Origin of the sequence: Roseivirga thermotolerans, from assembly GCF_014653175.1 — a bacterium.
In the GTDB taxonomy this organism is placed as follows: domain Bacteria; phylum Bacteroidota; class Bacteroidia; order Cytophagales; family Cyclobacteriaceae; genus Roseivirga; species Roseivirga thermotolerans.
In genome coordinates this window covers 764239-879581 of the sequence record NZ_BNAG01000002.1, presented here as the reverse complement: position 1 = coordinate 879581, position 115343 = coordinate 764239, and the positions used below count along the sequence as shown (strand labels likewise).

Annotated in this window: 81 protein-coding genes (1 of these 81 running past the window's edge); 32 read left to right on the top strand and 49 right to left on the bottom strand. The window is 43.7% G+C overall.

The features are described from left to right. Positions 1 to 340 carry the 5' portion of a DUF4399 domain-containing protein gene (locus IE164_RS09690; protein WP_189630013.1) on the bottom strand. Its footprint begins 62 nt before the window's first position, so only the first 340 of its 402 coding nucleotides appear in the window; it begins with the start codon at positions 338 to 340; the stop codon falls past the left edge of the window. Between the two features lie 150 nt (positions 341 to 490). On the opposite strand from IE164_RS09690, the gene IE164_RS09685 reads away from it, so the two are divergent. Next, positions 491 to 1078, top strand: a complete 588-nt coding sequence (locus IE164_RS09685; RefSeq protein WP_189630012.1) for a TlpA family protein disulfide reductase — start codon at positions 491 to 493, stop codon at positions 1076 to 1078. Between the two features lie 11 nt (positions 1079 to 1089). Here the strand turns inward: IE164_RS09685 and IE164_RS09680 are convergent, their stop codons facing one another. From IE164_RS09680 to IE164_RS09665, 4 genes are all read right to left on the bottom strand, one after another. After that, positions 1090 to 2499, bottom strand: a complete 1410-nt coding sequence (locus IE164_RS09680; protein WP_373298986.1) for an alanine/glycine:cation symporter family protein — start codon at positions 2497 to 2499, stop codon at positions 1090 to 1092. A 101-nt stretch (positions 2500 to 2600) separates the two neighbouring features. After that, complete coding sequence (locus IE164_RS09675) at positions 2601 to 3644, bottom strand: agmatinase family protein (protein ID WP_189630010.1); 1044 nt, start codon at positions 3642 to 3644, stop codon at positions 2601 to 2603. A gap of 80 nt (positions 3645 to 3724) precedes the next feature. Next, complete coding sequence (gene speE / locus IE164_RS09670) at positions 3725 to 5002, bottom strand: polyamine aminopropyltransferase (RefSeq protein WP_189630009.1); 1278 nt, start codon at positions 5000 to 5002, stop codon at positions 3725 to 3727. Positions 5003 to 5070: 68 nt separating this feature from the next. Further along, a complete protein-coding gene (locus tag IE164_RS09665; protein ID WP_189630008.1) occupies positions 5071 to 5562 on the bottom strand; it encodes a SixA phosphatase family protein in 492 nt (163 codons plus the stop codon). A gap of 146 nt (positions 5563 to 5708) precedes the next feature. Between IE164_RS09665 and topA the strand changes: the two genes are divergently transcribed. The 7 genes from topA to IE164_RS09630 all read left to right on the top strand — a co-directional run bounded on the left by topA (position 5709) and on the right by IE164_RS09630 (position 14753). Next, positions 5709 to 8024 carry a type I DNA topoisomerase gene (gene topA / locus IE164_RS09660; protein WP_189630007.1) on the top strand — a complete coding sequence of 772 codons (2316 nt, stop codon included), beginning with the start codon at positions 5709 to 5711 and terminating at the stop codon, positions 8022 to 8024. Positions 8025 to 8094: 70 nt separating this feature from the next. Continuing rightward, a complete protein-coding gene (locus IE164_RS09655; RefSeq protein ID WP_189630006.1) occupies positions 8095 to 9069 on the top strand; it encodes an alpha/beta hydrolase in 975 nt (324 codons plus the stop codon). Next, positions 9066 to 9608 carry an HD domain-containing protein gene (locus IE164_RS09650; protein WP_189630005.1) on the top strand — a complete coding sequence of 181 codons (543 nt, stop codon included), beginning with the start codon at positions 9066 to 9068 and terminating at the stop codon, positions 9606 to 9608. Before IE164_RS09655 ends, IE164_RS09650 begins: the two co-directional genes overlap by 4 nt. Positions 9609 to 9618: 10 nt before the next feature. Then, positions 9619 to 10305, top strand: coding sequence for an SIR2 family NAD-dependent protein deacylase (locus IE164_RS09645; protein WP_189630004.1), 687 nt, complete (start codon positions 9619 to 9621; stop codon positions 10303 to 10305). Between the two features lie 162 nt (positions 10306 to 10467). Beyond that, positions 10468 to 11877 carry an MATE family efflux transporter gene (locus tag IE164_RS09640; RefSeq protein ID WP_189630003.1) on the top strand — a complete coding sequence of 470 codons (1410 nt, stop codon included), beginning with the start codon at positions 10468 to 10470 and terminating at the stop codon, positions 11875 to 11877. Positions 11878 to 12207: 330 nt separating this feature from the next. Beyond that, entirely contained in the window at positions 12208 to 14337 is a 2130-nt protein-coding gene (locus IE164_RS09635) for a M48 family metallopeptidase (protein WP_189630002.1), read from the top strand. Continuing rightward, positions 14334 to 14753 carry a DUF1801 domain-containing protein gene (locus IE164_RS09630; protein WP_189630001.1) on the top strand — a complete coding sequence of 140 codons (420 nt, stop codon included), beginning with the start codon at positions 14334 to 14336 and terminating at the stop codon, positions 14751 to 14753. Before IE164_RS09635 ends, IE164_RS09630 begins: the two co-directional genes overlap by 4 nt. A gap of 453 nt (positions 14754 to 15206) precedes the next feature. On the opposite strand, the gene IE164_RS09625 is transcribed toward IE164_RS09630, so the two are convergent. Both IE164_RS09625 and gltB read right to left on the bottom strand, forming a co-directional pair. Beyond that, positions 15207 to 16652 (bottom strand): glutamate synthase subunit beta, encoded by a 1446-nt coding sequence (locus IE164_RS09625; protein WP_189630000.1) that lies wholly within the window; start codon positions 16650 to 16652, stop codon positions 15207 to 15209. After that, positions 16652 to 21130 (bottom strand): glutamate synthase large subunit, encoded by a 4479-nt coding sequence (gene gltB, locus IE164_RS09620; RefSeq protein WP_189629999.1) that lies wholly within the window; start codon positions 21128 to 21130, stop codon positions 16652 to 16654. The genes IE164_RS09625 and gltB overlap by 1 nt, the downstream gene beginning before the upstream one ends. A gap of 186 nt (positions 21131 to 21316) precedes the next feature. Here gltB and IE164_RS09615 point away from each other — a divergent pair, with 186 nt between their 5' ends. The 5 genes from IE164_RS09615 (at position 21317) to IE164_RS09595 (ending at position 26073) form a co-directional block, all read left to right on the top strand. Then, a complete protein-coding gene (locus tag IE164_RS09615) occupies positions 21317 to 22858 on the top strand; it encodes a hypothetical protein (RefSeq protein ID WP_189629998.1) in 1542 nt (513 codons plus the stop codon). Positions 22859 to 22937: 79 nt separating this feature from the next. Continuing rightward, positions 22938 to 23780, top strand: a complete 843-nt coding sequence (locus IE164_RS09610) for a glucosaminidase domain-containing protein (protein ID WP_189629997.1) — start codon at positions 22938 to 22940, stop codon at positions 23778 to 23780. Further along, positions 23780 to 24793, top strand: coding sequence for a polysaccharide deacetylase family protein (locus IE164_RS09605; protein WP_189629996.1), 1014 nt, complete (start codon positions 23780 to 23782; stop codon positions 24791 to 24793). The genes IE164_RS09610 and IE164_RS09605 overlap by 1 nt, the downstream gene beginning before the upstream one ends. A 38-nt stretch (positions 24794 to 24831) precedes the next feature. Beyond that, positions 24832 to 25296 carry a DUF6265 family protein gene (locus IE164_RS09600; protein ID WP_189629995.1) on the top strand — a complete coding sequence of 155 codons (465 nt, stop codon included), beginning with the start codon at positions 24832 to 24834 and terminating at the stop codon, positions 25294 to 25296. Between the two features lie 81 nt (positions 25297 to 25377). Beyond that, the gene (locus tag IE164_RS09595; protein WP_189629994.1) at positions 25378 to 26073 is read left to right on the top strand and encodes a hypothetical protein; all 696 of its coding nucleotides are present in this window, start codon (positions 25378 to 25380) and stop codon (positions 26071 to 26073) included. Positions 26074 to 26165: 92 nt separating this feature from the next. Here IE164_RS09595 and IE164_RS09590 read toward each other — a convergent pair whose 3' ends face one another. The 3 genes from IE164_RS09590 to IE164_RS09580 form a co-directional block, all read right to left on the bottom strand. Continuing rightward, complete coding sequence (locus tag IE164_RS09590; protein WP_189629993.1) at positions 26166 to 28844, bottom strand: ABC transporter permease; 2679 nt, start codon at positions 28842 to 28844, stop codon at positions 26166 to 26168. Further along, the gene (locus IE164_RS09585) at positions 28841 to 29173 is read right to left on the bottom strand and encodes a PadR family transcriptional regulator (protein ID WP_189629992.1); all 333 of its coding nucleotides are present in this window, start codon (positions 29171 to 29173) and stop codon (positions 28841 to 28843) included. The genes IE164_RS09590 and IE164_RS09585 overlap by 4 nt, the downstream gene beginning before the upstream one ends. A 131-nt stretch (positions 29174 to 29304) precedes the next feature. Continuing rightward, positions 29305 to 31194: a CHAT domain-containing protein gene (locus IE164_RS09580; protein WP_189629991.1), complete on the bottom strand. Its 1890-nt coding sequence runs from the start codon at positions 31192 to 31194 to the stop codon at positions 29305 to 29307. A gap of 241 nt (positions 31195 to 31435) precedes the next feature. Here IE164_RS09580 and IE164_RS09575 point away from each other — a divergent pair, with 241 nt between their 5' ends. Together IE164_RS09575 and IE164_RS09570 are read left to right on the top strand one after the other, a co-directional pair. Continuing rightward, the gene (locus IE164_RS09575) at positions 31436 to 32026 is read left to right on the top strand and encodes an RNA polymerase sigma factor (RefSeq protein ID WP_189629990.1); all 591 of its coding nucleotides are present in this window, start codon (positions 31436 to 31438) and stop codon (positions 32024 to 32026) included. Next, positions 32019 to 32753, top strand: coding sequence for a tetratricopeptide repeat protein (locus tag IE164_RS09570; protein WP_189629989.1), 735 nt, complete (start codon positions 32019 to 32021; stop codon positions 32751 to 32753). Before IE164_RS09575 ends, IE164_RS09570 begins: the two co-directional genes overlap by 8 nt. Positions 32754 to 32763: 10 nt before the next feature. On the opposite strand, the gene IE164_RS09565 is transcribed toward IE164_RS09570, so the two are convergent. From IE164_RS09565 to IE164_RS09440, 26 genes are all read right to left on the bottom strand, one after another. Then, complete coding sequence (locus tag IE164_RS09565; protein ID WP_189629988.1) at positions 32764 to 34116, bottom strand: hypothetical protein; 1353 nt, start codon at positions 34114 to 34116, stop codon at positions 32764 to 32766. A 118-nt stretch (positions 34117 to 34234) separates the two neighbouring features. Beyond that, the gene (locus tag IE164_RS18530; protein WP_229838609.1) at positions 34235 to 35737 is read right to left on the bottom strand and encodes an eCIS core domain-containing protein; all 1503 of its coding nucleotides are present in this window, start codon (positions 35735 to 35737) and stop codon (positions 34235 to 34237) included. Positions 35738 to 35816: 79 nt separating this feature from the next. Continuing rightward, complete coding sequence (locus IE164_RS09555; RefSeq protein ID WP_229838608.1) at positions 35817 to 37331, bottom strand: eCIS core domain-containing protein; 1515 nt, start codon at positions 37329 to 37331, stop codon at positions 35817 to 35819. An 83-nt stretch (positions 37332 to 37414) separates the two neighbouring features. Next, a complete protein-coding gene (locus IE164_RS09550) occupies positions 37415 to 38140 on the bottom strand; it encodes a hypothetical protein (RefSeq protein ID WP_229838606.1) in 726 nt (241 codons plus the stop codon). Beyond that, on the bottom strand, positions 38137 to 39090 hold the full coding sequence (locus IE164_RS09545; protein ID WP_189629986.1) for a hypothetical protein: 954 nt from the start codon (positions 39088 to 39090) through the stop codon (positions 38137 to 38139). The genes IE164_RS09550 and IE164_RS09545 overlap by 4 nt, the downstream gene beginning before the upstream one ends. Positions 39091 to 39139: 49 nt before the next feature. Beyond that, on the bottom strand, positions 39140 to 39982 hold the full coding sequence (locus IE164_RS09540) for a hypothetical protein (RefSeq protein WP_189629985.1): 843 nt from the start codon (positions 39980 to 39982) through the stop codon (positions 39140 to 39142). A gap of 31 nt (positions 39983 to 40013) precedes the next feature. Further along, positions 40014 to 43085 carry a coiled-coil domain-containing protein gene (locus tag IE164_RS09535; protein ID WP_189629984.1) on the bottom strand — a complete coding sequence of 1024 codons (3072 nt, stop codon included), beginning with the start codon at positions 43083 to 43085 and terminating at the stop codon, positions 40014 to 40016. Positions 43086 to 43181: 96 nt separating this feature from the next. Next, a complete protein-coding gene (locus IE164_RS09530; protein ID WP_229838604.1) occupies positions 43182 to 44495 on the bottom strand; it encodes an ATP-binding protein in 1314 nt (437 codons plus the stop codon). Positions 44496 to 44512: 17 nt separating this feature from the next. Continuing rightward, positions 44513 to 47809 (bottom strand): contractile injection system tape measure protein, encoded by a 3297-nt coding sequence (locus IE164_RS09525; protein WP_189629983.1) that lies wholly within the window; start codon positions 47807 to 47809, stop codon positions 44513 to 44515. After that, positions 47806 to 50472 (bottom strand): hypothetical protein, encoded by a 2667-nt coding sequence (locus tag IE164_RS09520; protein ID WP_189629982.1) that lies wholly within the window; start codon positions 50470 to 50472, stop codon positions 47806 to 47808. Before IE164_RS09520 ends, IE164_RS09525 begins: the two co-directional genes overlap by 4 nt. Continuing rightward, positions 50469 to 54560, bottom strand: a complete 4092-nt coding sequence (locus IE164_RS09515) for a baseplate J/gp47 family protein (protein WP_189629981.1) — start codon at positions 54558 to 54560, stop codon at positions 50469 to 50471. The genes IE164_RS09520 and IE164_RS09515 overlap by 4 nt, the downstream gene beginning before the upstream one ends. Beyond that, entirely contained in the window at positions 54557 to 54982 is a 426-nt protein-coding gene (locus tag IE164_RS09510) for a GPW/gp25 family protein (RefSeq protein ID WP_189629980.1), read from the bottom strand. Before IE164_RS09510 ends, IE164_RS09515 begins: the two co-directional genes overlap by 4 nt. Before the next feature lie 3 nt (positions 54983 to 54985). After that, positions 54986 to 55285: a PAAR domain-containing protein gene (locus IE164_RS09505; protein ID WP_189629979.1), complete on the bottom strand. Its 300-nt coding sequence runs from the start codon at positions 55283 to 55285 to the stop codon at positions 54986 to 54988. A gap of 5 nt (positions 55286 to 55290) precedes the next feature. Continuing rightward, positions 55291 to 57081 (bottom strand): type VI secretion system tip protein VgrG, encoded by a 1791-nt coding sequence (vgrG, locus tag IE164_RS09500; protein WP_189629978.1) that lies wholly within the window; start codon positions 57079 to 57081, stop codon positions 55291 to 55293. Position 57082: 1 nt separating this feature from the next. Then, complete coding sequence (locus IE164_RS09495; protein ID WP_189629977.1) at positions 57083 to 57736, bottom strand: CIS tube protein; 654 nt, start codon at positions 57734 to 57736, stop codon at positions 57083 to 57085. After that, on the bottom strand, positions 57736 to 57900 hold the full coding sequence (locus IE164_RS09490; RefSeq protein ID WP_189629976.1) for a DUF5908 family protein: 165 nt from the start codon (positions 57898 to 57900) through the stop codon (positions 57736 to 57738). Before IE164_RS09490 ends, IE164_RS09495 begins: the two co-directional genes overlap by 1 nt. Positions 57901 to 57907: 7 nt before the next feature. Continuing rightward, a complete protein-coding gene (locus IE164_RS09485) occupies positions 57908 to 58351 on the bottom strand; it encodes a phage tail protein (protein WP_189629975.1) in 444 nt (147 codons plus the stop codon). 20 nt (positions 58352 to 58371) lie between these two features. Then, complete coding sequence (locus tag IE164_RS09480) at positions 58372 to 58827, bottom strand: phage tail protein (RefSeq protein WP_189629974.1); 456 nt, start codon at positions 58825 to 58827, stop codon at positions 58372 to 58374. Between the two features lie 43 nt (positions 58828 to 58870). After that, complete coding sequence (locus IE164_RS09475) at positions 58871 to 60451, bottom strand: phage tail sheath family protein (protein ID WP_189629973.1); 1581 nt, start codon at positions 60449 to 60451, stop codon at positions 58871 to 58873. A gap of 27 nt (positions 60452 to 60478) precedes the next feature. Beyond that, positions 60479 to 61315, bottom strand: coding sequence for a hypothetical protein (locus IE164_RS09470; RefSeq protein ID WP_189629972.1), 837 nt, complete (start codon positions 61313 to 61315; stop codon positions 60479 to 60481). Continuing rightward, positions 61312 to 61881, bottom strand: coding sequence for a Pvc16 family protein (locus IE164_RS09465; RefSeq protein ID WP_189629971.1), 570 nt, complete (start codon positions 61879 to 61881; stop codon positions 61312 to 61314). Before IE164_RS09465 ends, IE164_RS09470 begins: the two co-directional genes overlap by 4 nt. A gap of 172 nt (positions 61882 to 62053) precedes the next feature. Next, positions 62054 to 64459 carry an ABC transporter permease gene (locus IE164_RS09460; protein ID WP_189629970.1) on the bottom strand — a complete coding sequence of 802 codons (2406 nt, stop codon included), beginning with the start codon at positions 64457 to 64459 and terminating at the stop codon, positions 62054 to 62056. Positions 64460 to 64483: 24 nt separating this feature from the next. Beyond that, the gene (locus tag IE164_RS09455) at positions 64484 to 66907 is read right to left on the bottom strand and encodes an ABC transporter permease (RefSeq protein ID WP_189629969.1); all 2424 of its coding nucleotides are present in this window, start codon (positions 66905 to 66907) and stop codon (positions 64484 to 64486) included. A 15-nt stretch (positions 66908 to 66922) separates the two neighbouring features. Next, positions 66923 to 67339, bottom strand: a complete 417-nt coding sequence (locus IE164_RS09450; RefSeq protein WP_189629968.1) for a hypothetical protein — start codon at positions 67337 to 67339, stop codon at positions 66923 to 66925. Then, positions 67336 to 68325: a M28 family metallopeptidase gene (locus tag IE164_RS09445; RefSeq protein WP_229838603.1), complete on the bottom strand. Its 990-nt coding sequence runs from the start codon at positions 68323 to 68325 to the stop codon at positions 67336 to 67338. Before IE164_RS09445 ends, IE164_RS09450 begins: the two co-directional genes overlap by 4 nt. Continuing rightward, entirely contained in the window at positions 68318 to 70705 is a 2388-nt protein-coding gene (locus IE164_RS09440) for an ABC transporter permease (RefSeq protein WP_189629967.1), read from the bottom strand. Before IE164_RS09440 ends, IE164_RS09445 begins: the two co-directional genes overlap by 8 nt. Before the next feature lie 183 nt (positions 70706 to 70888). On the opposite strand from IE164_RS09440, the gene IE164_RS09435 reads away from it, so the two are divergent. From IE164_RS09435 to IE164_RS09420, 4 genes are read left to right on the top strand one after another with little or no spacing between them, the layout of a single operon-like run. Then, positions 70889 to 72259 carry a sigma-54-dependent transcriptional regulator gene (locus IE164_RS09435; RefSeq protein WP_189629966.1) on the top strand — a complete coding sequence of 457 codons (1371 nt, stop codon included), beginning with the start codon at positions 70889 to 70891 and terminating at the stop codon, positions 72257 to 72259. Continuing rightward, the gene (locus IE164_RS09430; protein WP_189629965.1) at positions 72249 to 73577 is read left to right on the top strand and encodes a sensor histidine kinase; all 1329 of its coding nucleotides are present in this window, start codon (positions 72249 to 72251) and stop codon (positions 73575 to 73577) included. The genes IE164_RS09435 and IE164_RS09430 overlap by 11 nt, the downstream gene beginning before the upstream one ends. Before the next feature lie 56 nt (positions 73578 to 73633). Beyond that, on the top strand, positions 73634 to 74143 hold the full coding sequence (gene lspA / locus IE164_RS09425) for a signal peptidase II (protein WP_189629964.1): 510 nt from the start codon (positions 73634 to 73636) through the stop codon (positions 74141 to 74143). A 46-nt stretch (positions 74144 to 74189) separates the two neighbouring features. Beyond that, the gene (locus IE164_RS09420; RefSeq protein ID WP_189629963.1) at positions 74190 to 74942 is read left to right on the top strand and encodes a carboxypeptidase-like regulatory domain-containing protein; all 753 of its coding nucleotides are present in this window, start codon (positions 74190 to 74192) and stop codon (positions 74940 to 74942) included. Between the two features lie 107 nt (positions 74943 to 75049). Here the strand turns inward: IE164_RS09420 and IE164_RS09415 are convergent, their stop codons facing one another. Further along, the gene (locus tag IE164_RS09415) at positions 75050 to 77068 is read right to left on the bottom strand and encodes a WD40 repeat domain-containing protein (protein ID WP_189629962.1); all 2019 of its coding nucleotides are present in this window, start codon (positions 77066 to 77068) and stop codon (positions 75050 to 75052) included. Positions 77069 to 77281: 213 nt separating this feature from the next. Here IE164_RS09415 and mnmA point away from each other — a divergent pair, with 213 nt between their 5' ends. Together mnmA and IE164_RS09405 are read left to right on the top strand one after the other, a co-directional pair. Continuing rightward, entirely contained in the window at positions 77282 to 78484 is a 1203-nt protein-coding gene (gene mnmA / locus IE164_RS09410) for a tRNA 2-thiouridine(34) synthase MnmA (RefSeq protein ID WP_189629961.1), read from the top strand. Between the two features lie 61 nt (positions 78485 to 78545). Continuing rightward, entirely contained in the window at positions 78546 to 78974 is a 429-nt protein-coding gene (locus IE164_RS09405) for a DUF4890 domain-containing protein (protein WP_189629960.1), read from the top strand. Between the two features lie 103 nt (positions 78975 to 79077). On the opposite strand, the gene IE164_RS09400 is transcribed toward IE164_RS09405, so the two are convergent. The 3 genes from IE164_RS09400 to IE164_RS09390 form a co-directional block, all read right to left on the bottom strand. After that, positions 79078 to 81495, bottom strand: a complete 2418-nt coding sequence (locus IE164_RS09400; RefSeq protein ID WP_189629959.1) for an ABC transporter permease — start codon at positions 81493 to 81495, stop codon at positions 79078 to 79080. A gap of 125 nt (positions 81496 to 81620) precedes the next feature. Further along, positions 81621 to 84071 carry an ABC transporter permease gene (locus IE164_RS09395; RefSeq protein ID WP_189629958.1) on the bottom strand — a complete coding sequence of 817 codons (2451 nt, stop codon included), beginning with the start codon at positions 84069 to 84071 and terminating at the stop codon, positions 81621 to 81623. 54 nt (positions 84072 to 84125) lie between these two features. Then, positions 84126 to 86549, bottom strand: a complete 2424-nt coding sequence (locus IE164_RS09390; RefSeq protein ID WP_189629957.1) for an ABC transporter permease — start codon at positions 86547 to 86549, stop codon at positions 84126 to 84128. A gap of 171 nt (positions 86550 to 86720) precedes the next feature. Between IE164_RS09390 and IE164_RS09385 the strand changes: the two genes are divergently transcribed. The 4 genes from IE164_RS09385 to IE164_RS09370 all read left to right on the top strand — a co-directional run bounded on the left by IE164_RS09385 (position 86721) and on the right by IE164_RS09370 (position 92021). Continuing rightward, positions 86721 to 88094: a sigma-54-dependent transcriptional regulator gene (locus IE164_RS09385; RefSeq protein WP_189629956.1), complete on the top strand. Its 1374-nt coding sequence runs from the start codon at positions 86721 to 86723 to the stop codon at positions 88092 to 88094. 104 nt (positions 88095 to 88198) lie between these two features. Next, positions 88199 to 88666 (top strand): hypothetical protein, encoded by a 468-nt coding sequence (locus IE164_RS09380; protein ID WP_189629955.1) that lies wholly within the window; start codon positions 88199 to 88201, stop codon positions 88664 to 88666. After that, a complete protein-coding gene (locus IE164_RS09375) occupies positions 88666 to 90024 on the top strand; it encodes a sensor histidine kinase (protein ID WP_189629954.1) in 1359 nt (452 codons plus the stop codon). The genes IE164_RS09380 and IE164_RS09375 overlap by 1 nt, the downstream gene beginning before the upstream one ends. A 101-nt stretch (positions 90025 to 90125) precedes the next feature. Beyond that, positions 90126 to 92021: a M61 family metallopeptidase gene (locus tag IE164_RS09370; RefSeq protein ID WP_189629953.1), complete on the top strand. Its 1896-nt coding sequence runs from the start codon at positions 90126 to 90128 to the stop codon at positions 92019 to 92021. Positions 92022 to 92112: 91 nt separating this feature from the next. Here IE164_RS09370 and IE164_RS09365 read toward each other — a convergent pair whose 3' ends face one another. After that, the gene (locus IE164_RS09365) at positions 92113 to 92718 is read right to left on the bottom strand and encodes an outer membrane beta-barrel protein (protein WP_229838602.1); all 606 of its coding nucleotides are present in this window, start codon (positions 92716 to 92718) and stop codon (positions 92113 to 92115) included. Between the two features lie 97 nt (positions 92719 to 92815). Between IE164_RS09365 and IE164_RS09360 the strand changes: the two genes are divergently transcribed. Further along, positions 92816 to 93076, top strand: a complete 261-nt coding sequence (locus IE164_RS09360; protein ID WP_189629951.1) for an acyl-CoA-binding protein — start codon at positions 92816 to 92818, stop codon at positions 93074 to 93076. 107 nt (positions 93077 to 93183) lie between these two features. After that, positions 93184 to 93648, top strand: a complete 465-nt coding sequence (locus IE164_RS09355) for a hypothetical protein (RefSeq protein WP_189629950.1) — start codon at positions 93184 to 93186, stop codon at positions 93646 to 93648. A gap of 72 nt (positions 93649 to 93720) precedes the next feature. On the opposite strand, the gene IE164_RS09350 is transcribed toward IE164_RS09355, so the two are convergent. Further along, the gene (locus tag IE164_RS09350; protein ID WP_189629949.1) at positions 93721 to 95196 is read right to left on the bottom strand and encodes an ArnT family glycosyltransferase; all 1476 of its coding nucleotides are present in this window, start codon (positions 95194 to 95196) and stop codon (positions 93721 to 93723) included. A 52-nt stretch (positions 95197 to 95248) separates the two neighbouring features. Between IE164_RS09350 and IE164_RS09345 the strand changes: the two genes are divergently transcribed. The 3 genes from IE164_RS09345 (at position 95249) to IE164_RS09335 (ending at position 100557) form a co-directional block, all read left to right on the top strand. Next, the gene (locus IE164_RS09345; RefSeq protein ID WP_189629948.1) at positions 95249 to 95944 is read left to right on the top strand and encodes a 16S rRNA (uracil(1498)-N(3))-methyltransferase; all 696 of its coding nucleotides are present in this window, start codon (positions 95249 to 95251) and stop codon (positions 95942 to 95944) included. Positions 95945 to 95953: 9 nt separating this feature from the next. Continuing rightward, entirely contained in the window at positions 95954 to 97192 is a 1239-nt protein-coding gene (locus IE164_RS09340) for a spore maturation protein (RefSeq protein WP_189629947.1), read from the top strand. A gap of 107 nt (positions 97193 to 97299) precedes the next feature. Beyond that, positions 97300 to 100557, top strand: coding sequence for a S41 family peptidase (locus IE164_RS09335; protein ID WP_189629946.1), 3258 nt, complete (start codon positions 97300 to 97302; stop codon positions 100555 to 100557). A gap of 109 nt (positions 100558 to 100666) precedes the next feature. On the opposite strand, the gene IE164_RS09330 is transcribed toward IE164_RS09335, so the two are convergent. The 4 genes from IE164_RS09330 to IE164_RS09315 all read right to left on the bottom strand — a co-directional run bounded on the left by IE164_RS09330 (position 100667) and on the right by IE164_RS09315 (position 106899). Then, positions 100667 to 102883, bottom strand: a complete 2217-nt coding sequence (locus IE164_RS09330; RefSeq protein ID WP_189629945.1) for a DUF5916 domain-containing protein — start codon at positions 102881 to 102883, stop codon at positions 100667 to 100669. Between the two features lie 154 nt (positions 102884 to 103037). Continuing rightward, positions 103038 to 103820: a M90 family metallopeptidase gene (locus tag IE164_RS09325; RefSeq protein WP_189629944.1), complete on the bottom strand. Its 783-nt coding sequence runs from the start codon at positions 103818 to 103820 to the stop codon at positions 103038 to 103040. Positions 103821 to 103951: 131 nt separating this feature from the next. Next, positions 103952 to 106564: an ABC transporter permease gene (locus IE164_RS09320; RefSeq protein ID WP_189629943.1), complete on the bottom strand. Its 2613-nt coding sequence runs from the start codon at positions 106562 to 106564 to the stop codon at positions 103952 to 103954. Further along, a complete protein-coding gene (locus IE164_RS09315) occupies positions 106561 to 106899 on the bottom strand; it encodes a PadR family transcriptional regulator (protein ID WP_189629942.1) in 339 nt (112 codons plus the stop codon). The genes IE164_RS09320 and IE164_RS09315 overlap by 4 nt, the downstream gene beginning before the upstream one ends. 126 nt (positions 106900 to 107025) lie before the next feature. Here IE164_RS09315 and IE164_RS09310 point away from each other — a divergent pair, with 126 nt between their 5' ends. Continuing rightward, the gene (locus IE164_RS09310; protein ID WP_189629941.1) at positions 107026 to 107730 is read left to right on the top strand and encodes an SGNH/GDSL hydrolase family protein; all 705 of its coding nucleotides are present in this window, start codon (positions 107026 to 107028) and stop codon (positions 107728 to 107730) included. A gap of 1 nt (position 107731) precedes the next feature. Here the strand turns inward: IE164_RS09310 and IE164_RS09305 are convergent, their stop codons facing one another. Next, the gene (locus IE164_RS09305; RefSeq protein ID WP_189629940.1) at positions 107732 to 109909 is read right to left on the bottom strand and encodes a DUF6851 domain-containing protein; all 2178 of its coding nucleotides are present in this window, start codon (positions 109907 to 109909) and stop codon (positions 107732 to 107734) included. Between the two features lie 149 nt (positions 109910 to 110058). Here IE164_RS09305 and IE164_RS09300 point away from each other — a divergent pair, with 149 nt between their 5' ends. Beyond that, complete coding sequence (locus IE164_RS09300; RefSeq protein WP_189629939.1) at positions 110059 to 111924, top strand: cation:proton antiporter domain-containing protein; 1866 nt, start codon at positions 110059 to 110061, stop codon at positions 111922 to 111924. Positions 111925 to 112097: 173 nt separating this feature from the next. Here the strand turns inward: IE164_RS09300 and IE164_RS09295 are convergent, their stop codons facing one another. Beyond that, positions 112098 to 113606: a PorP/SprF family type IX secretion system membrane protein gene (locus IE164_RS09295; RefSeq protein ID WP_189629938.1), complete on the bottom strand. Its 1509-nt coding sequence runs from the start codon at positions 113604 to 113606 to the stop codon at positions 112098 to 112100. Positions 113607 to 113612: 6 nt separating this feature from the next. After that, positions 113613 to 115343, bottom strand: a 1731-nt coding sequence (locus IE164_RS09290; protein WP_189629937.1) for an Ig-like domain-containing protein, incomplete at its 5' end; no start/stop codon positions are given.

Below are 115343 nucleotides of genomic sequence, written 5' to 3'. Positions count from 1 at the left end.
CGTTTGCAAACTGAAGAGTTAAGGTATGCTTACCCGGGCTTAACTCAATGGTAGCCTCTGTTTGGCCTTTGCCATAATGAATATGTGTTTCATTAGCCGGAATAGTTTCTCCGGTTTTCATATAACCGCCATCAATAATTATATGATGATGCCCCTTTCCTTTGTTTATTTCACCAGCAGGTTCTACTTCCATTCCATTTACTCCCATTTCTACCAATACAGTGGAAGACACTTCCTGACCATCGGTCAGGTTCACAAAATAAACCCCCTCCTTCTGACCACACGCTGAAACAATAAGGGCAACTACAATTAATAATGAATAGTTTTTCAAAAATCTCATATCTCGTTTTTGGTTTTGCGCTCTAAAATAGCCACTAAGTTCAGTACATTAACAAAGCTTGTTGACGAAGGTTTCATTTATTTCTATAAGCATATGTATTGCTCATGTCAATAGTTTGAACTTAGTTTAACCGGAAGTTGTCACTATACCATGAAAGGCCCTAAAAAGAAAAAACCTACCAGACGCGATTTCATTGAATTAGCTATCATTCTGGTCGTTTTTGCAGTCATTTACCTTACCGGATCTCAAGCCAAAGTCTTTGGAAAAGTGCAGCAAGCGGTGCTCTATACCGGTATAATGAACGCACGGGAACTAGATGAAATGGCAATAAAAGAGGCCAACTACAACTTTAAATTCACCAACGAGTCGGGTCAGATAGTGAGCGCACAAACTCTCAAAGGGAAAACTATTTTTATGAATATTTGGGCCACATGGTGTGCCCCCTGTGTGGCCGAAATGCCCGGTATTAATGCGCTTTACGAAAAAGTCAAAGACGATAAAGATGTTGTCTTTCTGATGATCTCTGAAGACCGCGATTTTCAAAAAGCCAAAGACTGGATAGCCGACAAAGGGTTTGACCTTCCCATTCATCAACTTGCCAGCCAGCTGCCCACAGTATATGAAACGGGAGTAGTGCCCACCACTTTTGTAATTTCTAAAGACGGTAAAATAGTTGTTAAGAAAACCGGAATGGCCAATTATAACACGAAACGCTTTGAGCGCCTGCTTCGAAAATAAAAGCTATTCCCCTATCGCTTAAAGTCACCCCGTTTCAGCCGTGCGAAGTAATCTTGCGATGCTGCCCATGCCTTAGGCGCTAATATGATGGCCGATATCATGGTGGGAATAGCCATTAAAGCAAAACCACTGTCAATGAGGTTTACCACAAAACCCAATGAGGTAACGGCTCCCAAAATGATAGTGCCAATGTAGATGTAGTTATACAAATCGCCTCGTTTGGCACCAAACATAAACGACATACACTTTACTCCATAGTACGAATAGGAAAGCAAGGAGCTTACCGCAAAAACCAGAATACAAAGCCCCAGGAGGTATCCCCCAACACCGGGAATGGCAGCATTGAATGCCTTAAGTGTGAGAGTAACCCCCAGCAAGCCCGTATCTTCGGCCCCTACGAATTCTTCATACACTCCGGTGCCCAAAATAACCAACGCTGTTAAGGTACAGACCAGCAAAGTATCGATTGCCGGACCCAGCATAGCTACTAACCCTTCTCTTACCGGTTCGTCTGTTTTAGTGTCACCATGCACCATTGGTGCCGTACCAATACCTGCCTCATTGGAAAAGGCTGCACGTTTTGCTCCCACAATGATAACTGCACCAACACCTCCACCTAAAATGGCACTGCCGGTGAATGCTTCATCGAGTATAGCAGCAAAAATCCCCGGAATTTCACCCACATTCTGAAGTAATATGTACACCACCAAAATAAAGTAAAGTACCACCATTGAAGGCACCATGCGAGCAGCCACTTTGCCTATCTTTTTAATTCCTCCAAAAATTACGGTTGAAACCAATACCGTAAGTATTGCACCTATGGTAAGCGAAGCGTAAGATATCTGAGCACCTAAAAAAGTAAACGAATTGGCAGGATCGTAGCCAATATTTGGCCCCAAAACAGTATTGAGAGCTGCTGTGAGTTGGTTGGCCTGAAAGATGGGTAAGGCCCCCACTAGTGCAAAAATACAGAAGAAAACCGCCAATGGTCTCCACTTCTGACCAAGACCTTCCGTTATAACATACATTGGCCCTCCCCTCACTTCACCTTCAGAATCTCGCCCTCGGTACATAACCGCCAACGTACAGGTAAAGAACTTAGTAGCAATACCAAAAAATGCCGAAACCCACATCCAGAAGATCGCCCCGGGACCTCCCATAGTAATGGCCACGGCAACTCCTGAAATATTGCCCATGCCCACTGTGGCTGCCAGAGCTGTTGAAAGAGCCTCGTAATGACTTATTTGTCCCTCTTTGTCTTTCTCATCGTATTTACCTAGCAACACCAATATGGCGTGCTTAAAGTAGAGAAAGGGCATAAACCGGCTGTAGACCATAAAGAAAAGCCCACCACCAATTAGTAAAATAAGGAGCGGAACACCCCATATCCAACCGGCAAAGCCAGAAACAGCATCTTGAATAAAATCCACCGTAATTATTTTTGGTTAAAACGCTATTATAGTACTTAATGAGGCAATCACCAACTACTATTCTTTGCAGTAAGTATTTGGGGTACTCACAATTATATCAGCCCCTGGCTCATAGCCATCAGATTGATGACCCGGTATAGGGCTCTCGCTCCAACATTGGCATCCCACTCATCTTCTCCGGGAGAAACCTCATTCAGATCGGCACCTACTATTTTCTTACCAGACTGTACCGCTTTCTTAATGAGATACATTACTTGTTCGAATTCAAAACCACCGGGAACGGGCGTTCCTGTGTTGGGGCATAACTTAGGATCTAAGCCATCAATATCGAAAGAGAGGTATAGTTTATCGGGTAACTCAGCAATAATTTTTTCACAGATAGCATCCCAGCTTTCACCCCTGTATTGCTGTTCTTTTATAAGCTGGTCGTAAAATGAAACAATTCTTCCTTTAGAATTTCTGACCATTTCGGCCTCTTGCTCACAATAATCTCTAATGCCCACCTGTACCAGTTTTTTTATCTCCGGAGTCTTTAGGGCATTGTACATAATGCTTGCGTGCGAGTATTCAAAGCCCTCATAAGCTATGCGCAAATCGGCATGAGCATCTATTTGCAAAATGGCCAGATTAGCATGCCTTTTGGCGCACATTCTTATATGGCCCAAAGGCGTACTATGATCTCCTCCCAGTAGCACGGTAAGTTTACCCTGCTCTTGCCAGTAGGTGCATTCCTGTTCTACATATTCCATAAGTTGAGCACACTCTCTATTCACTTCTGCAAGAATTTTGAGCATGTACTCTTCCTGTTCCGGGTCGCTCCCCTCTTCAAGCCACTCAATATATTGTTCTGACTTGGCCCTTAGCTCTTTGCCCAAAGAATACCATACTTCCGGTATTTCGGCCATGGCCACTCCAATTTTCCAGGCTTCCTTTACATCGGGCTGCTCATAATCTAATTGAGAAGAAGCCTCCAAAATGGCCTCAGGACCATCAGATGTGCCCGCTCCATAGGAAACAGTTACATCCCAAGGCACAGGAATAACCACAATTTTAGCATCTTCAGTACTGTAGGGCAAGCCAAACAGGGTGCCCTTCACTCCCACATTATTGGGGTTAAAATCATCAGCATTTGTCATAGGGTTGTCTTTTAAGACCTAAATAATCTAACCCAACTAAATGGGTTAGACCATTGGTGTTTCTAACATAGGCAAGTGGCTTACCCAATCATATCACGAACAAAGGTTGGCAAAGCAAAGGCTGCCTGGTGTAAGTCCGCATTGTAGTACTTCAGTTTTGCCGATTGGGCAAAAGCCTCTACCTCTTCTTTGCTCTTTTGTTTGAGCGGATGCGCCTTGCCCTTAGAGCTATAGCTGAACGACCACATACCGGTTGGGTAAGTAGGAATATAGGCCAGATAGCAATGCACCTTGTCCTGTCCAAAAATACCCCTGTAGGTCTGATATATCTCTTTGAACACCTTGCTATTGAACCTTGGTGATTCGCTTTGAGTAATCATTATGCCGTCATCGCTCAAAATACGATAAACCTCTTTGTAGAAGTCCACGGAAAACAATCCTTCTGCCGGCCCCACCGGGTCGGTAGAGTCTACAATAACCAAATCAAAGCTGCCATCGGCCGCTTCATTCACATACTTAATTCCATCGTCAACAATGAGGTTCAGCTTAGGATCATCGAGGCTCTGCGATATACTGGGTAAGTGCAACTTACTGGCCTCAATCACCTTATCGTCAATCTCTACCATTACCACTTCTTCCAGTTGTTTATGTTTGAGCACCTCTCTGGCCGTACCACCATCGCCTCCGCCAATAATCAATACCCGTTTTGGATCGGGATGAGTGAGTAAGGGCACATGACTAATCATTTCGTGGTATACATACTCATCCACTTCGGTGGTCATAACCATACCATCAAGAGTGAGCATGTTACCATAAGCCTGCGTATTGTAAACGGCCACTCGCTGATAATCCGACTGAACATCGTAAAGCTTTCCATCATGCTTTAATGAAAGGGCTATTTTATCATCGCGTTCGGTAAACCATACATCACGGGTTCTTATTGGGCTCCCATCTTCTGCACTTCTTTCATCGCGCATGGCTTTTACTTCAAAGTTTCTTCTTTTGAGCAATGCCATTTCTCCACGCTTCAACTCCACAGCCGAACCATGACCGGCTTCAAACGCATCTTTTAGCATTTGATAAGAAACCCATGGATTTACGGTATCTCCACAAGTAAAGAGGTCTACCGATGCATAGCCATATTCCGGCCAGGTATGTATGGCCAAATGGCTCTCCTGAATTACAACCACACCACTTACGCCATAGGGTGAAAAGTGATGAAAGGTGGAGTTAATGATGGTTGCGCCAGCCTCTTCGGCTGCATTTTCCATGCTCTGCTCTATGTGAACCACATCGTTCAGTGCCTCTGGAGAACAGTTATAATATTCAACAATAATGTGTCTTCCTAATGATGCCATGCGCCAAAAATAAGACCTTCCTTCTTTTCAAAGGCAAGGATTTTTGAAATTAATAGCGCCACGGCTTTTCAGGAAGCCTGACCGGGATAGTAAAAGTCTTTCTGAATGGCCATATGGCCTGAAACATGGGCCCAGCTTTCCGCTTCAAAAGTAAGCCATGCGCAGGTGGCTGGAGCATAAGGCTCATAATTACCGCTAAGAAAGGAGTACAAATCAGAAATACCCGGGTTATGCCCCACAATGGCTACATGTTCAAAATTATCATCCATTCTGTTCACAAAAGCCTTCATTAGATTACCAGTTGCTTCATACAGTTCTTCTGCATCCATTAAGCGGGGCACCTCAGTAAGTGCGGCACAAATATGCTGGCTGGTTTGTAAGGTTCTAAGGGCAGGACTGTGATAAATAGCATTTAGTTGAAAAGGCAACTGTTTTATGTAACCTCCCAGAATTATACCCTGCTTTTGTCCGTTGCCACTAAGTTTACGATCAAAATCTCTCTTCTTTTCATCGGGAAACTCGGCCTCTGCGTGCCGAATAAGCAATAAATTTCTAACCATTTAGATAGTTCTTCAGTTATGTGACCATCAACGAACAATCCGTTGAATTGATACATGCAAAATAGGGCGAAAACTTATTTCGCTTGTTTTTTTGAAAGTTTTATACGCATCTTTGAAGCGATCGGAATTTTAAATCTAGCCTGAATATGTCGAAAAATCTTGTCATTGTCGAGTCACCGGCCAAAGCCAAAACTATAGAAGGATACCTTGGAAAAGACTTCAAGGTAGTATCGAGCTACGGCCACGTACGCGACCTACCCAAAGGAGATAAAGCCATTGATATTGAAAATGGTTTTAAGCCCACCTACGAGGTTACAGCCGACAAGAAAGAGGTCATAAAAAACCTTAAAAAACTGGCTAAAGAAGCCGAAATGATCTATCTGGCCAGTGATGATGACCGCGAAGGAGAAGCTATTAGCTGGCACCTCAAAGAGGCCTTAAAGCTTAAAGAAGGTCATACCAAGCGAATCGTTTTCAGGGAAATTACCAAGTCGGCTATTCAGAAGGCTCTGGAAAATCCTCGCACCATTGATGAGGACCTGGTAAATGCACAACAAGCTCGTAGAATTCTCGATCGTCTGGTAGGTTATGAGCTTTCTCCCGTGCTCTGGAAAAAGATTAAACGAGGACTTTCTGCCGGCCGGGTACAGTCAGTAGCCGTACGGCTGGTGGTAGAACGAGAGAGAGAAATAGATCAGTTTGAGGTAAACTCCTTCTTCAAAGTGTCGGCCATCTTTGATATAGACGGCAAAGAACTGAAAGCAGAAATCCCTAAACGGTTCGATTCTGAAGAAGAAGCCAGGGCTTTTCTGGAAAGTTGCAAAGGAGCTTCTTACACTATTGAATCGCTCGATAAAAAACCGGCAAAGCGATCTCCTGCAGCACCTTTTACCACCTCTACCCTGCAGCAAGAGGCCAGCCGAAAACTGGGCTTTTCCGTATCGCAAACCATGACACTCGCCCAACGCCTCTACGAGGCCGGTAAAATCTCATATATGAGAACGGACTCGGTGAACCTTTCTGAAGAAGCCGTTTCGGGTGCGCTCAGCGAAATTAAATCGGCTTTTGGAGAAGCTTATGCCAAAAGAAGGCAGTTCAAAACCAAATCGCAATCGGCTCAGGAGGCTCACGAAGCTATAAGACCAACCGATTTTTCGGCACATTCGGCAGGAAAAGATTACAACGAAAAAAGGCTCTATGAGCTTATTTGGAAGCGAACCATTGCCTCACAAATGGCCGAAGCTCAACTTGAGCGAACAACCGTAACTATTGGTATTTCTACCAATAGCGAAAAGCTTGTTGCTCAAGGTGAAGTAGTTGTATTTGAGGGCTTTCTGAAGGTCTACATCGAATCGACAGACGATGATGACCAGACCGAAGAAGCTAAAGGCATGCTGCCTCCGCTCACCGTGGGGCAGTCGCTTCAGCTAGAGTTTATGAAGGCCCGGCAAGGGTTTACACGCCCTCCTGCCCGCTATACTGAAGCCAGTTTGGTAAAAAAGCTGGAAGAAATGGGTATTGGTCGTCCTTCTACCTACGCACCGACCATTTCTACCATACAAAAACGAGAATATGTTCTTAAAGAAAATCGCGATGGTGTAGAACGTAACTACAAAGAGCTGGTATTTAAAAATGACCAACTGAACACCAACACATTGACCGAAATTACAGGAGCAGAAAAATCCAAACTATTCCCTACTAACATTGCCATGGTGGTGAATGACTTTCTGGTTGACCACTTCCCCAATGTAATTGACTACTCTTTTACTGCCAATGTAGAAGAGGAATTCGACCAAATTGCCAGCGGATCTCAAAATTGGGATCAAATGATTAAGAACTTCTATGGTCGTTTTCACCAAACGGTTGAACAAACCGAACAGATTAAGCGCAGCGATGTTGGAAGCAGCCGAGAGTTAGGCATAGACCCGGAATCTGGCAAACCCGTAATTGCACGTTTAGGTAAATTTGGGCCATTGGTTCAGATTGGAGAAACAAGTGAAGACAGTGAGGAAAAACCGAAATTTGCAAGCCTCAAAAAAGGGCAATTCATAGAGAGTATTACCTTAGAAGACGCTCTTGAGCTTTTTAAACTACCTAGGCAGGTAGGTGAATTTGAAGGCAAAGCCATTACGGCTGCCATTGGCCGGTTTGGCCCCTACCTCCGTCACGATAACAAGTTTGTATCCCTGGGTAAAGAACATGACCCGCTCAGTATCGATGAAACTACAGCCATTGAACTCATAGAAGCCAAGCGAAAAGCCGATGCCGAGAAATTCATCAAAACCTTCGATGAAAACCCTGACGTACAAGTACTTAATGGGCGATGGGGACCTTATATTAAGGTTGGAAAACAAAATGTGAAAATTCCGAAAGACAAAGTAGCAGAAGAGTTGACTTTGGAAGAGTGCCTGGAACTGGCGGCCAATGCGCCTGCCAAAAAAGGCAGAGGCCGAAAGAAGTAACATTGGCCCCATTGGCCTACTTATTGTTTTAAGTCTCCATTGAAATCATTAGCTTTCTAACTGATCGACTATGAGCAGACTGATATCATTTTCAATCTTTCTGATCTTAATCCTTAGCCCATTCCTCAACCACGCACAACGATTCGAGGAAGAGATGGTTCATATCCAAAATGAAGGCCATGAACTGGGCGGAGCCATTATGTTTCCTGAAGGCTCTAAAAAGAAACTACCGGTAGTACTAATCATTCAGGGTTCAGGACCAACCGATAAAGATGGCAACTCGGCAGCCTTAGAAGGCAAAAACAACTCCCTCAAGTTGTTGGCCGAAACCCTTGCGGCCAATGGCATTGCCTCCTTACGATTCGACAAACGAGGCCTTGGTCTAAGCAACCATACTCCTACTTCTGAAAGCGAACTTATTTTTGAAGATTTTGTAGACGATGCCCGCGCTTGGCTTCACTACCTGTCAAAAGACAAACGCTTTATGAATATTGGAGTAATTGGGCATTCGCAGGGTTCGCTAATTGGTATGCGAATTTCTCAAGAGCCTGGTGTTAAAGCTTTTGCCTCATTGGCCGGGCCATCCCTTACTATCGATGAAACCATTATGCTCCAAATCAAGTCCAACCCCTTCAACCCATCGAACATTGTAGAAGAAGCCAAAAGCATTTTTGCCCAATTGGAGCAAGGCAAAACCGTTGAAAATATACCGCCCTATTTGCTCAGCGTTTTCAGGCCGAGCGTACAGCCCTTCATGATTTCATGGATGAAGTACGACCCATTGGTTGAAATGGAAAAACTCGAAATCCCAATATTGGTGGTGGCGGGCAGCACCGACTTACAAGTGACCGTAGATGATGCCCAACGCTTGCAGATTGCCAATGAAAGGGCAGAACTCAAAGTAATTGATGGTATGAACCACATTCTTAAGAATGCTCCGGCTGATAAGAATAAAAACATGGCATCTTATACAAACCCGGATCTACCACTGAACGAAGAACTCAAAGAAACCATCGTAGCCTTTTTCGAAAAACACCTCAAATGAACAGAAAAGAAGCAAGAACTATACTCGAAAACTGGACTAAGACTGAAAGCCTACTGCGACATGCCCGAAGTGTAGAGCTGGTTATGGAAGCTTATGGAGAGCATTTTGGCGAGGATGCGGAGCAATGGGCAATAACGGGCATGCTCCATGATGCTGACTACGAGGCATTTCCTGAAGAACACCCTCATAAAATTGTGGCCCTGTTAAGAGAGAAAGGCGAAGACACAATGGCCCATGCCATAGCTGCCCACTATACCAAATGGGGTGTGAGCTATGAGACCTTGCTTGATAAAGCACTATTGGCCTGCGATGAACTCACCGGATTTATTATAGCCTGCTGCCAGGTAAGACCACAAGGAATTGACGGGCTGACTCCCAAATCGGTTAAGAAAAAACTCAAGCAAAAGAGCTTTGCAGCTAAAGTAGAAAGAGACGAAATAGAAACAGGTGTTAAGCTTTTAGGAGTAGAACTAGACGACCATATCCAATTTATTATTAACGTTTTGGAGAAAAACAAAGTGGAGCTGGGCATTGGCTAACTCTTGCAGTATGAAGAAACTGGTAGCATTGACAGGAGCCGGAATAAGTGCGGAAAGCGGCCTTAAGACCTTCCGCGATTCTGATGGCCTTTGGGAAGGGCACGATGTAACTGAAGTGGCTACTCCCGAGGCATGGCAACGAAACCCGGAGTTGGTGCTCAAGTTTTACAACGAACGTAGAAAGCAAGCCCTCAATGCACAGCCCAATGCAGCCCATAAAATATTGGCCGAATTAGAACAGCATTTTGAAGTCACAGTAATTACTCAAAATGTAGACAACCTGCATGAAAAAGCCGGCTCAACCCATGTCATCCACCTGCATGGTCAATTGTTTGAATCGCGCAGCAGCATTGATGAGCGCCTTGTATACACGCTAGACGACTGGCAGCTAAACATTGGCGACCTTTGCGAAAAAGGCAGTCAGCTCAGACCAAATATTGTGTGGTTTGGCGAAGCAGTTCCCATGATGGACCCGGCTATTGAAGAAACTGTAAATGCCGATGTTTTTCTTGTGATTGGCACCTCTTTGCAGGTTTATCCTGCAGCTGGTTTGGTGCAATACACTCCGGCTCATTGCCCGATTTATTTGGTAGACCCTAAACGACCACCCTCCTATTTGGGCAGAGAAGTAAGTTATATTGAAGACAAAGCGTCTTCCGGAATGCAACACCTGAAAGAAATATTACTCAAAACCTAATTTTCTTTAGGACTTTTTGGAAAATTAGTTTTGCTTTGCAAACATCATGATTTTATGAGAATTACATCTACCATACTTGCCGTCCGTGCACTGGTTCTGAACCTGGGATAATCTCCCGGTCGCCTACTCTTTTTTACTTTTTACTTTTCATAATTCTCAACAATGACATCTATTCCTCAAAATAAATTCAAGAGGTATTTTCAATACCTAATTGCTGCCATACGCGGCAATGAAGAAGACTTCACCACCGGTAGCATTAGAAAAGCCATTTTCATGCTTTCTGTACCCATGATCCTCGAAATGCTCATGGAGTCTACATTTGCCCTGGTCGATATAGCTTTCGTTTCAAGAGTATCTGTAAATGCCGTAGCTACTGTGGGTTTAACCGAATCGGTAATTACGCTGCTGTATGCTCTGGCCATTGGTCTAAGTATGTCGGCAACAGCGGTAGTGGCCAGAAGAACTGGCGAGAAAGACAAAAAAGGCGCTGCTGAAGCGGCCGTACAGGCCATCATTCTCGGCACTATCATTTCCATTGTTATTGGTGCCATAGGCATTATTTACCCCAAAGAAATTTTGGGGCTTATGGGTGGTGAGGCTTCTCTTATAGAAGAAGGCTACGGCTATACCCGCATATTGATAGGTGGTAACATTACCATTATGCTACTCTTCCTAATCAATGCCATTTTTCGTGGTGCCGGAGATGCTTCTGTGGCTATGTGGGCTTTAGTGATTTCCAATGGTCTCAATATTATTCTGGATCCCATCTTCATTTTTGGCCTGGGCCCCATACCGGCCTATGGTGTGGAAGGAGCAGCCATAGCCACCACCATTGGTCGAGGTGTGGCAGTGATCGCTCAGTTTACCATTCTTTTCTTTGGATGGAGCAGAATAAAACTGAGTATCAGAGACTTTGTGTGGAAAGCAAAGGTAATGCTCAATCTCATTAAAATATCGTTGGGAGGTATAGGCCAGTTTCTCATTGGTACTTCCAGCTGGGTGTTTCTAATGCGCATAATGTCTGAGTTTGGTAGTGATGTGCTGGCTGGTTATACCATTTCCATTCGTGTAATGATGTTTACCCTTATGCCTTCGTGGGGAATGAGTAACGCAGCAGCAACTTTGGTTGGACAAAACCTTGGAGCCAAACAACCGGAACGTGCAGAAGCCTCGGTATGGAAAACAAGTAAGTACAATGCCATTTTTATGGTGCTCATATCGTTGGTGTATTTGCTTATGGCCCAACAAATTATCAGTTGGTTTAGCGATGTGGACGATGTAATCACTTACGGTGCATTGAGCTTACAGGTAATCACAGCAGGCTATGTGTTTTATGCTTATGGCATGGTGGTTACTCAGGCTTTTAATGGCGCTGGCGACACCCAAACTCCAACCATAATTAATTTCTTTTGTTTCTGGCTGTTTCAGATACCCCTGGCTTACCTGGCTGCTCTTTATTTAGACTGGGGGCCTATTGGCGTTTTTGGAGCCATAACTATTTCAGAAATGCTGATTGCAGTGGTTTCTATTATTCTTTTTAAGAAAGGTAAGTGGAAAGTCACTCAGGTATAGGCCGGCTTCATCACACCAAACGGAGGTTGCCTCAAGTGTCAATTAAAACTCACCCTGAACCTGTCTGTAACCAAGACAGGTTCAGGGGTTTTTAAGTCTCTGATATTCAATAGTGAGGAATTTTAGAATCAGCCCGTCTGTGTACAAACAAATTAAGAATGAGCTTTTTTTGACTTTTTGATGCTGCATTCACTACGTTAAAGAGAGGCTATCTGTAGAATTAGAGGTTGGACAGTACCTTTTCATTAGCACACCACATAGAACAATTGCCTTTGTCATCGCTTTCAATTCTGCCAATAACTCCATACTTTATGCTATATTTTTTTAAGCATGTCACAATCGTTTTATCCTGAAAGCCCTAAAGCTTTCAAAGATGATCTCACCAAATTATCCGGTCAATATCGTTTACAGATTTTCATCAACCTTATCGCTATTCTGGTCTTTATTCTGGTTTACTTGGCCATGATAGTGGGCTCAGTCAATCTCATTTACGAGATCATTACTTTTCCTCTACCCAAAAAATTTAACCATTGGCACTTGCTACTCAAGTTTGGTATGGCAGGTATGGCAGTCATGCTTTTTTTATTTCTTCTCAAGTTTATCTTCAAGAAAAACTCTGGAAGTGGTACTAACCATGTGGAAATAAAGGAAAGAGACCATCCAAAACTCTTTCAGTTTATCCGGCAATTGAGCGATGAAGTTGGTGCGCCTTTTCCTAAAAAGATATTTGTGAACCATGAAATCAATGCCTCGGTATTCTACAACAGCACTGTTTTTAGTCTATTTTTTCCCGGCCGCAAAAACCTTTTGATTGGCCTTGGACTGGTAAACAGTATCAATCTCAGCGAGTTCAAAGCGGTAATTGCCCATGAGTTTGGTCATTTTGCACAAAGCAGCATGAAGCTGGGAAGCTATGTATATATGGCCAATAAAATCATTCATGACATGGTGTATGAACGAGACAAATGGGACGAAACATTAGAAAAGTGGCAATCTTTAGACGTTCGTTTTTCCATTTTTGCGTGGCTGCTCATGCCCATTATTTGGCTGGTTCGTTTCCTCATGAGTCTATTATACAAGGGGTTGAACGCTCTACACGCCTCGCTTTTGCGGCAAATGGAATTTAATGCCGACCTGGTGGCCGTAAGTGTAACCGGTAGCAACCAAATAATCAATGGCTTGTATCGGTTGGGTTCTGCGTCTGAAGTGATGAATGTGGTCATTTCTAAGCTGGTTGATGCCCGCGATGAGCATCTTTTTACCAACAACATCTTTCATCATCAGTCCGAATGTTTTTCCTTTTTTAAAAAGAAGCACCCTGCCTTTCGGGAGACACTTCTTGAATACCGACTGAAAAACTCGGATACATCAGAATATTGGCTTTTTGAAGGAGATAAAGACAAGGAGGCGCCCCAAATGTATGCCAGTCACCCCTCTAACTTTCTGAGAGAAAGAAATGCCAAGAAGAACTATGTGAAGGGTACCAGTGACGACCGAAGCCCATGGATTCTGTTTGGTAACAAAGATGAACTGGCTGAAAAAGTTACCTCAAATTTCTATGCCCTATATTTTGGAGAGAAACCACAGGAGATTAGTCCTGCCAGTGAGGTTCAGAAGTTTATTGAACAAGAACTTTCTGAGGGGGAGTTTCCTGAACATTATTTGGGCTTTTATAATTCTCGAAACATTCATATTCCCGAAGATCAGGAATTGGAAACCCTTGTTAACGGCTCAAAAGGGCTCGAGGAGGTTGAGCTTTGGGGGAAGGAATTTGAACAGAAGATGGCGGCTATTGCCAAAAACCAAAATCGTATAATTGAGGTGGTGCAATCTATGGAAACAGTCGATCAGAAATGGTCTTTAAAAGCCTCCAATGACTCTAAAAAGGATAAAGAAGCTCTAAAGAAAGAATATACTGAGTTGGTCAAAGTTATGGAGAAAGACCATGAATGGTACAAGCAAGAAGACACTAAAGTGCTCACAAAGGTACTAGCCTATTACAACGAAAATCATTTATCTACCGATGAGCTGCTGGGCATCTACAGGTTCATTCGTTCACTAAATCTTACCTACTCAACGCTACTAGACTGTCAAAACCAATTGGAGGAGCAAATACAACACATCATTAGCAAGAAGCGCATTACCGATGGTGAAATTGCCATGATAGCTCATGACTTGCGTAAAATTTATTTACAGATTGAAGAACTGCTACTAAAGGCTGATCATGTAGAGATTCCTCGTTTGAGTCATGTTTCAGAAACCAAACTTAAAAGCTTTCTGCTTAAAGAACAGTTGGCCTTTATCTCCCAAAACACACTCAACTTTGAAAAAATACAACTGTTTAGATTTCAGTTGGCAGATATCAAAAACAGGCTGGACAGAATCTACAATAAAGCATTGACTGAAATGATAAAGTTGCACGAAGTGGCCTACGCCCCCAACCCAAAAGTAGTTGTATGATTATTGTAACAGACCCGCGTGTATTAAATGTTTTCTCTGCTTATCCTGATGAAGTGCGGCTCAGAATGTCTAATCTACGGAGTCTTTTAATAGAAGCCGCCACAGAAATTGAAGGTCTAAGCCAATTGGAAGAAACCCTAAAGTGGGGAGAACCCAGCTATCTGACCGCAAAAGGCAGTACAGTTAGAATGGACTGGAAACCAAAAGCAGCCGATAAAGTGGCCGTATACTTTAAGTGCACCTCTCGTTTGGTTCCCACTTTCAGGACCCTGTATGATCAGGCCCTTCAATTTGAAGGTAACCGATCCATTGTTTTACCTTTAACTGGCCCTTTTCCTTATAAAGCGCTAAAGCACTGTATACAAATGGCCCTTAACTACCATAAAATTAAACACCTTCCACTACTGGGCAATTAATGAAAGCCATAGGTAAATATACGCTCAGCGAAATTTCATTTCTTCTCTACATAGTCTCACTAGTTATGCCAGCCTTCTGGTTCAATGACCTATTGGGTTTTCATTGCCTGATTCTTGGATGGATAGGAATTTTCGATCTTTCATTCTTTGGTCTGGCTTGGTTAGCTAACCCATGCTATTTCATTGGACTCATTATCTCCAAAAATTATCCCCGCCAAAAGCTAATGTTTGCCTCATTGGCAATACTCTTTTCATTATTCACGTTTCTAATCCCTGAAATACCAAACGACACAAGTTCCGCTAGTACCAAAACAGCTGTGGGCATTGGCTTTGCCCTGTGGTTTTTGAGCTTCTTAACCCTCTTTATTTATACTTCGCCTATAAAAACTGAGCAAAATTAGCCGGTGCTTTAAATACCTCATTTCAAAACCAGTGGCCTCTGTCATGCCATCTTCACGCTTGCAGAGCGGCCTTCTCAAGGCTATTATTCACAGCCATTGCCGCTCTTCTACCTTCTGCAATAGCCCAAACTACCAGGCTCTGACCTCTTCTACAGTCACCTGCGGCAAAGATCATTGACCGACTGGTTTCTCCCGTCTTTTTTAATGCCTTGAAGCCAGTAGTTTTTACATTGCGGTTCGGGTCTAGCTCAAGGCCAAACAGGGTAGAAAGGCTCTTTTCATGATGCGCAAAACCAATTGCCAGAAAGGCCAAATCACACTCAATCACCTCTTCAGAACCGGGAATTTCTTCATACCGAAACTTCGCTTTATCTGTCCACCGTATTCTTATCGTTTCCACTCCTGTGAGCTTTCCATCTTCTCCAATAAACCGTTTGGTAAGCACAGACCAATCTCTTGCTACTCCTTCCTCGTGCGAACTTGATGTTTTCAAGGTCATGGGCCACTCAGGCCATGGATTGGTTACAGTACGCTCTTCCGGTGGTTTTTCCATTAGTTCAATCTGGGTAACACAAAGCGCCCCTTGCCTGTTGCTTGTCCCCACACAGTCGGCTCCGGTATCTCCCCCCCCAATCACTAACACCTTCTTATTCTTGGCATTCAACTCGGAAGATATCCGATCTACCTTTCCGGAAATCAAACGATTCTGGTGACTCAGAAAATCCATGGCAAAATGGACTCCGCTTAGGCTTCTACCCGGAATGGGTAAGTCTCGGGGCACCGTTGCCCCAACACAAAGCACAATAGCATCGAACCTCTCTTCTAGCTCTGTCACGCTAATATCGTTTCCTATCTCAGTGTCGCAGCAAAAGTCAATGCCTGCCCTTTGCATCAGTTCTATTCTACGATCGATTACGGTTTTATCTAATTTAAAGTCTGGAATGCCTAATCTCAAAAGCCCACCGGGGGCTTCATCACGTTCAAAGACAGTTACTGAATGTCCTTGCTTGCGCAGTTCTTCCGCAGCTGCCAAACCAGCAGGCCCTGAACCCACCACAGCAACTCTATATCCTGTATCATCGGACGGAACAATGGCATGTTCCCAGCCTTCCTGAAAGGCTCTTTCAGCAATTTCGAGTTCAATATGCTCTATGTTAACTGCCGCGTTGTTTAAACCTAAAACACAACTAGCCTCGCAAGGAGCCGGGCAAATTCGACCGGTAAACTCCGGGAAGTTGTTGGTACTCTTGAGCACCTCCCAGGCCTCCTTCCACTGCCCACGATATACGGCATCATTAAAGTCGGGTATTTTATTGCCCAATGGGCAACCTTGATGACAAAAGGGAACACCACAGTCCATGCAGCGGGCGGCTTGCTCATGGTATTGTTGTTCGTTCCAGGGTTCTACAAATTCCTTGAAGTGCTGTAGTCTTTGACTGGCAGCCTGTTTGTTTTTGGGTTCTCTGCCATATCTTAAAAATCCTTGTATATCTCCCATTATGCCATCACATTTTTGAAGTCTCTTTTTTGAGCCATTACTCTTTTATATTCTGTAGGAATAACCTTTACAAAGTCTGCTTTGGCCAAAGGCCACTGACTCAACAGTTCAATAGCTTTTACACTATTGGTGTATCGATGATGCTTCTCTAACATCATATGCAGGAAGTTAAAATCATCTTCCTCGGGGTATTCGAGCTGAACAAGCTCCAAATTGCAACACGATTGAAAGTCAAAGTTGGCCGCATATACATAGGCTATTCCACCAGACATTCCGGCTGCAAAGTTTTTTCCGGTTTCACCTAAAACAATTACCCGGCCTCCGGTCATATATTCGCAGGCGTGGTCGCCCACCCCCTCTACCACTGCACTGGCTCCAGAATTTCTAACGGCAAATCGTTCTCCTGCCTGTCCATTCACATAGAGCCTTCCTCGGGTAGCACCATACAGGGCCACATTGCCAATTAGTACATTATCGGCCGCCTTGCACGTAGTTTCCGGCTTAGGGTATATTACCAGTTTACCACCGGAGAGTCCTTTGCCAACATAGTCGTTTGCCTCCCCTTCCAGGTTAAAGGTGATACCATGGGCTAGAAAAGCTCCAAAACTTTGCCCGGCCGTACCGCTAAAGTCTACTGTAATGGTACCATCCGGCAGGCCTTGCGGTCCGAATTTTTGAGTAAAAGAACCGGAAAGCATAGCCCCGGTGGTTCTGTTTTCATTATGAATGAATTGTTCGAACCGTACTCGTTCTCCATGGCGAAAGGTAGGCTGAGCCAACTCAATGAGCTTTACATCGAGCACGTGGTCAATTCGTGAAGGTTGCTGTACTGTTTTATGCTGAGGAGCCCCTTCTGTAGCTAATGGATTTTCTAAAAGTGCACTGAGGTCTACTCTACCTCCTTTGCTAATGGCTTTGTCCTTATTAAATGCCAGTAGGTCTGTTCGGCCAACCAGTTCATTAACCGTCTTAACCCCCAATTGGGCCATAATATAGCGTAACTCCTCGGCCATGAGCCTAAAGAAGTTTACAATATGATCTACTTCACCGGTAAAGAGCCGCCTTAATTCAGGACGTTGAGTAGCTATACCAACCGGGCAGGTATTGAGGTGGCACTTGCGCATCATTATACAGCCTTCTACCACCAGCACGGCCGTGGCTACACCCCATTCTTCAGCGCCCAACATAGTGGCTATGGCCAGGTCTCTGGCTGTTTTTATTTGACCATCGGTTTGTAGCTTAATACGATTGCGCAGACCATTGCGCATGAGCGTTTGGTGTGCTTCTGCCAGACCAATTTCCCAAGGGATACCGGCATGTTGAATGGAACTGAGAGGGGAAGCCCCGGTGCCTCCATCGTGGCCTGAAATAAGTATGGTGTCTGCGTTGGCTTTGGCCACCCCGGCCGCAATGGTTCCTACTCCTGCCTCTGCTACCAGTTTCACACTCACTTCCGCTTTTGGATTTACATTTTTAAGGTCGAAAATGAGCTGTGCAAGATCTTCGATGGAATAAATATCGTGGTGTGGTGGTGGAGAAATAAGGGTTACACCCGGAGTAGAATGCCTAATCCGGGCTATGTTTTCATCAACTTTTAGTCCAGGGAGTTGGCCTCCTTCTCCCGGTTTTGCTCCTTGAGCTACCTTTATTTGTAGCTCATCGGCATTGATAAGGTAATGAGTGGTAACCCCAAAACGGCCACTGGCCACCTGTTTTATGGACGATCTTGCCAATAACCCATCCTTTCCTGGCGTGAATCGCGAAGCATCTTCTCCTCCCTCTCCACTATTCGACTTGGCTCCAATCAGGTTCATGGCTTTGGCAATGGTAGTGTGAGCCTCCTCCGAAATGGAACCAAAAGACATAGCCCCGGTTGCAAAACGTTTCATTATTTCGCTGGCTGGTTCAACCTCCTTTAAATCAATGGCTGATGATTCCCTGAAGTCGAACAGACTTCTCAACGTTACATGGGCACTTTCTTGCTGATCTATCTCTCTGCAATAGGCTCTGAAAAGCTCCTGATCATTCAAACGGGTTGATTTTTGGAGCAAGTGAATGGTTTTTGGGTTGAAAAGGTGTTTTTCTCCTTCTACCCTCCACTGGTATATTCCTCCATCGGCCAATACACTTCCGGAGTTAGTAACCGAACGGGTGAGCTGCTGATTTTGTATTAGTTCCTGCTCTAGCTCTTCAAATCCCTTTCCACCAATACGTGAAGGGGTTCCTTTAAAACATAGGTTCACCACCTCATCATTCAAGCCAAGTATTTCAAAGATTTGAGCGCTTTCGTAGGACTGAAGGGTGGAGATACCCATTTTGGAAAGAATTTTCCTTAATCCATAGCCAATGGCCTTTATATACTGACTCACCGCTTGCTCTTCTTCCTCCGGCTCTATTAGCGAGCGAATGGTGTCTATAGCCAAATACGGACAAACAGCAGAGGCTCCATAGCCAATAAGCGTAGCAAAATGATGGGTTTCTGTAGCATCTCCGGCCTCAATAATAAGACTTACTCTTGCCCTAATGCCTTCTTTGATTAAATGGTGATGTACTGCTCCGGTAATGAGCAGCGAAGGAATGGAAAGCTGGTTAGGCTGTGGTTTATTACTCAATACCAGGAGGTTTGCTCCGGCCCTTACCCACTGGGCCGCTTCTTTCGCTTTCTGCTCAATAGCCTCTTTGAGTGCATACTTCTGAGGATTGTAACAAGCTTTAAGATACTGACTGTTGAACCCTTCAGGTGGTTCATTCCTTAATTTATCCAGTTTCTGTGAAGTGAGAACGGGTTGTTCAAGTACTATTTTTCGAGATGTGGGGTCATTGTCTTCCAGTAGATTATTGGATTGCCCCAGGTAAACCGCCAAAGACATCACGGCCTTTTCACGAATGGGGTCTATGGCCGGGTTGCTCACTTGGGCAAAAAGCTGCTTGAAGTAATTGGAAAGGTGAGCATTTCGCCTGGCAAATACGGCCAATGGGCTGTCGTTTCCCATAGAGCCTATGGGCTCTGAACCACTGGCCACCATAGGCTTTAGTATGTACTTAATGTCTTCTTTGGAGTATCCGAACAGCAACTGGGCCTTAAGGAGGTCTGAGGGTTCAGGCCGGGCCGCTCGGTGGGTGTTGGATTGGAATGGTTCACCCAATTCGGACTCATTGATAATTAGCTTTTGGTTCCAGCTTATATAGTCACTGGCCCTGCTTAGTCGTTTTTTAATTGATGCATCTTCTTCAAAACTGTGCTCAACTAAATTGACCAGTAGCATTTGACCGGGTTTTAGCTTACCTCTCTTCAATACATTTTCAGGAGGCACCTCTACAATACCGGTTTCTGAAGCAAATATGAGGCGATTATCGTCTGTTAGTGTATATCGCGTAGGTCTAAGGCCATTGCGATCTATGCAGGCCCCTACTTTGTTTCCATCCGTAAAGCATACGGCAGCCGGACCATCCCATGGTTCCAAAAAGGTAGCGTGGTAATCGTAAAATGCTCTTAGTTCGGGGCTAAGGGCCAAATTTTCTCTCCATGCCGGAGGAATAAGCATGGCCATAACACGCTCAATTTCTCTTCCTCCCATTACTAATAACTCTACAGCCATGTCGAGGTTGGCCGAGTCAGAAAACTCAGCCTGGCATATCGGCAGCAATACCTTTAGCTCTTCTTGGCTAAAATGGGCCGATCGGAAAAGAGCTTCTCTTGACTTCATTTTATTTATGTTGCCCTTTATGGTGTTAATTTCTCCGTTGTGGGCGATATACCTAAAGGGCTGGGCCAATCGCCACTCGGGTAACGTATTGGTTGAAAAGCGCGAATGAACTATGGCAAAGGCAGAGGTAAAGTGTGGCGCGGAGAGGTCCGGGTAGTATTCATCGAGCTGCCAGGTGCGCAACTCCCCCTTGTAAACTATGGAATGTACCGAACAGGAAGACATGTAAAATGCTCTTCCGCCCTCAAGCATAGCAGCTTTATGTTCACACAGTTTTCTGAACAAATAGAGCCTTCTGTTTAAATCTATTCCATAGCCGGCCTCTCCCCTTATGAAATACTGCCAAACCTCCGGTTCGTTGCTACGAGCAAAATCACCAAGTTTTACTCCGTTGGTAGGCACCCTCCTTTTCCATACGCACGCCAGGTTTAACTCCGTTAGAGCCTCTTCAAGCAAGCTAAAGAAATCAGCAGTATTTGAGGAGGGAATAAACAGCATAGCTACACCATAGTGCTCTTTGTCAGGAAGTTCAACGCCCTCTTTGGCTGCCAGTTGGCTAAAAAATGCATGGGGTATTTGGGTGTGAATACCAGCCCCATCGCCCGTCTTATCATCGGCCGCCACACCTCCCCGGTGTTCCATTCGGTGCAACATCTTAAGCGCATCGGCTACCAGGCTGTGCGATGGCTGGTTCTTAAGTTGGGCAATAAAGCCAATGCCACAGGCATCCTTCTCAAACTCTTCTCTATATAGTCCTTTGGGTTTGCTCATTTTGTTCGTTTAAACTTGGCAATCGTTTACGTTGATTTGATAGCTCTTTGTAAAGTCAACCATTCTGAATTTATCTAATTTGTCTGTGTTGAAGCCAGTAGATTTCATAGACCATATGAACTCCATGCTTAGGAAAAACACGAATAAACAACTGTAAACCAACCGATTAAAACCTTAACTTATAGCATGTCCAAGATTCAGAATGAACAACTGCTTTTTGAACTCATACAGTCACTCACCAAGTCTGAGAAGAGAAGTTTTAAGCTATATGCCAACCGGGTAGGAAGCTCGCGCGAAACGAAATACATAAAGCTGTTCGACATAATGGAGCAAATGGATGTGTACGATGAGGCACTGATTCTCAAAAAACTACCCAAAACCAGCAAGACACAGTTTGCCAATCTCAAATCTCACTTATACAGTCAGATTTTGGCTAGTCTGCGTCTTTCTAACCTGAAACACGATATAGACATAGACCTGCGGGAACAGTTGGATTACATTAGGGTGCTCTATAAAAAGGGGCTTTATCACCAGAGTCTGAGGCTGTTGAACAGGGCCAAAAATATAACGGGTGACTATCGAAAAGACTTATTTCAGCTGGCACTGCTCGACTACGAGAAGCAGATTAGGTCTCAGCAGGTATTTGATTTGGAAGAAAAACAGGCCGATGAACTCAACGCCCAAACTGAGCAGGCCATGAAGCGATTTATGAATGTGCAACAGTTTTTCACGCTGGCCACTAAGCTAAAAGCCCGCTTTGTGGAACACGGCATGGTGAAATCGGAAAGGGAATTAAACAACCTAAAGGCCCTCTTCTACACCAACCTGCCCGACTTTAAAGAGTCGGAGTTGGCATTCAACGAAAAGTTTTATCTATACCGAGCCTACTACTGGTTTTCCTACCTTACTTACGACTTCGAAAAGTGCATTACCTATGCCGAAAAGTGGATCGACATATTCCACGAAACGGGACTCGATAAGAAAAGACGAGCCGGGTATTTAAAAGGGCTCAATCGATTATTGCAATCGGCCTTCAGAGTAAACAGCATTCAAAAGTTTGAGCACTACTATAGCCTATTTCAACGGTTTGAACAGCAGGAAGGTCCCTCATTGGCCAGTAATACGCAGGTATTATTGGTGAAGTATAAGGCTATTCAGGCTTTCAATCACGTGTTTCTTACCACCGACTTTGAAGGCAAGCTGCCCGAAATAAAAACCATAATGCAAGAGGTGGAGGCTAACAGGAAATACATTGACAAGCACAACCTTATTGTAATCTACTATAAAGCCTCAGTCTATTATTTTGCCCTAAAACACTACAGCCAGGCAAGGCTCTACCTGAATCGGTTACTAAACGATGGAGACAGACTGCGCAGTGATCTCAAAGGCTATGCCCGTATATTGAGCATACTCATAGATTACGACACCGGAGAAGAAGATTATATGGAACAAAAACTACAAGCCGCCCGCGACTATATTGTTTTCGAAGAAAACCTGGGAAAGGTACAGCAAGTCTTTCTGGAATTTATGAGCAAAATAGGTTCTATTTTTCCACAAGACCTCAAAAAGGGATTTATGAGCCTAAAGGCAGAAATTGAAAAAGTGAATGAAGGAGACTTCTCCCAAAAAACACTGCTCTATTTTGACCTGATGAGTTGGATTGACTCTAAAATTGAGGGCAGGGACTTTGCCGAACTGGTGCGAGAGAAGCGTAAAGCCTACAGTTGAGTGGGCAGAAGCCGCATAGAGGCAGAGCCGGTTATCTACGAATTACAAAAGATTCCATAAGGATGGTTATATTTGCCTCATGTCTGATGAACGGAAGGTCATTGTCATTCTCACCTTTATTTTCCTGATTATTCTTTCGACCCGCTGGTTTAGAACCACAAAGGAAGTCGAAAGAGCAGAATGGCCCGAAATTATTACCGAATACAGAGAGGTACTTAGCCCCGAAGAAATCCAGTTAATTGATTCCGTTGTTGTACGACCAATCCTTTATAGCAACGTTACCTTTCTGGATTCACTCGATTCAGACGAAGCCAAGCAGCGTTTTATTGCCGTAATGTTGCCGGCCATACTGGTGGCTAAAAAACGACTGGAAATAGACCTAAAACGACTGGAAAGCATTCAGATTAAAAAGAAATTGAATGCTGAAGACAGCCTGTTTTTTCTACAACTAACAGAAACCTATAAAACAGACGATATTCTGTTGCTTAAAAGAAGGTTGCTCACCCACCCCAACAGCATCGTATTGGCGCAAGCTGCCATTGAATCGGGCTGGGGCAAATCTCGCTTTTTCAGAGAAGCCAACAATGTCTTCGGGGTTTGGTCTTTCGATCCCAATGAGCCTCGTATTGCCGCTAGTGTAAGGCGAGAAGATTACCAGGTATATCTGCGAAAATATGATCATATTGAAGAATCGGTGATGGACTATTTTCAAACCATAGCCAGAACCCCTGCATATGCCCGGTTCCGTAGAAAAAGGGCCGAAACTTCAGACATCAGGGCCCTGGTTCCCTTGCTGGATAAATACTCGGAGCGAGGAGACGAATATGTGGAGCAGGTATTTGGAATGATTCGCTACAATAGGTTTGAACAGTACGATCATCATCACTTGGACACAACTTATCTAAGATACCCGCTTAAGTAATGCGCAGTTTGATAATCTTTCTATTAGCAATTGGCACGCAGCTAAGTGCCCAGGAGGGCGGAATAAGTGCCTTTGTATATCATCGTTTTGGAGATGACAGGTTCCCCAGTACCAACGTATCGCTCGATAAGTTTGAGGCGCACCTGAAATTTTTAAAGGATGGAGGCTACGAAGTACTCACCTTTTCTGAAGCCATAGATCGTTTAAAGAGACCCAAGAAAGGCCAAAAAGCGGTGGTTCTGACTATAGACGATGGCTACTCTAGCTTTTACGAAAAAGGCCTTCCTCTATTACAGAAATATGGCTTTAAAGCCACATTGTTTGTAAACACTGAAACGGTTGGAGGAAAAGACTATATGAACTGGTCTGAACTAAAAAAGGTACAAGAGGCCGGTATAGAAATAGGCAATCACTCACATTCACATGCCTACTTTCTCAACAAAACAGATGCCTTCTTTGAAGAGGATTTACAAACAAGTGAAGATGCTTTTATAGAACACCTGGGTACTAAACCTACCATTTATGCCTATCCCTATGGAGAGTGGAATGCTTTTATGGCCAATACCCTAAAAAAAAGAGGTTATAAAGGAGCTGCTGCTCAAAACTCAGGAGTAATGCATAGCCAGCAAAGCCAGTTTTATTTGCCGCGCTTTCCCATGTCGGAGTTCTATGCCAATCTCAATGAATTTAAACAGAAGGCTAACATGCATACTCTGGTAGTAAGCCGTCAGGAAGTCAATACCAATGGCTTTTCAGGTAGCAAAAGTCTTCCGCGAATTGAGCTGGAGTTTACAGAAAACAAACTAAAACTAGAGCAATTGCAGTGCTTTGTTCAGGGAGCCGAATGTCGTAAATCCATACAGGTTGTAAAAGAAGGGTTGGTTAAGCTAAGCATTAGGCCAGACCGGGACCTAAAACGAAGGAGGACACTATTTACCATTACCGTGCCCGATAGTGAAGGCCGTTGGCACTGGTTCAGTTACCTTTGGGTAATCCCTCAAATTGCCGAGTGACCCATAAAAAAGCTTATCTTTCTTAAGTGTTAATTGTTATGAAAAAGTTGTTGCCTTTGTTTTTAACACTCGCTGCTTTAGTTGCTCCGCATTCAAGCCATCAGAAACCACAAGGTATAGACGAGCTAAGCTGGTTACTAGGTCAATGGCAACGCTTAAATGCTCCCCCCGGCACTACCGCTTTTGAGTTTTGGGAAAAACAAACAGATACAGAGTATAAAGGAATTGGCTTTACACTGAAAGATACGGATACGGTATTTGTAGAACACCTGCAACTGCTCCAAGAAGACAATGCGCTCTTTTATATTGCCAAAGTGGCTGAAAATGATAATCCGGTACGCTTTAGGCTTACCTATACTAATGCTGATGGGTTTATTTGCGAAAATCCGGAACACGATTTCCCGAAAGTTATTAGCTACAAACTCGAACAAAACAAGCTCATTGCATCTATATCAGATGGTGCGTCCAGGAAGAAAGATTTTGTATTCAATAAATTGAATTAGTACCAAAACCAACGTTCAACTTATGCCCTGGCTTTAGTTTTTTCATTTTTCCACTTAAGTTTAGCAAGTAAAACCTAACCAATGAAACATTCACCATTTCTCTTGCGCTCTGTAATTTTATCCGTAATCGCCTCTTTGATTTTTACTTTTTCAGCACAAGCTCAAAAAAGAGCTATAGATATCAATGAGCTCATCAATGAAACACAGCTAATGTCCGAAGACCAGAACCTGATGCGGTTGGTTTGGTACATTCCTTTGGAGTACTGGGAAGCTTCTTTTGCTGCTGACGAGAGCATATCGGCCGATGAGTTGGAAGAAATGATTGATATTTTTGATGATTTTGAACTGATAGCCGTGATTGATGGAGAGTTTGGTGTTTTTGGTAACATAAAATACACACCAATATCTGAGGTAAGAGCCATGATTCGCCTAGAAACGTCTGATGGTAAAAAACATCTGCCACTAGATGACTCCGAAATAAGCAATGATGCCAGTACGCTAATGTCTTTCATGCAACCCATGCTAGCCAATATGATGGGCGATATGGGGAAAAACATGCAGTTTTTCATGTTCAAATCTAAGGGTAAGGAAGATCGGCTTATCGATCCCTTTAAACAACATTCTTTTAAAGTACATTTGGGCGATGAGGTTTTCTCTTTTGAACTTCCGCTTGCCGCGCTCCTACCACCGAAATATTGCCCTACCGATGGAAAGAAAATGAAAGGAACCTGGATTTACTGTCCATTTCACGGAGTAGAACTAACCGATAAGAACTAGCCAACTATTTTCAACTTGTAATACAGAATTGAAAAAGGTCATGTATGAGCTTCTTAAGTTCTATACATGACCTTCATTTTTTTGCTTGTGCCCTACTCTACTCTAAGAGCATTTACAGGATTAATTCTGGAAGCCCGCACGGCATGATACACTATAACGGACAGCATAATTAAGAAAGATAGAAAACCACTGGCCACAAACACCAGCAAACCAATGTCTACCCGGTAAGCAAAATCGCTCAACCATTGATTCATTAAATACCAGGTAACGGGAATGGAAATCAAGAACGCCAATCCAAGTTGAATGCTGAACTGCCGGAGTAATATATTCATAATGGTTATTGGCGAGGCTCCTAATACTTTTCGAATGCCAATTTCCTTAACCTTGGTGTTGACTACAAGTATGGTTAAGCCCAAAAGGCCAAAAGCAGCAATCAGTATGCTTATTACGGTGGCAACGCCCGCTATCTTATTTACCCTTGCTTCGTTTTCATAAAGAAGTCGTAACCGTTCATCGATAAAGCTAAAGTTTAACTCTTCATTTGGAAATAACTCAGACCATGCCTCATCCAAAATATCTCTAACCGCGAGCAAATTCTGACCGGTATACTTGAAAAACACCTTAGGTATGGGGTTATCATTGATAGTAACATCGCTTATTCCGGCAAATATGGGTGACAGGTTTTGCACTATAATCAGGGGTTCTACATCTGTATGTAGCGATTGAAAGTTGAAGTTTTCCGTAACCCCAATAATTCGATGGTTACCAAAGTCGTTGCCCGGAAGCTTCTTACCAACTGGGTCTTCTAAACCAAAATAGTCAACTGCCGCCTGATTAATGATAATTGACTCGCGCTTATCCACTTCCATGTCTTCGTCAAAGGCTCTCCCTTCTTTCATGGCAATGTTAAAGCCGTCAACAAAATGAGCGTCTGTAGCCAATACATAAAACTGTCTGAACTGTCCATTCACATCGTTGAAGCCCACCTGAGTCCAGCCGGTAGATCCAAACATATGGTTGGCCGCTCCAAGACCCGATACTTCCGGATACTGGCTCAATCGTGCCTTCAATAATTCGGCATTTTCGAAGCCTGAAACTATCCCATTGAGCATTCCATTGGCACCTTCTTTCGGGTACAGATTCACATAAACCATGGCGTCTTTTTCATAGCCAACATCGCTGCTTTGTAAGAAATTAAGCTGCTGACGCATAATTAAGGAGCCTGAAATGAGAAAAATGGTGAGCAATAGTTGAAACACCACCAACGACTTTCGAAAAATACCAGCTCCGCGACCTCCGCTCTTTCCTCCTCTCAAAATATTGATGAGCTTGAGGTTTGAAAGCACAAAGGCAGGATATAAGCCCGTGGCAATACCTACCAATAAAATGATAGAGATAAGAAGTAATAGGTTCTGTAAATCAAAAATGATAGCTATTTGAGTGCCGGCCAGATGGTTGAAGGTGGGCAATAGAAACAGAGCCAAAGCTACACCAGCCAAAGTGGCAAAAGCGGTGATAAGGATGCTTTCTGAAAGATACTGCCAGATAAGGCCGCCTTTCTGCGCCCCAACTACCTTTCTGATGCCTACTTCTTTAGACCTTCTAATGGACTGACCGGTAGACAAAGTAGTGTAGTTAATGCAAGCCATTACTAACACCAGCATGCCAATAGTGGCCAGCACATAGACATACCTGGGGTTACCCACGGGCATGGAAGCTGCAGGGAAGTCGGGGTTTAAATGTATGTCTTCCAATAGTTGCAAGCCTAACTCGTATTGACCTTCTTCTATTCGGTCACCTAAAACGCTGTTAATCATTTCAGGAAACTTTTCAACCACTTCTTGTGCCGAAGTATTTTCACGAAGCAACACAAAGGTCTCCGGTGCAATATTGAACCAAGCCTGCAAAGCCCTGGGGTTATAAAATCGTTCCTTATCTTCATTAGAAACGATCATATTCATCTGAAACCCGGTGTTAGAGGGCATATTGGCCATTATGGCCGATACCTCATAACTCACCTTATTGTCGTTGACCTGCAGCGTTATGTGCTTACCCACAGCTTCTTCCGATCCAAAATATTTCAAGGCATAGTCTTCCGAAAGCACAATAGTGTTACGCTCTAGTGGCTTTTGTACATTGCCCTTTAGTAGCTTAAAACTAAAAACATCGAAGAAGTTGGGGCTTACAAATGCTACTCGTTCATTAAGTCTGTTTTCTCCATCTCCTACCAAAAAATTGCTGTAGTCTACCAGCACAGTGGCCTCTACCTCAGGAATATTAGCTTCTAAAGTGGGGGCTAGTGGCAATGGTGAGGAGGTGTAGAAAAACTGCTGGCCCTGACCATAATCTTCTTTGGTCCAGGTTCGGTATATCCGATCTCCCTTATCGTGAAATTTGTCGAAACTAAGTTCTTGCCTCACATATAAGCCTATGAGTATAAAGCATGCCATGCCAACAGCAATGCTGCCTATATTTAACACCGTGTTGGTTTTCTGTTTCCACAAAACCCGGGCTGCAACCTTAAAATTGTTTCTTGTCATGTTGATGATATTTGAGTTTGTTGTTTTGATTCGCTTAATGTTCATTGGGCGGAAGAAGCGAAGCACATCCCAACAGAAGAGCCACCGGGCGCGCCTGGGCTTTTGAGAAACCCGCCTATCGAAGAGTTCATAAATGTCTCCTTCTATTTCTTCCAGAAATTCCTGCCGGCAGTAGAGTCGCAAAAAACGCTTGGCCAATCTTGGGGGCGATATGTGCTGTTGCTTGCTCAAGAACCTCCCAATGAAATATCTGTTATTCGGTTATAAAGCTTCAATCGCAAAGACTGGGCCTCGTCCAAGGCCTTCTTGCCTTGGGAAGTGAGCTCGAAGTAGCGCTTACGCCTCCCGCCTCTTTCGTTGGTGGCACCACCCATTTTGCTCTTTACAAAGCCTTTATCGTCCAGCCTCCTCAAGGCCGAGTGAATGGCGCTTATGTTCACAGTTCGGCCAGTCTCCTTCTTTATTTCATCCATTACAGCCACTCCGTAGGCTTCGGGGTAAAGGGCCCCAACGGTAAGTAAGACCAGTTCTTCGAATTCACCTAGATATGTACCTTTCATAAGCGTGTAATATTAGTTACACAAATATAAAACAAATATATCTTTCATATTTGTACAAGTAATTAACACTTGTTAACCTAGTCTTGGGTATGAATCGGCAGATTTGTGTAGCGAACCGTAGCCAGCATAGTTTAGGAAATAATGACCTTAACCTTGAGATTAACCAGCAAAACTGCGACAGAGGAAACCAACACCAATATGTAATAAAACCACCTATTGGTAGAATTGTCTTTCAACCTGAATATGTGGCCTTCCTGGACATAGGCAGACCAGAAGAATGGGTTCTTATGAAAATCATCTGCTTTAGCCAGATAATCTATTTTAGCCAATTTAAGACTGCGATCGCTGGGAATTCCTTGCTTTAAGTACTTAATAAAACTTGTAATGAGTTGCTGGGAGGCTTTGTCGTCTACATTCCACAAACTCCCAATAACGCTTTGTGCTCCTATTTCAAGACTCCTACTGGTAAAGCTTTTGTTGCCTTCTCCACTAACCGGCCAACCTGCTCGGGAGTGACAACTGCTTAGAATCATTACTTGTGGTATAATCTTGAAATTGTACAGGGCATAACGATAAAGCGTATCATAGTCGGACTTTAGCAGCAAAGGTTCTCTATTCAAGTCCAGTAGTTGATGATTACCCATGTGGTATACGTTCGATTCTTTACTGCTGGCAAATTCAAAGGCATTATTTGCTAAACCGGAGACTCCTCTCCAAGACTGTAGCTCTCGACTCACATGCTCTAGTCTACGTTCAGCCTGATGATACTGACCGATGGAATAGGTAACTGTCCGGTCGACCAAATGAATCGATGCCTCTGACATTCCGTAAGTCACATTACTTTTCTCAATGAGGTATTCATTCTCTGCATTTAAGAGCAGTTCAAAAGGCAGGTCATTAAGAATACCATCGCTCAGTATATATACCTGCTTATACCTACTCACTTTAAAAGGCACAATTAAGATTGCTCCCAAACTGTTCAAGGCAGCTGTAAGCTCTTTAAATTCTTCATGACCTCCTGTTAATGCATTTTTGGCCTGCGTGAGTTTGGTAAATAGTTCACTAACCAACCTTTTGAGTCGGTCTTTATGATGAACTACCAGATCGGTCTTCTCCTGACTTTCAACCACCTGATATATTCCATCTCTCCCTTCAAAAAAAGTGATTCGCACCACTCCTTCTTCTCTAATCAATGGTATCTTTTCCTGACCTACCAAGTTTTTGACACCACTATCAATAATTAAATAATACTTATTCCGATGGGTATTGATTGTTCTTCTAAGCATTGATTTTGTATGAAGGTCAAAGTCTGGCACCTCTGTAAGCTCTAACTCCGTTTTTTCAATGGTCTTTAAGACTTCTCTCAAAAGCCTGGCTTGTGCCCCTCCTTGGCTCAGAAATTGATTGTTCACTGTAAGTTCACCTAAACGACTTACCTCCATGGCTTGTAAAACAAGTTTATTGGTTGACTCAGAGTCATTTAACTGAGCAAGAATTCGCAAAACCCCTTCAATCAGACCGTAGGTATGGGTTACGTAATTCTTTCGTCTGCCGCTCATAAGTCCAGACATGTATATTTGTCTTAGATACTGAATACATACTCCTAACTTATCTTCAATGGCTTGTTGCTCTAGTTGACCTGATGTGTATTTCAGCCATAGTGCCTTTATTTCTAACTCATATAGCTCCATTTGTAAATTTGCCATATGAAAATCGGTAGTATACCTGTTTAGGTCGGAAAACCATTGGGGTTGACTATTCACCAGGTTAAGTTCCTCTTTAAGTTTCAGAGAAAGGGAAAGAGTTGAAGGCGTTGATAAGTGAGGTGTGTTCTCAATGCGCTTCAGCATAGTCGTATAAAAACTTATTAAACGATCAATGCTGTGAGGCTGAATTGCAGGGCGGCTTGGACTGCAGTTCTCAGGCAGCTCATTAAGCCATTGGCCAAACTGTTCTTTGGTAATATCACCTTCCCAATATAATTCAGTAAGCCCGGCTATGTCGCTACAATCTTTAGCCACTACTCGGTTTTGCAAATGAGCAACAATAAGACATACGAAACTGATAAAAATCGTTCGCTGTGAATATTCAGTAAGGCAGTTTAGGCAGGAATGCAATAGTCCTCTACCCATCATACATATGTGTGTTTAATCGAAAAATATGGGGAGCACTAAAAAAATTGGGGAAAGGAATTTAGTGATAATATTTGTGATAGGCACAATAAATGTCTAAAATTAATGGCTTCAACCACACACACCTGCAATGCTTAAGATAGAGATAAGCAAAGGCTTAGATGACGAAAGCCTTATTCAAGGTATAAAGAAGGGGCGCAAACGAACGCTCCTGCATATCTACAAAAAATACTTCCCTTATATTAAGAGTCATATTTTAAAAAACTCAGGTTCGGAAGATGATGCCAAAGATGTTTTTCAGGACGCCATGATGGCCATTTTTCAAAATGTGTCGAACAAAGATTTTGAGCTTACCTGCCAGTTTAAAACCTACTTGCACGCGGTTAGTAGCAATATCTGGAAAAAGAAACTGCGGGATATCAAGGGAAAAACACTGACCGAATATCAAGATGCTTCTCACCTTGCACAAGAAGAAATTGACGATGCTGTACTAACCTTGGAGCGCTATCAGTTTTATAACCGAAAATTCAAGGAGCTCAGCGAAAAGTGTCAGCAAATACTAAAGATGTACCTCAATGGTGTGAATATGAAACGCATTACGGAACATTTTGGCTTTGCGAGTGTCTCCTATACCAAGAAGCGCAAGTTTGTATGTAAAGAAAAGCTGATTGCTTTGATCGAAAAAGACCCTGAGTACCAAATACTTGTTGGAAATGACTGAACAGGAAAGAAATGAACTGATTGATAAGTTTCTACTCAATGAGCTTGAGGGTTTAGAGTTAGCCAGATTTGAGTACCTCATTGGTTCCGATAAAGAGCTAAAAAAATCGCTTCAGTTGGAGCTTGAGCTTCGTTCTGCTCTCAATGAAAAGAGCGATTTCAATTTATTTAAATCGTTGGTCAATGATGCGCAAAAAGAGTATTTCGAAGCAAAAAAGCCCCAGACTAAACAGGTTTGGAGGGCTGCCGCAGTTTTTGCTGTGATAGCCACTTTTGGTTTTTTGATTTGGCGAAGCTCCGTTACGAAATCGCCTGAATACATCTTCGATAATTATTTTGAACCTTACGAGGCTCCTACCAACCTAAGGGGAACAGACATAACGAATATCGATGATGATTTCATGCTCGGACTTGTGCGGTATGATGAACAGCAGTATGCTCAGGCCATCGCTTTGTTCGAAAAGGCTTACTCTAAGGATTCCAAAAACTATACAGCCCGATTTCTTATGGCCGTAGCCTACATGGGCCTAAAGGAGTTTGAACAGGCTGAACCTATATTTTTAGAGTTAATTAGCGACAGTTCTCACCTTTTTCAAGATCAGGCAAGATGGTATTTGGGTTTGTTGTATTTGACAGACAATGATACAAGTAATGACCCGGCTGCCAAGCAAGTATGGACAGGATTGAAAGATACTGCCCTCAAAGCCAAGGCAGATCAATTAAAATAATACCCCAGCTTTAGTCTAACGCTGCAGCTATTTGTTTGCCTGTTGCATTAGTCTTTAGTCCCAGAGCTTGGAGTAAATGTTCCTTTTCATCGGCACTAATTTCATTTCCTCCACTTATAAGCTTATCTGCTGCAGCTCCCCTAATAATATCATGTGCGCGCATGGCTCTTGTCCCTGACATCTTTTTCAGTCTTGATTGTGAGTCCAGAATACGATTTAGCTCTTCCTGTTCTACAATATTACCATGTCTTACTCCTGCCAAGGCTTTCTTTCCATGTTTATTCTTTCTCCACATCTTATAAACCGTACTACCCAAACCCACTAAGGCACTTGCTCCCAAAAGTCCCCAACCAATAGGGCCACTGCCTGCGGCAAGGACAATACCACCCGCCAAAGCCAGACCACCTTTCAGTGCTCGAGCCACTCCTGTTTTTTTCTTAGTTTCCTGGGCATCCTCACCCAACAGGGCTACATCTTTCACCTTTTCAGATTGGCTTGATTTACCAATTCCTTTTAGCATTTCCTCTCGATCTGATGCCACTTTTGACCCAACCAAACCAGCACCTACATCGAAGGCACCCGATGCAATGGCAAACGGAGAAGCAACCTTAGCCGCTGTAGATACTAACCCGGTATTGTTAGCCGCATGGGCAAACCCTAGCATGGAGCTTCCCACACTCGTGCCTGCACTAGACAAGCTAGATGCAATCTCTGCCTTAAGCAAATGCTTATCTCCAGCCAGCTGGTTTCCGGTAATATGTGAATGCAAAGCAACTCCGGCATCAATTAAAGAACCGGTGGCTCCAATTATACCACCAATTCCGGCTGCTTCAGAGCTAACCTTCAGTGCGGTGCCACTTGATGCTGGAGATATTTTAGAAATGATATCAGCTGGTTTACCAACGGCAGAACTAACCCCTTTAAGACCTGATGCTACCAACGAAGCCTTGCTACCTTTGTTCTTTTCGATATGTTGATCTACCTTTTCTGCGTCAATGCTCACTCCCATTTCTTTCAGCAAAGGAGAGCTCTGTTGATCATATTTTCCTTTGCGAATACCGAATTTTTTCCTGTACCAATTCTTAATAAAATTGCCTTGAACCACAGGGTCATTTATTTTGCTCGCACTGCGCGTGGATTGTTCCCCCGTTCTTTGAACGGAACCCAAAGGTTTTGAGTCCATTACACCAGTTCCATACACTAAACCAGCATCATTATTGACACTAATTCCACCTTTAAATTGCATGATGGGTTTTCTTTGTATTGGAGGGTTTCTGGAAACACCTTTCTCACCCACTCTTTGAGCCGGAGCACTTTCATTATCGGAGTTCCTTTTTACTGGTTGTAATGACTTCTTTAGCACTGCTTGGTTGGGATACTTTCTAGCTTGATACCCAAAAAGAGAAAAGGTTACCCCTAGTGTTTGCTATTAAACAAGAGATATCAGCATATTAAATTCATTCCATAGGGAGGCATATGATCTATTCGTGTTGTCCCCATATCCAATTATAAGCCTGCAAACTTCCCTCCTCACTTTCACTCCAGTTCAAGGATTTCAGATACTTCACTTGTTCTGCACTTATTTGATCAATATTGTCTATAGCATAATTCTCAATCAATTTTACCCTTTCATCGTGGTTGGGAACTTTCTTCTTTCCGGTAGACCTCGATGAGGTTTCTTCTTTACTGGCAATCGCTAATGAACTTGATGAACTGGTCTCATGTGATGAGGAGGCAACAGTCTCTTTAGAGACCTCTCTTTTCATTATCTTGGCTTTCAACTCAGACATATATGGATCTTCTACGGAAGCTTTTGGTTTGGAAGAAGAAGAGGATGCAGCCGTTTTTAAACCATGACTTCCTGACATCTTAATGATTGTAGGGTCTTTCATTAGGCCACTTCCAGCAATCTCAGTACAGATGAGATTAAAATGTCTGACTCTGGGTGGTTGTCCTCCTTTATGCATAATGCTGTGTGTTTCAGCATTAAGTTCATTATATTCAGCCTCCCAGTCGTGACCATCAACAGTACCATATTCATCTTTATTGCCCAGCATATGCCCTACCTCGTGCGGAATATCCTGTGGGTCTTCCTCTCCCCATTTGGTCATGCTCTCTGTTCCAAAAAGCCCTCTCACTCCATGGGACTTTGATTGTTTAACATTTTCTATTGTATAATTGGTATAAGCCTTTTCTTCACTCCTTACTAACTGTACCTCTATTGGAAAGATTATACCCTCATCTTTAATCGCAAATTTATTACTCCACTCACCTTGTACCTGACGACTCCACGCCTGAACTACAGAGTCATCAGCGGCTGTTTCGATTCTAATGTAGACCAGAACCTTAGGCCGTTCTTCCTTTTCATGAAGTCCGTATATATAAATGGTGAATTTACTTTCCCATTGATACGAAGTAGCACTGTCTTTACCGGGGTCTATCAACTCCTGGCTTATTGACTTGTTGACCTGAATACTCTTGACTTTTTGAACCGGTTGATTAGTCAATGACGCAATTATGAGTTTACGGTTATTGACCGAACCGGTGGTAGATTTAAAACCCATGGCTTTCTCTCCCATCTTATCGGCCTCCTTTTCTAAACCTGCATCATCGTTAATATTTATCTTGTGTTGGAACTGTATGGTTGGTTTTACTCTGCCCTGCTTTTGTTGTACCACATGCCAGGCTTCGTGTGGCAAGTGTTTTTCCTGACCGGGTGCTAAATGAATTTGATTGCCCTGAGCATAGGCATGAGCCTGTAATTGGGCCGGTTTCGATGAATTATAATGGACTTTTACATCGTCCATTGAATGACCGGAGAGGTTTTCAATACCTGTCTTAAGTTGGTCTGGTAAGCCCGTAAGGTTCGGTTTTCTTTGAACTGGGGGAGCTAGTGAAACACCTTTCTTGCCTACCCGCTGAGCAGAAACGCTTTTACTCTCAATCCTATTGGTGGATTTTTGAAAGGTTGATTTTTCAAGCATTGTTTATTTTGGGTGCTCAATTGCTTAATGCCAAAAAATCAGAAAAGGTTACCTTCATGCTGTCAAATGACTTTGTTTTCTAATCACTTTCTTGATTACTCAATCGTTCGGAGATAGATTCTTCCTGAGGTTTACGCCAAATTTTAGGGTTTATCTCTTCTTTGACTACTGCTTTTATATATTCGATGGTAGCCGGTTCTAATTTTACATCTATATACTTAGACATATCAATAAAAGACTCTCTATTCTCTCGTAAAATCAATCCTTTTAAAATATTACGTAAACTCTCAGGAACCAAATTGTTATCGCTTTTGGAAATTCCAAAATGGGCTAAAATATTACTCAGAGTAATACTATAACTTCTCACAACATCATTAAAAACTGTCCCATTAGCATAGCTAGGAACCATTTGATCAATCAACTTTTCATCGACCTTATTGTGATAACCTGAACCAATTTTGTCAGTCATACCCAAATCAATTGCTTTAAGGTTTGACTTATCGTCATATCCTGCATTGTTGTGCTTTATATCTTTATGCAGATAACCCAATGCGATGAACTTCCATCTTAATTCCATTAATTCAGTAAATGTTTTAATCTCCTTTTTAATACTATTAAAGTGATCCACTTTAAGGTCTTCGCTTTTAATAGTTTTTTCTGGTTTCAGAATATTCAGAACTTTTACTTTCTCCATTACTATTGCCAGTTGTCCTGTAGAGACATCATTATCAAAGGCCGTTGGCTCAACTCCCTTTTGAACTGAAATTTTCCCAAGAAACAACGGTTGAGCTATAAAACCATGTGGTGCTTTGTTATGAATTTCCTCCATAAGATGGTATTCCTTTTCTAAGGAGTTTTCTTTTGCCTCGTTCAACCCTTTAGGGTTTTGATTTGCCTGATATTCAGGGTCAATTTCTAAACCATCGGAGTTCATTATTTTTACTGTATTAGCTCTAATACTTCCAATTTTGGCAACGTTATTTTTCGAAGTTTCATAAGCCGATCCATAAGACCCAGACCCCAAAAACCGGACGAAGTATTCAGAATCATTATTGTCAGAGTTGTTAGTTTTTAAACTCACATTAACCTTTGGTTGAGCTATTGAAGCACTATTAAAATTACTCCCTGCAGTTAGTCTTAGCTGGTATTGGTGTTTCATATTAGAATTGTCTGAAGCTTTCTCTCCCATCACATCGGCCTCCTTTTCTAAACCTGCATCATCGTTGATATTTACCTTGTGCTGGAACTGCATGGTTGGTTTTACTCTGCCCTGCTTTTGTTGTACCACATGCCAGGCCTCGTGTGGCAAGTGTTTTTCCTGACCGGGTGCTAAATGAATTTGATTGCCCTGGGCATAGGCATGAGCCTGTAATTGGGCCGGTTTCGATGAATTATAATGGACTTTTACATCGTCCATTGAATGACCTGAGAGGTTTTCAATACCTGTCTTAAGTTGGTCTGGCAAGCCCGTAAGGTTAGATTTCTTTTGAACAGGTGGTTCCAATGAAGTTCCCTCTTTTCCTTTTCTTTGAGCAACAGCTTGCCTGTTCATCATTTCAGGGCATGACTTATATTTTTTTGAACTTTCCTGCATAATCACTTTCTCTCAATACACATTATTTGATGATGGTAGGAATAAGTACTTTCATTGCCTGACTCACAAGTATCCACATCATTCTAGGTCGTCTCATTATCGGTATGCACCTTTTTCCTGAGTTTTTCACCAGGCGGAACATACTCATCCAGTTCCTTCAGGGCCCTTTTCTGATTTTTCTTTTGGATCTTCTTAAGATCTTTGACTGACGTTTCGGTTTGTTTTGGTCCTGTAGAGGAATAAGTAATGTCGGCTCCAACGATATGCTTCTCTTTCTCGAATCCAGCTTTGAATAGTTTACCTGTAATGTGTGGTCCGGTAGAACCTGACTGCCTTTCTGAGGTCAAATCTACATACACATCTATACCATCTATTTTTTGATGGTAATCAGGTCTTGACTTCTGCGAGGTCTCCACTTTATCACTCTTCACGCTGACCTGCGTACTCCAGCCTTGGCTGGAGGCATAGTCATCAAGTTGTTCCTCTATACAATAGCCCCAATTGGCCACGGTAGGGTTTCTCACATACTCTAGCTGGTGTGGCGTTTTATCGTTCTTTTGCTGTAGGCCTTCCAAAGCTTTTTGTTCAGCTGAGGGTATATCACTGTTAAGGCTCTTTACCTTGAGGTTTATTGCAGTTACCGTTTGGGGATTTCCGATTCGTTTAGTGAGATTAAAAAACCTACTACTGAAATGTACTTTTCTTTGGATCGGTGAATTTAAAGATGATGCTCCCGGTGATTTTTCCCCCAACCGATTGGCCACTGACTTAACAGAAATATCGGCATTCTGACTTTTCAACTCTTTCACGCCAAGCTCCCCCCTAAAAAGTATTCTATATCTTCCAGACTCATATCGGTCCACTCAAAAAACTCATTGGCATTGCTGGGGTTAATCTCAATTTTTGGAAATAGATGAAACAACTCATTGTCAATCAGTTCTACCGCATACTTTTCAATATCACGGTCTTTTGTCGCAAAAATCTCACGAATAAGCGTATCCTTAGCCTTAATTGACAACCCCATCTTTTTTGCTCTAAAAGCAATACCTCCTCCCTCATGTTTGAGTTTGAGTGTTTCCATTCCAAAGACTTTTTCTACATCAAAAGTCTCTTCGGAGTTTACCAGATCAATGAGGTTGCCATTGTAATAGTCGGATCGGGACACCTGAATAACCGCATTTTCTATAGCACTTACTCCTACCGAAAAATCTTTAACTGCGGCCACATCGGTAACCAGATATATTCTGTGGAAATTATAAAACTCAGTAGTAAGCCTTCTTATGAGTTCTTTATGAATCTCTTTAAAATGAGGCATTCTACAATAGTGAGGGTGGCTAGAGGCAAAAAAATAACCTCCGGGCAAGGGAAACTGGGTATCATATATGTTCACCTCAGCCGGCAGGAGTTTCTTTTTGTGTGGTTTCGTAAGGTGCTTGCTTTGATAATTGGTATAACAACCACTCATTATATTCCACATTCCTTCGGGAGGCCTGAAAGACTCCCATCCCATCCTATCGAAGTCATAGGGTTCTAGTAGTGGAGCCTCAAAACGATGGAGATCTTTCGAAAAAGTGTCGCTAATACTCAGTTGAAAGTAGGACTCATAAATATTGCCTACCACACTGATTTTACCAGCACGCAATGTAAAGAAATCACCAACCCTAATGGTTTTTCCCAAGGGCCAGTTGAGCATAAATCCATTGGTCTTTCTAAAAAGATCTCTAAATAACTGAGCATAGTTGTTCATGGCTCCATACATTAGGTGGGTTAATAAGGGTGAAACTTTAAATTAGTTTCACCCTCTCATTTCAACTACCAACGGCTGCCTCGGCTGCATTGAGAGCCGACTCGGCATTCGCCAGTTCGGCTGTGGCCCGATTAAGTTCGTTCTTACTCTTCATCATTTGCTGACGCGCTTCATCGGCTGCGCTGAGAGCTTCTTTTTCAGCTTCTCTGGCGTTAATGTAGTTCTGGTTAGCACGTTCCTGAATGGTTATCATGGTACTATCTAAATTACTCATGGACGTATCCCTTACCACCAGGTCTTTGAGGTACAATATCTCCGCCTGCACTATTTCGGCTGTATTACTGGCCTGATTGGCCGTGGCCAGCGCGTTGAAGGTAGAGGTTAGCGCGTTTATAATCAGAGAAACCGCCTTGCCAGCATCGGTAGTGGCTCTTGAGGCCTCACTGACCAATTCTGACGATATGAGCGGGTTAGCCGCTTTTCGCTTCATAATCAGCTCTCCAGAAAGACTTATATCTGTGGCGGCAGCCAGGGTGGCGTCTACCACCCTTTGCACCGACTGAAGCAGTTTTTTTGTATCTGAATAAGTATCATTGGCTGTTCCAATAGCCACCGTAGCTGTCTCAAAAAGCGAATTCACCTTTTGAACAAGATCCGAAGCGAGATTTTCCTGATCGGTCATCACGCTTAGTGTATTGCTTGCATTGGCATGCAGCTGATCGAAGAGCTCTGACTTTGATGCGTAACTATTGTAAGTAGCTTCAGCCTTGGCCAGCTTGTCTTTGGCCTCCTCAACCATCCGTTGCAAATGCTTTATTCGCGTAGATTTTTCGGCTGTCACATCTTGAAAAACTTTTTTATAGGCTCTCTTTTGGAGCTGTATTTTCATTTTTGAATTACTCATGATTCTGTGTTTTTTGTTTTGAACTAATTGATTACTCCACTACTCCCCATAGAGCACTGGGTTTAGAATAGTGTGAGTGCTGCAGGCGATACTGATTTACCAGGTCTTCTTCATTGTTGGCCTGAATGGTTGTAAGTACTACTGCCTGATAAGAAATACCTGGATTGTTACTTTTCTGAGCCAGGTACTGATCCTTCACTTCTTCAGGAAGCTGGTCGGCCTCCTGATCGATCTTATATTCAAGAATGGCTTTAAGAATGGCCTGAATCTCCTTCTCAAGATCAATAGCAGCTTTGGTTAGGGCTTCTTTTTCATTGATCTTGTGTTCAGCCTCATCTTCAACTTCTTTGAGATACCTTTTTAGGTAAGGACCTATATCCTTACTATCAAGCAAATGGCCGAACGTTTCTTGAACAGACTTTTCAGCAGCTTCTTGCAGCTTGAGTTTTTTGAGGTTTTTCTCCAGTGACTGCCCCAGTTGTTCAATACCGTTGAAGAACGGATCGAATTTCTGTGCTTCCTTCTCCCAAAGCTTTTCAAAGATATCGAGCGTTGTTTTCCAATTGCTGATATCATTGAACTGCAACGGTTCTCCATAATTATCAGTAGCGTCTTCACCTGTTTCGGTATAGAACAACACCACCTCGTTTGTAGCCGAAGCACCTCTGTTTGTCCGCTTGTTCTTCTTACTTAACTCTAAAATTTCGGTAGAACGCTCATTGTTAGAACTGGCTACGACATAACCGTCCAGCACCTTCTGAATTCCTGATAATCCTGAAGTTTTATTGGCTTCTACAATTTGGAGGTCAACTTCTCTTCCTGCCAATTCAGCTTCTGCCAATTGTAAATTGTCACGGGCTGTGTTCAGTGCTGCGATAGCGTCATTCAACTCTTGGCTATCCGTAGAACCGGAGGTGTTCATTTCCACTTTATCTAAGTCACTTTCAGCCTTGCTAAGCGCTGTTTTCATTTCATTTACCTTGTCACTAGCTTCCTGAACGGCATTGTGAGCCTCCTTTAGGTCAAAATCGTAGAAGGCATACTCTTTAATGGCATCTGTAGCCTTTAGTTGCGCTAGTTTTAAGGTTTCTTTGGCTTCCTTATGCTGGCTTTTAGCCGATTCCTCTGTCCATTTAAAAGGCGTGGCAGAATAGTAATTGGCCGGTTGTACACTATTCATCAGGTCAGCATCGAAAATAAAATCGCTTACGTTTAGTTCAATTTTCTGAGTAGAAATAGCCTGATCTGCCTGCAACGCATCTTGATACTCTTTATAGGCACTGGCCACTACTTTTTGCTGGCCTACTGTAGTAGCATTGCCATAAATGCTCGCCTCCAGCTCAACCTGACTGCTTCGGTTGGTCTCCAGCTTTTTGTTCAGTACGCCCAACTGCAATGTAATTTCATCTTGCTGCGCCTTAATGTACACCGGTGTTTTTTCGTCAACCTCAATCTGATTTGCTTCAAGTTCCTGAACGTTGACCTGGGTGGTGTTAAACTCAATTTCCAGTCTATTCAATGCCTGCTGCATGGTTTGAAGCTTCTGTTTTTGCCGGTTGTAGTTATACTCTGCTCTGTCTAACCTATCTAAGGCAGCCTGCACTTTCTTATTAAGGTTTTGTGCATCTACATTTCGTTTTTCTACCAGCATTATCCTATACTCCATGAGATCTGGATTATAGTCTTTCTGTTTTACCTCAAACTGCACTGCAAAATTTCTGGAATTCAATTGTGCTGGGTCGTGTAAAACCAGGTTGTCTTTTGATTTGCCGTCTTTGTCTAAACCATGCTTCGGAATTTTAGGTAAATCCATTTGCAATTGAAGGTTTTTTGAAGGCAGGGAAAGCAAGCCATCGGTATTGCTAATAAGCTTCTGGTATGCATCTGAATATACAGCGTATACATAGGCCACATAATGTTCTCCCGGTTCAACCGGCTTGCCTAGGTAGTCTACGGCTATACCTCTGACATGCTTGGCATCTGTTGCATCTAGCGAGTTCGGATCGGTTTCTTTAGGCACACTGGGGTCTCTTGGAATAAGTGCCTGATCGGTTCCCAATAAGTAGAAAGTCCGAGCATAACTGCTATACCCTTTGGCCGGAATTTGATGATATGTGCCTACATCGAGATCTTTGGCCACATTGATATCGAAAGAAGCAGAGGCATCATACTTGACCATTATAAGTCGATAGTATTTTACATAACCGCTTTCGGTTGGGTCGCTCCCATTATTGCCTGATAGGCCATCGCCCTCAAATTTATTGAAGCTGATGGTATAGGATTCACCCGGTGGAACTATCCAAACCTGATCGGTAGTAGCCGACTTTGTCTTTTTCAGAGCTGGATCGAATAGCTGAAGGTTGTAGTTAGATACTTTGTTGATAAGCTGACGTGTAGACTTTATGGCCTTGTCTTGTTTTTTGGTAATATCGAAGTTGCCCGCTGCAGCCTTTTCGTTTTTCCGGGCTTCAGTAAGGCCTTCATTTCCGGCCACTGCCTGTGCCGAGGTGTTGCTATACTGGGCGGCAGTTGATTTCTGGAAGTTCCCCATAGCCGCAACAGTTTGCTGAGAGTCTGTAACCACCGTGCTTGCTGTAGACTGTGCGGCTTCAATAGTCGCATTCAAAGAAACAAGACTTACTTCCTCTGCCAGTTTAGCCGCCTTTCTAATTTTCTTATAGGCTCTTTCAACAGAGTTCTGAATTTGGCTTCCATGGTCTGCAGCATTAGCCACGGCCAGTATTCCGGCCACATCGCTAGAGAGCTTGGTAATGGCATTGGCAGCAATTTGCATGTTGGCGGCCGCTGTGGAGATATTGCTTGTGGCTTTACCGGAATCTACCAGTGATTGCTTGGCTGCAGTGGCCGCGTTGGTGGCCAAGTTTACCCCTTGAACAGCCTGATTGTCCAAGTTAAGGGCTCTGCTTTGTTCTATTTTTGCATTTCGGTAGTTAATGGCATTTTTTTCGGTCTCGCCATGGGCGTAGTACAGCGAAATTTTAGCTGCATTGTTGGCATGATCGAGGTCGTATTCCTCTTGTATAAACTGATTGTTCGAGTTGTTGATTGAGCCCTGGAGCTCCTCGGTGTATGTAATACTCATTGTCATAAGGTTTAATCGTTGAAAATTTTAATTGCCGGTGTCCTTGACCTTTAGCTGGTATCGTTTTGTGGATCATTTACTTGCATGGCTGTTGGTTTATAGTGTTTTTCCTTCTTTTTGAAATTCCTTCTGTATGCCTTCTATCACATCTTTTTTTAGAATTACTTCCGATTGGCGCAGCATGGCTCGCAGGGCACCAAAACGATAGACATTTATGGCAGAACCTCCCGATATCTCATATTTAGTAGCCAATTCATGGAGGTCGAGAGCAGACTCCGGCTGCAATGGTCCATCAAATATTTTGGTCCAAAGGGCTAACCGGTGGTTGGCATCGGGCATACCGAAGTACACCATGGACTGAAACCTTCTGGAAAAGGCTTCATCGATATTCGACTTCAGGTTAGAAGCTAAAATGATTACTCCGGGAAAATCTTCTATGCGCTGGAGTAGATAGGCTATCTCCTGATTGGCAAATCGGTCGTTGGAACTATTGGTCTGTGTTCTTTTACCAAAGAGTGCATCGGCCTCATCAAAAAAGAGTATCCAATCGTTCTTTTCGGCATAATCGAAAATGCGCGCCAGATTCTTCTCCGTCTCTCCAATGTATTTAGAAACAATCACAGAAAGGTCTACCTTATAAACCTCTCTACCGGTAGATTTACCCAAAAGGCATGCGGTGAGGGTTTTTCCCGTTCCGGGTGGACCATAGAACAGGCTTCTATAGCCTGGTTTTATTTTCCGATCTAGTTCCAGTTCATGGAGTAAGTACTGGCCATGCTCTATCCAACCTTTTATGAGGTTTATATCCTCTCTCACGTGCTTGTCGATTACCAGATCAGTCCACTCGAGTTTCGTACTAATCTTTTTGGCTGGAAACACGGAATAACTTTCAGGTGTGTGTAACTCTCCTGTGGTAAAGCGTTTAATGTACTTTTCACTCATTACCAGCGGACGGCTTAGCTTAGGCTCCTTTTCAGGCTGCTCTTGAAGAAAGACCATCTCATGCTGAATAAAAGGATGACAAGGCTCAAAATATGAAATAGCCCGTATTCTATGTTCTAAATGTCCGAGGGCTATAAGGAACACAGCTGTTTCTCCCGTGGGCAAAAAACCACCATGATATTTGCCGAGATAACCGCCAAACTCCGTAAAGCCCCGGTCGAAGTGAGCATTTTTTGTAAAGAACAGGTCTAACCGTTCCGGGCAAAGGTGTGGTGCCATAGCCAGCATTAAAATAAGCCGCTCCTCTTCGTTAAAGCTGTGTTGCCGAACGGTCTCAGCATATTTGGAAGGATCTTCAGATAGGTCTGGCGGGGGAATATTCAATGGCTCGTTTTGTTCAAAATAGGCTCTAAAACGGTCATCCAACACAAGAACAAACCATTGCATTTCTTTCTCTATCGCGGCCATATTTTGAAGAACATTGCTCATCTCCACTCCACAATTAAAGGTTTTGGCATCCATGAATATTTTATTGGAGAAAGACTGAAGGGAATTCGATCCAATAGAATGTCGTAGCTATTTTGCTCTACCCGCAAAAGCCAGTTTTCTTCTTTGTGTTCCATTTTACCTTTGCGCCAAAGCCATGAGCCTCTAAAGCCTTCCACACTGCTTTTCCCTATACTCGACCAGTGTTGAATAACGGCTTCAATCAGGCCATGAACCATTTTCATTTCTTGCTCGGTAGGTACAAGTGCCGTTTGAATAGGTTCTTCGAGCGGTAGTCCACAAAGGAGTTTATTGAAAGGCAGATGGTGTTCGTCAAGTGGTGGCCTGTCCAGCATAATGTATTGCAACAACAAAGCGGCTTTTTGCTGATGGTCTGATGAAAGAAAAGCCCCGGACTTAACGAGTCCAAATCGCTCAAACAAAACAGGGATGTAAGAATTTACAATGGCTAAACCTGCATTGTTAATGTACACCTCATCGAAAATAGCATTGGTGGTTTCCTCAAAATAGGGTATGGTGGTAGACTCCTTTGAAAGCCCTTTCTTAAAGTATTCCTGCTCAATTAGTTTCTTTAGTGACTCTTTATCCATTGGAGAGCGTAGATCAATACTATGATTCAGGTGCTTCTCCAACTGATGAATGGCAGAAGTGACATTGCCACTGCTCGGCAGACTCAATGAAGATAAGTTTTTGGTAAGAATGGGTATAACCTGAATATAAACCCCGGGAGCAGTACTTAGAATAAGTGCTGCAAACTCTTCCAGAAAATGGTTGAGATTGAATACTCTCCTGCTTAGGTTAACAAGAGCCAGAGAACGCGCAGCACTCAGGAATCGATTAAGCGATTGAGAACTTCCTTGAAGGTTTAGTTCGAGTATTCTCAGCAATTCAACTAACATGCGCCCCTCTTGCGGTTTAAGTGTTATTAAAAGAGCATAAAAGGAGCTTAGAGGTATCTCACGGCCAATTCCAACAAAAGGATGGCTCTCCATTTGTAAACTACCCATGGACTTCTTAAGTCGGTCAGGACGGTTTTTTCTTAAATAGGTCAGAACCTCGTCTACCGATTTAAAGCCGAGTTTAATGGCACTTTTTCTATCAAAAATACCATGGATGCCGGAGAGTAGAATAGTCATTAGCTGATCGGTCATGGCTGCATCTAGCTTTTGAGGGTCATGCTCCTGGTCTTTGGCATCCAGCTTCTCAGGTCGACTATCTGTGGCTATTCGGTATTTTTCAGCTATCTGAACTACAGGTACTAGTAACTGCTCATGTTGAGTGGTTTTAATGAGCCAGAGAAAAGACCTTATGAAGGCATTGAAATCTACACCATGTCTGGCAGTGATTTGAAGAAGTGCTCTTTCAATTGTTGCTCTTTGATAGCCTGCCGGATTTAGCACAAACGCAAATACAAACTCTCTAATTACCTTTTGGTGAGCAGCAGGATTTAGAATTCTAAGGGATGGAACCTCCTCAGCTGCTTCTAAAAGCCGCTGCCAATGAACACTTTCCCGGGGTTGTACTTCCCTAAGCAGAATCCATAAAAGCCTGGAACTCATTAGTTTTAGAAGTTTTTGATTGAAGAGTCCTTCTTTATGATGTTTTAGTATGAGTTGATAAAAGGATTGAGGCTCAGTTTCTATGTATAGTTTCAGAAACTCATCCAGGTGACGGTATCCTTGTGCCTCGATCTCTTTAACCAGTCGCTGCTCGTTAATGGACCGGTAGAGCCAAATGATCTCTATTTCCTTTAGAGCCAGTGGCCTTACCTTTGTCTTGGTATTTCCCCCAAAGTCTTCGTTATATATATCTTTTATTAAATTGAAAAGTCTGACAAAACCATTTCTTTCAGCACTTGTTGCCTTTAGGTTGTCCCACAAGCTTTGAAGAAGTGTTTTGTAGGCTATATTGTACTGCCGGGCCATTTGCTGAACAAGTGCTCTTGTAAAAGTTTTATGGTTGAAATAGCTACCATGATTATCGGCCAGGATTAAGATTACCATACTCCATATGAGTTTGGAGAAATTGGTTCCGCTATGTGCGAGTATGTTCTTTTCCTTTTGTATTCTGACAACCTGATCCTGGTATTGTATTATGTGCCTTTCTTCACCGGGAGCGAGTACTCTTACCAAACCGTGAATAGCAGGCTCGCTCAGGGGATAGATAAAGTCATATACTGCCTGTACATTAATAGCCAGGTTTTTTAGGAGTTCAATAATCTTCTGAGGTCTCTTCTGCACCCAATGGGCAATGGATTTTTCAACCAAATGACTGGATTGGGGCAACGTGGACTTCCATTCGTTGTGCAAAGCGAAAGCACACAATTGATCAAGACTTAAGAGGTTGCTGGCTAGCTCTTGGCGTTCGTCTTGCGCATTACTGGGAAAGCCCTCCTGCAAGTGGTATTCATTGAGAATATCGCCTATCATATCGTGAAAGGTGCCCTTGGCACCGCTTTTCGCCTCGGCTTCATAACTATGCTGAAGCAGGGAAATAGCAAACTCAAACGACACATTAAAGTGCGAAGCCACCTGTCTTAAGGTACTCAACAAGAAGGCTTTAGTATTAAAATACGAACCCCTTTCTTCATAGAGGTAATTGAGTATAAAAAGCCAAAAACGTTTTGAAAGTTCTTTCTCGTTAGACTTGAAAACCGGCTGTCTTTTCTGAATGTTCATCCAATCTTTGTGATAGGATATAATCAGTTCGGCTTGGGCCGGTTCTACTTTACGGACCAGTTCTTTGGTAGAACGATCATTGATGTGGTTCACTAACCGAACCCTTGCTGCCGATGATTTTAGCAGAAGTTGAAGCTCCTGAAGAAGTTCTTGCTCGTGTTTTAAAAAGGCATGGTCAAAGAGTTCATTGAATGAGTTCCAATTAGCATTGTTGAAGTTCCAGGGCATATACCCTTTCATAAGAAAGTAGCGGATCATGACTATCACATGATCAGAGCCTGACTTGGACCTCGGTTCTGTGGGTTTCTTTTGCTGGTCTGAAAGTCTTTCAGTCAGGGCCTTCATAAGTTTTTCCTCATACAATTGAGGCAAAAGCTTTTCAAACCCATCGTACGGAATGTCTCTCAGATTTAACTCAATACGGTGTATGTATTGAGTTATGGGGCTATCGAAATGGGCAAGGCATCTCTCCGTAATGCTATTAAGCTCTTCTTTAATGAGCTGGGAAAGGCGCTTCTGAAAATCGATTCCTTGCTTTTCCAAATTGAAGGAAACCTCAAATACCTTACTTTTCACTATGTGACTTCCTTCTTTCATTGAGTTAAGTGGATGGGTTGATGAAGAATGAACTGAGCCAGTAAGCGGGTAGCCTCGATAGCCTCTTCTGACATGTTTTTTCCTTGCTGAATTTCATAATTGCCTCCCAACCATGTCTTTTTTAATCCCAGCAGCTCGTTCATAGCGGGTTGGTCTATGAGGCTTAGGTTATACACAAGCTGTAGTGGTCCTTCTTTTGCTATTTGCGTAAGAAAAGTTTGTAGAAAATCGGGCTGAGCAACGCGACAAACCCATTTTGGTAAAAACAAACTGACATGTCCGTTGAAAAGACTCTGCCCCGAGCTAACCGATTCGGTATTTTCATTGGCTTGCCAATGGCAGTTTAGTTCTAGTGAGTCGTTACTCCAGTCATTGGCATATTGTTCAACAACCCGCTGAGCCTGCCGGAGATTTACACTTTGGGGAGACTGCTTACTTCCCTTTCTTCTAAGCAACACAGGCTGGCTATTTCTAAGTATTTGCCATTGTTCAGCCTGAAGGTTATCTACAATGAGGCTGTTATCTATCAATACGAAACCTTTGGTTTCATGTACCCATTTGCGCAAGGCGGTTAAGTAGCTGGCGATTAGTGTCTCCGGACTTTTATTGGTTGGATTAGGCAGTTTTAGAATTTCTTCATCATAATAGCTCACCTGCAAAAACCGTATGCTTAGTGGCTCTTCAGGCGTAGTGTTTGGAGCTGGCCCAAAAAACTCATCGGTTTGAAGGTTAGGGTCATTTTCTGCCAAACCACGCGAAACCACATCAATGATGCCTTTGTAATAGTTATTCAGTTGAAAGAGCAAGCCCATTTTATACTCCAACCCACTAAACAAATCGGTTCTGATAGCCCTTAGTTTGCTGGTCCTTTTGCGCTTTTTTAAGTGCTCCGGTAAAAAATAAGAACGACTCAGGTTTCCTCCGTAAAGCGCAAAGTTTTTGAGCAAAGCACTAATATTTTCTACTCTCGCCAGTTTGTAATTACCATATCGGGGATTTAGCTCCAACAGAGACTCCAGATTATACTGCTGCCCATAACGCGCCAGCACATGAGAAAGCATTTGGTTCTTTCTTCTAATATTGACCTTCTCCGAAGCCTTGCTCTTAGCCAGTCTATCTTCATACAGATTAAATGGATCGGCTTTGAACTCGTTCCAGTTGGTAGATGGGTACTGATCTAAATAACTGTTTCTGTTCTTGTATACATCAAAGGCCTTAAGGATCAACTCCGCCCCAGGACTGTCATACAAACCTTGAGCATAGTAAGTATTACACAATGGCTTAGCCACCTTCACCCCCGAATTGAACGAAAGCAATTCTCCTAAATGAGCCAGTTGAGACTGATGGTCAGCTATGATTTGCTCAAAAAGCATCACATAGGCTTTGAGCTGTTTAATCTGTCCCCTCCTCTCTTTGGATAGTCCGTCTAAATTTCTTGTGGTTTGAAGGCCATAGAGCGATGGAAATAACTCTTGTAGGGAATAGAACTTCTCAACATTTCTAAACTTCCCCGTAGGAATTTGTGGGCCCAATTCTTCCTTAAAACTATAACTGCTAACAGCCTTTCGCTGGGTATACGATTGGTAGTAGGCATTTATCTTTGCCTGATCTACATTAAAAATGCGCTGTTCTCCATGATATATCTGGAACAGACTTTCCTTATCGGTCAGAAGCTGAGCCGCATTGGTGTAGTCGAAAAAAGGTGAAGTAAGTTTGGGTATCTTTATTTTACCCGTTGTGTTTTCGGAATTTGGCATTTCCACCCCGAACGAAAAAACACTGTTTATGCCACTTACAGCTACCAATTGTGATTTTAGGGTGGTTGTATCAATAACTGATTTTCTTGGCTGTAGATCGCTATCGTTAATAAAGCCATTGGAGAGCCTTGGCCCCTCCATAATATCTCCTACCGAAAGGCCATCTTTTTTGAGCTGCCCATAGGTTTTAAAATGTATAAAACGGGATGAGTAGTTATTTAGAGTAAAGAAAATTTTGGCAATGGTTTTCTCCACATCTGCCTCTTTAGACAGATAAAAACTGCCTTGTACCTCTGCTTTTAGCGGGGCCAGCAGCGTTGGACGGTAGAAAATGGTTCCTAAATTTCTATGCTGGTGAAGTATGGCATTGATTCCATTGATAATGACCAACAACTGCTCCTGAAACTCTTGTCGAAGCTGCTGTTTTGGCCCAGGCAAAGACTCATTATAAACGGAAAGAAATTCAGTTTTCAGGCTATCGCTCAACTCGAAGAACACCTCATAAGTACCTGAAAAACCATGCTGTGTATTACTCTTTTCAAGCCAAACATTTTTTATTTCTTCTACCCTATCTACAAGCACCTTTCGAAAATCTTTGCTTGTCAACGGGTTGGAAAACAGTATCTGCCGGGCTGTATAGAACCGGTTACGTGTTTTAACTTCCTCCTCCTTGTCGGTAAGTAGATCCTTCATAGGAAAACTACTTTTATACCCCAGATCCAGCAGTCCATAGCACAGATATTCGAGTATGGTTACCCCGGGATCTGAAGGGTTGTAGTTGGTCCAGTTTTCGCCCGCCATTTCACCTATTGCCTCAATGGCTTCCCTAAACATGGCATCGTAGTTCACGTGCGCATCTTTCTTAACCTCCTTGGGTATGGTCATATGGTTGACTTCTACACTCATGCCATAATCGTTTGTGGACTTTGAACTGGTTGATGAGAAGCAGGAATAGCTACGGCTACCTCTTGAGGCGGGTAAAAATGATGACTCGAAGCTGAGATAAGGATATTGAGCGGACTCGAAGCCGCAATTACCTGAGCATTAACGGTATCGGAGGCATGATCTACACTATAAAGCTCTCTTCCATTCAGGTATATCTTCAGATGATCGAAGCTTGATACATAAGGCCTATTACTAATCCATTGGATAATATCATTGACATAGAGCGTTTTTCCTGAATACGCTCCACTATTTCCCTTAATCCAGGGGGAAAGAAAGTATTTAAACTCATTATTAAGTTGCCTGGCCAGGCCAAAGTATTCATCGGATTGGTTAAAGGTAATCTGCGCTGAAACTTTGACGGGTTCGAACCCGGCATGCTTTACTTCCAGGTTAAGCTCATCGCTCATTTTATCAGTAAGTAGCTGAAGTACTTCAGTGAGCATATTGGCCGGAGCCACAGGTTTAAACAGATCTTTGGCCAATGCACTATCTACCCAGGGGACAATGGTAAGTGTAATAACATCAGCCGAAACCTCAGGCAAAAACTTACCCGGCACAACCTTGAGTCCATAGATATCCCTAAACTTATCGAGCACTATAGACTGTATACTTTCCACAGAGTTTCCTCTCTCTTTATGGCCAATGCGTTGAGCTACTCGCTGATGAAACTGACTGGCAGACTCTGTCTCTTCACCTCCAAATGAGGCAAAGGGCTGTACTACTTTAGCAATAGGTTGTAGCGGCTCGATAAAACTTTTAATGGTGCCTGCGGCTATGGTATTTAACCTTTGGTTTCTGTTGTCTTTCTCTATACGCCTGGAAGCTAACACCCCATTGGTAGCCATCACTGTGAGTTTAGTTTGGTTTACCTGCAACCGAGTACCTGAAAGACGCACCCAATAGCAATTGGCAGGCATTATAGAGTTGTTCTTCGCTGCATCATCAGCTATCTGAAATGTAATGGTTCCGGTTTTGTTCAAACCGTAAGTAGAGTCCGTCAAAACCTGTGTAGAAAGCCAGCCATTGGAGGTAAGATATTCTACCCCAACAGAGTGAAAGTCATCCGAAATGGTGGTGTCCTGTCTATCTTCCACTCCAAGGAAAAGCGTCAGAGTGATGTTGGGAATCAGTGAATCGAACCCCAGGAACACATATCCGCTTGCAGGGTATTGAGCAATTAGAGTCTGCTTTGACTGTTTTTGCGCCTGTTCTATACCGTAGGGATGCAGGCGATAAAATTGATGATTTGAATCGGCCCCGGGTGTAACTGTATAAGAGGCAGTATATGACAGCGATATGTCTTTTGCCTTGGGTATGTATGGTTTATTGGGAACGGATTTAAAGGTTTTACGGCTAAGAAAGAATTTGTACACAATCACAAGAGCCACCAGAACCAGCAGAACTACAGTAGTTTTTACCGTTCGGTTACTTTTGGGAAATGCCGGTGCCTTCCCATTTACACCAATGCTTTGGTGAGCGATGGTTACGCTATCGGAACTAATGGTAATCGCACCTTTTTCAATGGTTAGCTCTTTCTTAAACAAACTCAGCGTTTTTTTCGGAATGCTCACCGTTCCAACTAGTCCAAGAATGATGGCTATCAGAAGAAGTATGGGCGCCAGAGTAAGAAATTTTTTAATTGAGCTGCCAAGTGTAAACTTCTTGGCGGCACTCATGGTATTTTGCATGGTAACTGCCGAAACCACCTTCGGATAAAGTTCATTGCCAAATGCCTGTTCAGGCTGAGTAAGCGTGAGTCCGACAAAACCCGATTTCGATTTATCCGAGTATTTCAATGAAGAATTGAGCGTATAGTCGGGTTCTAGATTGTTGTCCAGCCCTACATTGTAGTTTATGGAAGTAGTCTCCGGAGTAGAAACTTTGGGCTTTTTGTGCTTAGGATTTAATCTTTTGATAATACCCCATAACCAATGAACAATCTGGCAGAACAAATACTTCTTCTCTTTAGAGTTTTTGGAATCTCCACCCTCCGTAGTCTGATCTGATATAGGACAGGTGCTATTTCCAAACAGCTCCACATCAGCCGCTCCACTTTGCCATTGCCCCTGGTCTAACCAGGAAAAATCGCAAGTATAAGCATCAAGTGAAAAAGTAAACTTGCCCGAAGCAGGCGGATTGACTTTGAGATAGGCGTTGTAGGCCTCATAGTACTCACTAAACTCTTTAGCAGATGGTAGGTTGACCCAACTCATGTTGATACACATGGACTGAGTGTGCTTTATAAAAGCTTCGTAGTTACCAACAAGCAAACGAGAGCCAACAGCCGGAACACTTCCGAATGGGGTTATGGTAGCAGTGGCGGGTACACTTTGTGCACCAGCCATTAGACTAATGTTTGTAAGGTCTTTTACACTAGTCTCTATGGTAAAAGTGGTGAAATCAATAGACGATAATACCTGATAAGCATTTTGGGTATTTAACTCATTTGCCTTTTGGGTTGTGCAACTGGTACTAGTACCGTTTTGGGTCAATTGGGCCTTTAGTACCGGCCAGGAGGTGTTATAACCCGGTCCGTGTGTTTTAGTGTTGTAACCGCTTACGGACGCAACCCCTCGGTCTAAACCGAGGGTGAGCTCTAGTTGGTTGCCGGTAAGTATGGCCGTGTAACACGATGGCTGCAGCCACTTCTTTTCTCCTGTAATCGAAACATCGAGAAGAGAAGATAGATCCACAGTCGTACTGTTCATCGTCTTATCCGGCTCTGTTTGACCATCTGTAGGCAGATTGAAGGTAATTTTAAGCTGACGCTCTCCCCCTTCAACCCACAGTTCCGGAGAAGCAAGGGCAAAACCAAGTATGGCTTTAGGTAACGTGTTTACAGACGCCTGATCGGGCTGTCCAAACATGTAAAAGTCTTCGTACTTACCTGTGTTTTTATCGATAACGGGTTGCCCATAACCCGTTACCTCAGAAGTATAAAAGGTCTTAGCCAGACCATCAGCTGCGCCTTCATCTCCGGATGATAACATGGTAAGGTATTGCCCAATCACAGAAGGCACCACCAATAGCTCTTTGCGTGTCTCAAAAACAAGTGGATTGCCTTGGGAATCTGCCCCAGCCGCTAATTGGGTTTTGGCTTTAAGTCCATAAGGTGTTTGACCTTTGTTCAGGCTAAACAACAGGTAAGTATTATCGGGTTGGGCACCGAGCTTTCGAAAATCGAGCACATCTTCATAGTAAAACTGTAAATGCTTTGGCACCAACTTATTGAGGGCCTTTTGCTGGTGCTTATACACCTTTAAAAAAGCTGAAATTAAGGCTATGTGGGGCTCCACAGTACCACTCTTCAGGCTATTATAGTAGGCTTTTCGGGCATGTTGGGTAATGGAGCCGTAGAGATTGTAAAAGTCCTTTATTGAACTTTCCAAAGCTTTGAAGTAAGCCTTCCCTCTTTTTCCAGAATGATATTTGCTTAGGTCTTTCGTAGTAGGAAATGGTTCAAAATTCCATATAGCCTGCAACCCTTGAAGCTTTTTAAACAGATCATCTATCTTTTCTTTGTCGTCAATCACTTCTTGTCTAACCGCCTCAAAATACAGTGAGTAAATGCGGTTAAAGCAGAAGCTAAGCTTCTGCCATATCATTTGATTGAGATAGGTTTGAAACGAGTGGTTTACATGGAATTGAGTCATCACATAGTACCACTGGTTAACCTCAAGAGCCGTTTTAAAAACCCGTTCAAAAATCAGCCATAAAAACTCAGCCTGATTGGCCTTTTCTACGGTATAGGGTATCCCGTTTAAAAAATTGAGTACACGGTCGTATTCGTCTTCTTTGGAATGCTCACTAATTGTAGCCAACAAGGCTGTGAGGTCGGTTTTAAAAAAATCGCTCCAATCCCCTTGTTTTTGGTCGTTAGTATCGTAGTACCAGAACTGTTCAGCCAGTTTCGAAAGAAAAGCCATTAGCTCGGTATCTCTGCGCTCATCCAACTTCACTTTCTTAGGGTCTAAATATGGATTGATGAGGGCATTCTGGCTGCTACTCAAGAAATCAAAGGGGGCTCTATGGAGGTGAAGGCTACTCATTTAGTATCCAGATAAGTGCCTTCATTGATGTAGAATGGAAAGACAAAATTGTGGCGGGAATTCACCTTTCTAAGGGTGTAAGAAACCGAAATAATGATAATGCCATTTTCCTCATTGCGTAGTTGAATAGCTATTTCATCGACCAGAATACGCGGTTCATAAAATTGAATTGTGCGTTTGAGCGAGCTCTCAATTTCTTTAGTGGCAATACCCGACTGAGCTGCAAAAATGAACTTATTCAATTGAGAACCATAGTTAGGATTGAGCGCCCGTTCTCCTCTTTTGGTTTTAAAAAGAACAGAAAGGTTTTGGTTAATGTTAGCCACATCCTTGGTCATAATTACCTGATTAGCACCTTTTACAAAGGTTGGAGGCGAACCCCATCCTGAACCCAGAAATGTTTTCTTAGAAAAATCGTCCATGCCTTATCCTCCTATCATTACTGTTGGTGCACCGGTAAGTATGGTACCTCCATGTGCTGTTTCATCGCCCATACGGGCTGCCGGTCGGCCCTCAATCATCACCGTGGTACTGCCTTTAACCACGGCATCGGGCGGGCCTACACATACGAGCATATCGCCTACCACAGAGGCTGGCATACCCGCAATGATTACCGTTGGAGCACCAGGTCCTACAATGGGGCCTCCCACATGGGGTATTGGCACCGGGGCCGGATCTTCCATCGGGCATTCATGAAAATCGGTAAGGCGTGCTGCTGGTGGCATTTGGCTTAATTAATCATTACCATAGCTCCACTAATGGAAACTTCTGTACCTCCTGAAATCGATGTGCTGGTTCCTCCCTCAATCGATGCTTCCATATCGGCCTGAGCACTAATGCTCGCCCCTTGTATGGATACTGACTCCCCACCTTGAACAGTGACACTTTCGCCTGCCTTCATGGTAATGGACTCAGCCGCTTGCAGAGTCATGCTGGAGGCACTTTTTATAGTGATCCCAGACGATGACATTTCTATTGAATTTTCATTCTGATCTTTAATGGTGATGCTCTGATCCTGATCGCTCCACACCATTTGGTTTTCGCCAGGAGTTATAATGGTCACCACTTTGTTTTCATCATCAAAAATCAGTTTGAGTTTATTCTTGGTAACTATCGCCTTAGTACTATTGGTCTCATCGGGCGTGTAAGGCGCGTTTTTGCTATTGCTATTGTACAATGAGCCAAGAACTATGGGGTACCTGGGATCATCATTAAGAAAACCCAATACCACTTCATCGCCAACCTCAGGATAAAAGAAGGAGCCGGCCTCATTGGTTGCGTAAAAATTGGCGTATCGTGCCCACACTCCATCACCTCCGGGCGCAATTATGGGTACGTCTACCAGCACTCTGAATTCACCATCCGGATCTTCATTGATCTGCTTTACCGTACCATTTTGAAGTCCTTGGATTCCGGGCAGCTGCCCTGATGCCAGAGGTGCTTGCATGCGCACCTGAGAAGTAAACCAGTCGGGAGAAATTCCCATTTGCACTTCCGTGATCCAGTTACCAGCGGAAAGCTTATGCTCTACCCCGGAAATAAAGGCTTTCCCATTAAATCGCCCTCCCATACCACCTATACTAATGAGCGTGCCAGGCAAGGCTTTTGCATTGCCCTGAAAACTCACCGAACCCCTTATTTTCGCATACTTAGACTTGGTGGTTTGTGCTTTGGCCCATGTGTTGAGACTACCTGAATCTAAGGGAGCGGTAGACTGCAATTCAAAGTCGCTAAGACCAATCACTTCGGCCAGTTTGCTGTTCGAAATATTGCCTTGAGAGTAATCTGAAAGGCTTGACTGCCCCGATATGATTTGCTGATTTTTCATATCCCAGGCATTGGCTTTCACCGATTTATATTGATTAAGCGCATCTACCGATGCATCAAAATCAAGAATATCCTGCCCATAGACCACCTCTAAAACTTCAGTGGTTTCACTGTCAGGGTCTTTTACTGAAACCTTTCCGCTTTCAGTAGTTACTATCATACCATTGAACTCTGCCCTGGAAAGTATAAAATCCCAATCAGTGGCATAGTACTGAACAATTTCGGGTAGCTGGCCTGAAGTGGAAGATACATCAGCTGTTAGGCCTCCATAGTTTCCAATTACTTTACTTATGGCATCACTATCGGTTGTGTCTTTATAGTAAGCATTCTTTCTGCCAACGGTCATTTTTACCGCTTCATCTTTGCACACCACCTCCAAAACGGGCCCTTGTCCGCCCATTACACGAAGGCCCTGACGAAGCACAATTCCTTTAAACACGGTTTCATTGTGACTCTCATAGCCCATTTTTACTTCAATGGAAGTACCCGGAACAAAAGTGTCTGAATCGCTGATTGGAAAGTCTTCTTGCGAAGCACTCCCATCTAACACCACTATTTCACAGGTAGCTATTTTATTTACCTCCTTCTGAATATTTATAGAAGTGACATTATAGGTAGAATCAATAGGGCTACCGTTCGCCAACACTTGGTAGGTGATCAAATACGTTTCGCTACTTACCGGTGCTGAAGGCATGTTACTGTGAAGCTAATGGTGGAAAATAAAGGGTAGAGCCTGACTTAAGGTGGAGAATGGAATCGAGCTTATTGTGCTCGGCAACCTTTAGCAGGTGCGTTTCATCGCCATATACATTGTATGTGAGTGATGGCAACAAGTCGCCAGAGACCACTGTTTTCACATGGGTCATATCCGGTGAATTGTCTTTGATAGGTTTGGTGGGCGCTACGTACTCCTTAAAGTCTACCGTAACCTTAGCCCGCAAGGGAGTTCCATCTGATTTAAAGAGTGTGTAATTCACCGTCATACCAGTAAGCTTACACTGATAAACCAGTGCATTTCCCCAGGTTACTTCCAGGTAATTAGGACTATGAATGTTGCCATTGTAATCATAAACTACCTTTCGAAATTTCTGTATTTCGCTGCCTACATCAGTAACACTGGTATTGACCACCCCGGTGGCGTCAAATATAAGGTCGAACTTAAGCGTGGTTGGAGTAGATTTTTCATACTTCAAAGTAGCCTCCGGGGTTCCCGGAGCCTGTTCTTCATTGTAGCTTATATTATAGCTTTGGGTGTAAGACTCCGGATTGAGCATAGCCGTATAACTCCCTATCTCCGATCCAAAAGTATCATCCTTAAAAGCCCTTATCATAAGTTGCTTCAATGCCATTATCGCTCTTTGTTACGTTCTATGATTTTAACCACCTGATGAACACAGCTTTCAATCAACTCACGCTTTTCCTTATCTGTGAGCTTTTTCTCTCTCGAGGAAGGGCGTCCTTGATTGGCCACTATGTTAGTCCTAATGATGAGTTCTTTGATTTCTACTGGCATAAGGCTGTTAAGACTTTTTAAATGAGTTGTAGGCAAACTCTAGCGTTTCCACCACTATGCCATCTTCTTGTGACTTTAGATCCGAAATGTTCCATTTTACCGGATAAGCATTCACAAAATTCCAGGTCATCAGGGGCGACTTATCCGCATTAAGCAAGGAAAGATTAATCGACTTGGTTTTAATGGCTGAGTCCAGCCCTGATGTCAGTGTTTCTATACACCACTGGGTAAGTGCCGAATTTGGCGACAGAATGCCTCTTTTGAGAACCAAATTCGAATACTTAGTAGCCTTAGGAAGTTTATACTTAAAAGTATTGTCTCCTCCATTGGCCACCTCCTCTGTTTCTATTTCGGCACTAATGCCCGAAGCCTCCTGAAAGCCGGCATCGGCATCTCCGGATATACCATCGAAGGATAAAGAAAAGTAAAATGACGGAGCCGGATAATCCATGGCTAGCTTAGTTCAAAAGGTTAAGAGTTAGCAATTGTGAGCCCTTCATGGGCTATTTCAATGGTATCTACAGCTACCTCATTACCGTCAGACTTCAGGTCAGTACCGGTAATTTTGGTGGGCCATGCATTGGTTAGCGTCCATACCATGGTTGGCTTCCCCGATTCATCGAGAAGCTTAATGGTAACGGTTTGCCGTTTTATGGTATTCATCTTAATCTGATTGTACCAGTTCCAGAAGGAGTTGTCTTTGACAAAAATGCCTCGCTTCATAGTTACGTTGCCATACTTGGCTATACCCGGCATCTTAATAGTGCTAAACTGAGCACTATTACTGGCCCGATATTCTATAATTTGTGTTTCGGCCTCAAGCCCTGAAACCTCCTGAAAGGCTATGTTTTGTGCAATGGTTCCCCAGTCTACGGTGAACCTAAACTTGGGCATTGGCCATACATTGTTTTCGGTTTCTCCTGCCATGATTATGTTTTTTTGATGATGTTTTAATTTCTGTGTTTACTGATTAAGACTTAGCCATTTCCTGTTCTACCTGAATAATGATGAATTCAGCAGGGTGAGTAACGGCCAGTTTTACGGATACACGCATGATTCCCTCCAAAATATCTTGGGCTGTCATGGTCACGCCTAGGCCAACCGCCACACTAAACGCATCGGCTGGTTTAGCTCCTTGCAAAGCGCCTTCTTTCCATATGTTGGTTAAGAAGTTTTCTATCATACTCTGCACCGAACGCCAGGTGTTGGCATCGTTTGGTGCAAATACATAGGCCCTGGCTGCCAGCTTTACGGACTGTTCTATCATCGTAACCGTTCTGCGAACACTGATGTATCGCCAGTCATCGCTGTTCCCATCCAAAGTTCTGGCTCCCCAAACCAAAATGCCCTGTCCGTTGAAGAAACGTATGGCATTTACTGATTTACCACTTACGGCATCTACGTTAAGCCCTGCCTGCATGGAGTCATTTATGTTTAAGGTAAGCCCGACTGCACCCACCGGGGTAACGTTGGCCGGAGCATACCACACTCCCTTGGTATTATCTACCAGGGTATAAATGCCCGCCATTGCCCCACTGGGAGGCAGGGTATTGATTTTGGTCTGAACAATGTTCATTACCTGTTTGTATTGTTTGCTGGAATTCATTAGCGCCTGATTAAGCTGACCAGTGGTCATGCCTTTGGGCGGATTTTTAATGTTATTCAAAATTTGCTCAGCTGACGGGTTTGGAGCTGAAGGAGGATTAACTATTGCAGAAAGTGAACTAGTGTCTCCACCGTTCAGGTTTTCATAACTAATCTCATCCAGTTCTGTAATGGTTGTATTTAGAAATGGATAGTATGCCGCCCCATAGTCTAACCCGGTATTGCCTGTGCTATTTCTAAAATTCTGAATATCCTGCGTGTAAAGAATCGGGTCTGGCGCATCGCCACCAATGATATCGAGTAAGGACATGGCCGTACCCATTTGATCACTTTGCATAAGCATAGACTCCATTAGTGTACTGTTGTCATTGGCTGTGAGCAATGTGGCCTCTGGTACCACGTACATGGTTACTTCGGTCACTTTTTGCAACTGAGCCAGGCCATTCTGCAAATCAGATAGTTTCACATTGGGGTTCACTATCTGGCTACCAGGCGAAACAGGCGAGCCTGTGCCTGCTCCATAAGACCCAACAGAAACAATGTATGCCGAACCTCCACCATTCTCGAAAAACAAACGGACACTGTTGTATAAATAGTAAATGGTTCCCGGATCCGGATCAATGGTGTATATACTCCCATTGATAGTGTAATAAGAACCTTTTTCCGGGGCCTTCTTCTGCTGAGTGAGATAATACTGCGGTGAGTATTGACTAGCGGGAGCTGCCGGAGCCGGTGGATTTGGAAATGTAAAAAAGGCCTGAAATTGCTGAAAAGAGGTAATCTTAACAGGGGTATTCAAGTACGATTGTCCTTCATACTCTGCTTGTGGTGTATAACCTATAAAAGCGGGTATGGCGGTTGCAACTTCCACAACAGAGTTGGGAAAGGCGTTTACTTCATCGATATAAACACCTGGAGTTTGACTTGCGAGTGGTGATAATGCCATAGTTTTATTCTTTACTGCTTAATAATTCTATAAATACACATAGATGGACGAACAAGCTATTTCCTGATTGCCTGCATCTATATTTTCAATACTGGTTATGGACGATGGAGAAGCTACCGGCAGCTTCTCAATGACAATATTGTTTGTCAATGCGTCATTACTTTCTGCCTGACTCTCTCCTATTTTCTTGAGCGAGCAATAGTGTGCAGGCTGTTCTCTTAAAGGATAATATCGGCTGCCGGATGAATATTTATAAGCAACGGAGCCATCGGATATTTCGAGCTTTTCGGGGCCTGAAAACAAATTACCCTCGGAGTCTTGAATTACATATTCTTGTGAATGATCTTCTGTTGTATTGGCCAGGTAATAATTCCACTGAGTAGTACGGGCACTGAAGGCAATGGTATAATCTTTACTGGCCAGCTTATTATTGACCAAAAACTCATCCAGGTGAATATCAATAAACCCGAGTGTTCCTGACATAAGAATGTCGGCCTGTAAAGTAGGTAACAACAGGCCTGTGTCATTCTCTGAAACATTTTTGTTGGAGAAATGATAAAGGCTCAGCTGCTCTAAAGAAGTATCGGTGATGTAAATAAAGTCTTTGGCCGTACTATGCAGATTGAACCTCAGATAAAAATTGCCAAAAAAGCTCGTGAGCTCTTTAATATACTCTACATCAAAGCTCTCATTGTGGTAAAGGGCAAAGCCTTTTTCGGTAGACTTAAACAACAACCCTGCATTCCACATAAAGACCTGTGCCTTTTGGTCGGGCACCACCTTTGCATCTCTGAAAATTCCGTTGACATAGTAGCTATGCAATAGATCGATTTGGCAAAGCGGTCGATAGGTGATCTTCTTCATACAGGCCGGGCCTCCACCCCTTGCGTGTTGATGATCGATACAATTTCCATTACCTGATCGGCCTGGAAGGTGAGCATTCGCACCTTAAAGACAATGGAAGGAACGTATTTAGCCCCCATTGATGACCAAAGGTTGTAGGTTTCATTAGAATTGAGCTTGAGCACCTCCAGGGTAAGTTGCAACACACGACTGTCTAAACTGGGAGAGTTTTGTGCATTGAATATGGGCTTGGCCTGAAAAAAGTAAATGGTGTCTGAAATAAATTTGAGCGACTCTTCATATTGGTTAAACAAACCGGAGAAAAGTATATTCATATTGAAGCTCAGGGGCGGATAGTACTGATCTAGCTTTCCTGAGTTTACCCGCCCATGCAGAGTAGTATTAGTGGTGGTTTCATGTTCCAGGTTTACCAAAGTAACCAGAACCTTATTCCGATTTTCTTCCGGTATAGCTCCCCCCTGATCTAAAATAGCGCCAAGCTGAACACGGCTTTCCTGAGAGTTGTATTTTCTCTTTAGGAAGTCGTCCAGCTCAGTGGCAATGTACTTCAGGCTTTCCTTGATCATGTGTTTACCATCAATTCTGTGCCTTTATTCCAATTCTCCCTAAAGGTTACCCTGCCAAAAGAAAAAAAGCGGAAAAAAATTTTCCGCTTTTAATTTTTTACCGAACATTTAATTCTTTCAGCGATCTTATCACATAAACAACCTACAGGTTATCAATTACTTACAAAAAAGGTTATTCGCTTCGAAGCGAGTTGACAGGATTAGAGTTGGCCGCTCTTAAAGCTCTATAGCTCACTGTAACAATGGCTATGAACAATACTCCTAAGCCTGAAAGCAAAAACACGTCTACCCCTACTCTAACTCTATATTCAAAGTTTTGCAGCCAGTTGTTCATAATCCAGTAGGCTATTGGAGAGGCAATAACAAAAGCCAGCAAAATTTGCCGGGTAAAAGAGCCTGAAAGCAGCATAAACAGTTTCCATTCACTAGCGCCAAGTACTTTTCTTATACCCAACTCCTTCACTCTTTTCTGAATGGTAAACGATGCCAAACCAAACAGGCCTAAACAGGCAATGAAAATACTCAAACCGGCCCCAACGGTGAAAATAACCTGAGCCTGACGGTCGGACTCATAGAAGGTTTCCAGTTGTTGATCGAGGAAATGGTATTCCATAACGGTGCGGTTGTCGAATTTCTCGTGCACCTTTCTGGCTTCATCGATAATACCGGAGATATTTTGTCCTGAAACTTTTAAAATAAAGTAGTCGATAACTGCGGCTTCGTTATTCCAGGCACCCACAATAAGAGGTTCTATACTGGTGTGCAACGATTGATAATTGAAGTCTTTGAGTACCCCAATTATTGTGTACTTGCCGTCTCCGCTGCGCGTTTCCAGTTGTAGCGTTGCCCCTATAGGGTTTTCAATACCCAACGATTTAACTGCGGCCTCATTGATCAGAATTTTTGTACTGTCAGATACATCATTACCACTAAAAAACGTACCATCGGCCAGCTTAATATCAAAGGTTTTCAACATGTCGGGGTCAAAACTCATGTAATACAGCTCAGTAGAATCCATTACAGCTCCACCCTTATTGAAAGCGCTCACTTCTACCCTGTTTATGTTTTTCCACTCACCCGGAACTCGCGAAGCCACTCCAACACTCTCTACCCCGGGTATCTGGGCAAATTCATTCTTCATGGTTTTGAACACCGGTCTTACCGCACCATTATTAATATCTATAACCAATAGGTTTTCCTGGTTAAAACCGAGGTTTCTATTTTTTATGAAACTCATTTGGTTAGAGACCACCAAAGTGGAAATAATGAGTACAGTAGACAAAATGAATTGAAAAATAACCAGGGCCTTGCGAATGTTGAACGAACCTCCCTTTACCTGCTCTCCTTTGAGAATATTTACCGTTTTAAAACCAGTCATGAAGAGAGCAGGATATATACCTGACAGAACCCCGATAACCACCGTAAGGCCTATGAGTATATCGGCATAATTGAGCAGGCTATACCAGCTAAACTCAAAGTTTCTACCCGTTAACTGGTTAAAGAATGGCATGGTAATATCGGTAATGGCAATAGAAATAAACAAGCCTATGAAAGCTATAACCAGCGACTCAGTAAGTATTTGAGCTATAAGTTGCTTGCGCTCTGCCCCCACAACCTTGCGAATTCCAATCTCTTTTGCCCTGAAAACAGCCTTTGAAGTTGCCAGATTCATGTAGTTGACAGCGGCAATAACTACCAGAAACAGAGAAATAAAAATAAAAATGGTGGTGTAGGTTTTATCACTTTTAAATCGGGCAATATCCGATTCAATATGGGCAGACTCAAAATGAATATCTTCTAAATTCTGAAATTCGAACCTTACCATAGAAGCTACGTTTTGTGGCATTTTAGAAAGTGCCAGATCCGATGCTTTGGTTTCAAATGCGTCATGGCTAATTCCTTCTTGAAGCACCAGGTATGAGGTGGAGTTAAAATCGGTCCAGGAGTTTTTTACGCTTTCCATGAGGTTGGGCGGAAGCAGTTCGCTAAAGAACAGCTCGGCAAAAAGATGCGAATTGTCCGGAATGTCTTCCATTACCCCGGTAATTTCTACATTACCTCCCTGGGTAAGAATGACTTTTCCCAACACATCTTCCGTTCCAAAAACAGCGATGGCTTTGGAACGCGAAATAACCACAGACTTAGGTTGAGCAAGAGCAGTTCTTGCATCACCACGAAGCAGCTTAAAATCAAAGACCCTAAAAAGCTCAGGAGTGGTAAAAAAGAAATCTCTATCCGTAAAATTCTGATCATTGACCTTGTAATTAATTTGGTTGCCATAGCGATAGAGGGTGACCTGATCTTCTATTTCGGGAAGTTCTTCCAGCAGAGTTGTAGCCAAAATCATGGGATTGGCCCCATGATAACGGTGTTCATCGAGATTGGTCTGAATGGTCAACGGCCTTACAATCCGGTCGGATTTGGAATGCATTTTATCAAAACTCAACTCAGCCTTAACAAAGGTGAGAAAGAGAGTAGCTCCCGCTATACCAATGGCCAACCCTATGATATTTATAAAGGCATAGGCCTTGTTTTTCCAAAGGGTGCGAAAGGCGATTTTAAAATAGTTCTTTAGCATATTGTTTAATTTTGAGTTTTTCGATTATTCGGAGCGAAGAGTTTGAGCAGGGTTACACAAGGCTGCTTTTACGGCCTGAATACTCACCGTAAGGAACAATACAACAAGTACCGTGAGCCCGGCAAGCGCAAAGGCAGAAACACCGATATTGATCCGGTAGGCAAAACTTTGCAACCATTGGTCTATGAAGTAATAGACCAACGGAACCGAAGCCAGAAAGGCAATAGCAAAGAGGTATACGAACTTTTGATTGACTAACCAGACCAACTGCTTTACACCGGCTCCTAAAACCTTCCGTACACCAATTTCCTTAATTCTCCTTTCGATGGTGTAAGCAGTCAGGCCATATATGCCCAAGCATGAAATAACAATGCAGAGTATGGCAAAAACCTGAATGGCCTTCTGAAGTTTGGTCTCTTCTTCATAAAAGCCATTAATGTTGTCTTCCAAAAACCAGTAACCCATGGGGTAATTGGTTTCAATGGCCTCCCAACTGTTTTTTACATGAGCAATGGCCTCCTTCTTGCGATTAGGATCAATTTTTATGGTCCAGAACCAATTGGTTTTTCCACTTACCGTAAAAACAGCCGGAGCCACCTTGGAGTGTAAGGACTGAAAGTTAAAGTCTTTAACCACGCCAATAATCGGCCTTCTCCCCGACTCCGGACCATATAAACGGAGCCTTTGTTCCAGTACCTGTTCTATACTCAATCCATTGGCTCGTACAAAAGCTTCATTGACTAAAACTGCCGAACTATCTGCCGCATGGCCAGGTGCAAACGAACGACCGGCAACCACCTCAATTTCCTGTATCTCCAGAAAGTCCATGCCTACGGTAAAATAGGTGGAAACCGGAGCTCTATCTATCGACTGGCCATCGAGTACTGCCGTACCGGAATTGTTAGTAGAACCAAAACCAAGTACATCCATGCCGGTGGTTGCAGCATAGATATAAGGGCTTTTGAGCAATTCGTTTTTGTAGGTGGTAAGCTGGTCGGCCACCTTCTGAGAATTGTTGGGCACAATGAGAATATCGTTTTTACTAAAACCTAATTCCCTGAGCATCAAAAATTTATTCTGCTTTAAGATGAGAAAAATAGAACTCATTAGAAGAGCGGCAAAAAACAGTTGTGTTCCTACCAGCAAGGATCTTAGCCCATTGCCACGCAACCAGCCCGGCCTGAGCCCCTGACGCAGCGACTCTCCAGGTTTAAGGCCACTTACAAACACAGCCGGATAGGTCCCGGCCAATAAGGTTACCAAGATTAAAATGAAAAAAAGCCCCCACCAATACACCGGATTGGCCAGTAAATGATGCCGAAAGGAGGTTTGCATAAAGTTTTCGAAATAGGGTAAAGCCAGATCGGTTAGTAAAATGGAAAAGAGCACTGCCAAAAGTGTGACTAGCAGGGCCTCGCCCATAAATTGACTGAACAACTGAATACGGTAAGCGCCAAATACCTTCCGAACCCCTATCTCTTTTACTCGCTTGATAGCTTTGGCCGTAGAGGCGTTGATGTAATTCATGCAGGCGATGGTCAGTATAAAAAAGCCAATTGTAGCCAGCAATAGCAGGTTGTCTTTATTGCCCTTTTTAAAACCTTCATCGAAAGTCACATGGTTAGAACCAAAGTAGATATCGTGTACCGGTTGCAGCACATAGCTCTCCCTATCGAGCGCAGCATATACCTCTGCATTATCTCTGTAGAGCTCCTTGTAATAGGCCTTAATTCGACCGGCCACCTCTTCGGGAGCTACTCCTTCCGACAGGGTGAAATAACCATACACAGAATTGGCAAAGCCTTCGCGAATAATTTGATAGTCTTCCTTTTCATCACGTAAATTGAAGTTGAAGAGAAAATCGAACTGCAAATGAGAGTTCTTCACATCCTCAATAACGCCTGTCACCTGAACTGTAAAATTCATGCTTCCGGAAAAATGAAGCATTTCGCCAATAGGGTTTGCCTCTCCAAATATTCTACGGGCAGTAGAGGCATTGATTACTACATTTTGGGGCTCAGCCAGGGCGGTTTGGGCATTGCCTTGCAATAGCTCAATGTCGAAATAATCGAAAAACTCAGGTTCGGAGAAAAAGAACTTCCTTGACTTGAACTTAACCTGATCATGCTCTACCAACAAAGGCCCCGCACCATGATCCCTGGCCATTAGAATATCTTCTACACCCGAAATTTGCTCTTCTATGGTGTTAAAAGTTTTTACTCCCACCGTACCATACGTTCTCTCTTCCCCATCACCGGTTTGTTCGGTAAGTAAAAAGCGGTAAGACGGATGACTTATAAATCGATCGTGACTCCATTCATTTTCAACATACAAGCCTACCAATACAAAGCAGGTAATGCCCAACGTTAGTCCCAATACGTTGAGTATAGTATAGGCTTTATTACGCTTTAGGCTTCTGTATGCAGTGATGAGATAGTTTTTAAGCATGGTCGATCGGTTGGCTTAAGATGTCTGAGACTTTTTTAAGAATCGGGAAGAAGAACGATAAAGTATTATGCCCGAAAAGAGAAACAACAGGCTGGTTAACGCTCCCAAAAACCCCAGTTGTTCGGCAATATGAGCCTCCGGCACCGGTTTAAGAAATTGATTTACTGTACTAAGAAGCAGTCGAATTGAAGACCAGATAATGAGTAACACCGCCCAAAAACGTAGCGCACGACCAAAGCCTTTGGCAGACTTTTGCAGCGAAAAGAACAATAAGAAAATCACCAATGCAACCAGAGCCAATGGCAGCCAACTGCCCAACCATGCATAGGTTACTCCCCTGTAAGCAAAAAACAAAAGAGTTAAAAGCAGGGCCAGGCCAGGCAAAGAGTGCGCCTTAAAATCCTCAATCGTAGTTTGTTCGCTGCCTCTCATATCACTATAGATTTAATGACCTCTTCTACCAACTGAGTGCAAGACAGCAGATAGTCAAAATTTACGGTTTCGTAGGTGTCTTTCGGAGTGTCTTTGTACGGACTAGAATCTCCATGATAATAGCACTCCCCGGCTCCTATTACACTGAATCCGGGCAGAACAAACGCATCGAAGTCCGTTGCTCCTACTTCAAAACCCACAGGATTAATTGCTTTTTGAAACAGAGGAACACCCCGCTTTTGCGCTACCTGGCGGTAAAGTTCACTGAGTTGCTCATTGGGCGAGAATGTCTCCATAGCCCAATCTCCGTTAGAGTCCCAGCCCACCATATCGAAGCAATGCACCGAGTGGACCTCCCAATCCGTATCGGCCAGCCAACCTGCAAAAGCCTGACTACCAATAAGCTCCTCTTCTTCCTGATCGAAAAACACGACCATAACATTTCTGGCCCGTTGGTCTGTTTGAGTCAATTCTTTCAACACACTATATATTAAAGCTATTCCTGTAGCATTATCAATTGCTCCAGGCGCTCCCCTCTTTCCCGTATCGTAGTGGGCTCCCAACACCACATATTCGTTGCTTTCTTCAGTGGCAGGTAGTACTGCATATACATTACTCCCCTTAAAGGGGTTGAGAATCAGGTCTATGGCCGGGGAAAGGTTTGGCGCCTTATAGTTATGTTCTCTGGCAGTTAGCCCTAACTCCTCCAGTCGAGCCTTCAGGTAGTCCTTGGCCTGTGCCCTACCATATGCCGACCACCTGCTAACCATTTTGGAGCCATCGGGCAAGGTCTGATGCCCCGATAGTTCGGCCACCATTACCGACTGATAATCGGCCCGATTTTGAGGTAGCTCATTAAGTGAGACTATTCCTTGGTTCTGAGAGTTACACGCACTCAATATCAGCCATATTAAAACCGGAAGTCCCATCGAAAATCGGGAAGGACTCTCTCTCCGGGCAATTTTTGGGTTGAAGGGCTTACTCATTGCGCAGCGACTTTACAGGGTCTTGCTGGGCGGCTTTTATGCTCTGCAAACCCACCGTGAGGCTAATGACTACCAGCGTTAGCAGCACCGCTAAAAATATAGGAGCTATTCCAAAATCTATTCGATAGGCAAACTGCGAGAGCCAATCTTGTCCTGCCCAAATAATGAGTGGACTGGCTACTACCGCAGCAATAATTAAAAGCAGAAGAAACTCCCTAAAAATAATACTGTTGATTTGCAGAACAGAGGCACCCAGTACTTTGCGTATACCTATTTCTTTGGTTTTTCGCTCTATTACAAAAGTGACCATACCAAAAAGCCCCAAAGCTGTGAGCGCAATACTGATGATGGAAAACACCGTAATGGCTTTAAGCAACCGCATTTCCGACTCATAAAAACGCTCAAACTTTTGGTCTACAAAAGAATAGGTAAATGCTTCTTCTGGCTCAAATTCGTTCCACTTGGTTTCCAAAAAAGACAGAGTTTCTGCAATCCGCTCCTTATCTACCAATACGGAAAGGTTCCAAATGTTCCATGGCGCAATTCTAAAAGCCACCGGGCTAATCTCCTGGTGCAATTTCTGGAAATGAAAATCCTTAACCACACCTATAATTGGCAATCCTTCATTTTGAGCATTAAAAAGTGCTACTTTTTCATTGAGCGGATTGGTGCCCCCAAGCTGGCTTACAAATGTTTCGTTTACAATTAGTGCCATGGAGTCGGAAGAAAGTGTTCTATCGAAGTTTCGTCCTTCAATTACCTCAATCTGATAAGTATCCAAAAAGTCATGATCTACACCAAACAACGTGGTACGAATGCTTTGTTCAGGGTTAGACTTGGGGTAAAATTCGCCCGAATTATTAGTATAGCCCAATCCTAAAATATCTGTACTGGCTGAGGTAGATAAAACGCCAGGATTCCTTTCCAGCTCCGCCTGAAAGGCCCTTAGCTTACCACTCAGGTTTTTGGTAGAAATACTGAAGGTTAATACCTGATCTTTGTTAAAGCCCAGCTCCTTGCTATTGATATAGCGGGTTTGTTGATAGGCTATGGCCGTAACTGCAATAAGAAAAAGAGATATGGCAAACTGAAAGAAGATTAGCACCTTTCTGGCTTTGGTTCCTTTTAAATTGGCATTGGCCGAAATTTTAAGCACTCTCGAAGGTTGAAAAGAAGACAAGACCAACGCTGGATACACCCCGCTAAAAAAGGCCGTGAGCAGTGTAATAATGATTAACAAGGGGAATAACCCTACCTCTATTAAAGAACCGGTGGTAAATGATTTTCCCGACAACTGATTGAACGAGGGTAGTACAATATCTATCACTAAAACGGCTAAAGCCGCAGCCATAGTGGTTACGACTACCGACTCGCCCAGAAACTGATAAATGAGTTGTTTACGGTGAGCCCCCATTACCTTGCGCACACCTACTTCCAAAGCACGCTTAGACCCTTTGGCCGTTTGCAGATTTACATGGTTTATGCATGCCACTAACAATACGGTAATGGCTATAAAGAGTAAGGTATTGACTATGTTGATGTTGCCCGACTCAAAAGCCATGAACTGTACATGACTTGTGCCCAAATACATATCTGTTAAAGGCACATAATCAAACCGATACATATCGGCATGCTCCGGATCTTCTTCAGCGATCTTTGCATTTCGGCTTTGCCTGATCAGGTCTATAGGGTAACCATCGGCCAATTTTATATAGGTATACAAAGAGGCCTGATACCACATGTGTGGAATACTGCGGCCCCTTGAATCTGTCATTTCCCATGGTATAATTGCTTCAAAGGGAATGTGTGTATTTTCAACATCCTGGGCTATACCCTTCACAACCAATTCTTTATCGAACGATGACACCCTGATGGTTACCGTCTTGCCCATTGCATTGGCATTACCAAACAGTTTTCGCGCAGTGCTTTCAGTGAGCACTATGGCCGAAGGATCGTTGAGTACAGTGGTGGGGTCGCCTTCAATAAGGGGAAATCCAAAAAATTCGAAAAAGTTGGCGCTGGAAAACCACGAGTCAACCGAAACTTTCCGGTTCTCGTTTCCCTGTGGCATAATAGAATAGCTGTTATTACGAATTTTAACCACATCGGCTATACCCGAGTAGTTGTTCTTTAAGTCCTGATAATCTTCTTCGCCCGAAAGTCCGACCACACGGGCATTATTTCCCAATTGTTCAAAAACCTGAAAGTAGATTTTCTCCCTATCCGTTATAGATTTGTCGAAAGAGCGCTCATACTTTACGTAGAGTAGTAGTAGCAGACTGCAACTAATTCCAATGGTGAGCCCAAGAATGTTGGTGGTAGAGACAACCTTGTTCTTCCACATGTTTCTAATGGCCAGCCGAAGATAATTTTTTAACATACCGTTGTTCATTTATTTGACCTGGACACTTCTATGCCAACACAATACCAAAGCCACTACCCTCTGTAAATCAATTTGTTATGAATAAAAAGACAAATACAACCATTTATCAATGTCCAGCATCATAACAGAACTGCCCAAAAATGGGCACTTTTCAATAACTTGTCTCCACAATTCTTCCCCATGAAGCAAAAGGCCAAAATACTCATTCTCGATGACGACAACTACGTGTTGCTTTCGCTGCGCATACTCATAGAACAACACTACACCGATGTTCGGGGCATTAACAACCCCGCGCAATTAGAAACTGCCCTTCAGGAAAATGATTTCGATGTGGTTGTGCTCGACATGAACTTTATGGCAGGTGACACCTCGGGCCGCGATGGGCTCAAATACCTCAGACAAATCAAAGAAGCCAACCCAAAAACTTCGGTGCTGTTATTAACTGCCTATGCAGAAATAGACCTGGCGGTTGAGGCTATGAGACTTGGAGCTTTCGACTTTTTGGTGAAGCCATGGGAAAATGAAAAACTCCTGGCCTCCATTAAAACGGCCTTTGAATTGAATGCCTCAGCCAGAAAGATTGAACAGTTGGAGTCCGGCAAGTCGGTATTGCTGCAAGAACTGAATGCCCCTTTTCATAATATTATTGGTGACTCTCCGGCCATTAAACAGGTGTTTCGGCAAATCGACAAGGTGGCCAAAACCAAAGCTAATGTGTTAATTACCGGAGAAAATGGCACAGGTAAAGAGCTGGTTGCCAGAGCTATTCATAATGCCTCAGACCGAGCCTCAGAGATTTTCCTGAACGTAGACATGGGAGCCATTAGCGAATCCTTGTTTGAAAGTGAACTCTTTGGTCATAAGAAAGGAGCCTTTACCGATGCCCGAAACGACAGAATGGGCAAATTTGAAGCAGCCAATGGTGGCACCCTTTTTTTGGATGAAATTGGCAACCTCTCTCTTCCCCTACAAGCCAAACTGCTGCGGGTTATTCAAGAACAAAAAGTAACCCGTGTAGGAGAAAACAAAAGCACCGATCTGGACATACGCCTGATTTGCGCTACCAATGCTCAACTGGAAGATATGGTAAAAGCAGAGGAGTTCAGACAAGACCTGCTCTTTAGAATAAACACTATAGAAATTCAGCTGCCCCCACTTAGAGAAAGAACAGAAGATATTCCGCTACTTGCCAACCACTTTTTAGAAAGCTATAAGCAGAAATATAAAAAAACAGGCCTTTATGTGCCGGATTATGTGATCAACAGACTCATAAAATACGATTGGCCCGGCAACATCAGAGAGCTGCAGCATGCCATAGAACGAGCGGTTATAATGTGTGACGGCAAACAATTGCAGGTAAGCGACTTTAATCTAAAAGAAACCAATGAAGCCGAAAGCGGTACCCTCAATTCCTTTAATCTGGACGATCTGGAAAAATGGGCTATAGAGTCGGCCATAAAAAAACATCAGGGCAATATTAGTCATGCAGCCCAAGAGTTGGGCTTGAGTCGTGGAGCCCTTTATCGCAGAATGGAGAAACATGGTATTTAAAGATTTTCGCTTTCAAATTATTCTTCGGTTGGCCGGGCTCACCCTGCTTGGTTATGGCCTGTTGTACTATGCTTTTATTGAGCACAATGCGATTCGCATTTTCTTTTTGGCTCTGTTTAGCCTGCTCTTGCTCATTAATCTATTTTACTATCTATACCGTACCCATCGCATTACCAGCAACTTTCTAGAGGCCATTCTAAACAATGATTTTACCATAAAATACCCCACCGTTCACGAGAGCAAACAGCTCAGCGACCTCTATGAAAAATTCAACAAGGTGAACGATAAGTTTTCGCAGAACCTTCAAGATCAGGCCAATCAATACCAGTACCTCATGACCATGATTAACCAGCTAAAAATAGCCGTGGTGGCCTTCGATGAAAGGGAGCGTGTCCATGTGGTCAACTCAGCCTTTAAAGCTCTGGTAGAACAAAAAGAGGTAATCAAACTTAATTCCGTAAAGGCCATTTCTAACACACTCTACGAGAGTATTCTGGAATTGAAACCCAACGAACAAAAGGTGGTAAGAGTAACCATTCAGGGGCAAATTCATAGGTTTTCGGTTGCGGCAAGCATCTTCAAACTGAGGCAACGAGAATACACACTTGTTTCCCTGCAAGATATTCACGCTGAACTCGATCAAAATGAAATGGAGGCCTGGCAAAAGTTAATTCGGGTACTCACCCATGAAATCATGAACAGCGTATCGCCCATAGCCTCATTGTCCTCTAGTTTAGAGAATCTACTGCTCAAGTCAACACAGACCTCAGAGCACAAAAGCACCTTATTAGAAGGCATGGGAGCCATAAAAGCCAGAAGCCAGGGTTTAATGAATTTCACACAAGCCTACCGTAAGCTAACCCGAATACCAATTCCACGCATTGAAACCATAGAGGCGACTCCTTTCATACAACAAATTGAAACATTGTTCAGGTCTACCCTGCCGGCAGACACCATCCGGTTTCAAGTTGAAGTACACGAAAATTGTCCGAAGCTTTTACTAGACCCTGATTTAATGCAGCAAGTAATTATTAACCTATTAAAAAATGCACTGGAAGCCGTTCCGGCCCAAACAGGTTCAATACAGCTGGCCCTAAAGCCCCACGAGGCCACCGGTCAGGTAGAAATAACAGTCGCAGACAACGGCCCCGGAATTGACGAGAAAATAGCCGAACAAATATTCATTCCCTTTTTCACCACCAAGTCCGAAGGTTCAGGAATTGGGCTTAGCCTGGCCCGGCAAATTGTTCAATTGCATGGCGGCAGTCTCAGCTTTCAGACCGGCTCCAATGGCACCACTTTTAGCATCAAGTTGTAGCTCTTGCTTTTCACTTTAAGCCTTTTAATTAGTTTTGGGAGAAATTTGTTGAATCCATGAAGAAGATACCTCGGTTAGCCCTCATACTGGTTATTATTTTTGCCAATATTGGTTGCGATCAGATTACCAAAGATCTGGCAAGAAAGAATCTTGAATACCACGAAACGGTTGAGGTTTTAGGGGAATACCTCATTCTTACCAAAGTCGAAAATCAGGGAGCCTTTCTGGGTATGGGCTCTACGTTGCCTCCTGCCTTGCGAACCATACTTCTTCTCATTCTCCCCTCCATTGTAATGGTGGCCGTTTTCGTTTACCTTATCCGCAACAAAGACATAAGCCCAATAAGTGTGTGGGCCTTATCATTCATTGTTGGCGGAGGTGTAGGCAACCTATACGACAGGATTTTGTATGGTGAGGTCACCGATATGTTGTTCATTGATCTGCAGTTTGCCCATACCGGCATTTTCAATATGGCCGATGTTTCGGTCATGGTAGGGACAGGTCTTATTCTTTTAGAGCAATTCTTACCCAAAAAGAAACAGGAACTTAAAGGACAAGCACAATAATTCCATAAATTTTAACTTCTATAACCTTAGTGGTGTCAGGTACAATATGAAGAACGAAAAAATCAAAAGCCTGAAAAGTTTGCTCCTTGTGTTGATGCTGGCCTTGACTTGGGCTTGCGACTCGGGTGATGACTCAGGGCCGGTTGAACCGGAAACCAAAGGCCCCATATCGGGAGAAGTAAACCTCTACAGTAGCCAGGGTGTACCCACGGCTTATGAAGACATGACGGTAACCATTGTAGGCACCTCCATGAATACCAAAACCAACAATCGTGGAAAGTTTAACTTTTCAAGTGTAGATTTTGGCGAGTACCAATTGGAATTTAAGAAAGAAGGCTTTGGCACCTTTTACAAAACGGTTGAACACAACAAAGGCTTTAGCGTGAATGGTACAGTCCTTACCACGCTTTCTCTGGGCAGAATTTCTAACACTGCTATTTATGACGCCATTCCGAGCCAGGAAAATGGAGATATTAAAGTAAGGGTTACAACTATCCCCGTGGGTACTAGCACCGACCCTGTTTATGTAACTTTTTTCTTCGACTCTGAAGTAACAGTATCCAATACAGAAAATGAAGGCATAAAAGGCCCCATAGCCTTCTTTTCAGGCCAAGGAACCAATGAAGTGACCATTACCGCTTCGGAGCTGGCAAGTATGGGCTTTACTTCGGGTGAAACCGTATACTTTAGAGTATATGGCGACTCATTCCATACCAATGCCTATGTGGGCGCTGCCGGAACAGTACACCCCAATGCTAAAACACCAGGCTCCAGTACCATGTCTGTGGTTTTGCCCTAGCTAATTCGAAACGTAAAATCAGATTTCCTTTAGGCATACACAACCAACCCTAGTTTCTGTGCTGTTCGGTTGTGTATTACTGGAGTTCTGCCAAAGAGAGTCATTCCTTATTTTGACGGAGTAAAGTCGTAGTAATACATTTGCCCCTGAGAAGAGCCTACGAGCAATTTGTAACTCCCCAGGAAGCGAGTTGAATAAACCGTTTCCTGATAACCATGAAAGGTAAGGCTACATTGACCAGTAGTTAGATCCCAAAGCCTGAAGGTCTGATCGTAAGACCCGGTTATGAGATACCGGCCATCCGGAGAAAAATCGAGACCATAACCCGTTTGCTCATGGTCTGTAAAATGATACTTCATAGATTTTTGAGGCAAGTTCCACAGCTGCGCTCCTTTGCTTCCAAACAGTGCCAGAAAGTTGCCATCAGGACTTATAGCCATCTCATTGATCGAAGCCTCAGTATTAAGGGTATAATCTATTTGCCAGTTGTCCGTATTAAATACCACTACCCTGCCGTCTGAAAAGCTCACAAACGCCTGGCTCTCTGTGGGGTTGGCAATAACTCTAAACGCTCCTTTTCCAATGGGTATTACAAGCTCTCTGTCATTGACCAGGAACCGAATTCGCAGCGTGGTATCTCCTACAGAGGCCACGGCATTGGCCTTGTTCAGATACAGTACTCCATCAACTCGAGAAGTATGCCCTTCGTACGTCCTAATTTCTTTGCCTTCTTCTACATCCCAAACCCTTACAACACCATCGAAACTAGCCGTTGCCCAGCGCTGCCCTTTCGCGTCCATCGATGCCGCAAGTCCGGACCGGTCTTTAAAATCATGAATTTGCCCGCCCGACTCTACCGAGTAAATACCCAAAGTATTAGAGCATGGAGCACCAAACCAACGAGCGTCCGGAGTGGCTGTCAACTGCCAGGGGCCATAGTCACAGACTTCGAAACTGTGACCAAAAGGTTTCTCAATATTCCACACTTTCAGTGTTCCATCGCTGGCTGCAGAATAAAGTAAAGCATTGTCTTTAGACCATGCGAGAGCATTTACTGTACTCGCATGCCCAATCAGTCTGATTTTCCGGCTCATATCACTGGTGTTCCAAACCAAAATAGATTGATCTTCTCCGGCCGAAGCTGCCCAACTGCCATTGGGCGAATAGCTAATTGCCTTTACTGTTTTTGTATGCCCCTCAGAAGATTCAATTTTTCGCAAAAGCTCTCCGGTTGAAGCATTAAGCATATGAATGCGATGATCTGCGCTGCCCAGCATTAGTGTATGACCATCCGGACTAAGGGCATTGCTATGAAAGGCGTTGTACTCTGCCGGATCAGAAAGATCATAGGCCCACAGTTTTTCACCACTATCCACCTTGTATGCAATAGCCATCTCCCCCCAGCACGACACTATCATTTCGCTCCCGTTTTTAGTGAAAACAAGACCAGCTGCCGGGTGAGGCTCCGTTTCTATTTTCCGTATCAACTCTCCGGTTGCCACGTTTAGCAACTTGGCGAAGCCCATCACAGGAGGGTTGTTACCTGTTAACTCCCAGCTAACCACTCCCAGAAGATTGCCCCCCGGACTAAACCTCACCTGATAGATACCCTGGCTAAAATCAGTAGTATTGACAAACACCTGTTGTCCTGTTTTTAGGCTCCATAGTATAACCTTATGGTCACGACCACCTGAGGCCAAAAACTGACCATCAGGACTAAAGTCTAAGCTGGAAACAATACTCTCATGGCCTTTAAACTCCAAAGTCACAGACAAATCGGGTAAGCTGTATAGTCTTATGATGCCGTCTGATGCCGCTACGGCCATATACTGCCCATTGGGACTAACTTTTATATCTGCAAAAGCCTTAACCCCTTCTACGGTTATTTGCTTTTCACTTTGGTCGAGAAACTTATTAAGAAAATGCCACTCCAAACCTCTTAGACTCTCGTCTGTTCGGTATAGATATTTCTTTGCTTCGCTTATTTTATTGAGCTGTAAAAAAGCCTCCGCAGCGGCTATCTGAGTTAGGTATAGCTCATAGGATCCTTCCGTAGGCTTGGGCTGTGCTTTGGCCATAAACGAAGAAAGACTAACAAACAAAATAGCGGCAAAAAATGGCTTCATGATATTCCTGTTAAAATAGAGTTTTAGTACTAACAAGCACTACTGAAAGTACAGTCAATATAGTGAGACTTGGGCTATGGCAAGATATTTCCACCCCAATTATGATGAGATAGTTTCTGGCGCTAAGGCACAGAATGATGGCGTAAATACTTTTTACCCAACAATTCAACTATTTTTGTCCATTCATTGTTAGGCCTACTAATTGGTAGAAAAATGAAAGAGAGAGTTGTTGTTGGTTTATCAGGTGGTGTCGATTCGAGTGTAACAGCTCATTTGCTAATTGAACAGGGCTATGAAGTTATTGCCATGTTTATGCGCAACTGGGTTGATGATTCTGTAATTATCTCCGATGAATGCCCCTGGGTAGAAGACAGCAACGATGCTCTGGCGGTTGCCGAAAAACTGGGCATTCCTTTTCATGTCATAGACCTGAGCGAGCAATACAAAGAACGTATAGTTGATTATATGTTCCGCGAGTATGAAAAAGGACGCACCCCCAATCCTGATGTACTTTGCAATCGGGAGGTAAAGTTCGATATATTTCTCAATGCAGCCATGCAACTGAAGGCGGACTATGTAGCCACCGGCCATTACGTACAAAAGGAGACCGTTGAGGTAAACGGGGAGACTGTACACCGTTTGCTTGCCGGAGCCGATGCCAATAAAGACCAGAGCTATTTTCTTTGCCAGTTAAACCAGAAACAACTGTCTAAAGCATTGTTTCCTATAGGGCATTTGCAAAAGTCAGACGTACGAAAAATTGCCAAAGAACAGGGCCTCATAACAGCCGAAAAGAAGGACTCCCAAGGGCTTTGCTTTATTGGAAAAGTGCGGTTACCCGATTTTTTGCAACAGCAACTCAAGCCGAAGAAAGGTGAAATAAGAGAATTAGAGGCATCAGCCGAAAATTTTGAGGCTTATCGCCAGAACGGAAATGCAACCTACTCCTCTAAGAAAGATGAACTAATTGCCCTCACAAAGCCCTACTCATACCAACCTACTGATGGTAAGGTAGTTGGAGAACACAATGGAGCGCACTACTACACCATTGGGCAACGAAAAGGCCTTGGAGTTGGAGGAACTCCAGAACCTCTTTTCGTAATCGAAAAAGATACCGAGAACAATATAATCTACACCGGACAAGGCGAAAATCATCCGGGCTTACTGCGAAAAGGCCTCTTTGTAGCCAACAAAGATGTACACTGGGTAAGGCCCGACCTGGCATTACAGCCTGGAGAATCGGCCGAGTATCTGGGGCGAATCCGTTATCGACAACCTTTAGAGCAAGTGACCCTACACTGTGAGCCCGAGGGTGTCTATTTCATTTTTAAAGACCATCAGAAAGGTATTGCTCCGGGGCAATTTGTGGCTTGGTATCAGGGCAATGAACTGCTTGGTTCTGGAGAAATAGCCTAGGCAATCATCACTCGGTTAAACCTTCTCATGACCCGGTGGTCTAACCACCAAATTTCAATTCATGAGAAAGTTATCACTCTTATTTACCATGCTGGTGGCTTTTGGCCTGACAGCAGCCTACGCCCAAGGTGGTGGAGGCGGACAACGTGGTGGTCAGCGCGGTCAGGGAGGCCAGGGCGGTGGCCGAATGAGCCCCGAAACTGTAGCCAAAGAGCGTGCTCAAGACTGGCAGGAAAAGTTTGGTCTTTCCGATGAGCAATACAAAAAAACCTATGATGTATTGCTAGAAAATCAAAACACAATGCGCGAGAAAATGCGCGAACTGATGGCCTCAGGAGACCGAGAGGGCATGCGCAGCGCCATGGAAGAAAACCAAAAGGCCCTTGACAAGAAACTCAAAGAAATTTTCACAGAGGCCCAGTGGACCAAGTACGAGGCCTGGAAAAAGGAAAACCCACCGATGCAAAGGCGTGGTGGTAGCCGCGATTAAGTTGGCTTAGTTTGTTTTGGTTGACAAAAAGAGGTTGTATCGAAGTTCTCAGTTCAGGCTAAGCCCTTGCCTGTAACCGGACGTTAGATACAGCCTCTTGCCATTATTCATCTCTTAAAGTATTCGCAGGGTTGGCCACCACCGCTTTCATAATCTGGTAACTAACCGTTGCAATCGACAGAACAAATATCAATATCACGGGCAACACAAAGGAAGTCGCAGAAACACTGGTACGATACGCAAAACCATCGAGCCATTGGTTTGAAAAAAGATAACCAATTGGCAAGGAAATTATAGAAGCAATCAATAGCAGCTGACCGTACTCTTTGGTTAGTAGTACAAAAATATGCCTGGCCCCTGCCCCAAGTACTTTTCTGATGCTCAACTCTTTGGAACGTTGGGTCACATTATACAAAGACAAGCCAAAAAGCCCAAGCGAGGTAACCACTATAGCCAGTAAGGAAAAAAGCTCGAAAATCTGTCCGAACAAACGATCGGCCTTATACTGTCTGTCAAAGAAGGTATCCAGAAAAAAGTAATCGAAGTGGCTGGCCTCAAAACTGGTATCGAATGCTTCTTCAAGACTATCCATTAGGGCACTGCTCACCGGGGTATTCAACTGAATTAAAAAATACTTAACCCGATTGTGATTGGTATAGATGAATGGTTCAGAATCTTGCTTCAAGGACATTTGATTTACATCACCTGCTATTCCGACCAAAGTATACGGGCTCCCCTCATAATAAATCCGCTGCCCTACCTTGGCCGATGGATTTTCCATACTAAATAATTTCTGGGCCGCTTTTAAGCTTAGAATAATTCCTTCTGAATCTGCCCGATTGGGCCTGAAATGACGCCCATGGAGTATCGGAATCCCCAACACATCGAAATAATGTTCGTCTACTGCTATTTCTTTCAGGTATGCGGAAGGAGCATCTTCTCCCGGCCCTGAAGCCACGCTTCTCATTCGGGTTATTTCATACCCGGGAACTTCGGTGGTTTGTGTAACTCCTTGTACGCCTGGCAATTCATTGAGCGTGTTTATAAAGTTGCCTCTCAAAGTTTCTCTCTCCTGCTCAGGCACAAAGGGTTTCTTTACGGCTAAGCGGTTGTCCATAGAAAAGCCGAGCGACTGATTTTGCATAAAATTGAGTTGCTGGCGCACCACTAACGTAGCGATTAAAAGTACAACGGCTACTATGTACTGAAATACAGTGAGCACTCTTCGTAACCGCAGTCCGGACAACGAGTTTTTTGAACGTCCTTTAAGTACCACAGAAATCTTCTGCCCTGCATATAACCAGGCCGGATAACTACCAAAGGCTACAGACCCAAGCGTAAACAACATCATGAATAGTAGAGTAACTCCAATCTGAGACTTATCGAATGGAGTAAGAGGTATTCCCAATAATGATTCAAACCAAGTATTGGCCAACTGCAACACGGTGAGTGCCACCACCATGGCACACACATTTATGAGTAAGGTTTCGGTGAGGTGCTGCATTACCAACTGACTCCGAAGGCCACCCAATACCTTTCTAACCCCTGCTTCTCTGGCACGATCCAGAAGCTTTGAACTACTCAGGTTTACATAATTTACCCAAGCCATAACCATTATAAACACCCCTATTAGTGCGAGAAAGGCAATGGTTGTGGTATTCCCATTAGCCTCCAGCTCAAAGGCATGATGCGAGGTTAAATGAATATCTCTGATGTTCTGCAGCCCGAATTTCACACCCACTTCAGCAAACCACTCTCCTTCCGTACCTTCAAAAGCTGAATTAATTTTTTGCTCCACCGTTGCTTGGTCTGAAGACTCTGCCAGCTTCATGTAGGTGTAGAAATTACCCCATCCGAAATCACCGTCCAGGTTCCACTCTTTAGGCAAGCTGGCTATGGGTAATAAAATCTCATAGCTAACATGTGAATTCTCAGGAATGTCTTCAAACACCCCAGAAATGCTATAATTAATTCCCATGTTTTTAAACTGTAAGGTTTTACCCAGAGCCGCATCTTCTCCAAAAAACTTCTCTTTGAGCGATCTGGAAATAATTACTGATTCGGGCGAGTTCATAGCCTGTTGAGCATTCCCTTCCACCCAACGGTGTTCAAACACCCATAAAAGATCTTTGTCTGCAAAAAAGCCTTTGTCTATGTTGAAAGTTCTGCCTGTACCCTCTGAAAAATAGTGGGTTAGGGCAAAGCTGGAGAATATCTTGTCATGGTGAATTAGCCTACCAATATGTTCGACTTCGGGTACCCGCTCTCGAATGGCCGGTGTCATGCCGGGAAAGACAGAGGCTACACCATCATTCCAGGCCTCACCTTCTTCTACCCTAAAAATTCTGTACAGACGTTCAGCATCCGTATGATAGTTATCATAACTCTTCTCAAACCTTACGTAGCTAAAGATGAGAAAGCAGGCCACCATAGACATGGAAAACCCCAATACGTTTATTCCAGCAAAAATCTTTTGATTTCTGAAATGTCTTAAGGCATAAATAATGTTGTTCTTGACCATAATGAAATGAGTTATGCTTGACTTAATATGACCGGACCAAGTGGGCAGGGTCGGTGTATTTTGAAGGAAAAGCCTGCCTCTGCCCCATCGGTATATGTATATTTTTACTCCGCATGGTTTAGGTGTTACTCCTGACGAAGCGATTGAACAGGATTGAGTCGGGCGGTTTTTAGCGTTTGACTGGCTATAATGATTGCAGAAATAAGCAGCACCGCAGCTACAGGTAGCACAAAAAACATAATCCCAATGGGTGTTTGATACTCGTATCGGGCGAGCCAGTTTTCGGCACCCCAGTATACCAATGGCAGTCCCAGCGCATTGGCCAGCAGAATCAACACCATAAACTCTTTGGATAAAAGCCGAAGTATATCGGCCACCGAAGCTCCCAATACTTTACGTATGCCTATTTCTTTGGTCTTTTGAATGGCAGTATAGCCTACCAGTCCAAACAGCCCCAGGCAGGCAATGGAGATAGCCAAAAGTGAGAATAAGTTGAATACCTTGCCAAACTTCACGTCTGACTTGTATAGGTTATTGAAGCGGGTATCCATAAAGGCGTACTCAAAAATATCGCCCGGGAAAAAGTCGTTATAGGTGCTTTCAATATGGGCGATGGTTTCTTTTATGTTGTTGCCGCCCAACCGAATGTGATAAGTATCTCCGCCACCATCGTAGAATGGCAGTATAAGCAAAGGCTCTATAGATTCCTTGAGTGAACGATGATGGAAATTACTGGTAATACCTACTACATTCCACTCTTTTCCAAAGAAGAAAATCTTTTGATTCAACGCCTCTTGGGCTGACTGGAACCCAAGTATTTTAGCTGCTTTCTCATTGAGAATGGCATTGTTTATAAGATCAAACTCACGGTTATGATCGGTTTTTCTAAAACCTCGGCCAGCCAGCATTTCAATTTCATAAACATTGAAAAAGCCATAGTTGGCGGCCATGCGGTTGAGCATGTGACCATCGGCATCTCCCAGCTTTTTCACATCAAAGGTTCTTGGTAAGCGGCTACCAAACACATTTTGAGAAGTACCGGCACTAATCACATTGGGGTTTTGTTGCAGGGCATCGAGAAAGGCATGGATGTGGGTAACAAAAGTGGTATCGAGGCTTGTAATAGAAGGTCCTTCTACCGTTAACACTTGCTCCAGGTTTACCCCCAAATCTTGATTTTTCATATACTTGGTTTGCTTTACCACCAAGTATGTGCCGGCAATAAGTGCAGTAGAAAGTATAAACTGAAAGGTAACCAGCGACTTGCGCAATACCTGGCCTTGCGCACTTTTGCCATAGTCACCTTTTAAGGTTTGGGATGGCTTGAAAGAGGAAAGCACAAAAGCCGGATATAAACCGGAACACAACGACCCAATGAGCAGAATGATCAGCATCCATACGGCTACCGGCAGCCCCCCCATTTGCATGGCACCAAAACTTATAAGCGACAGCTGTTCTTCAATCAGGTTGTTGAAAGATACCTGCAGAGCCTGACCGAGCGTAACAGCGAGTGTAAAGGCTATGAGGTTGAGCAAGATAGATTCGGTAAGATACTGGCGTATGAGTTGAGCTCTGCTGGCCCCGGCTACCTTTCGAATACCCACCTCCTTGGCCCGTTGCAATGATCGTGAGGTAGTAAGGTTCACATAGTTTACCCAAGCCATGAGCATTATAAATACGGCCACCAAAATGAGAATCCAAACCATGCGGCCATCGGCTGTTTTATGAATTTCATACTCATAGTCTGAATAGAGGTAAATATCTTCTAAGGATTGTAGATGAAACTTTTCAAAGTTTCCTGTCACCTCATCGCCTCTGAAGTATTTATCCGAAAACTCTTGCAGCTTCTGTTCAAACGCGCGAGGGTCCACTCCCTCGGCTAACTCTATGTAGTGAAAATAGTCTGATCCGGTCCAGCTGTATCGTGCCGATTCACCCCACAGGCTAAATACGGTTTCGCGCGAAAGAATGGCCTCATACTGAAGGCTTGAGTTGGCAGGCGGGTCGGCAATTACTGCCGTAAGTTGCCACTGCTGCCGACTGGATCCCATGAGCACAGTAGTGCCCAAATAGTCGGCCCAGTTGGCCTCGGCTTTCTGAAAAACCTTTTGGGCCATAGACTCCGTGAGTACCAACTGGTACTTTCCACTGAGCATAGTTTCCGGGTTTCCGGCCAACACTCCAAGATCGAACATCTCCGCGTAGCTCGGTTCGGCCAGTAACAAAGCACTTACCGGTGTGGGGTGGTTGTCATATAAAAAGACATTATCTACAAAGGTGTTGACGGTGGTATGATTGACCACTTCCGGATAGTCTGCGGCCAACTGAGGCCCAACAGCCGAATAGGTGATTTGTCCGCGCTGTATGAGTCTGTCGCCTTCAAAACGCTCATTGATCACCCTGAAAATTCTATCGGATTTACTATTGTGCTTGTCGAAGCTTAGTTGAAAAAAAGCGTATTGCAGTACGAAAATAGAAGCCGTAAGACCTAAGGATAATCCGAGAATATTGATAAGCGCAAAGGCTCTATTCTTCCGGAATGACCTAAATGTTGATGTGATATAGTTTTTGAGCATACTAAGTTCTTTTGTGGCTTGGAGCCATTTTGAGTTATTCTGTTCCCTTTTATTTTATTCCTTATTCAATACCTCAGAGGGGTTTGCGCTGAGTGTTTTGCTTATCGTAAAGTAAATAGCCAGCAAAAGCAAACATGCAGTAAACACTATTGGTCGTAAGATATCCAACCAACTTATATCTATTCGCACGGCATATTGATTGAGCCATTGACTCAAATACCAATAAGTAACAGGCACTATTAAAAGTACTGCCAAAACCAACTGCCAAAAATGAGTCTTTGATACCACCGCGTACAACTGAGTACGACTAGCCCCCAGAACTTTACGGATGCTCAACTCTTTTAATCGGTGTTGAAGTGAAAGCAATAGTACGCTACAAATTCCGCTTACAGAAAGAATTAAAGCAACCACAGTAAGCAGGCCAAGCAACTCTATGGCCTGAGTTTCTCGCGCAAAGAGCTGGTCATAGTAGTCACTTAAATAGAAACTATGGTAGACGTTGCCCTTGAACAGTTCATTGAAACGACTTTTAATTGAAGCTTCAAGAATCGATAAATCTTGAGTTTGGTAAGCAATGGAATAAAAACCCCGGCTCTCGCTATCTAAAACAAATGCTGTTGGCAAATAGGGTTCGCCAGGCCCTAATTGATGGTAATCGGCTACGATACCAATAATTGTTCGCTGATACTCCTCTTCAGGACTGGTTATTTTTCGGCCCAAAACTGTCTCAAAAGGCAGTTCCGGAAAGAGTAACCTGGTGGCAGAAGCTGTTAAAACAACGCCATGATCATCGGCCGGATAGTCGTTTGAGAAGAAACGACCAGCTAAAAGCCCATGGCCATATAGGCTCAAAAAGTTATGATCTACCTGATGCTCGGCAATTGGCAAATTGCTATGCTCTGGTTGGCCCACCGGCCGAATACCGTAAGTTGATATGTGACTTCCCGGAATAGCATAAGAGGAAGCCACCTTCAGCACACCCGGAATATTCATCCACTCAGCTTTTATTATATCCGGGCGTTCAGAAAAGCTTTCATAGTCAAAAGCACGGGGACCTTTTACCACCAGAATGTTGTCCGTGGCAATTCCTCTATCAGTTAATTCTAAATGACGCGTTTGCTTCCATACCACTGAAACAGCAAGCAAAAAACTCAAGGATATAATCAACTGAAAGGTACCCAGGCCCTTCGATACTAAACCGGCAGAAGTTACTTGTTGGCTTAGCTTGTCTTTGAGGGCATTGCCAATAGAAACCCGCGAGACCAACATGCTGGAGCTTAAAGTAATCATCAGCAGTCCCATAATCCAAAGTAAGAGCAAAAGAGAAAGAGTAGAAAAATCAAAGCGAAATGATGAAGGTATTTGAGCCAGTTCGTTAAGCCATGGTTTCAGTAGCTGAAAGCAGGTAAGAGCCATTAATACCGCAATTGTATGGATAAATAAATGGCCAATAGCCCGTTGCAAGAATAATTGGGTAGAACTAAGTCCAAGAGTTTTCTGAATTCCCTGAGCTCTTATTTTTTCCAGGGCCAAAGCCACAGATATGTTAATGGCGTTTACCCATGACACTATAAGAATTATCACCGCCACAACCGCCACGGCCAGTAAGCGACTATTTGCTTTTTGAAGCCAGCCATTATTATTAAAGTCTGAGTATAAATAAATATCCTTAACATTCTGTATTTGAATGTATTGAGAATCACCAACAGAAGTGATTGGATTGAACTTGCTCAAAGCAGTTTTGAGTGCCTCTGAAACCTTTTCTTCCTTTACCCCGGCCGCTAATTTTATATAGAACTTCATTCTGGCCCATGACCAGGAATTCTGGTGAAAATCTACACCATGACGAGCACCAATACTCTCATATGATTTGATAAGCTCGAAAGAAAAATGACTTTGCTTCTCCCATGGGTCAAAGACGCCCACTATTTGGTAAGAGTGCCCATCATCGTCTGTAAACTCTTTTCCCACCACATCTGTATGCCCATAAATCTCTTGTGCCAGGGTTGAAGAAATCATGGCAGTAAACGGCTCCGACAGTCTAGAAATATCGCCTTGCCGAATGGGAAGTGAGAAAATATCGAAAAAATCCGGTGCCAAAGAAATGGCATTAATATCATCACGTAAGACTTGACGTTCGTCATTGGTAAATGAGGTGAGAATACCCCCACCCCCGGGCGAATACATAACCTTCGCCACAGACTCTAATTGAGGATACTCCTCTTCCAGAACAGTCTCCAGTGCCGGGTATAAATTGGGACTGGTGACTACCGCTCCATCTCCTTCTTCAACAAGTAACAAACGATATAGTCGGTCGCCCTCTTTATGAAACTTGTCAAACCCTGTTTCATAACTCAGGTAATAGGCAGCCAAAAGCAGTGTGGTAAACCCCACTACCAGGCCAGCCACCTGAATGCCCATCAGCGCCTTATGTCGTGAGAGTTGCCTGATATTCAGTTTGAGAGCGTATTTAAACATGCCATTTGATTAGCCAGTGTTATGCCATATTTTCAAAATACTTATTATCAGATACTTACAAAAATCAACTAGCCGTTAATCAATTAATTTGTTTCAATGTGAAACGTTCGCTTGTCTCATAATGATACAATTTATAGATTCGCCATCAGACCCACAATTACCCCCTTTCGCATGTCTAAAATTGATGGTAAAATACTGGTTCTTGACGATGACCAGGGTGTTTTATACACCGCCAAGATGATTCTCAAGCAGCATTTCGAAACCGTAGTTACTGAGAAAGATCCGCTAAAACTGGACTTTCTGCTGAATCAGGAAAAATACGATGTAATTGTTTTAGACATGAACTTCTCTTATGGCCTTACCAGCGGTAAAGAAGGGATTAAACTCTTGCGCAAAGTTCTGGCGAAAGACCCTGACGCGCATGTGCTCATGAACACAGCCTATGGAGATATAGATATTGCCGTGGAAGCCATGAAAGAAGGTGCTGTAGATTTTTTGGTAAAGCCCTGGCAAAAGGAAAAACTTTTGGCAACCGTTACAGCTATTTACGAATTGAGTAAAACCAAAAAGCAACTCGAAAACCTTAAGGCCAGCCAAAAAATTGTAGTACGAGATCAGCACAAGGCTTATGAAGAAATAGTTTCGGTAAGCCCTGCCATGAAACCTGTTTTTGAAGCCATTAAAAAAGTAGCAGCTACCGATGCCAATGTGCTCATTCTGGGCGAAAACGGTACCGGAAAAGAACTAGTAGCCAGGGCCATTCATAACAGCTCTCCGCGTGTTGACGAAAACTTTATAAAGGTAGACCTAGGGGCCGTTACCGAATCGCTCTTTCAATCGGAACTCTTTGGTCATGTAAAAGGAGCCTTTACCGATGCACATGAAAACCGACCCGGCCGTTTTGAAATGGCAAACCATGGCACCTTGTTTCTAGATGAAATTGGTAATCTTTCGCTAGCCATGCAGGCCAAATTGCTTACCACACTGCAGTTTAAGCAAGTTACCCGGGTAGGTTCTAATAAAGCTATTCCTCTAGATACCAGGCTCATTTGCGCCACCAATATGCCTCTCTATGAAATGGCCAGCGAAAAAGAGTTTAGACAAGACCTCCTATATCGTATCAACACAGTTGAAATTAAACTCCCCCCACTTAGAGAGCGAATAGAGGATATAGAACCCCTCGCCAGACATTTTCTCAAAATCTATGGCAAAAAGTATAAGAAGGAGAAAATGAGGCTCAATGAAACCACCATAAACAAACTCAAAGCCTACTCCTGGCCCGGCAACGTACGCGAACTACAGCATGCCATAGAGCGTGCCATTATAATGTCTAATTCTCCCCTCCTTGCTCCGGAAGATTTCTTGCTGGTAGAAAGGCCCAATCAAAATGTAATTGCCACTGACACTTTCAACATGGAAGAAATGGAAAAGCAGGCCATACAAAACGCCATCCGCAATGCCGATGGCAACCTTACACAGGCTGCCAAAGCCCTGGGAGTAGGCCGTAGCACGCTCTATCGAAAAATGGAGAAATACAAACTCTGAGAGGCATCTGCAAACCCATAATTCTCGCATGGCCTTCTTTTCACCTGAGCAGCCCCACATCTTTCGCCATTTCTCACTATTTTAGAATTTTCGACCAATCATAGATGCGTGTTTTTTTCATATTAAGCTTACTATTGGCCGTAAGCACTGCTTATGCCCAACAATCGATCGATGATGTGGCCAAAACGATTCGGGAAGCCCAATTGAAAGACGAAACCAACGACTGGGCCTATTGGGGCACTTATAAGTTCACACTCAAGGGCATTGACAACTCAACAACCACCCAACTACGCATAGACGATCAGACCACCGTACGCATGTACCTGCTGGCCAAAACAGACTGCTATATGTACTTCGATGTGCGCGATCAAAAAGAAAGTTACGTGTTTGGCACCAACGACCCCATAAGCCTGGAAACTGAACTGCAGGGCTATAAAGCAGCAACTTCCATTTATACCTACAAGAAAGGGGCATTGATGAATATTAACTTCGGTATTCGTTGGGGCTGCAAAAATATGCTAGACACAGAAATGCGATTGCTCGTGTTTTATGTCAATAAAAATGCCCGATAATGGAGTACAAGTACTTTCGCTGGCACATTATCGCTCGAATACTATTACTCCTTGCTCTGGGTTATTCCTCCATTTATGTACTCACTTCAACCCACTTTTGGCTTGTCTCCTTCTGGCTTATTCTGTCATGGCTGCTGGTATTAGTTAGTCTGATCCGATACATAGAACGATCGAAACGCGAACTCGCACAATTTCTACTTTCTATCAAACAGGGCGATTTCACCAACACCTATCACTTCAAGAAAAAAAGCGACCTCAATTATGCCTTCCATGAGATTAACGAAGTATTGAAGGAGCTAAGCCAGGAAAAAGCCTCCAATCTGCTCTATTTGCAAACCATTGTAGAACACGTTCGCGTGGCCGTAGTTTGCTACGACAAAGACCTTAAAATAAAGCTCTACAATCGCGCAGCACAGCAGTTGTTCGGCAAAAAGCAGATTACTTCGATAAAAGGCATAGAAAGCATTGCACCTACCATTGCCACCACCATAGTCCAAATGAATCATGGCGAAAAGGCTCTTATCAAAGCTCAACTCAATGGTCAGCTCTATCACCTATCGGTTTTGGCTACAGAGTTTCGCTTAAAAGAAGAAAACTTTAAACTGGTGTCTTTTCAAGACATAAAAAGTGAGCTCGATGCCCAGGAAATTGAAAGCTGGCAAAAACTCATTCGTGTGCTCACCCATGAAATCAAAAACTCGGTAATCCCTATCAGCACCCTTTCTGAAGTACTTTTGCAAATGTTGAAAACAGAGAACGGAAGCAAAGACATTTCCAGACTAGATGATGAATTAATAAAGGATGTAATTGGTGGAATTGAAACCATCGAAAGCCGTAGCAAAGGATTGGCCCACTTTGTTTCTACCTACGACCGGCTTACAAAAATACCTAAACCAAAAATAGCACAAACAAACATTAAAACACTGATAAACAATACACTAAAGCTTTTTGAATCAGAATTTAAAACAAGGCAAATCACCGTAGAAACTCCTAATCTCACCGGAGTGATTCAGGCCGATTCCGACCTTGTTGAGCAGGTAATTATTAACCTCATTAAAAACGCCATAGAAGCCCTCAATGCCTCAAGGTCGCCCGTAATCACCATATCTACCGAACCACTAGCAGGCGAACTACTTCTGAAAATTGCCGATAACGGCCCCGGAATTCCCGATGAGGTATTGGAAAACATCTTTGTTCCGTTCTACTCCACCAAAGAAGGAGGCTCCGGCATTGGCCTGTCCCTATCCCGACAAATTATGAGGCTTCACAAAGGGCAGCTAACCTTAGATACTTCGCCTCATACAGGCACCGTTTTCACCCTTCATTTTCCTACCAGAGCCTCAGCCCCCATTAAATAGGCAACATCGGCCTAGAGAATATTTTTTGCGTTTGTTAACATCGCATTCATAACAATCCTGTTTATTTGACGTCCAATCTGTATTACCAAAACTAATCTAGAATGAAGCAACTAAAATTTGTGCTGCTGGCACTGCTCTTAAGCACCAGTGTATTTGCAGCTGACCCCTATAAATATACCGTAGACCTAACCCGGGTGGCTGACGACAAAGTATTTGTAGAGCTGGAAACACCAAAAATAAAGGAGAAGGAAATTATCTTCTATATGCCCAAAATTATCCCCGGCACCTATGCCATTGCCGACTATGGCCGCATGGTGTCCGACTTAAAAGCCTATGATAAAAAGGGCAAACTAATGGAAGTGGAACGTTTGGACGATAACTCGTGGAAGATTAGCAATGCGAAAAAGCTACGCAAAATCACCTACATGGTAGAAGATACCTACGATACTGACAAACCCGGCCCAGATATCTTTCAACCTGCCGGTACCAACATAGAAGAAGGTAAAAACTTTATTATCAACACCTCGGGCTTCTTCGGCTACTTTGAAGGAATGAAGAAAGAAGAGTTCGAATTGAACTTCATTCGCTCCAAAGAGTTTTATGGAGCTACCGGACTTAAGGCCGAAAGTAACCCTCCACTAATCGGTAAGCTCAGCCCCGAAGCTAATCACCAAGATCTGGCTGTTGACCAGTTCAAAGTGGAAGACTACGATCGGCTGGTAGACTCACCACTTATGTATAGCAAGGCCGATACGGCCATTATTAAAGTAGCCAATACGGACGTATTGATTGCCAGCTACTCCCCCAACAAGCGCATAACGGCTGCTCAAATTGCCGAGAGCATTCGAGAGGTGCTTAGTGCTCAAAACGAATTTCTGGGTGGAAAACTACCAGTAGACAAATATGCGTTTTTGTTCTACTTTACCGATCAGCCCGTAACTTCTTACGGAGCCCTGGAGCATTCGTATAGCTCTGTGTATTATATGCCTGAGCAAACCATAGAGCAAATGCAGCAACAGCTGCGCGACTTCGCGGCTCATGAGTTTTTTCATATCGTTACGCCACTCAATATCCACTCTGAGGAGATTGGAAGTTTCGACTTCAACAACCCGAAAATGTCGAGACACCTGTGGTTGTACGAAGGCATGACCGAGTATTTTGCCGGTAGTGTACAAGTGAAATATGGCCTTGTAACTCCAGAGCAATACCTACAAATGCTACAGGAGAAAATTATTATCTCACAGCAGTTCAAAGATGAACTTCCCTTTACCGAACTGAGCCTTGGTGCTCTCGATGAGCATGCCGACCAGTATTACAACGTATACCAGAAAGGCGCACTCATTGGAGCAGCATTGGACATTCGCTTGCGCGAACTATCAGACGGTGCTTATGGAGTACAGAATATGATGGCCGACCTCTCCAAGAAATACGGTCCTAGCAAATCATTTAAAGATGAAGAGCTTTTCGATGAAATAGTTGACCTCACCTATCCGGAAATCCGCAACTTCCTCACTACCTATGTGAGCGGAACCACCCCTCTACCCTACAAAGAAATTTTCGCTAAAGTGGGGGTAGATGTTATTGACAATGGCACTACCAAACAACACTCTTTTGCCATTAACCAAAACAATATTACTCTGGTGCAACACAAGGGTGAGCAGCGTTTGGCTATTGGTAATGAAGCCGCCAACGATGCTCTGGCCAATGCTTTAGGGCTTAAGAAAGGCGACATAATTCTTGCCATGAATGGCGATAAGTTTCCGGCCTATGGCCCCGAGCTTAATGCCTTCTTAGGCGCTCAGGTGCAAAAAATACCGGGTTTAGAAACCTTCACCATGACGGTTTGGAGAGAAGTAGACGGAGAAGGCAAAGAAGTGAAGCTTTCTGCCAAAAATCAGCAAGTAGAAGTTCAAATACCGCTGGGACTTCAGTTTACGGAAAACCCATCGGAAGAACAGCTTAAACTACGCGATTACTGGTTGAAACCCGCCAGGTAAAGTGTAGACACTTACGTTAAGCCGGAAATAGCGACTCTATCCCCCGCTATTTCCGGTTTTTTTTATACTCCGGCTACGCCAATACGCTGAGTCAATAATCATTAAGAAAATTGAGGCCTACGCTAATCACCCATTGCCTTTGCTTTGGAATGAACTCGCGCCCCAACAAACGCCCAAGGCTCTCCCCGGTTTTGCTTAAACCAAACTCGTAATTGATATCAATCATTACGCGGTCAAAATCGCCCCCAAGTCCAAAATGCCACATCATGCTGGTTCGGTTGTAGCTATCGCTCACCTTCTCTATCTCATTTAAGAATGAGCGATGGCCCGAAAGCAGAATACTGAAAGAGGGTCCCATTTGCAGACGTAAATTACCTATTCGATAGCCAATGTCTACAGGAAGTTCCAGCGTATTGAATTCAAAATCGGCTCTCGGATTAAAATTGGGCACATTGTCATAATTGAGAAACACCAATTGGGTTTTGATTTTTGAAAGCAGCACGGACGGTTGTACGTATACATTTTCTACATTGGCCCGAAAGAAAAAACCAAACTGATAGCCTATCTCAGAACCTCCTTCCGCCAGATCTATCTCGCTATTATCCAGCGTCATTTTTGCCGTAAGCAATTTAGCCACCGGTCCCGCCTGATAGAATCTGCTGTAACTCTCCTGGCCAAACATTGGTTGCTGGCTCATTAAAATCACAATCAGGGTCAGGCAAAGTACTCGGAGTTTCATTAGGCCAAAAAGAAATGTTTTCTAGATTCGCATCAAGATATAGTTAAAATTTCAGATGAGCTTACAAGAAAACTTCGAAAATGCTGCAAAATCGGCAAATAATTTAAGCGAGAGACCTTCTAACGAAGACCTGCTAAAAATATACAGTCTCTACAAACAAGCCACTCAAGGCAACAATACGGAGGACCCTCCGGGAGGCTTTGACTTTAAGGCCGCTGCCAAATACAACGCCTGGAAAAAGCTGGAAGGCATGAGTAAAGAAGAGGCCATGACACAATATATCGACCTTATAGAGCGTCTTAAATCCGCTCAATAATATTTTTTGAGCAGGCCTGTGTCCGACACGTATTCAAAAAATTAGAAACCGCATTTGCAAATTTCTTTGCATATTGCAAAAGGTTATAAAACTCAAATATTACAACAATGGGATTATTCAGTTTCGGTAAGAAAAAAAAGAAACCGGTTCGTTCGTGCGACCTTGAAGGCTCGCTTCTTGAGTTCGGAGAAGGTTACTTGCTTACCTCCTCTCAAATCATCAAATCAAAACGGTTTTGGGATAACAAAATGGTAGAGCCGGAAACTCTGGCTTACTCCAAAGCGCACTTTGAGCGCAAAGACGAGATGGGTACAAAAATGCGTACCATGATTTTTCAAAAATACAGCTCTCAGGAAAAACCCTGGTTGGTTGGAGACGGTCAGGTCAACCAATTTGAAATAGACAAAAATCAGGCGCGAGAGTATGCTCAAAAATGGTGGGAATCCGAGTTCACCTTTATTCCGCCCGATGCCGGTGCAGCCGAAAAGGTGCTGAGCAACGATGAATTTGAGCAATGGAAAGAATACGCCATCATGAAAGCTGGCGAAACACAATTGAAAAAAATAGGTTAAAAACAACCTTGAACGTATAAAAACTGCTTTAGGCAGTGCCGAAATCAGGCCTGTTTAAAGCAGTTTCTTTTTTTACTCCTCTACCCAACGCCAAAGCTGCACCTTACCATTCCTTAGCGGTTTCAATTCCAACCCGCTTTCGCGCGCCATCACCTTTAGTGCTTCCAGGTTTTCATGGTCATGGTAGCGATCATTCAAAAAGGCCGGGTTAAGCAACAAGTAGTCTCCTGCCAATGGAGCAGAGCCATTCAACTCAGAAAACCAAACATAATTATGGTCAGTTGCCTGAAAATTGTAGAAATAAGGATACCCATAAGAAGTCAGTCCGTCAGTAAAGACCCGAACTCTCCCTGTTTCCGGACGCAGGTTGTGCTCCACCGCCTCTTTTAATTCTCTAAAATTCCTTTCCCCTGAACTACTGACTTTATAGGCCGGAATAACCAAAAGAATCGCCAAAAGAAATTTGGCTCTCGTGTAACGAATAGCACTTAGCAGGTGGGTCTCAATCCAGTAGAAGCCTCCAGCCATCAGCATAAGCGGAATAAGAAATGTAATGTGCCGGGTGTCTACCGGCATGGGGCTATAATACCTCCAGTTGGTACTCATAAACCACCAGGTAACTAAAATCATAATGACAGAAACCCTCCACAAATGCTCCGGACTTTCCAACCTCCAGTGTTTCCTCCGAGTAGTGAGTAATGCCGGCAAACAAAAAAGGAGCGGCACAAAAAAACCTCCTCTTAAAAATCCCAGTAATGGTAAATAGGTCAGCCGTTTGAGCAGGGTGAGGTTATCTTTATCGAAGAAGGTCTTAGCCGAAGCCTCGTGATTGTTCGAAATGTTTTTGAAGCGATAAAAAAAGTCTCCATATACCTCCTGATACCAAAACCCATTGGCTACTACAAAAAAGATCAGCAAAACAAGGGTAATCATCCAGTAGCTCTTATTGGTCTGTCTTCTTTTATAATCGTTGAAAAAGAGGTACAAGAATAGCGGCACAATCAAAATCACCGTCATTTTGGTAAGATAGGCCAGAAATAAAGCAGTTGCAGTAATCAGCGCAGCTAGTCTGTGATCTCCCTCCCGTCTGTTCACCCTGTCATAGGCCACCAAAGCCATAAAAATGAACAGTGCCATGGGCATTTCAGGAAAAAGGTGTGTAATAAAGGTGATAATATGATAGTCACATACAAGAATTGTCGCTGCTAAAACACCCAACCAGTGGTGATACAAATGCCCCAGCCATAGCGTAAGGTTGAGAATGATTAAACCACAAAGCAAAGGGTACAGCGTAATGGTCCATTCATTAATACCCAATAGCTCAATAACCCAAGCCGTTGGATAAAGCAAAGCCACCCTGCTGGTAAAGTGATTAGTGCCCAGCTCAAACGAACCTTCATTGATTTGCCTGGCAAAATTTAGGTAAGTAAAATCGTCCCAGAAAGCCAGGCCATTGTTGGCCAGAAACCAAACCGCAATCATTACCAGATTGGCGGTTACTACAAACCACTGGTAATGTCTTGCACTAAAGAACTTCTTGTGCTGCATTGCAACGAATATAATTGTTTAGCGAGATACTCTTCCTATTTTCGCACTACCCATGCAATTGTTTTATCAACCCGATGTACTGAACGGAGTCACAGAACTCGACCCGGAAGAGTCGCGCCACGCCATAAAGGTACTGCGCAAGACTGAAGGTGATTTACTGCGATTGGTAGACGGAAAAGGGCATTTCTTTACGGCTACCATAACAGAAGCCAATTTCAGACGCTGTCGGTTTGAGGTTCTTGAAACCGAAAAAGAAAAACAGCGTGATGGCTTTCGGCACATAGCCATAGCTCCCACAAAGAATCTCGATAGGATTGAGTGGTTTGTTGAAAAATCCGTAGAGTTTGGGGTAGATCGAATCAGTTTCGTACTCTGCCAAAATGCTGAACGCAACGTACTAAAAACAGACCGACTGATAAAAAAAGCGGTCAGTGCCATGAAGCAATCGCTCAAAGCCAGGCTCCCTCAAATCGATGAAATGGTTAAGCTACAGAGCTTTTTAAGCCATTGTGACCTTCCCCACCGCTATATTGCCTATGTAGACTTTGACAATCCCATTCATTTGCGAGAATTGGTCGAACCCGGTCAGCACTCAGTAGTGCTTATTGGTCCCGAGGGTGATTTTTCGGAGCAAGAGCTTCAGCAAGCCATAAGCTCAGGCTATCGAAAAGTAACTTTGGGAGAAAGTCGTCTGCGTACCGAAACGGCCGGCCTGGCGGCAGTACATATTTTAAATTTATTTGGCTAAGATTGTGCTATGGCTCTTAACTACTTTTGGATAGCGTTTTTTCTTATTGCATTTGTTGTTGCCCTCATTAAGCTGATATTTTTTGGCGATACTACGGTTTTTCCTGCCATTCTTCAAAGCACCTTCGATACGGCCAAAACCGGCTTCGAAATTTCCATTGGACTCACGGGAGCTCTTACCCTATGGATGGGCATTATGAAAGTAGGCGAAAAAGGCGGTGTGGTGGCTATAATGTCTAAACTCATTAGCCCACTATTCATCCGTATTTTCCCCGAAATACCTAAGAATCACCCTGTGTTTGGCCCCATGCTCATGAATTTTTCCATGAACTTTCTTGGCCTGGACAACGCAGCCACTCCCATGGGACTCAAAACCATGGAAGGCCTGCAAGAGCTCAATCCCAATAAAAAAACGGCTACCAATGCCCAGATTATGTTTCTGGTACTCAACACCAGCGGGCTCACCCTCATTCCGGTTTCCATTATGGCCTATCGTGCCACCGAGGGAGCACTAAACCCTGCCGATGTTTTCATTCCTATACTCTTAACCACTTATTTTTCTACGCTTATAGGGCTGATAACCGTAGCCATTATTCAAAAAATCAACCTATTCAATAAAGTTATTCTAGGCTACTTAGGAAGCCTTACCTTACTCATCTCAGCAGCCTTGTGGTACTTTAGCTCCATACCCCAGGAACAGGTCTCTGTCATATCAGGAGTAGCCGCAGCCATTATTTTACTGGGTATTGTAGTGGTATTCATACTCATGGCCATACGTAAAAAAGTGAACGTATACGAAGCTCTGATTGAAGGAGGAAAAGACGGGTTTAATGTAGCCATCAAAATTATCCCCTACCTTATTGCCATATTGGTGGCCATTGGTATGTTCAGAACTTCAGGCGCACTTGAGTTTATCAATAATGGCTTCAGACTGTTCTTTGAATTTTTGGGTATCAATACTGACTTTGTAGATGCATTGCCAGTTGCATGGATGAAGCCACTCAGTGGATCAGGAGCAAGAGCCGCTATGCTCGATGTATTTGATAACCCTGCTCTGGGAGTAGATTCGTTTGCCGGTAAAGTAGCTTCAGTGTTACAAGGTTCTACTGAGACTACTTTTTATGTGCTAGCTGTTTACTTTGGAGCTGTAAAAATTAAAAACACGCGCTATGCAGCCGGAGCAGGACTTGTAGCCGACTTTGCAGGAATTATAGCAGCCATTATTATTTCCTATATCTTCTTCCACTAAAAGGTTCGAGCTCATCACTTCTGTTGTCCGCTTGCCATAGCCTTAAGGTTACTGAGCCAAGAATTGATTACTTTAAAGAATCGATCAAAACAAGACAACAAAAGCCCATGAAAAACTCAACCTACCGCATCGCCACTCTGCTTTTATTGTGGCTTTGCCTGGCACCCGCCCTTGTCGCCCAAGGCACAAGGCTATTGCGAGAACCCTCCATGAGCAATCAGCACATAGTATTTACCTATGGTTCCGATGTGTGGATTGCAGACACAAATGGCCAAAATGTAAAACGAATAACCAGTACCCCGGCCATAGAGAGCAACCCTCACCTGTCGCCAGACGGTCAATGGATTGCTTTTAGTTCCAATCGGTCGGGCAATACAGCCATTTATATAGTGTCTAAAAACGGAGGCACTCCCAGACGCATAACCTGGCACCCTTCGGCAGCTTATGTAAGGGGTTGGTCTCCCGATGGCAGCAAGATTTTGTATGCCAGCTCAAGAGAAAGTGCCCCCACCTCTTTCAACAGACTCTGGACGGTACCTGTAGAAGGTGGTCCTTCTACCCTGCTTTCTCATCAATGGGGCTACGATGCCTCCTTCTCACCCAACGGCAGACAATTGGTGGTAGACAAAATGAGCCGTTGGGACTCTGAATGGAGAAACTACAGAGGTGGCCAAAACACCCCACTTATTATTCTTAACCCCGCCAATCAGTCGGAAGAGCTACTGCCTCACGAAGAGCGAACAGTAGACATTCAACCCCTATGGATAGGAAATACCATCTATTTTCTTTCCGACCGAGACTGGACCATGAACGTTTGGGCCTATGACACGCGCAGTAAAGCCCTGAAACAAATCACCCGTTTTAGCGGCACCGATGTAAAATACCTGAATGCCGGAGCCAATGGCCAGCTGATTATTGAACAAAACGGTTATCTACACCTGGTAGACCCAGCCAGCGGCAATACCTCTCAACTCAACATTACTGTAGTAGGTGATTTTCCCTGGGCCGAAACCAAATGGGAAAATGTAACCAACCGAGCCACCAGCGTATCGCTTTCCCCTACCGGAAAACGTGCCGTTATGGAGGCTCGAGGAGAAATTTTTACTGTTCCGGTTGAATTTGGAGACCCCAGAAACTTAACCCAATCTTCAGATGCTGCCGACAGGAGACCTATATGGTCGCCAAAAGGCGATAAAATTGCTTGGTTTTCTGATATGGACGGAAAAGGTTACCGCATCTATTTTACAGATCAGGACGGACTTTCAACCCCCACCAGTTTTAGTATTGGTGAATCTAAACTAGCCTGGGAGCCTACCTGGTCGCCCGATGGCAAACACATTGCATTTGTAGACGATGACGTAAGAATCAGAGTATTGAATGTGGAGAATGGAGAGATTAAAACTATTGATGTGGGTGGAAATAATCTGGAGAGAGGCTCAACCGGCATTGTTTGGTCTCCGGATTCCAGGCAACTGGCCTATGCCAAATCAGGCAACAACAACTTTAGAAGAATAATGGTATGGAACAGTGAGGACAACAGCATCAACCAACTGACTGACGATTTTGCCGATGCCTTTTCTCCGGCCTGGGACAACGACCAGAAGCACTTCTACTTCCTGGCCAGCACCGATGTAGCCCTCGGCTCCGGGTGGGCTAACACCAGTTCCATGACAGCCGACCCAAGCTATGCCGCTTATGTGGTAGTTCTTCAAAACGATCAGGAGTCGCCATTTATACCGAAAAGCGATGAAGAGGAAGTAAAAAAAGAAACCAAAGAAGATTCAGGTAAGAAAGAAGAAGAGAAAACTGAAGCAGACAAAGGTATTCGTATTGATTTCGAAAATATTGCCAGGCGTACCATAGCCCTCCCTCTACCTACCGGCAATTATGTGGCCACTGCCGCAGGCCCTTCCGGCAGCGTGTTTTTGGCCGAAAGGCCCGCAGGCAGTTTTGCCCTCACACTGCACAAGTTCTCTCTTGACAAAAGAAAGGCCGATGAGTTCCTTACCGGGGTAAATCAATTCAGCATTTCGGCCGATGGCAAAAAAATGTTGGTTCGCTCTGGTGGCCGATGGTCTGTAACCAATACCGGTGGCCCAAGCGGAAAAGGTGGTGAGACTCTTTCGGTCAATCTGGAAATGAAACTCGATCGTTCCCAGGAGTGGCAGCAGATTTTTGAAGAAGCCTGGAGGTATGAGCGAGATTACTTCTATGACCCGAACATGCATGGCCGCGACTGGAACACGGTGTACAACCGCTATGCTCCACTAATTCCGTTCGTAAAACACCGGGATGACCTCAACTATATTCTCGACCAAATGAATGGCGAGCTCTCTGTAGGACACAGTTTTGTTGGCGGTGGCGACTATCCCGACATTGAACGCTCGAGTATGGGGCTTCTTGGGGCCGATTTTACCATTGACAAAAACCATTGGCGCATAGAACGTATATACACCACTGAAAGCTGGAATCCTGGGCTTACCAGTCCGTTAGATAGGCCGGGTATTAAAGTACAAACCGGCTACTACCTGGTGGGAGTTAACGGTAATGAGTTAGATGCCAGCCAGGACCCACAGCAGTTGCTCGATGGCACAGCCGGTAAACAGACGATAATTCATATCAATGACAAACCAAGCTTTGAAGGCTCCTGGACCGAAGTGGTTGAGCCCATTCGAAGTGAAAATGCCTTGCGCCAGCGAGCCTGGGTTGAAGATAACAGACGCAAGGTAGACGAACTTTCTAACGGACGCCTGGCCTATGTGTGGGTTCCCAATACCGGTGGTGGTGGCTACGTCAACTTTAACCGCTATTTCTTTGCTCAACAAGATAAAGAAGGTGCTGTAATTGATGAACGATTTAATGGAGGCGGCCTGCTCGATGACTATATGGTAGACTTAATGACCCGCTCGCTAAGAGCAGGGCTTACCAACGAGGTTCCTAATGGCCGACCTTTCAGACTCCCGGCTGGCATTTTAGGCCCTAAGGTATTGCTCATTAATGAACTGGCCGGCTCAGGAGGAGATTTCTTCCCCTGGGTGTTCCGACAGCAAAAAGCCGGGCCACTCATTGGAGCCAGAACCTGGGGTGGCCTGGTCAAATCATCGACCCACTACGCCATGGTTGACGGAGGTTCCCTCACAGCACCGGACAATGCCGTGTTTGACCCCATAAACAATGTGTTTGTAGCAGAAAACGAAGGAGTTCCTGCCGACATAAATGTAAGGCAGACGGCCAGAGCACTTACTGATGGTAGAGACCTTCAACTGGAAAGAGCCGTGCAAGAAGCTTTGCGCTTGCTTGAGGCCAATCCAACACCTAAAGTAACCGTACCTCCGTACAACACTCCGGCTAAAAAAGGCAACTAAAGAGAGTCTTGTTTCTCAATAGATATATCAAAAGAGAACGGGCTGAAAACAGTCCGTTCTCTTTTGTTTTTAATACCTCCGGCAAAGACCAGGTAAAAATTATTCGCGGCTAAAAATTAAGCCAATAAGTAAGTTTAAACACCAAGGCACGGTTTTTAGAAGGCCCCAGATTAATAAATCCCTCATCGTCTGTAGCCAGGTAATTATCGGTATACACCAAAAAGAAATCGGAAACCGGAGCAAATCTCCACTGCAGGCGCGAATTAATGTTTAGGTTTTCAATCTGTGTATTGTATTGAATAAATGTGGTCCAAAAAAGAGATTTGGTAAAGGTGAAATCGAAACGCGGCCCAATAAGGAACAAGACAGCATCATTATACGGATCGGGTAATTTTATATTGTTATAGGCAAAACTCAGGCTGGTAAAGCCCAACGGTTGATAGCGAAAGTTAATCCCTCCTTCCAGGTTAATCCGTGTTCCGTTAAAGTACTCTCCGGAGCGCGTACGCAAGTCGAACGATAGCACCTTACGCTGGTCCGAATTGTAGCTGGCAATGATCATGTTGTTATGATACCCCGTGCCACTGGGCAATCTGAGACCACCGGAACCACTGGGGTCGAAACCATTGAAAAGATAGGTGTACTGCCTGCGAAGGCGAGCACTGAAACGGGCCGAACTTTTCCAATTCACATCATACAGAATGTTCATGTCCCAATCCAAAAACCCATATGTTTCGTTCCAGACCATGTCAAAATCAAAACCCGGCCCGTGCCGCTGCACAGGGCCTTTCTTAGGAAATATGGCATATTGAACGGTACTATTGAGCTGGCGAATGTCTCTTCTCCTTACAAAACCTACCTCCGGATTGTAATTGGCTCCAACCATTTGACCTGACATTCGCCACGACCACTTGGGTACATCGTAGTTTACCTCAAAGCCGGAGGCAAAAGAATCGTCTGTTTTTGCTTCTTCGAACGATTGATGGTAAAACAGTTTACCATTCCACACGTTGTCAGCCGAAGCATGGTTATAGTCCATTCCCACCGTACGATTCCATTTGGCGTAGAGCCTGGGGTCGTATTCTGTAATATCGGCAAAGGTTTGTTTGTTCACGAACAAGAAAGAAACATTGGACCTTGCCAGAACTTTTTGCTGCAATGAAAGTACCGAGTAATTGTATGAAGGCAAGCCGGCCTCATCGTTTTCACCGGCCTGCATACTCAATAGCCCCAACCTCAGGTTGTTGTTCACTTTTCCGCTAAGTCGCAAGCCAGCCGGAATGGGGTTCTGAATATTTTGGCCGGTACTTTCATCGCGTGCTACTCCTATTCTCCTGGAAAAGAAAGGGCGTGTACCGTTGTTGCCGTAGCTGGCAAATAAATCGGCATTCTCTAAAAAAAACTGCCTTCTCTCCGGGAAGAATATCTCAAACCGATCCAGGTTGGTTACTTGTCGATCTACCTCTACCTGCGAAAAATCCGGATTTACGGTCAGGTCAAGGTTAAGCCCGGAAGTCACCGCGTATTTCATATCAAAACCGGCATCGAACGTAGTTTGAGAACCATCACCGTTCTGAAAATCCTTACTGGCCGAAGCAGCCACATAGGGTATAAAAGATATATTCGATCCGGGTTTTTTGGTTGGAGTATCCCAGTCCATCTTACGCAGAGAGGCCAGATTGATAATGCTAAAGTTGCGCGAAATAGGCGACCAGGTAGAACGTTCTGCTTCTTCACTATCAATCCGGTAAAAGTTTACGTTCCACTGGCTTTGATTTTCGCTAAATCGAATGCTTTTCCATGGTATGGCCATTTCTGCCACCCAATAGTCTCCATACATTTGAGCCTCGCCTCTCCATTTATTATCCCAATCCATACTGAAGGAGTTGCGCCCACTACCACCATTCACAATCAGGCCTTCCCTTCTTACCCCAAACGGGTTAATTCCGAAAATAAAGGCATTGGTATTATCTTGAAACGTATCGATTAGAAAAGAAAACGAATCGTTAGCATCTCCAAAAAAGTCTCTCCTAAGACTGGGAGTTATATAATTGCGTTCCGGTGAAAGGTTCTTCATAACACCCAGTACGTAAATAAACTGGTCATCATACAGCACTTTGGCCACCGTTTGGGAACGGGCCAGGCTCGTATCCATAGGAAAGTACTGCATGAAGTTATAGGCCGAGTCGGCCAGAGACCATTGTTCATCAATAGCTCCATCAATCACAATAGGCGTATCGGTTCTTTTAATCTCAATTCCCTGAGCGTTCAGCAGGTTTACACAAAGCCCTAACGCCAAAAAAATAGTCGCGCACAGTTTTCTCATCAAACCAAAAATATTGTGCTCCAACTGCTTTTGGACTATAAATTATGTTAGTGGAAGAATGAAGATGCCAAAATCTCCTGTTCGATCGAAAAACACCTTTGCTCAGCGCATCACAATCTAACCGAAAAATGGCCTGTTGTGTGGCATAATACCATTATGATTGTTTTAAAAAGCGGTGAGGTTGTTGCTTAAATGTTTTGGTAAGCAGTTCATACAAGTCGGGGTGTCGCTGACGCATTAGCTCAGGACGCTCGAAAAAGTACTCTCCTGCTACGGCAAAAAACTCAATCGGGCTCATGGCCGCATAGGCTCTAATGTCTGACCGCTCCTCAGCTATTTCTTTAATTTTTCGGTGTACAAACTGGATCCATGGCATGGCAAACGATCGGTCTTCAAAGCCGGGGGGTACCCCGTCTATCATCCCATTTTCCTTATCAAACAAATGAATAAATTCATGTAGTGCGGTGTTTTCATGGTCGTTTTCAAAGCCCTCATGCAAAGCCGGTTTAGAAAGAATCATCTTCCCCTCCATTTTACCAGAACCCACCATTCCGGTAATCATTTCGTCTGGATCATCGAGCTGAAACTGACGGTTAAAAGTAGTAGGGTAAAGTATAACCTCATTGAGATGGCGATAGGTACATGCCGGAAAACCGAATAAGGGAATCACCCCACTGCTGGCTACCAGAAGCCTGTCGGTAAAGGTTACTTCGGTTTTTACCCCTGTAATGGTAACTCTGGCCAAAAAGCCCTGTACATCTTTCTCAAATTGCCTCTTCAGCGGTTCGCTGAGCTGCCTGTAGTAGCTCACCTTCTCTTCCAGTAGCTGCTGCCAATTGGGCGGATAAACAACCTTGACACGGTGAACAATGCCATTTTTACTATTGAAGGTAAAGTAGATTACCAGTCCCAGACCAGCCAGCAAAACGAATGTCATCTGTGTTTACAATAAGACACTAATTAAGCAAGGCCTTTGGAATTAGAAAGGGATTCTTAAAGAAAAAGTCCGTTAGATCAGGTTAAGGACAATAGGACTAACGGACTTTTTGTGTTTAATAAAGATATCTATCACTCCTCTTTGAGCGACTTGACCGGGTTGACAGAAGCTGCCTGATATGATTTGGCCGCTACCGTAAGGACCCCTATACTCATTACAATAACTCCTGCAAATAAAAACACCACGGGGTTGAGTGCCTCTCTGAATTCAAACTGGTTTAGCCAGTTTTGCATAAAGTAGTAGCCAAAGGGCACTGCCAATACAAAGGCCATTAAAATTAGTTTTCCATAGTCTTTTGAGAGCAGCAGCAACACTTGAATAACAGAAGCCCCGTGGACCTTACGTACTCCTATTTCCTTAGATCGCTGCTCTGCCGAATAAGAAGCCAAACCAAGCAAACCCAGGGTAGAAATAACAATAGATACCAGAGCAAATAGATTGGCCAGGGTACGCATGGTTTGTTCGGCTTCGTAGCTCTCAGCATAGGCCTGATCGATGAACTGATAGCGAAAATCTTCTCCCGGATTTAGCGATTGGGTTACTTGCTCTATGGCCGCCAGGGCATCGGAAGTATTCTCATTTGTTCTTATCAAAACAATCGAAGAATTACTCGGAGATATGCAGGTAATAATAAGCGGAGCAATAGGCTCATAAAGATCTCTCATGTGGAAGTTCTTAACCACTCCAACAATCTTACCATCAATTCCCCAAAAAGAGAGCTTCTTGCCAATGGGGTCTTCAAAGCCCATAAGTTCAGCCGCTACTTCGTTGATAATGAAATTGGTTGAATCCTGAAGTTGACTGGAAAAACTACGGCCGGCAAGAATCTCCATACCCGTAGTTTCAATAAAATGCTCATCGGTGAGCATCACGTTTACCTCATAGCCTTCGTTAGGGTTTTTACCTTCCCAATTGGCCGAACTGGTTGAGCGGCCGTAGTTGAGCGGGTTGCCCGAAGCTCCCGATACATGGGTAACTTGCGGTAGCCTGAGCAATTCATTTTTGTAGGTCTCCAACCTGGAGGCCAAGTCACCTTCTAAACTCACCGCCAATAAATTGTCTTTATTCAACCCCAGATCTTTGTTTAGCACAAAATCGATTTGGCGGTAAATAACGGTAGTTCCAATAATGAGCAAGGTAGAAATGGCAAATTGAAAGACCACTAACCCCTTTCTAAAATAAGAGGCAAAACCGGACTGCTTCACCACTCCACCTTTCATGGATTGAATAACATTGAATGTGGGCAATAGCAGTGCAGGGTAAGTACCGGAAAGAAGCCCAACACCAAAAATGAGACCCATGAGAAAAAACCAGGTTTCGGGAGCTTCAAAATTCAACACCAGGCTTTTGCCTACCAGTTCATTGAACAACGGTAAAAGAAACGCCACCACAACGGCAGAAACAGCCACCGCGCAGCCTGCAAGAAGAAAAGCCTCTAAGTAGAATTGAGTACGAATTGACTTTCTGGCAGCTCCCATAACCTTGCGCAGACCAATTTCCTTAGACCTGCGACTTGACCGGGCCGTGGTAAGGTTCATAAAGTTAATACAAGCCACAAGCAAGATGAAGATGGCTACTATCGTCATTATCCGTACGTATTCAATTCGCCCACCCGATACTACACCATTGTCAAAAGCCGAATAGAGGTAGGTATCTGAAAACCGATGAATTATAAGCTCTTCATCGCCAGCGTTGGGGTTGCCCTGGGTGTGCTTCTTTATTTCCATGCGGATTTTATCTGCCACCGCCTGTACTTTATCGGTATCGGGTATCAAAAGGTAAGTTTCAAAAGCACCATTGCCCCAGTCTTCTACCCACGGATTGGCCGCAAAATAGGCCTGTGCCGGCAAAAGCCACTCAAAGTCGAGGGTTGATTCTGTACCCGGAGAACGAAAAACTCCTGTCACCTGCACATCGAACTGTTCTTCTACCTTAAATACCTGCCCCATAGCCTCGTTTCGCCAGTTGGGCCCAAAATGCTTTTCGGCTACTCGTTCAGAAATTAACAGACCCGATGGAGAATTGAGGGCTGTTTGGCTATCTCCCAACAGCAATTCGAACGAAAACATGGTAAGAACCTCGGGACTGGCAAACCTACCAGATTCTTCAATGGCCTGGTTGTCTCTGGCAATATCCATTGGCAGAGACCAGCTCAGCCAGGCTACTTCAGCCACTTCTGTGTATTCGCTTTTCACCAGATCGCCCAACGGCTTTGGAATAGAAGTGCCCGTGTTTACCTGACCATTGGATTGGCGCATGTTCCTAAATACCTGATAGATTTGATCTCCGTTGGTATGGAAGGCGTTCACATTTCGCTCGTCTTGCACCCATAACAAAATGAGTATGCTGGAAGCCATACCCACAATAAGCCCCAATAAATTTAGAGCTGTGTAACCCTTATAGCGCATGGCGTTTCTCCAGGCTATTTTAATGTAGTTTTTGAACATAATATGATTAGTTTGACCTTTAAAAATTCTGATTTCGCGAATAATTCCCGGACGGAATAGCAGGAGTACATCCCAATAAAACAACCATTTGGCACGCCTACGACCATTCTTCAGGCGGTTGGAAAACAGCTCTTCCAAATCTCCCTCCACGTCTTCCAACAGGGCAGGCTCACAAAACCATCGTAAAAGCCGGATGGCCAATGAGGGAGGGTATAGATTGGGCGGCTGATTTTTCATAGAGCTTTAAAGTCAAAGGCTACAGAAGGAATAGCCTCCCAAAGTTTCTTTCGGTTTTCCATCACTTCTTCCAAAGCCTTTTTGCCATAAGGAGTTACTTTATAGAAACGTTTTCTTTTACCACCTCGAATGGCCGTTGCCTCACCAAATTCTGACTGAAGGAACCCCTTCTTTTCCAGGCGGCTAAGAGCAGTACGCATGGCTCCTACACTCACTTTTCTATTGAGCCGATCCTCAATTTCTTCCTTAATCGATATGCCGTAGGCATTGTCGTACAGTATGGCTACAGTAAGCAAGAGAACCTCTTCGAACTCCCCTATTGAATACTTTCCCATGGTATGTTTTTTATTTAAGTCTTAAATGTAGCCAAAATATATAAAAGTCCTAAACGTAGTCTTAATAATGTTAATGACTCCCAATCACCGTAAGGGTTACAAAGTGTTCTGAATGTTTGTAAAGGGATGAGAAAGTATTGGCTCGTACTGCTTACCGGTTTTCACCTCCTTTCGGGTGAACTTTGTGCGCAAAAGGTGCTTTTCGTTGGCAACAGTCTCACCTATTCTAACAAAATGCCTCAAATACTAGAGGCTCTAGCACGTGAAAACGGACATTCACTCGCTACGCATTGCCTTTGCTACCCCAATTATGGACTGGAAGATCACCTCAACGACAAACAACTCACTAAAGAACTTGCCAAAGACACTTACAACTTTGTGATTTTTCAACAGGGACCTTCTTCTCAGGCCTATGGTCGGGAAACGCTTTTTCGCTTTGGGAGACAACTGGCAAAGCTCTCTGAAAAACACCAGGCAAAGCCGGTATACCTTATGGTATGGCCCTCCTTAACTTACTACCATACTTTTGACGGGGTAGTGAAAAACTATTCAGAGGCGGCCGATTCCAATAAAGCAGACCTCATAGCCCTGGGAACTGTTTGGCAGCACATACATGAGAGCAACGCTGGTTTTGACTTGTACGGGCATGATGGTTTTCACCCCTCTTCCCTTGGCAGCCTACTGGAGGCTATAGTTATACTGGCATTTATACACGAAGATCTGGACATAAAAACGCTAAAAGGCGCAACGCTTCGGCATCATTTCGATACGCCTGACCGTATGCACCAATTCCTTGGCCTGATTGAGGAGTCTCTACTTTCGAGCCGTTAGCCTACTGCACAATAAAGCGAATGCTTTGAGCCACAGCTCCGTTGTTTACTCTCAATATATACAGCCCCGGAGCCAGAGTAGAAGTATCAATAGTTACTTTACCATCTTGCTTGGTTATACGAACATCTTCCACCATTCCGGCATTGGCTTCCAGAAGTATAAAGCGGTAATTTTCTACATCTCTGAAGATCGACAAGGTGAGTAACTCGCCACGCTGAACAGGATTTGGAGCAGCTTCCAGGCTTAAGTGGTTTATACCAAATCTTCGGGGTACCTTTCCATTGAAAAAGCGCTCGGCAAACTCAAAGGCCTTATGCCCTATTTTAATACCCATTTTCCTTCCCGGAATATCATCTACGGGTGGGTGAATTCCTCCCCAAATTCTTGAAAGGCTGGTTTGGTCAGAAGCATCGCGATAGGTTGCCCATTGAAGTTTTACATCGACAGAAGGGCCTTCTTCAAAAACCAGAAACTGATTCTTTCGGGCAATGAATTCGCCCATTCCACCCGGAAAATACTCATCACCGGTTAAGAGAGTCAGTACTTCGGCCGCTGCCCTTGAAAATGTAGAATGACCAGACACATAGCCTGCAAACGGGGGGGTTACAAAAGTAGGTCGTTGGTAAGGCCACCAATCTTCAGCAAATATCCAATCAACTCCCGCCATATCGGTTCGGGGCTCCGGAATATAGAGAGGCCCGCGCCAGGCTTTCACCTTCACTTTACCCAAGCCACTTTGGTTAAAGCCCAGCAAAGGATCGTCATAATCTACCACATCTATAAAATTATACTCATAGGTAAAGCCCTGACGGTTAAAGCTATTAAAACGTGTATCGAACGACTGCCCCAAATCGGCCAAGGCCCTGATAGCCGAAATAGGTCGTATGTAATCGTAGAATCCTTTAACGCTCCAGGCCGCTACTGCGGCATCGTGCATGGCTCCTCCAAGCACAAAATAGGCCTTTATATCCCATTCCAGATCGTCAAGAACCTGCCCCTCTCCTTTATACTTCTTCTGTAGCTCGGGATGATCACTCACATAATTAAGAATAGTGAACCAGTGCCCGGGAGGTGTTTCGGAATCCGGACCATCGGCCCAAAACTCTGCCAAAACTCTCGTATAGTCTCCTCTGGGCACTATATTAGGGGCATAAGGCTCACCCGTCTTGGGGTTTAGGGCATGGCCACTACCGGCATCTCCCCCCTGTTTACGTTTGTAAAATTCCTTGTAATCGTCCCAGGTTTCTGGCAATTCCGTGGCATTGCCAATACTTCCCGGAGAAATGTCCCACATCACGTTGTCCCAAGGAGACAAATGTGCACTCCAAATAGATACCAGACTAAAATTCCATTTATAGAAATCGTGCCCTCCGTTATCAAAGTCATCGAACATTGGTGGCGGACCCGGATCCAGATAAACCCAATAGTTCTGACCATCCCGTTTCTTGAGCACTCGATCTGTTTCGTTGAGGGCAAAAGGCATTACGTTGCCCCACTCCGGGCTCAAAAAGGGCTGAAGGTCGCCACTACTAAAGCCACTCTGACCAATGAATACATCTAATGCCAACTGCTGAAACCTATTGAGGTTGGTAATGGAAGGATTGCCGCTGAGCATGGGTGCAAGCGGGCGATTTATAGGTTCATAGTATTGATTGGCGTAGTCGTTGACCTCATTGGAACCATCGCGCAGGCCATAATCGATATAACATTGACCAATGAAGTTTCCAAAAGCAGCCGAACTACCATCGAGCGCCACTTTGTTATTGTCGGGATTGTAGCCCATGTAGGTCATGAGGCTGCGATAACGGCTATACAAACTGGTGTATCGCGGTGACTTTTGAAACCGATGACTAAGCAGGCGAAAGGCTGCATGACTGATTACCTCTTCGATATCGAGCGATGATTTATCGAGCGATGCCAGAGCTGGGCTGGTACAGCTAAAACCATTGACGGTTTTTCCCAATAAATAGGGCTCTGCTTCGGGGTCAAGATAGGCCCATGCATCGTACATGGCGGCAGACAGATGAAAAAGATTTCGGGCGTGTACGGTTGGCCGTGCCAAATCGTTTCTAATGGAATGAAGAAGTCTTTCATTCCACTCACGAGCCACCGAGTGTTGAGCATGGCCCCACGACACAACAGAAAAAAATAGACAAATGGCCAGCAGAGCTCTATGCATGTTTTTGTGCTTTAAACCAATGGATTACCGAATATAGCCAGTGCCGCTGGCAAAGCAAAATAAGAAAATCATTCTGTGGTTTCATGCCAAATGATGCTCTTGAAACAAGATAAATATGTATTTTTCCCATTCACTTAAATGCTCAGTGCATGCATCATCTGGACTACTACCCTTTACTTCTCATTTTTGCCATAGCCTGGGGCGTTCCTTTGATACTCTCCTGGCTAGAGATTGGCAAGATTCCCTCAGTGATTGTAGAAATCATTTTGGGGGTAATGATCGGGCCATTTGTGCTGGACTGGGTGGGAGAAACTCCCTATATGGAGTTTTTGGCTAATACGGGCTTCCTATTCCTTATATTTCTGGTAGGGTTGGAAATCGATGTAAACAAAATCATCAGTTCGCTTTCGGCCTTTCATTTCAAGCTTAAATCCATTTTAAGCAATACCTTCATGCTGGCCATGGGTATTTATCTTGGCACCCTGGCTTTATCTTTTCCGGCTCTGTGGCTCATAGGCCGTTTTCACGATATCAACGTAGTTTTCTACGCGCTTTTGTTCCCTACGGTAGGTATAAGTATTACGGTTCCTATTCTCAAATCGAGTGGAGAAATTAAGCGCAAGTTTGGTCAGATTTTACTCATGCAGGGCAGTATTGCCAACCTCCTGAGTATACTCCTTATTTCCATTTATTCCGGCTATGTTAAAAACGGGCTCGACTTCGACCTGCTGCTTTTTAATTTCATATTCATTGCATTTTTGGTGTTTCATGCTATCGGAAAAAAGCTCAACCGCCTACGCACTTTTCAGAAGGTAATCTATCGGCTGGAGCATGCAGCAAACCAAATTAAAGTTAGGGGTGCCGTGGCCTTGTTTTTTGCCTTTGTGGTAATTGCCACGGTGGTAGAAACTGAACCTATTTTAGGGGCATTCTTTGCCGGACTTTTGTTGAGCTTGTTCATTACAAAAGATCGGTCGGCCTTGCTTTTTAAGCTTGATGGTATGGGCTACGGCTTCTTCATTCCAATTTTCTTTATCAATGTGGGTATTAATCTGGATGTTTCCAGTCTATACCAAATTGGTGAATCATATGGGTTTATCTTGCTTCTGGTGGCGGGCTTTTTTGTAACTCAAACCATACCCGCCCTAAGCCTGGTACGCCTTTTTGGGTTAAAAAAAGCTATTTCAGGAGGTAGTTTACTTTCGGCAAGGTTGGGTGAAACTGTTGCCGGAGCTCAAATTGGTCTTGCCTTGGGCGTGCTGGACGAGTCGGAAAATGCGGCAATTGTAACCGCTTCCATCATTACTTGTTTGCTTGCTCCTATGGTCTATAACCTTATGAACCGCAAGGATGAGGAGCACAAAAAGGTGATAATACTGGGCGGAAGCAGAGCCAGCTTACTACTCGCTGAGCGTTTTAAACTGCACAATATTTCTTTTACCACCTATCTTCAACGCGATGAAATTATTCAGCAGTTCGATGGCAAAAGCCTTCCTTATCAGGTAGTAAAACCACTCTCAACGCACTTTTTGGCATCATTAAAAATTTACAGTGGCGATTTGGTAATTGTGCTCACAGAGTCTAACCTGCTAAACCAACAGCTCACGGCCTTTTTAAAGAATGAGCTAAAGCATAGTAAAATCATTACCCGAAAACAATCGGTCACTCATGATTTGGTTGACAATAACTTTGAGGGAATTAAAACGGTAGATCATGAAGAGCTAATGGCCGGACATATAGAAGATATTGTATTGCGGCCTAATGCTATCGATTCTCTATCGACCAGTTTCGATGTGTACCGAATTGAAGAAATAACGATCAGTAACAAAGCAATTAACCGCAAGCTGGTGAAAGAAGTCGCATTCCCTCCTACCGGATCGTTGGTTATACAAAAGCGGGGTGGAGAAGTTTTTATTCCTCATGGCAATACGCATTTGCTTCTGGGCGATCAGCTTACCGTTATTGGAACCGGTGCGGCACTGGCCGAGTTCAGAAATATTCTTGAGGGAAGGTAAAGGCCAAATTGGATTACCATTGGCCGCCTCTCGTGTGCATGGCTCATAAACGTAGAGGCTGTCTCAAAACTGGATGAGAGTCACACTGAGCTTGCCTGTCTGCAGCAAAAACAGGTTTCAGGGACCTCCTCTTTCTTATTGATCAAATACAAAAGGTACTTCATTAGCCGAACTCAATTATTTATCCTTTCTATTACATGCACCCAACCGTCAGTAAACTCTCCGTTAGACCTTAGTTTAAGCATGGTTGAAACGGCCTTGCTCCTATCTTCAAACTCAAGAACATATACATAGTCATATCCACGCACTTCATTGCTATAAATACCGGCTTGAGGATAGGTGTCTTTTAATTTATCCACCAATACTTTGGCGTATTGACTTCCCGGGTTGTAGGCTGCTACCACCAAAATGTAGCGCCCCTTAACCTTTGGTGTTTCTTTTGGCTCTTCCACCGGTTCAGGTTCTTGAGTAACTACTGGAGCAGGTACAGGTGCGACTTCTTGTGCCTCTTTCTCTTCTTTAGCCGCCTCAGCTCTGGCCTTTGCTTCGGCCCTCATTCTTTCAAGCCCTTTTTGCCTGATATCTTCCAGCAGCTTATCAAAATCGGCTTCACCTTTTATTCTTCTTTCTTTTTTATTGCCGCTGTGCAAGCTTGCATAGTAATGCACAACGGTTTCCTGATCTTCTATTGAGATAAGGTTTTTGTCATATATCTCCTCTGCCCTTAATCGATCAATTATTCGGTTTGCCTCTCGACTTAAAGCCTCCTGCTTATCAATACCAGCTTTTTTATTGAATATAAAATGTAGACCAACCTCATTAAAGCCGTTCGAGATAATTGGCGTTTCTTTCTTCCCAAAGTCGTAATTATAGGTAAAGCGAATGTTTGGTTTCAACCGTACACCTATTCCCGCATTCAAGCCATAACCATCGCGATAAGCCGCCATAAGCTGAAACTTGTGTTGCCACTCGAACAGGGCAAGTATGTCTACTGCACTACCAAATAGCTCCTGATATCGCCAGGTTATATTTGGGGTAAGAGTAATGTTCCCCATCTGATCTAGCGAAAATTGGTAGCCCACACCCACTAGGTAATCGGCATTGGTGTTATCCGAAAGCTGCACATATTCATCATTAGAAAGGCTTTCATTAATAACATTCGGTACCGAAGCATTTATTTGAAGGCCTTTGTATTGATACGAGAGAGACAGGTTTAAACTGGCGGATGAGCCATTGCTACCCAACAGGTTTCTGATGAGCTCATCGTCCATACTTTCAACGCTTACTCTGCTGTCATCTAAAGAGAAAAGTGAAAGTGCTGCTTCTGCTCCTACTGAAAATCTATGTTGATTTAAAAGCCAAGCCTTAGCTAAACCTGCACTCAATTTAGTCTGGCGTAATAGCCCCGTTTCAAAGCTGTTTATACTCACATTGTAACCCCACTTTTGCCTGAATGGATTGGCAAAACTGAGCGAAAAAACCTGCGGAGCACCATCTACTCCCGACCATTGCCCCCGGTATAACAGGCTTAATTGCGCTTTATCCTGAAGCACAGCAGCAGATGGGTATGCCAGTGCAGGCTGCGCAAAATACTGGTTGATGAGAGGCACTTGCTGACTAAAAACAACACCCGGCAATACAAGCAAACAACATAAAATGAGTTTCTTTAAATGCTTCATCATTCTTGCTTATCGGGTTAAAATCAACACGGTTCCTCTAATTACTGACATGCCATTTGCAATATTTATCTCGTAGTAGTACGTACCGCTTGGCAATGGCTTTCCTTTGAAAGTACCCCTCCAGTTGTTTTGGTAGTTATGGGTACTGAATACCAGCTGCCCGTTTTGGCTATAGACTTTCACCTGATTATTCGGATTATCCTGAATGTCGTCTACCACCCAGGTATCGTTTTTACCATCTCCATTTGGAGTGAAGAAGTTTTTAATTCTCGCATCAGGTCTATCCTTGGTAAAGTCTCTTATTTCTTCCGATTCAATATTTACTACAGCAATTTCCAAGGCTTTCTCATGGTACAGACCACCAGAATCAGTTGCCCTGACACGAATGTGAAGTACCTCTGTTTCTTCAAAGTTTACCATTTGGGAGGTGAACAATTCATCTCCCACAATGGCAAACCTGGCGTTGTGTGTGCTTCCATTACCTTCTACTAGCTCATAAGAAAAACTATCACCAACATCCTGATCTTCAGTACTGAACAAGCCTACCAATACTTGCTCATCATCTGTTTCTTCAATGATTTGATTGCTCAGAAAAATATCCGTGGGTTGTTCGTTTACATCGTTGACAGTGATGGTAAAGACCTTTTCAAAAGTTCCGCCTCTGCCATCGTTGGTCTTTACTCGTATGGTATAGTCAGACTTAGCTTCAAAATTGAAAGGCTCTGCTGCTCGTAGCTTGTCGGTGGTTATGCCAAAGGCATTGTTGTCTTCAGCACCTGCGCCTGGTACCAGGCTGTAGGTATGCACATCGGCCAAATCATTATCGGCAGTAGTCAATCGGCCAATTTCATCTCCTATGGCATTATTTTCATCAATGGTTAGGACAGATAGTGTAATGTCTGTTGGCAAACTATTGAAAGCAATAACTAGCTGCTCAGTACGTACAAAAGCATTTTCTGCAAGGTCCATCAATGTATTTGGCAACATGGCCACTATCACTTCATCATTTGTAATAGCAGAAAGTGAGACTTTAAAAACAAGGTTATCGGTTGTTTCAAAGGATATTAATTGTGCGTTTGTAAGTTGAAGGTCAGAAGACTCGAAGCCAACCACTTCTTCCGTAAAGGTGAAGGTGAGGCTAAAAGGGTTAAAATCATTTAGCTCTGTCGGAACATTGCCAATACTCACCTCCGGAGCCGTAAAGTCTGCCATTACACTATGTTGTGCTGCAGCTAAGTTGCCATTGGTTGCAGCATCTTGAGCCACATTTGCTGCTACATCAACCGTAACCATTCCATCAGTAGTTGGCGTAATTTCCGCTGTATACACCAATGGGCTTACTTGATTGAAATTCGAAGCGGCACCATTTCCAATAACAATATCATCAACCGCAAAGCCGGTTACAATCTCGCTAAAAGTGAAAGTGGTAGTAAAGGCCTTATTGGTAAGACCATTTACTCCACTATCTATGACTAAGGTTGGAGCTAAATAGTCTGCTTGAACACTAAATGGTACTGCGGCCGTGTTTCCATTAGTAGCCGCATCTTGCGCCACATTTGCTGCTACATCTATGGTCACCGTTCCGTCAGTTGTTGGTGTGATATCGGCCGTATAAACCGAGGCACTGGTAGCCGTAAAGTTAGAAGCTGTCGCATTGTTTAAGGTAATATCACCAATGGTAAATCCGGTTACATCTTCACTGAAAGTGAAAGTTGCAGTGAATCTGTTATTGGTTGGATC

Bases quoted from the DNA above. Each gene is read 5' to 3' on its own strand.
- IE164_RS09685 (WP_189630012.1), top strand. From the start codon at position 491: ATGAAAGGCCCTAAAAAGAAAAAACCTACCAGACGCGATTTCATTGAA.
- IE164_RS09675 (WP_189630010.1), bottom strand. From the start codon at position 3,644: ATGACAAATGCTGATGATTTTAACCCCAATAATGTGGGAGTGAAGGGC.
- speE (WP_189630009.1), bottom strand. From the start codon at position 5,002: ATGGCATCATTAGGAAGACACATTATTGTTGAATATTATAACTGTTCT.
- IE164_RS09665 (WP_189630008.1), bottom strand. From the start codon at position 5,562: ATGGTTAGAAATTTATTGCTTATTCGGCACGCAGAGGCCGAGTTTCCC.
- topA (WP_189630007.1), top strand. From the start codon at position 5,709: ATGTCGAAAAATCTTGTCATTGTCGAGTCACCGGCCAAAGCCAAAACT.
- IE164_RS09655 (WP_189630006.1), top strand. From the start codon at position 8,095: ATGAGCAGACTGATATCATTTTCAATCTTTCTGATCTTAATCCTTAGC.
- IE164_RS09650 (WP_189630005.1), top strand. From the start codon at position 9,066: ATGAACAGAAAAGAAGCAAGAACTATACTCGAAAACTGGACTAAGACT.
- IE164_RS09645 (WP_189630004.1), top strand. From the start codon at position 9,619: ATGAAGAAACTGGTAGCATTGACAGGAGCCGGAATAAGTGCGGAAAGC.
- IE164_RS09640 (WP_189630003.1), top strand. From the start codon at position 10,468: ATGACATCTATTCCTCAAAATAAATTCAAGAGGTATTTTCAATACCTA.
- IE164_RS09635 (WP_189630002.1), top strand. From the start codon at position 12,208: ATGTCACAATCGTTTTATCCTGAAAGCCCTAAAGCTTTCAAAGATGAT.
- IE164_RS09630 (WP_189630001.1), top strand. From the start codon at position 14,334: ATGATTATTGTAACAGACCCGCGTGTATTAAATGTTTTCTCTGCTTAT.
- IE164_RS09625 (WP_189630000.1), bottom strand. From the start codon at position 16,652: ATGGGAGATATACAAGGATTTTTAAGATATGGCAGAGAACCCAAAAAC.
- gltB (WP_189629999.1), bottom strand. From the start codon at position 21,130: ATGAGCAAACCCAAAGGACTATATAGAGAAGAGTTTGAGAAGGATGCC.
- IE164_RS09615 (WP_189629998.1), top strand. From the start codon at position 21,317: ATGTCCAAGATTCAGAATGAACAACTGCTTTTTGAACTCATACAGTCA.
- IE164_RS09610 (WP_189629997.1), top strand. From the start codon at position 22,938: ATGTCTGATGAACGGAAGGTCATTGTCATTCTCACCTTTATTTTCCTG.
- IE164_RS09605 (WP_189629996.1), top strand. From the start codon at position 23,780: ATGCGCAGTTTGATAATCTTTCTATTAGCAATTGGCACGCAGCTAAGT.
- IE164_RS09600 (WP_189629995.1), top strand. From the start codon at position 24,832: ATGAAAAAGTTGTTGCCTTTGTTTTTAACACTCGCTGCTTTAGTTGCT.
- IE164_RS09595 (WP_189629994.1), top strand. From the start codon at position 25,378: ATGAAACATTCACCATTTCTCTTGCGCTCTGTAATTTTATCCGTAATC.
- IE164_RS09585 (WP_189629992.1), bottom strand. From the start codon at position 29,173: ATGAAAGGTACATATCTAGGTGAATTCGAAGAACTGGTCTTACTTACC.
- IE164_RS09575 (WP_189629990.1), top strand. From the start codon at position 31,436: ATGCTTAAGATAGAGATAAGCAAAGGCTTAGATGACGAAAGCCTTATT.
- IE164_RS09570 (WP_189629989.1), top strand. From the start codon at position 32,019: ATGACTGAACAGGAAAGAAATGAACTGATTGATAAGTTTCTACTCAAT.
- IE164_RS18530 (WP_229838609.1), bottom strand. From the start codon at position 35,737: ATGCTTGAAAAATCAACCTTTCAAAAATCCACCAATAGGATTGAGAGT.
- IE164_RS09555 (WP_229838608.1), bottom strand. From the start codon at position 37,331: ATGCAGGAAAGTTCAAAAAAATATAAGTCATGCCCTGAAATGATGAAC.
- IE164_RS09545 (WP_189629986.1), bottom strand. From the start codon at position 39,090: ATGTATGGAGCCATGAACAACTATGCTCAGTTATTTAGAGATCTTTTT.
- IE164_RS09540 (WP_189629985.1), bottom strand. From the start codon at position 39,982: ATGAGTAATTCAAAAATGAAAATACAGCTCCAAAAGAGAGCCTATAAA.
- IE164_RS09535 (WP_189629984.1), bottom strand. From the start codon at position 43,085: ATGAGTATTACATACACCGAGGAGCTCCAGGGCTCAATCAACAACTCG.
- IE164_RS09530 (WP_229838604.1), bottom strand. From the start codon at position 44,495: ATGGCCGCGATAGAGAAAGAAATGCAATGGTTTGTTCTTGTGTTGGAT.
- IE164_RS09525 (WP_189629983.1), bottom strand. From the start codon at position 47,809: ATGAAAGAAGGAAGTCACATAGTGAAAAGTAAGGTATTTGAGGTTTCC.
- IE164_RS09520 (WP_189629982.1), bottom strand. From the start codon at position 50,472: ATGAGTGTAGAAGTCAACCATATGACCATACCCAAGGAGGTTAAGAAA.
- IE164_RS09515 (WP_189629981.1), bottom strand. From the start codon at position 54,560: ATGAGTAGCCTTCACCTCCATAGAGCCCCCTTTGATTTCTTGAGTAGC.
- IE164_RS09510 (WP_189629980.1), bottom strand. From the start codon at position 54,982: ATGGACGATTTTTCTAAGAAAACATTTCTGGGTTCAGGATGGGGTTCG.
- IE164_RS09505 (WP_189629979.1), bottom strand. From the start codon at position 55,285: ATGCCACCAGCAGCACGCCTTACCGATTTTCATGAATGCCCGATGGAA.
- vgrG (WP_189629978.1), bottom strand. From the start codon at position 57,081: ATGCCTTCAGCACCGGTAAGTAGCGAAACGTATTTGATCACCTACCAA.
- IE164_RS09495 (WP_189629977.1), bottom strand. From the start codon at position 57,736: ATGGCATTGAAGCAACTTATGATAAGGGCTTTTAAGGATGATACTTTT.
- IE164_RS09490 (WP_189629976.1), bottom strand. From the start codon at position 57,900: ATGCCAGTAGAAATCAAAGAACTCATCATTAGGACTAACATAGTGGCC.
- IE164_RS09485 (WP_189629975.1), bottom strand. From the start codon at position 58,351: ATGGATTATCCGGCTCCGTCATTTTACTTTTCTTTATCCTTCGATGGT.
- IE164_RS09480 (WP_189629974.1), bottom strand. From the start codon at position 58,827: ATGGCAGGAGAAACCGAAAACAATGTATGGCCAATGCCCAAGTTTAGG.
- IE164_RS09475 (WP_189629973.1), bottom strand. From the start codon at position 60,451: ATGGCATTATCACCACTCGCAAGTCAAACTCCAGGTGTTTATATCGAT.
- IE164_RS09470 (WP_189629972.1), bottom strand. From the start codon at position 61,315: ATGAAGAAGATCACCTATCGACCGCTTTGCCAAATCGATCTATTGCAT.
- IE164_RS09465 (WP_189629971.1), bottom strand. From the start codon at position 61,881: ATGATCAAGGAAAGCCTGAAGTACATTGCCACTGAGCTGGACGACTTC.
- IE164_RS09460 (WP_189629970.1), bottom strand. From the start codon at position 64,459: ATGCTAAAGAACTATTTTAAAATCGCCTTTCGCACCCTTTGGAAAAAC.
- IE164_RS09455 (WP_189629969.1), bottom strand. From the start codon at position 66,907: ATGCTTAAAAACTATCTCATCACTGCATACAGAAGCCTAAAGCGTAAT.
- IE164_RS09450 (WP_189629968.1), bottom strand. From the start codon at position 67,339: ATGAGAGGCAGCGAACAAACTACGATTGAGGATTTTAAGGCGCACTCT.
- IE164_RS09445 (WP_229838603.1), bottom strand. From the start codon at position 68,325: ATGAGTAAGCCCTTCAACCCAAAAATTGCCCGGAGAGAGAGTCCTTCC.
- IE164_RS09440 (WP_189629967.1), bottom strand. From the start codon at position 70,705: ATGTTAAAAAATTATCTTCGGCTGGCCATTAGAAACATGTGGAAGAAC.
- IE164_RS09435 (WP_189629966.1), top strand. From the start codon at position 70,889: ATGAAGCAAAAGGCCAAAATACTCATTCTCGATGACGACAACTACGTG.
- IE164_RS09430 (WP_189629965.1), top strand. From the start codon at position 72,249: ATGGTATTTAAAGATTTTCGCTTTCAAATTATTCTTCGGTTGGCCGGG.
- lspA (WP_189629964.1), top strand. From the start codon at position 73,634: ATGAAGAAGATACCTCGGTTAGCCCTCATACTGGTTATTATTTTTGCC.
- IE164_RS09420 (WP_189629963.1), top strand. From the start codon at position 74,190: ATGAAGAACGAAAAAATCAAAAGCCTGAAAAGTTTGCTCCTTGTGTTG.
- IE164_RS09415 (WP_189629962.1), bottom strand. From the start codon at position 77,068: ATGAAGCCATTTTTTGCCGCTATTTTGTTTGTTAGTCTTTCTTCGTTT.
- mnmA (WP_189629961.1), top strand. From the start codon at position 77,282: ATGAAAGAGAGAGTTGTTGTTGGTTTATCAGGTGGTGTCGATTCGAGT.
- IE164_RS09405 (WP_189629960.1), top strand. From the start codon at position 78,546: ATGAGAAAGTTATCACTCTTATTTACCATGCTGGTGGCTTTTGGCCTG.
- IE164_RS09400 (WP_189629959.1), bottom strand. From the start codon at position 81,495: ATGGTCAAGAACAACATTATTTATGCCTTAAGACATTTCAGAAATCAA.
- IE164_RS09395 (WP_189629958.1), bottom strand. From the start codon at position 84,071: ATGCTCAAAAACTATATCACATCAACATTTAGGTCATTCCGGAAGAAT.
- IE164_RS09390 (WP_189629957.1), bottom strand. From the start codon at position 86,549: ATGTTTAAATACGCTCTCAAACTGAATATCAGGCAACTCTCACGACAT.
- IE164_RS09385 (WP_189629956.1), top strand. From the start codon at position 86,721: ATGTCTAAAATTGATGGTAAAATACTGGTTCTTGACGATGACCAGGGT.
- IE164_RS09380 (WP_189629955.1), top strand. From the start codon at position 88,199: ATGCGTGTTTTTTTCATATTAAGCTTACTATTGGCCGTAAGCACTGCT.
- IE164_RS09375 (WP_189629954.1), top strand. From the start codon at position 88,666: ATGGAGTACAAGTACTTTCGCTGGCACATTATCGCTCGAATACTATTA.
- IE164_RS09370 (WP_189629953.1), top strand. From the start codon at position 90,126: ATGAAGCAACTAAAATTTGTGCTGCTGGCACTGCTCTTAAGCACCAGT.
- IE164_RS09365 (WP_229838602.1), bottom strand. From the start codon at position 92,718: ATGAGCCAGCAACCAATGTTTGGCCAGGAGAGTTACAGCAGATTCTAT.
- IE164_RS09360 (WP_189629951.1), top strand. From the start codon at position 92,816: ATGAGCTTACAAGAAAACTTCGAAAATGCTGCAAAATCGGCAAATAAT.
- IE164_RS09355 (WP_189629950.1), top strand. From the start codon at position 93,184: ATGGGATTATTCAGTTTCGGTAAGAAAAAAAAGAAACCGGTTCGTTCG.
- IE164_RS09350 (WP_189629949.1), bottom strand. From the start codon at position 95,196: ATGCAGCACAAGAAGTTCTTTAGTGCAAGACATTACCAGTGGTTTGTA.
- IE164_RS09345 (WP_189629948.1), top strand. From the start codon at position 95,249: ATGCAATTGTTTTATCAACCCGATGTACTGAACGGAGTCACAGAACTC.
- IE164_RS09340 (WP_189629947.1), top strand. From the start codon at position 95,954: ATGGCTCTTAACTACTTTTGGATAGCGTTTTTTCTTATTGCATTTGTT.
- IE164_RS09335 (WP_189629946.1), top strand. From the start codon at position 97,300: ATGAAAAACTCAACCTACCGCATCGCCACTCTGCTTTTATTGTGGCTT.
- IE164_RS09330 (WP_189629945.1), bottom strand. From the start codon at position 102,883: ATGAGAAAACTGTGCGCGACTATTTTTTTGGCGTTAGGGCTTTGTGTA.
- IE164_RS09325 (WP_189629944.1), bottom strand. From the start codon at position 103,820: ATGACATTCGTTTTGCTGGCTGGTCTGGGACTGGTAATCTACTTTACC.
- IE164_RS09320 (WP_189629943.1), bottom strand. From the start codon at position 106,564: ATGAAAAATCAGCCGCCCAATCTATACCCTCCCTCATTGGCCATCCGG.
- IE164_RS09315 (WP_189629942.1), bottom strand. From the start codon at position 106,899: ATGGGAAAGTATTCAATAGGGGAGTTCGAAGAGGTTCTCTTGCTTACT.
- IE164_RS09310 (WP_189629941.1), top strand. From the start codon at position 107,026: ATGAGAAAGTATTGGCTCGTACTGCTTACCGGTTTTCACCTCCTTTCG.
- IE164_RS09305 (WP_189629940.1), bottom strand. From the start codon at position 109,909: ATGCATAGAGCTCTGCTGGCCATTTGTCTATTTTTTTCTGTTGTGTCG.
- IE164_RS09300 (WP_189629939.1), top strand. From the start codon at position 110,059: ATGCATCATCTGGACTACTACCCTTTACTTCTCATTTTTGCCATAGCC.
- IE164_RS09295 (WP_189629938.1), bottom strand. From the start codon at position 113,606: ATGATGAAGCATTTAAAGAAACTCATTTTATGTTGTTTGCTTGTATTG.